Raw genomic sequence first — 115,343 nt, forward strand, 5'->3', positions numbered from 1 at the left:
GGTGGGGTCCTCAGTCGGGGGGGGTGGGGGGGGGCGTCGGTGCCCTCCGCCCGGGCGCGGGCTGGCCCCGGCGGCGGTACTCCGGCGCGGCCGACCGTCCGGATCGTGCGCGGCCGCATCCGTCTGAATTGAGGGGCGTGCGGCGACAGGGCGGGGGAGACCGACACCCGTACCCGCCGATTGAACGGAGCCGGCCCGGGCAGGCGCCCTGACGAAGCCCCGTCCCTCGGAGGTCCCGTGACCTTGTCCGCTCCGTCTCAGCCCGCCGGGCGCAGCCCTTACGAGCGCGCCGCCGACTACATCGCGGCCGCCCTGATCTTCCTGCAGGACAACGTGCTGCTGACCGAAGACCTGCGGCCCGAGCACGTCAAACCGAGGCTTCTCGGCCACTGGGGCTCCTGCCCCGGCATCACGATGGTCTACTCGGCCCTGAACACCCTGATCCACGAGCGCGGCACCGACGTCCTCCTGGTCACCGGACCGGGCCACGGCGCACCCGCCATCCACGCCAACCTGTGGCTGGAGGGCACCCACGAACGTCAGGACCCGGGGCTGGCCCGAACGGGGGAGGGCCTGCGGGAGCTGGCGCGCCGCTACTGCGCCCCGGACGGCTTCCCCAGCCACCTCTCCCCGTCCGTACCCGGCACCCTGCACGAGGGCGGCGAGCTCGGCTACGCCCTCGCGACGGCCGTGGGGGCCGCGCTCGACGCCCCCGACCGGGTCGTGGCATGCGTGGTGGGTGACGGTGAGGCGGAGACGGGGCCCACGGCGGGAGCCTGGCACTCCACCAAGTTCCTCGACCCGGTGACCTGCGGAGCGGTCCTCCCCGTGCTGCACCTGAACGGCTACAAGATCTCCTCACCGACGCTCTTCGCGACGATGACCGACGCGGAGCTCACCGCCCTCTTCCGGGGCTACGGCTGGGACCCGCGCATCGTGGACGAGACCGGGCCCGCACCCGGAGCCGCCCTCACGACGGCCGTGAAGGACGCCCACGACACCATCCGGGAGATCCAGCGCCGGGCCCGCGCCGGCGACCCTCCCACGCGGCCCGCCTGGCCGATGATCGTGCTCCGCAGCCTCAAGGGGGCCGGAGCACCGGCCGAGGTCGGCGGTACGCCCATCGAAGGCACCTTCCACTCCCACCAGGTACCCCTCCCCGATGCCCGTGAGGACCCCGAGCAGTTGCGGGCCCTGGAGTCCTGGCTCCGGTCGTACCGCCCCGAGGAACTGTTCGACGCGAAGGGACGGCCCGCACCCGAGGTACTCGCCGGCCTGCCGGAACCGGACGCTCTCATCGGTGCCCAGCCCGCCGCCAACGGCGGACGGCTGCGCCGTCCTCTCCCGCTCCCGCCCCTGAAGCCCCACGCCGTCGCGCTCGCCGACGGTCCGGGCTCGGCCACGGCGAGCCCGACCCGCGTCCTCGGCGGCTGGTTGACCGGACTGATGGAGGCGACAGCCCGGAGCCGGGACTTCCGCGTCGTCTCCCCGGACGAGCTCGCCTCCAACAAGCTCGACGCGATCCTCGAGGCCGAAGGGCGCGCGTACGTCTGGCCGGCCGAGGAGTACGCCGAGGACCTGGCCCGGGACGGCCGGGTCATGGAGACGCTCTCCGAGCACAACTGCCAGGGATGGCTCCAGGGATACCTGCTCACCGGCCGCCATGGACTCTTCCCCACCTACGAAGCCTTCGCCTCGATCGTCGACAGCATGGCCAACCAGTACGCGAAGTGGCTGAAGATGTCGCGCGAGGTCCCCTGGCGCGCCCCCGTCAGCAGCCTGACCTACCTCCTCACCAGCGAGGGATGGCGCCAGGAGCACAACGGGTACAGCCACCAGGGCCCCGGCTTCCTCAGCAATCTGCTCGACCGCAACTCCGAGGTCACCGGCGTCTACCTGCCGCCCGACGCCAACACCCTGCTGGTCACGATGGAACGGCTCCTCGACGAGACCGGGAAGATCAACGCCGTCGTCGCCGGCAAGCACGACGCCGCCCAATGGCTCGACCTCGACGCCGCCCGCGCGCACTGCCGGGCGGGAGCCTCCGCGTGGGCATGGGCCGGCACCGCCGGCGACGGACCCGCCGAGGCCGTCCTCGCCTGCGCCGGCGGCATCCCCACGGTCGAGTCGCTCGCCGCCGCCGACCTGCTGCGTCGTGACCTCCCCGACGCCCGGATCCGCTTCGTCAACATCGTGGACCTGTGCGCCCTCGCCCCGCCGGACCGCCACCCCCACGGGATGTCACCGGAACGGTTCCACCAGCTCTTCGGCGACGACACGCCCGTCGTCCTCGACTTCCACGGCTACCCCTCGGCCGTGCACCAGCTCCTGCACGGCCGGCCCCGCCCCGACCGCTTCCACGTCCGCGGCTACGTCGAGGAAGGCACGACCACCACCCCGTACGACCTCCTCGCGCTCAACGGAACCACCCGCCACGACCTCGCCCGCACCCTCTTGCGCCACCTGGAGCGCCCCGGAGGCCGGACCCGGCGACTCGCCGAGCAGTACGCGCGCCACCGCGACGAACTCCGGCGCGAGCTGCGCCGCACCGGCGTGGACCCCGCCGAGATCACCGAATGGAGGTGGCCGGCATGACACCACGGCACGCGGTGCAGCCGCGCGAAGCCTCCGCACCGTCGACCCTGACCACGGCGCAACCCACCACGACACGGCGAGGCGGAGTCTGCCCCCTCGATACCGCTGCGCCTGCCCATGCGCCCGACATTGACGGATGCGTCACGCCGTCGAGGAGAACGCCATGCCGAAGAGGGACAACCTGAGCAAGGGCGACAAGGTCGCCTGGAAGAGTCACGGCCAGAACGTGACGGGCGAAGTCAAGAAGAAGATCGCAGACCGAACGCAGGCGGCCGGCCGGACCGTGGACGCCTCGAAGGACGAGCCGCAGTACGAAGTGGAGAGCGACAAATCCGGCCGCTCCGCCGTGCACAAGCCCGGAGCCCTGCGCAAGAAGGGCAAGAATCAGTGACGGGCGGACAACAGGTACGCGCACCGTCATATGGAGCAGCGCCCCGGCGGCGACGTCACCGACACCAGATGGCGCCACTCCCTCATGAACTGGGGCCACGACCCACTCAAGTGACCGACCTGAACGCCGGGCGCGCCTGTCGGTGAACTTCGAGCGCCACGCGCATCGTCTCGGCCCTCGCGCTGTGCCGGGACCGCGGGGAGGTTCCCGGCTGTCGCCCAGCGGCCGGAAGGGGGACCTCCGCCGCATGCCGTGACTCGGGGCGTTCGGCGGCCTGACTCCGCTCCCGATGCGCCGATTCCCGGTGTGGAGGCAGGTGCGGGGGTAGACGCCCATCATGAAACAGACAAACGAGTGGAAACCTGGAGAAATGGTGCCGCAGAGTGGTATCTATGCGTGCGACTGCGGCAAGGAGCACCAGTGGAGCAAGAGCACCGACGTCCGCGGGCACCGGTTCCCGCCCCTGCCGTACGACTGCGCGGGCCGTGCCTGGACCCTCCGTACGCAGGCGCACCCTGACGAGGACTGACAGTGGCGGCGCGCTTGCGGACCAGCGACCCCAGTCGGCCCGGGTGGCAGCGCGTACGCCACGGACGAGGCTTCCGCTACCTGGACGCGGACGGACAGGCGCTGTCGGCGGCGGACCGCGAAAGGGTCCGCGCCCTCGTGATCCCCCCGGCCTGGCAGGACGTCTGGATCTGTACGTGGCCGAACGGCCACATCCAGGCAGTCGGTACAGATGCCGCAGGGCGCCGTCAGTACCTCTATCACCCTCGCTTCCGAACCCAGCAGGACGCCGCCAAACACGAGCACGTCCAGCGCGTGGCCCGCTCGCTCCCCCGCCTGCGAGAACGCGTGGCCGACGACCTCGCCGGGCGAGGCCTGACGCGGCCTCGGGTCCTGGCCTGCCTGACCCGCCTCCTCGATCTCGGCTTCCTGCGCGTCGGCGGCGAACGCTACGCCCGTGACAACGGGAGCTTCGGCCTCACCACCCTGCGACGCGAGCACGCCACCTGCCGCAAAGGCGAGATCCACCTCTGCTTTCCCGCCAAATCAGGCAAGGAGGTCACCCGCACACTCGTCGACGATCAGGCCTACGCGGTCGTCCGCTCCCTGCTGCGGCGCAGCGACGACGGACCGAGACTCTTCGCCTACTGGGAACACCGGGCCTGGCACGAGGTCCACGCCGAGGACCTGAACGCCTACCTGCGCGAACGCTCGGGACAGGAGGTGACGGCCAAGGACTTCAGAACCTGGTACGCGACCGTCCTGGCCGCGGTCGCCCTGGCCGTCTCCGCGCGTACCAGCGACTCCTCCCGCACCCGCCGCGGCAAGGTCGTCGCACACGCCGTGCGCGAGGTGAGCGAGTACCTGGGAAATACGCCCGCGGTCTGCCGGGCGTCGTACATCGATCCCCGAGTCGTGGAGTCGTACGAGCAGGGCGAGACCATCGCAGGCGCGCTCGACGCGCTTGGCGAGGGCAGCATCTTCGGCCGGCCGGCCACACAGGGGGGTGTCGAGAACGCCGTACTGAAACTCCTGCGCTCACCCCCTGAGGAAGGGGCGGCTGAGTGATGCGGATGCGGATGCCGCCGTGGAAGCCGGCGGGATCGACGGTGAAACGGTCCCGAGCAGTCGTGAGGGCAAGTCCGAAACGTGCACAGAGGAGGGTGTGAGACACCACGGCGGAGGCTCCACGTGCAGTCGGTGGTCAGGCTGCTCGTACGGCGGTTGGCAGCCGAGGAGGGCCCCTCGATGCCCGCGTGGGTGCTGTCCCGCTCGCCTGACGGTATTCAGCTGCTGCCGGGTTCAGTGAGTGTGTCGTCTGCTGGAGCATCCGCGCCCCACGTGACATCACGGAGCGGATCTGTTCGCGCTGCTGTCGAGCAGGACGGCGGAGGCCGGGTGGTGGCGTTCGGACGGCTGTCGGTGGTTGGCACGCCTGGCTCGAAGCAGAACCGCATCTTCGCCTCCCACACTTCTGCAATGAACTCCCCGCTCCTCCGGCCTGGGTCTGGACGGGACACTCGATGCCGGTCCGGCTCTGCGGCCCACTGCCCGTTTCAGAAAGAGGTGCGGAGCTTCCGGAATGTGCTGCCGGCCCGGGCCAAGCGAGAGAGCTGGTCTCCGTGCTGGATGCCAAAGCGTTTTGACGCGCGACCACTCCGCTCGTCAGTTTGTCCTGGAGCGCACCGACCGTACGTCCTCTGCCCTCGCCCCGCGCAGGCTCTGCGCTCCGAGACCAAGAAGGCCATGCGGCCATCCCGGAGAGGGCTCGGCACCCGGGGCGCGCGGCCGGGAAACCTCCTAAAGCCCCTGCGGCGGCAGAGCTGCTGACCGCCTAAGCGCCGTTTCTGGCCATTCTCGCCAAAATGTGATGGCTCCGTGATGAAGATGTGTACTTTTCGAGCGGTCCCGAAGGTGAACTTCCTTCTCCGGGCCAGGAGTTGCGCATACCGGCGATCTCGCCGACCTCACCCTCATCTTTCACAGACGGGAAATCGCGATGAGCACCCCGCCCACCGGAACCTCGGGTTCCACCTCTGTCGCCTCGGCGAGTACGCCGCCGAAGACCGTTGCCGACCAGGCGATGCTTGACGGGCCGACGCCGAAGGACTTGCTTCCCACCACCGGCAACTACCCGACGGAGATCGTCCGGTACCGCTCGGTGGTGCTCACCGACATCCCGGGGTCGAAGCCGGCGCGCAAGCTGACCGGTGCCATCGACCTCGGCGAGGAGAATCTGCCGTTCTACGACCGCCCGGCCGAGGGCATGATCGTCACGACGGAGCAGAGCTGGTCGGCCCAGGGCGTCACGCTCGGCCGGCTGCTGCACAGCCTGGCGCTCGCGCCCGGCGAGAGCACCAGGGTCGCGGTCGTCGACTGGCAGCGCACCACCCGGGCCACCGGCACCGAGACGGCCGGCGAGAACGAGGCACTGTCCGGAACCACCGAGCAGAACCGGTCGATCAGCGAGGTCGCGAGCGCGATCGCCCGCGAGGAGCAGTACGGTGACTCCTTCGGGTTCCAGGCCGGCCAGTCGTCCAGCTCCGGCGGCAGCGTCGGCGTCGCACTCTTCGGCCTTGGCGGCGGCGGCAACTGGGGCAAGTCGTCGAACACGGGCATCGCGACGTCGGTGTCCCGCTCCACGGGCGTGAAGTCGGTCGCGGCGGAGACGACGCAGCGGATCAGCGCGCGGACCCAGCAGGTGGCAACCGCGGCCCGCAGCCGGAACATGACGGTCGTGCGCGAGACGACGCAGACGGAGAAGGACCAGGTCCTGACCCGGGTCGTCACCAACTACAACCACATGCACGCCATGTCGGTGCAGTACTACGAGGTCGTCCAGGTCTACAACGTGACGACCAAGCCGACCAAGTTGGAACGCTGTCTGTTCATCCCGCTCCAGGAGCTCACCTTCACCCACACCAGCCTCCAGCGGTACAAGGAGGTGCTCGCGTCGGTGGCGCCGTTCGACTGGGCGGCGAAGATCCGCGCGGCGAACCCGTTCGACACCGCCGTGCGCAGGCTCGACGCGTGCTCGGCACCGGAGGTGCCGAGTAACCAGCAGTTCGACGGGCTGGAGCTGGCCGACATCGGCGCTTCGGCGATGGGCGTGTACGGAGTGCGCAAGGCCGACGGCGCCCCGGTCCGGTTCGACCCGGCGACCCAGCAGTGGAATGCTCTGCCCACCACGGGACTGGGCGGGGGCCTGACCCGCATCGCGCCGGGCAAGAACACCGTCTGGGGGCTCAGGGCCACCGACAACGTGATCGTCCAGTTCGACGGGACGAGCTGGCGACCTGACCCGGCGAACGGCTGGGGGCTGCGGATCGTCTGTGGCGCGGACGGCTCGGTCTATGTCGTCGGCACGAACAACATCATTCACCAGCGCGGCCAGAGCTCATGGTCGAGCCTGGGCGTCACGGCCGACGACATCGCCGTCACCGGCACGAACAAGCTGTGGTACTCCCGGCAGGGTGTCGTGTACGAGCACAGTGGTACCGATGGCGTGCGGCGTAACGGGCCCGGCGTGCAGCGGCTGTCCGCCACCTCCGATGGTGCGCTCTGGGCCGTCGTCCAGTCCCAGTCCAGCGGCGAGACGGCGCCCCTGCTGGTGGAGTCCGGCGCGACGACCGTGGTCCGTCCCGCGACCGGCGGCCTTCAGAGCATCACCGGGCTGGCGCAGATCGCCTCGGCCGTCGGCGGAGACTACTGGGTGCTCATGAGCAACGGGACCGTGCGCCGGATCACGGGACGAGAGGCACCGATAGCCTTCGACGACCAGCCGAAGGCGGACTCCTCCTACGCGTCCCGGATCGACGTCTGGTCCGACGGCGACGGCATCCGCGGCATCCAGGTCGTCTTCCCGAATCACACCTTCGGCTGCGGCGACATCGGCGGCTCCGGCGCGCAGCAGGCGTCCTACACTTTCGGCGGTGCCGACAAGCTGATCTCCTACGAAGCCTGGTCCGGCAAGGCCGCCCGCGGCACCCTCGCCGGGCTGCGCTTGAAGATGACCTCGGGCGTGGCGAACTTCGGCACCGCCGCGACCACCACCGCCGCACCGGACCTGTCCGAGGACGCCGGCGGCGCCTCGGCCATCTGCGGGCTGTTCGGCTCGACGGTGAAGTCCGGAAGTCGCACCTACCTCGCGTCGCTCGGCTTCCACGTGCGGGGCGGAACCGTGCCCCAGGCGGTCCTGGACCACCTGAACGACAACCGCCGCCACTACAGCCAGGCCGTCTGGGCCAACGCTGACGAGCTGACGCTCAGCCGTATCCTCGCCAACTACGCGTACACCCCAGCGGGTTCGACCGCGCCGCCGGCCGCGCTGGGCACCCTGCTGGACCCGAAGCCGGTCGCCGCCACCGGCAACTACCTCGGCTTCCGCTGGAACTTCGCCAGCGAGGAGGAACGGGAGGAGTGGACCGACTCCCGCAAGGCAGCCGACAACACGTTCGGCTCACCGGCGACCAACACGATCGCCATCGCCACCAACGGCGTCTTCGCCGAGGCCGTCCTGGGCCGGTCCAACTCGGCCGAGAAGATCGACCTCACCCGCTTCTGGAACTGGAAGGACTCGCCCATCCAGATCACCCCCGCCGACATCGCGCCGGTCTCCACCGCCTCACGCGCACAGAACCTCGACACCACAGCACTCGGCATGGGCGCTGCCCAGGCCAAGTTCACCCCGCTGGTGGCGATGCCGGACCCGAACGGCTCCCAGGCGGTGCAGGCCATGACCACGGCCAACCTGTTCCGTGACATGAGCGGCCTCGCCCAGATGAGTCAAGTCCTCACCAAGGGCATCGAAGCCGCCGCGACCAACGACAAGGAAGCCGGCGCACGCGCCCAGGAAGCCTTGAAGACCGCCACCGAGCACCTCCAGAAGATGGCCCAGATCGCCGTCGACGCCGCCGGCAAGGCGGCACCACTCGTCACCGGCGGAGCCGGAGGTGGCAACCTCAGCGCCCTCGGCGGCATGCTCAACCAGGGCGGCAAGACCGACACGCCCAAGCCCACCCCCGCCCCCGCGCCCGGGTCCGGGTCCGCCCCTGCGTCCGGTGGGGACTCCGGCACGAACGCTTGACCACCACGCTGTGCGGGTCCGGCCACTGCCCGGGCCCGCACAGCGCGTCCAGGTCAGTGGCAGCCGTCACGGGGGCCGTCCGGAGGAACCTTTCTCGCGTCCCTTCCTCCAAACCATCCCCTTCCTGATGAGTTGACCTCAGGGCCGTGCCCGATGATCTTGGCTGGCAGGATGGCCAGGTGCGTGCTGCTCTTGTTCCGGTCGACCTGTGGCAGCGGGTGGCTCCACTTCTGCCACCTGTCCCTGTGCGGCGCCATCGCCCCCCTGGGCGACTTCGCGTTCCGGACAGGGCGGCTCTCGCCGGCATTCAGGACATTCTGCGGACCGGTACTTCTTGGCGCGACATCCCCGCCGAGGCCGTGGGCTGCTCCGGAGTCACGGTCTGGCGCCGACTGCGTGACTGGACCGAGGCCGGAGTCTGGCCGCGTCTGCACGCTGCCCTGCTCGTTGAACTGCGCCGTACGGAATTTCTGGACCTGGACGGCTGCGCTGTGGACGGCTCGCATGTCCGGGCCCTCAAAGGAGGCGATCATGTCGGTCCCTCACCGGTCGACCGCGCTCGCCCCGGCTCCAAGCACCATCTGATCGTTGACCCCCGTGGCATCCCACTCGCCGTCATTCTCACCGGCGACAACCGCCACGATGTGAACCAGCTCCTGCCACTTTTGGATGCCATCCCGCCGATCCGGGGCCTGCGCGGACGCCCTCGTCACAAGCCCTGGCGCCTGTATGCCGACCGTGACTACGATTTCGACAAGTACCGCAGCCTCCTCTGGAAGCGCGGCATCGAACCGCTGATCGCCCGCCGCGGCGTCTCCCACGGTTCAGGACTGGGCAAGGTCCGATGGGTGGTGGAACGCATATTCGCCTGGCTGCACCAGTTCAAACGACTTCGCACCCGCTATGAACGACGCGCCGACCTCCATCAGGGTCTGCTCGAACTCGCCTGCAACATCATCTGCCTCCGATGGCTCCGAACGGCATTCTGAAACGACCAGTTGGGCCTGGAGCGCCGACCGTGTTCCGGGGAGCCGGCGGCTCGGGGTGGCGGTGGGCAGGGGCCAGGCGCTCAGTTCGCCGCGTGCGCGGTGTGCTCGGCTTGGTGCAGCCAGTCGAGGTGCCACTGTGCGAAGGTCACGGGCTCTCCGTGGGGGCCGAGGCGTGGCGCGAGGTCAGCGTCGTCCACTCGGCAGTCGGACCAGATCGCGCCGCGGTGACTGCCGCTGACGATCAGCCACTCCCGCTGCGCGCACCCCGGGTGGGACATCACGATCGCGCCGACGGCCCGCTCGGGGGAGAACATGACGGCGTCCCACCGTGCGTCCCATGCCTCGAAGGCGTCGTCGAACTCCTCGATCTCGTCGAAATCCTCCTCCTGGGGGCGTTCGGACAGGAGTGTTTCGACGAGTTCGGGGTCTGGGCCCCGCTCGGGGAACGGCTCGGCAAGCCGGGACAGGTCCGCCATGTCCGCGCCGTCGCCTTCCCACCGCCAGAGACCCTGCACCCGCCGCACCGGGAACACACCGTGGGCCGGACCGGCACCACCCGAGCCGACCTGCAGGCGTGATGCGGTCGGTGAGGCTTGTTCGTGGCGCGGGGCTTCGGTGCGGGTGGCCGGGGTGAGTGCGGCCTCAGGCGTGGAGGGCCTGGCGGAGAGACTCACCGAACCCGGTGGGGTGTGTGGTCAGTCCGATGTGGCCGCCGGGGAAGTGCCGGAGTTCGGTCCCGAGTCGTTCGGCCAGGGCGGCGGCCGGGCGGTAGGGCAGCTCGCCTCGCGAGTCCTCGCCGCATGCGAGCACGAGCTTGTCCGACAGCGCGGCCAGTCGGTCGACGTCCGGCACGTAGGACATGAAGCCGGGGACGATGCGCCCGACGAAGTACGGCAGGTTCGTCGTCGTCCGCTCGGGCCGCGCCGTCGCTCGGGGCGACGGCGACGGTGTGGTCCCGGCCTGCGGTTCGGTGGTGTCACCGTCCTTCTTCAGTCCCGCGGCGAACACGGCCATCGCCGGCATGAGCCCCTCGGCGCGGAAGGTCTGGTCGACACGGGCGAGGAGCGCGCGGTGCTCCAGGACGTCCGGCAGGACCTCCACCAACGGCGGCTCGTGCGCGACGACACGCGTGACGCGTTCGGGGTGCGCGGTGAGCAGGTGCACCGCGACGATCGCGCCCGAGCTGGCGCCGAACACGCGGGCGGGCTCATGGGGCGACAGCAGTTCCAGGATCCGGAATGCGTCGTCGGCGTGCTCGGACACCCGCTGCTCGGCCTCGGGCTCGTCCAGCGTGCTCCGGGACATGCCACGGGGGTCGTAGGTCGCGACGGTGTACTCGGCGGCCAGGTCGTCGACGACGCCGTCGAAGGAGGACGCGCCGCCCGTCCCTCCGGGGATCAGCAGGAGAAGCGGGCCCCGGCCGCGCTTCTCGTAGCGCAGGGTGGCGCCGTTCACGCGCAGGCTGCCGATGGTCGGCGAGGTCATGCCGGGTCTCCTTCTCGAAATGGGGGCCAGTGCTCCAGGAGTGTGTGCAGGGCGTCGAGGGCGCGCACCCAGGAGTGCTGTGGCGAACGTGCCTGCGCGAACCCGCCTGCGGCCTCCAGGGCGACGAACCCGTGGAAGGCGCTGCGCAGCAGCCGGACCGCGTCGGTCAGGTCGGGCTCGGCGAGTCCGTAACCGCGCAGCATGCCGTAGGTCAGCTCGACCGCACGGCGGGGTCCGGGCGCCGTCGCGGCCAGCTCGGGGTCGATCCGGATCGGGGTCTGGGTCGCGGTGTATCGGCCCGGATGCTCGTGCGCGTACGCGCGCCAGGCGTTCGCGAAGGCGACCAGAGCGTCCCTGCCGGACCGGCCGGCGGTCGCCTCCGCGATGCGGATGGTCTTCTCGTCCGCCGCGAGCAGCGCGATTCGCCCTCTCAGGTCCTCCAGGTTGCGGACGTGCGCATAGAGGCTCGCGTCCTTCACGCCCAGCCGCCGCGCCACCTGCGACATGGTCACCCGATCGAGCCCGGCCTCGTCCGCCAGCTCCGCGGCCGCGACCGTCACCCGCTCCGCCGTCAGCCCGGCACGCACCATGCGTCCTCCTGGTTCCTAGGGGCTCTAGTTTTAACCTAAGGGTCCTAGGAAGGCAATCCGGTGGTCCGGCCCACTGCCTGGCTGAGGGTCTTTGCGGCAGCTGTTGACATAGGTCGCTGCCGAGCCTGCCCTTGCCGGGCGTGGGGCGTACGTGGGCCGCCTGCCGGCGCTCACGTCGCCGTTGTATCGAGCCACTCCGGAAACTCCCGCAGGAAAGCCTGTGCTGCTCCGCGCGAAGGTCCGCTGAGGCGGAGGCCCCGAGCGGGCAGGGGCGGCGAACTGGAACGCCGCCCCTCCGCCGCATGACGGCGAGTTCCCACGTGTGCGGGTAGGACGCCTTACTCCGTCAGCTGAGTTCGCTGGTGTCGAGGTCGAGGTCGAAGGGTTCGGGGAGCCTGATGGTGATTCCGAAGGGGTGTGGGCCGTCTACGCGGGTGTAGCCGAGCCTGCCCGGCTCGGAGAACAGGGTGATGCTCTGCTCCTGACGGTCGACCACGAGGTAGAGGGGGGCGTTGTACTCGGCGTATCGCGCACGTTTGACGATGCGATCGGTGTCCCGATCGGACTCCGATGTCACCTCTACGATGAGCAGCGTGTCCTCAGGCAAGAGGGCGGTGGCGCCTTTCGCCTGGGCTGTGGGAACGACCGCGATGTCGGGAACGTACCAGTTGGAAGAGCCGGGTAGGTCCAGGTTGCCTGAGCCGGTCACGCACCCCAGCTGCCGGGCGCGAGGGCGGATCTGATCACGGATGGCCTCTGCTGCCGCTTCGTGGTCCCATGTGGGCGACACTGGCTCGATGATCCCCTCGATGATCTGGGCTCTGTCGCCCCGAATGTGCTGAACGGCGTATTTCAACGCCCGTTCCGGATCGACGTTGCTGTAGTCAGCTGCTGTGCTCATCGAGCTTCCCGTGGTCAAGGCCGGCAGGTACACGCACGCCACTCAGAGGCATGACGCCACGTACGAGGTCCTCACGTGAGTATGCACACCTGAACGTCAAGGGGTGGTCGACTCCTCCGAGACGGTGCTTCGAGAAACGAGCCGCATGCCACCTGTCGCTGAAGCTTCGAGGGCGTCAGAACAACGCATCCGAGAACCCCCAGCCGGCGGGCATGCTCCCCGCCCTCGCCTCGCGGTCGGCACGGCCGCCCGACGATCCCCGCGCTCCGTAGCTCACGGGGTGCACCACCGGCTCTCACCGGCAGCGGGCCCGACCGTGGCGTTGTGGACACAGGCGGCGGGATCGCTAGCGGGCGCAGCGGGCGGAGTCGTGTTGTCCGAAGGTCCGCCGATAGGCGCCGGGTGTGGTGCCGAGATGCGCTCGGAAGCGGCGACGGAGGTTGATCGCCGAGACGAGGCCGACCCGGGTGGCGACGGCTTCCACCGGAAGGTCGGTCTGCTCCAGCAGCACCCGTGCGGCATCGATGCGTCGGCCGAGCAGCCACTGCCCCGGGCTGGTGCCGAGTTGCTCGGCGAAGCGTCGGGAAAGGGTTCGGCTGGACAGACCGGCGTGTTCGGCGAGGTGGTCCAGGGTCAGTCTGGTGTCGAGGCGCGAGACGGCCCATTCCAGCAGTGGCGCCAGCGAGTCGTCCACCTTGGCCGGTGCGGGCTGCGCGGCGTACTGGAGCTGGCTGCCCTCCCGGTGCGGCGGCAGGACCATGCGCCGGGCGATCTGGGCGGCGTACGCCGCCCCGTGGTCGGAACGCACCAGATGCAGGCACAGGTCGATTCCCGCGCCGGTCCCAGCGCTGGTCGCCACGTCGCCATGGTCCACGAAGAGGACGTCCGGATCCACGCGCACCTGCGGGAAGGCCGCGGAGAACCGGGCGGCGCTGCGCCAGTGGGTGGTGGCGCGGCGGCCGTCGAGCAGTCCCGCCCGGGCGAGGACGAACGCCCCCGTGCAGATCGCGACGATCCTCGCACCGCGCCGGTGGGCGTCCCGCAGCGCCTCGACGACGTCCGGGGACACGGGCGCGTCGGGCGGCTGTCGGCCCGGGACGACCACGGTGTCCGCCTCTTGAAGGACGGACAGCCCCGCCTCGACGGACATCGTGTAGCCGGCGCCGGTCGGCAGGACGCCAGGGTGCTCGGTACAGACCCGGAAGTCGTAGCGCGCCGGCGCGTCCGGCGGAGCGATGCCGAAGACCTCGAACGCGCAGGCCAGCTCGAAGGGGGACTGCGGCGGGGTGATCAGGGCCACCACCTGATGAAGCGACATGGCAAGAAAATATCCGAGGGTGTCATTCCAGACTCTCGGCCGGCGGAGAGCTCTCGGCCACATTGAGTCCATGAGCGAGATCATCGAATCGACAGTGCTGCGGACCGAGATCCAGGTCGACGGGAAGTCGGCCAGCTACCTGACCGTGGAACAGGACGGGCCGGCAGTTCTCCTGCTGCACGGCACCTACTGGAACCGGGTCTGGCTTCCGGTGCTGGACCGTATCGCCGCGGCGGGGCTGCGCCCCATCGCCGTGGACCTCCCGGGCCTCGGGCGCTCGGGAGGTGAACTCACCCTGGAGACGGGCACGGTCCCCGCCCTCGCGGAGTGGGTGGCCCGCTTCGCCTCCGCCTTGGAGCTCACCGGGCCGATCGCCGTGGCGGGCCATGACATCGGCGGTGCCGTCGCCCAGCACCTCCTCGTCCACGGCGGGCTTGAACTGCCCCGGATGGCCCTCGTCAACTCGGTCACCTACGACTCCTGGCCGGTGTCCGGCGTGGCCCGGTTCCGGGACCCCGAGGTCGTCGCCGCGACCACCGCTGACGAGATCCTCGCGGCCCGCCGGCAGGCCGTGACCCAAGCGCTGGCCGGTGCCGCGACGGAGCGCCTGATCACGGACTACCTGGCGCCGTGGACCGACGCGCGGGTCCGGCGCTCCTGGATGGCCATGGTGGGCGCGGCCGACAACCGCTACACCCGGGATCTCCTCCCCGCGCTCCGGCGGAACGTGACACCCAAACTGCTGATCTGGGGCGAGGACGACGACTTCCAGAAGGTGGAGTACGCGGAGCGGTTCGCCTCGGAGATCCCGCACACCACACTCGTACGCGTTCCGGGCGCGGGCCACATCCCCACCGAGAACGCGCCCGGCCCGGTCGCGCGGGCGCTCGTCGACTTCTTCACGGCGTAGAGCCAGACGCCGGCGTCCTTCCCTCCTCCCTGCACGTCACTTCGTTCCGCCGGAAGCCGATCACCCCGCCCAGGTGACACAGATCGCCAGGCCGATCGGGACCGTGCCGTTTCACAGAGGTCGGGACACCCCGCTCCTCCGCACGCGCCCTCGGGGAGGACCCCCCGGCCGGCCCGCCCTCGCCGCGGGGCGAACCGGACGACGACGAGCCCCGCACCGGCGACGGCGAGCCCCGCACCGGCACGGCGAGCGGGACGGCGGAAAGGAGTGACGCCGTAGTCCGCGCGTGTCACTCCGGATCGTTCCGGATGCCCCGCCCGGCGCTCCCCGTCCTACCGTGTCGACGGCGCCCACCAGACCCGACCAGTCCGGAGCCCGGGGAGCAACGATGCCGACGACCGCCACCACCGCCCGCCGTCCCGCCGCCGCCCTCGGGCAGCGGGAGCGCCAGGTGCTCTCCGCGGTCGGCTGCGGCCTGCGGGACGACGAGATAGCCGACGCCCTCGCGATCCCCGAGGACGCCGTGGCGGAGCTCCTCGCGCGGATACTCGTCACCCTCCGGCTCCGCGACCGGGCAGCGGCCATCGTCCACGCCTTCGACTGCGGCCTGGTCGTCCCCGGCCGTGGCACCCGTACGCAGCCGGTGAGCACGGCGCCGCGGGCGGCCGGCCGGGCCGCCGGTCCTGCGGTGCGGATCTCCCTGCTCGGACCGCTGCGGGCGTGGCACGACGGGCGGCCGCTGAACCTGGGGCATCCGCGCCAGCAGGCGGTGCTCGCGACCCTGGCGCTGTGCGCGGGGCGGTCCCTGAGCCGGCAGGAACTGCTCGACGACGTCTGGGGCACGGAGCCGCCGGTGGCGAACGTGGTGCCGGTGTACGTCTACCGCCTGCGCAAGACCCTGCGCATCGGGGACAGTCCCGGCTCGGTCATCGAGCACGCCCGGCACGGATACCGGCTCGTCCCGGGCGCGGTCGACGTGGACGTGGCGCGGATGGAGGAGCTCGTCGTCGGCGTCGGCACGGCCGAGCGCGCGGGTGAACCGGCCGAGGCGGTCCGCCTGTGCGCCCAGGCCCTCGACCTGTTCCGCGGGGAACCGCTGGCCGGTCTGCCCGGGCCGCTCGCCGAGCTGGAGCGGCTGCGGCTCACCCGGCGCAGGATCGCCGTCGTCCAGCGCAAGGTGGAGTGCCAACTGCGGCTCGGCCGGGACGCCGAGGCGATCTCCGAACTGTTCGCCCTGTCCGCCGCGCACCCCCTGGACGAGCCGGTGGCCGCGCTTCTGATGCGGGCGCTGTACCGCGACGGCCGCCAGGCCGACGCCCTCACCGTGTTCGACCGGGCCCGCCGCGGCCTCGCCGACGAACTGGGCGTGTCCCCCGGCCGGACCCTGCGGCGGACGCACGAGATGATCCTGCGCGGTGACGAGACCGGCCTCGGCGTCACTCCCTCGGCCGGTCGCACCGCGATCGCGTGATCACCAGGACGCGGGATACCAGGCGCCGTTGTACCACTGCTCGTTGGCGACGTCGTTGTGGAAGTCCATGTTGAAGTCGTTGGGGTAGTTCCTCACGTGGTTGCCGGGGTAGGTCCAGATTCCGGCGGACTCGTCGCAGACATAGTCCCAGTGGCAGATGGTCTTGACCGGCACATTGCCGAAGAACCGGTCGGCACCGGCCAGCGGGGCGCCGACGATTCCGCCGAAGGGGACGGATCCGCCGTTGGCGCCGGGATTTCCCTGCCGCTTCGGGTCGGCGATGAGAATGGCGTTGACATTGCCGAACGTCTGCCAGTTCTCGGTGATCCAGGTGTGGACGACCGCGGCGCCCAGCGAGTATCCGCCCATTTTCACGTGCTGCCACGGGCACGCGGCCCGCTGGTCACGGACCAGCCGGTTCAGCTCGTTGACACCGGCCCGGGCGCTCGCGCCGTTGGGAATCTGGGTCGGATATCCCACGTGCTGCTGGATGTTGCCGGTGAAGCCGTCGTTGTTCCACGAGCTTCCCGTACCGCCGACGACGATCGTGTACGTGCCCTCGCACGGAGCCGTCACCGCCGCCTGCGCCGTGGCGCCCTGCGTCACCGAGATCCCGGCCGTCAGCAGAATTCCGGCCAGCGCGGCCTTGATCCTCTTCGCTCGCATGTCGATCCTCCCGTGTGTTCGGCCTGCGTACGACGAGATTGGCAGCGGCCGATGACATCCCGATGAAACGCGCTCGGGAATCGATTCCATCGGCATTTCATCGGTGCCTCCTACTGTCGGCCGCCGACCACCTGGAAGCATGACGGAAAGGCACACGATGAGAGGAACCGGCTTCACACGCGTGCTCGGCAGACTGGCCCTCCTGGCCGGCGTCTGGGCACTGGTCGTCGGGCTGACGGCCTCGGTCGCCGTGGCCCGTCCCGACCCCGGACCGGCCCCGCGCGACGACCACTACGGCGTCTCCCGGTACTTCCGGGGACCGGACGCCCTGCTCATACCGACCGAGCCCTGCGACCCGGCCGGCCCGTCGGCCGCCGACGCCATCATGGCCGACCAGCTCAACCCCCAGCTGGGGGCGCGGATGGCGGGCCTGCTGACGCCCTACAGGATGTCCTGTGCGCGGATGGTCACCAAGGCGGTGAAGGACCGGGGGCTCAACCCGAGGGCCGCGGCCATCGCGATCGCCACGGTCATCGTGGAGACCGACATCAACAACTACTCCCAGGCCGTCGACTACACGAGCATCGGGCTGTTCCAGCAGCAGGACTGGTGGGGCAGCAAGGCGCAGCGGCTGGACCCGGTCTATGCCACCAACGCGTTCCTCGACGCGATGGAGGACATGTTCCCCGGCGGGTCGTGGAACAACGTGGCGATCGGGGACGTGTGCTGGCAGGTGCAGCGGCCGCGCGAGGACCTGCGGTACAAGTACGGCCTGGAGGCGGGCGACGCCGTGATCATCGCCAACGCGCTCTGGTCGGGGATGAGCACGGGCCCCCGGCACCCGTACGCCTCCGGGCGGGTGGTGTCGGGCCGGTCCGCCGACGGACGCCTGGAGGCCTTCGCGGCGGGCGCCGACGGCGTCTACCACTCGTGGCAGAACGAGGTGAACGGCGGTTGGGCGCCGTGGCGGTTCGCGGGCGGCCCGCGCGACGCCCAGCTGGCGGTGGCCGCCAACGCCGACGGCCGGCTGGAGCTGTTCGCGCTGTCGGGCAGCACGCTCGACCACATGTGGCAGACCGGGCCCAGTGCGGGGTGGTCCGGCTGGGCGACCTTCGGCACCGGCGGGTACCGGCTGGCGGCGGGCAACAACGCCGACGGCCGTATCGAGGTGTTCGCCTCCAACGCCGAAGGCGTGTTCCACCGCTGGCAGACCGCGCCGAGCGGCGGCTGGTCCGGCTGGGAGGGGACCGGTGGTGGCCCGGCGAACGCGCGGCTCGCCATGGAGAACGCGCCCGACGGACGGCTCGAGGTGTTCGCGCTGTCGGACTCGACCTTCGGGCACCTGTACCAGAGGGGCGTCAACGGCGACTGGTCCGCCTGGGAGCACTTCGGCGAGGGCGGGCACGCCGTGACCGCGAGCCACAACCAGGACGGCAGGCTGGAGGTGTTCGCCTCCAACGCCGACGGGGTGTTCCACCGCTGGCAGACCAGCCCCACCACCTGGTCGGAATGGACGGGCACGGGCGCCGGGGGGCTGCCCGACGCCGAGCTGGCCACCTCGCGGTCGGTCGACGGCCGGGTGGAGGTGTTCGCGATCAACGCCGACGCGGCGAGCCACTCCTGGCAGACCGCCCCCAACGCGCCCTTCTCACCGTGGGAGAACTTCGGCACCGGCGGCACCGCGATCGGCGCGGGCAACAACGCCGACGGCCGCATCGAGGTGTTCGGTACCAGCAGTGCCGGTGTCTACCACCGGTGGCAGACCGGGTTCGCCAGCTGGTCGCAATGGGGCTGGCTGAACGGCCCGGGCCCGGCGGTCGGCAGGCCCGCCGCCCCTCCCGCCCGGTCCGTCTCCGCGCCCGCCCGGAGCGCGCCCGTACCGGCGGCCGGCTAGACGTGTCCGCCGGCGGACCGCGCAGGCCCGCCGGCGGATGGCGCGAGCCCGCCGTCGTCCCGTACCGCTCGTGCGGTACGGGACGACGGCGGGCTCATGGCGTCAGGAGGCGAAGTGCCTCTCCAGCCGGGGAACCAGGTCCCGGAGGTCCTCCTCCCAGCAGCCGGCGTTGTGGCCGCCGTTGCACAGGGTGCCCCAGCCGGAACCGTCGCCGTAGTTCACGAAGTGGTACGACATGCCCAGCGCGTCCATGGCGTTCTTGACGTGCTTGGCCGCGCCCTCCAGCCAGAACTCCAGGTCGGTGACCGAGCCTCCGCCGTTGCCCACGTAGATCGAGACCCCGATCCCACCCTGCTTGATCCGGTCCATGTGCTGCGAGGGGTCGACCTCGTTGAACCTCCAGTCGGCGTTGAACACCGGGTACGGCGAGCCGAACGCGGCGTCGCTGTCCACGGAGGGCTCGTAGGCGACGAGGGAGGCGACGACGGCCAGGCGCAGGTCCATGGACCGTACCGACAGGTCGATGTCGCCGGACAGGGACGCGGTCTGGCTGAAGAGGTCCGGGCGCGCCTGGGCGTAGTGGAGAGCTCCGAACCCGCCCATCGAGACGCCGGCGACGGCCCTGGCCTTCTTGGTGGCGATGGTCCGCAGGTTGGCGTCGATGAACGGGATCACCTGCTTGAGGTGGAAGTTCTCCCAGTTCTGGGCACCGGCGGCGGTCTTCTGGTTGAGCCAGTTGGCGTACCAGCCCCGGGCGCCGCCGTCCGGGATGACGGTGATCATCCGGTCCGACATGCGCAGCGCCGGATAGTTCTGCTGGATCGGGTCGTCGGGTGACCCGTGCAGGAAGTACATCACCGGATAGCGCCGGTTCGGGTCGTCGTAGTAGCTCTTCGGCAGGATGATCTTGATGTGCTGTTCCTCCGCGACCTCGGGCGTGGTCACGGTCAGGTAGAACTCGGTCGCATTGCCCGTCGCCGTGCCGACCTGCGTCAGGCCGAACCCGTTCGCCATCGGGGGCGGCGTGCCGTCGTCGGTGGACTGCGCCGAGGCCGCCGGCATGACCGTGACCACGGCCAGGACGGCGAACACCCATGCCAGCGCCGTGCGCCGGACGTTCGCTGTTCTTCTCACGATGCTCCCTCTCCTGTGATGCTCTGTCTGCGCTTCGGATTCCGTGCGTCGGATCAGTCGAGGACCTTGACCACCAGGGCCGGTGAGGCCGCGATCTGTTCCTCGGTGAACCGCTCGGTCACCCACTGGCCGGCCGAGAAGAGCCTGGTCTGGTCGGCGTGGTGCGGCGAGTTCGGGTCGGCCGACTGGGAGTAGGCCAGGACGGAGCGGGCCTGCGGCGGCCCTTCGGCGGTGAACCGGACCTGCTGGACGAAACTGGACCCGAAGACGACGTCCGTCTTTCCGTCGACCTGGCCCATGGTGATCACATTGAGTACGCCCAGTTCGCCGATCATTCCGTGGATCGGGATCTGCTCGCCGCCGCGGGTGACCTTCTGGACGTCAGAGAGCGGCGCGTTCAACGGAACGCCCGCCTTGCGCATCGCGAGGACGGCCCGGCCGAACGCGTCGCGGACGGCGGAGCTGCCGGAGTCCAGCGAGTTCGGTGTGTGCACCGGGTCCTTGGGGTCGAAGGGGACCCGCCAGGGGAGCTTCTCGATGCCCTGTCCGCCCTGCAGGAAGGCCCAGTAGTTCGCGAACAGCAGGGAACCCCGGCTGTCCGCCGTGTAGTCGTGGCTCTTCCAGGCGGCCAGGATCGGGCACGCCTCGCTCACGTTGACCAGGGTGCCGTCCACGAGGATGAGCCCGAAGGGCACGCTCTTGCACATCGCCACAGTGGCGTCGAGGGCGAGGTCGGCCGCTCGGCTGTTGTCGGCGAACAGCAGTTGCCCCATGGTCTCCGGGGTGAAGCCCCTGCCCGGCAGCCCGTCCGTGCCGTCGATCCGCTTCCGGGCGGTCAGGATGAGCTCCTGGGTGCGCAGCGAGCGGGGTGCCTGGGTGTCGCCCATCACCCGGGGGAAGGTCAGCGGCTGGTCGGGGTTGGCCAGCCAGGCGCTGTCGTTGGCGTTGCCCACGAAGTCGTCCCGGATCAGGCGGGGTTGCTTGCGCGGGTCGAGGAGTCCCGGCGCGACCGCGTTCGGGTCGTCGGGCCAGTCGCACGCGCTCCGCTTGCCGTCGAAGATGGAGATCGGCGGCACGTTCGGCAGCCTCAGGGGCTGGTTGAAGAGGAGTTGGCCGGTCATCGTGAGACACGACTGGGCGTGCGCGTCGGTGATGTTCGCGGTGGCCTGGATGTCCGCGTACAGCGCCTTGCCCTTGCGGTCCGTGGCGATCGTGTTGAAGAAGGGGACGCCCTGCGTGGTCTCCAGGGTGTTGACGACGTCCTCGACGTCCTTGGCCTGGTCGAGGCGGAACCAGGTGTTCAGCGCCCGCAGGTTGTTCATGTTCACGTCGCGCACGGCGTGCGCGCTGACCACCCAGGGCAGCGGCACCCCCTGCATCGACGTGGTGACGGGGCCGTACCGGGTGGACCACAGGGTCCTGGTGACCTTGCCGAGGGATCCGTCCGGCTTCCGCACGTCGACGGTGACCTGCTGCGAGGTCATCTGTTCCCAGACGCCGTCGACGAGGTACTTGGTGGGGTTGAGCGGATCCACCTGGACGTCGAAGAGCCCGAACGGGGCGACCGTGGCGACCGTGTGGCTCCAGGCGACGTCGTCGTTGTACCCGATGTTCACCGCGGGGAGTCCCAGGAGGCTCGCCCCGGAGACGTTGACCTTGCCCGGGATGGTGAGATGGCTCTGCCACATCCGGTTCTTGCCCTGCCACGGGAAGTGCGGGTTGGCCAGCAGCATGCCGGTGCCGCCGGAGACGCCCTGCGAGCCGACGGCCAGCGCGTTGCTGCCCATGCTCTGCTGCCGGCTCACCGCCAGCGCGGAACTGATCTTCGCCGCGGTCTCCTCGGGCGAGGACGCGGGTTTCGCGGGGGCGGACGCCGCCCCCGGGGGCGCGGCGTCGACCTGGCCGTCGAGGAGCGCGTCAGCGCTGCCCATGATGATCTCGGCGTGCGCGTGCCGGTAGACGTCGAGTTCCGTGATCGGCCGCACCCAGGCGGCGCCACGGCAGGCCGGGTCGGTGAGGGCGTCGGCGCCCGTCTCGGACAGGAACCGGTTGTATCCCCGGACGTATCCCCGGATGGCCTCCTTGACCTCGGGCTCCGGGCCGTCGGGGGCGGGCTGTGCGATCAGCCGCTCCACCACCCCGTCGTCCTTGATCCGCTGGAAGTACAGGTCGCTCTTGAGATTGGTGGTGGTGTTCTGGTTCTGGCCGGGGCTTGCCCTGCCGTCGGGCCCCAGATGGCGGGACCTCTCGGCGTTGACCATCAGATAGGTGTCGGCCAGGGTGCAGATGTTGTCCTTGGCCGCCGCGTATCCGTAGCCGGTGCCCAGGCCCTCCCAGTCCGAGGCGATGATGTGCGGGATGCCGTACTCGGTGTACCGGATGGTCGGCCTGTCCGGTCCCGCCGCCGGCCGCGTGGCGGCCGTGGAGCCCGTGGCGGCCATCGTGCTCATCACCGCGACGGCGGCCGCCACCGCCATCGGCAGCCTCGCTCTCGCTCGCGTCCGTGCCATCGGCCCGTCCTCCCCTTCGTGGCGCTCCTCGTGCGAACGCGGTCACGCTAGGAAGGGGCGATGAAATCCCGATGATGGACCGCCGCCGACGGGCGACCCGGTACCCGAGGCGGGGCCGGCTGTCACCCCGTAACCTTCCGGGGTCTCCGGGCCGTCGGGGCGTTGCTACGTTCCCTACCGCCCGCTCGCGCCAGCCGGTCGGCGGCCCGCGCCCCCTGGAGGTGCTTCCTGTGCTTCGTGGACTTTCCCGCCGCGTGGTGAGCTCCGTGCTCGCGGCGTCGGCCGCCCTGCTGCTGCCGGCTCTGGTGCCCACGTCCCCGGCCGCGGCCCGGACCACTGCTCCCACTGTGTCCGTCCGATCCACCGCTCCAGCCGGTTCGGTCGCGTCAGCCGCTTCCACCGCGGCGTGCCCGGCCGCGGGGCCCGTGTCCCAGCACTTCCACTCCGGCCACAACGGCGTCGACATCGCCAACGGGGTGGGGACGCCGATCCACGCCGTGTCCGACGGCGAGGTGACCATCTCCGGGTACGAGTCGGGCTACGGCCAGTGGATCCGGATCCAGCAGCCCGACGGGCGGATCTCCGAGTACGGGCACATGTCCCGGCGGGACGTCTTCGTCGGCGACCGGGTCGTGGCCGGCCAGCAGATCGCCCTGATGGGTTCGGAGGGGAACTCCACCGGCCCCCACCTGCATCTGCGGATCTGGGGGGACTCGTCCGCCTCCTACGGCGTCGACCCCGAGGTCTATCTCGCCGAACGCGGGGTCGTACTGCCCTGCACCCCGGGCACGGGGCCCCGGCCGAAGCCCCTCGTGTATCCGTCGGAGTCGGGCCGGGTCGTGTCGGCGCGGTCGGCGGACGGGCGTCTGGAGGTGTTCGCGGCCGGGGCCGACGGCATCCACCACGCCTGGCAGCGGGAGGTCAACGGCGACTGGTCGCCCTGGGAGTCGCTGGGCGGTCCCGCCGACGCCGAGCTCGCGCTCGCGCCCAACGCCGACGGACGGCTGGAGCTGTTCGCGCTCAACGGCACCACCTTCCAGCACCGTTGGCAGCTGAGCCCGTCCGGCGGCTGGTCGCACTGGGAGGGCTTCGGCGAGGGCGGCCGGGACACTGCGGCCGGAGTCAACGCGGACGGCCGCATCGAGGTCTACGCCTCCGGCCCGGTCGGGCTGTTCCACCGGTATCAGCTAGCCCCCAACGGCGGCTGGTCGGTCTGGGAGTCCACGGGCGGCGGCCCCGCCGACAGCCGTGTGGAGATGGGGAAGGCTCCCGACGGACGCCTTGAGGTCTTCGCCCTCAACGGCACGACCTTCCAGCACCGCTACCAGACCGCGCCCAGCGGCGGCTGGTCCGCGTGGGGCCCGTTCGGCGAAGGCGGCCACGACCTGACCGTCGACCACAACGCCGACGGCCGCCTGGAGGTCTTCGCCTCGGGTCCGGTCGGCGTGTTCCACCGGTACCAGACCGGCCCCTCCGGCTGGTCGGGCTGGGAACGCACCGGCGGTCCTGCCGACGCGCAGCTCACCAGCGAACGCACTCCCGACGGCCGCGTCGAGGTCTTCGCCATGAACGGCACCACCGCCATGCACAGCTGGCAGACCGCCGTCAACGCCCCCTACAGCGACTGGGCCCCCTTCGGCTCCGGCGGTACGGAGGTCACCGCCGCCTCCAACGCCGACGGCCGGATCGAGGTCTTCGGGACCAACCCCTCCGGAACCTTCCACATCTGGCAGACCGGGTTCTCCAGCTGGTCCGGCTGGGAGTGGCTGGGCGGCTCCCCCGGCCCCGGCCAGGGCTGACGACTCACCCGGAGGGACCGGATCCGTGTTTCCGATCAGCAGACGCAGTGTGCTGCGGGGTGCGGCCGGAGCCGGGGCGCTGCCCCTGCTCGGCCGCTCCCCGGCCGGCGCCGCGCCCACCGGTGACGCCCCGGCGCCCTCGTGGGTCGGCGCGGGCCCCTTCGCGTACGTCCACGACCCGTCGACCCCCGCCGGCCCGCGCTATCTCAACGACCACACGCTGATCAGGGCGCGGGGCCGCTGGCACGTCTTCGGCATCGTCGGCGACAGCGCGCCGCGCGGCGAGGCGCCGGACAGCTCGGCGGAGATCTTCTTCGCCCACGCCTCCGCCCCGAGCCCGCTGGGTCCGTGGACCGCTCACGCCGACGCCCTCACCGTCGACCCGTCCTACTTCGGCGAGGAGCACCTGTGGGCGCCGCACGTCATCGAGGCCGACGGCAGGTTCTGGATGTTCTACGCCGCGGGCGGCGCGAGCGGGGCGGCCGTCAACCTGGCCACGTCGACCGATCTGTTCACCTGGACCCGCGTACCGTCCGGCCCGTTGTTCCGGGGCCTCGCGGCGCGTGACCCGATGGTGCTGCGGGTGGGGGACGAGTGGGTCATGTACTACACGGAGCTCTCCGGGCCGGGCGGGCACCACGTCGTCGCCCACCGGCGGTCCGCCGACCTGACGCACTGGAGCGAGCCGGGCGTCGCCTTCACCGACGCCAGCACGGACGCGACCGTCTCGGTCACCGAGTCGCCGTACGTCGTCCAGAGGGACGGCTGGTACTACCTGTTCATCGGCCCGCGGGGCGGCTACGAGGGGACCGACGTACTGGCGTCGCGGGACCCCTTCCGCTTCGAACTCACCGGGTACGCGGGGCATGTGGCCGGTCACGCCGTCGAGGTCGTCGACGACGGGGGCAGCTGGTACGCGAGCGCGGCCGGCTGGTTCCGCAACGGACTCTTCCTCGCGCCGCTCCAGTGGCGCGACACTCCGGTCCCGTGGCAGAGCCCCGACCACCCGGTGGCCGGGCTCGACGCGCACGGCCGCCTCACGCTGTTCGCGCTCGACGCCGCCGACCGCTCGATGCTGCGACGAGTCCAACTCGACCCGAACGGCGACGGCTGGTCGGAATGGGAGCCGTTCGGCGGCCCGGCGGGCGCGGTTCCCTCCCTCGGCCGCGACACCGACGGGAGGCTGGAGGTGTTCTCGATCGCCCCGGGCGGCACCCACCTGAACCGCCGCGTGCAGCGTCCGGACGGCGGGTGGCACGACTGGGAGGGGTTCGGCGGCCCGGCCGGCGCCGTGCCCGCTGTCGCCCGTGACGCGGCCGGCTGGCTGGAGGTCTTCGCCCTCGGCCCGGGCGGCGGGTCCTTCGCACGGCGCCGGCAGCGGTCGCCCGGGGCACTGGCCTGGGACCCGTGGGAACCCGGCTTCGGTCCGGCGGCGGGCGCGCCACCGGTGGTCGCGGCGAACGCCGACGGCAGGCTCGAGGTGTTCGCCCTCGCGCCCGGAGGCGCCGGGATCGTCCACCGGTGGCAGGAGACCCCCGGCGGGCCGTGGACCCCGGCATGGCACCCGTACGGCACCGCGGCGGGCTCCGCGCCCCGGGTGGCCGAGGACGGCAGCGGCCGGCTCGCGGTCGCCGCGATCGGGCCGTCGGGCGTCGGGACCTTCACCCGGCGGCAGTCCGCGCCGAGCGGCGGCTGGGACGCGTGGCTGCCGATGTTCGGGTGGAGCGCCGCCGCCCCGGCGTTCGCCGCGAACGCCGACGGCCGTCTGGAGGCGTTCTCGCTCGCCCCGGGCGGCGCCCGGCTGAGTCACCGCTGGCAGCTCGCTCCGGGCGGTGACTGGGGCCCCGAGCGGGAGTTCGGCGAGCCCGGCGTCCGGCTCGTCGCCACCCCCACGGCCGTACGCGACCCGGCCGGTCGGCTGCACGTCTTCGCCGTGACCGCGGCGGGGCGGATCCGGACCCGTGTCCAGGAGCGGCCGAGCGGCGGGTGGCGGCCGTGGACCTCCTTCGGCGAGCGCGCGGTGGCGCCGCTGGTGTCGCATGCTCCCGCCCTGTGAGCGGAGCGTACGGATCGCGCCACGTGAACGGTGACATGGGCCGCCCCCGGCCGCCCGTGAGGGCCCCGGACCCGGATTCCGCCCGCCGTTCACGGTGACGTTGCCCACCTTGCACGGCCCCGGGCCCGGCGTCGGCGGCCGGCCCCGGCCCGGCCGGTCAGCCGCTCCGGCGGCCCGCGGACACGACCCGTCTCCCGCTCTCCCCGGTGCGCGCTCCACGTCCCGACTGCGCGGCGGAGGACCGGAAACAGTCCCACATGGCGGCTCATTTCACGGCGCCGACATGACCTGGGCCCGGCGAGAAGCTCCCCGGCGGTCCGCGTCGCGCGGAGCCACGGGCGAGCGGCTCCGGGGCGCCCCGCGCACCGGCGTGGCGTGCGGCCCCGGCCGCCGGGCGGCCCGTACGGACGAGGTGGCCAAAGTACGACGGTGAACTCTCCCTACGGATGAGTATCGTTCGGCTCGTCCGAGAGCACGGCCGGGGGAACGGGGGATCGGGTGAGCGGCGTAGTCGTCCATCTGCCGCGAGGCACGGGAGGCGCCGACGGCGGCGAGCCGGGCGGGGACGCGGTGACGCTCCGGCTCGGCCCGGGCGAGGTTGCCCGCTTCGGACGGGGCTCCGCCGCGGTCCCCGTCGAGCTGGTCCTGGACGACCCGGCGATCTCGCGGCTCGCCGGGGAGATCCGGGTGACCCACGACCACTGGCAGCTGACGAACTACAGCGCCGGCCACAGCTATCTGGTGGAGAACCCGGAGGGCGCGGGCGAGTACCTGAGGATTCCGCCGCGCCGGGTCGGGGCGCCCATACCGTTCGAGTTCTCCCGGGTGGTGCTGCCCACCCGGGGTGACGCCACCGTCTCCTTCCAGGTGTTCGCCCCCGACCATGTGTTCCTCGACCCGGAGGCCATGGACGTCCCCTGGGGGAACAGCACGGTGACCGCGTACTCCCTGGACGAGACGGCCACGTACTTCCTCGTTCTCGTCGCGCTCTGCGAGCCGCGTCTGCGGGACCAGTCCCGGGTCGCGGTGCCCACCACCCCGCAGATCGTCGAGCGGCTCAGGGAGCACGTCACGTGCGCCGCGCTGACCGCTCGGGCGGTCAGTTCGCACATCGACTACCTGGCCGAGGAGAAGCTGCGCATCGCGGGCCCCGCCACCGGGGAGTCCGGCAAGGGGGACCGCCGCAACGGCAAGCGGGAGGAGATCGTCGGGCTCGCCCTGCGGTTCGGGCTCGTGCGCGAGGAGCACCTCGCGCTGCTGCCGCCCCTGACGGGGGCCGGCGGGCGGGAGCGGCAGGGCGCGTCGTGACCTCCCCGGGCGTCCCGGGAGGCATCGCGGGACACGACCGTGCGGACGAACTCCCGCCCGGCTACCGGGTGGGAGGCTGGGTGGTCTCCGAACTGATCGGGTCCGGGGGGTGGTCCACCGTCTACGCGGCGCGGCCGGCCGACGGGCCCGCGGGCCGGTCCGCCGCCGACCCCGCGGGCCCCGCCGAGGTCGCGCTCAAGATCATGCCGACCGCGGGACTCGCACCCCGGCAGGCGCGCAGGATCATGGAGTCCGCCCGCCGCGAGGTCGAGCTCGGGAGCAGGGTCGGGCATCCCCGGCTGATCGGTCTCCTCGGCTCGTTCGTGCTCGCGGCGCCCGACCGGCCCGCCGTGGACGGTGCGATCGTGCTCGTGATGGAACGGGCCTCCGGCAGCCTGCGGGAACTCATCGACGCGGGGGTGCCCGAGGCGGACCGGGGGCCGCTGATCGCGGGAATCTGCGAGGGGCTCGCGCATCTCCACCGGTCGGGCTGGGTCCACGCCGACCTCAAGCCGGAGAACGTCCTGCTGGGCGCCGACCGCTCGGTGAAGCTGTCGGACTTCGGCCTCGCGACCGAGCTGACGGGGACCCACGGGTACGCCCCGCCGATGGGAACCCTGGACTATCTGCCGCCCGAGCGCTGGCGAGCGCCCCTCGGCGAACTCGGCGTCCGGATCAGGCCGACCGCGGACATCTGGGCCCTGGGCATCGTCGTCCACGAGGTGTTCTCGTCGGGCGGTTCGCCGTTCTCCGGCGCCACGCCGGTGGCGCGGGGCGCCGCGGTCCAGGAGTACGGCGAGGGGCGGGCGCCACTGCGGATGGACCACGCGGTGCCGCCGTTCTGGCGGGAGCTGGCCGCCGACTGTCTCGCCCCGACCCACGAGACGCGGGCGCCGCACACCGCCGAGAGCCTGCTCGCCCGCATCGCCGGCCGTCAGGAGACGCCCGCCGGCGGGCGTCAGCGGGTCCGGGCCCGCTCCGCCGTCCTCGCGACCGCGATGTGCGGGGTCGCCGCCGCGACCCTGTGCTCGGACGCGGTGCGGCCGGTCGGGTCCGTGCCGCCCGGCGTCGTGGGCTCGACGGCCGGCACGGTCCGGGTGTTCAACGCGGAGCGGAGCTGCCGCGAGCGGGTCGACCGGCACCCCGGGTGCAGTCTGGGGCTGGCCATCGATCCCGTGCGGCCGTACACGGCGGACAACGTCGTGCCGACCCGGGTGTGGCACGGCGATGTGCTCGCCGCCGAGTGCCAGGTCCCCGACGGGCAGCCCATCGTCGACGAGGAGGCCCGGTGGTCCACCCGCTGGTTCCGCGTCCGGCTCCCCTCCGGGTCCGGCCCCCCGGTGGCCTGGCTGCCCGCCGTGCGCACCAGGGAGCGTCCGGCGCTGCCGGAGTGCCCGCGCCCGACAGCCTGAGCCGGAGGTACGGGTACGCGCGTACCCCCCCGGGGGGAGCTGCTTCCCGGGGGGTACGCGAGGGCTCACGCCGTACGGTGTGCGCTCAGTTCGCGTTCACCGGGTCGTGCGCGAGCACGGCGGTGAGCCCCTGGTGGTCGGCATCGGCCAGGATCTCGACGACGGACGTGTCGGCCAGGAGCAGCCCCGACTGGCGAGCATGCGGGGCGTCCGCGCAGCCTGCTGGTGGCCTCAGCCTCGATGCTGGAACCACCACCACGCGCGGTCCGGCTTCCCGTCCCCCTATGAGGCTGCGAGCTGATGGGGCGAGGCGGGGCTACTCGCCAGCCAGGCAGTGCCGGACATCGAGAGAATCGAAGTCCTCGTTCACGTCAGCCACGAGCGAATCCCGCCGCTCGTAGTAGTCGGCGACGAACGGGCTGTCGTCGGTGATGACACCCTCACGCAGTTCGCCGGCGAGCGAGCGGTCGAGATCGCTGACGTCGTTCAGGCCCTCCAGAAGCCGTTCGACGTCCCCTTCTCGCGAGTCGGGTGTTTCGATCCGGCCCATCTCGCCCGTCAGTTTTCGCTCAGAGCTGGAGAGCGCGTCGAAGGCGTCGGCTGCCACCTGGTAGCCGGAGGCCTGATAGCCGCCGTCCGCGAGCGCATCGACCGCGTCGTTCGCCGCCTCGTTTCCCTGGACGATCTCTCCGTGCAGGGAGTCGCATGCGGCATTCGCCGCCTTGGACCACTCCTTGATCGTGAAGTGCTCTTGGGAGACGATCGCGAAAACTAGGCCGCCGATGCCCGCAAGGCCCGCGAGCGCGGCAATCCACCATCCGACATGCTTCCTGACCCGCCCACTGTCGTCCCTGTCCTGGTTCATACGGCATCTGTCCCCGGATCGACACCGCCCGGTATCCCCACACCGGGACATCCACTCTCGTGGAGCGCCACTAGGGCCTGCCACGGATCTCTGAGGCGATTCCCCCTCGAAAAGACCAGCCATCCTCACATGGCGACGAGGACGTCCTCGTGAGCAACCTGCCCTGGTTCGGCGCGCCGCAGGAATGTAGCGTCGTGATCATGGAATTACTGAACGGAACCCCCACCGACCAGGCGCCGGCCGACCCGACCGCCACCGACGACATGCTGGCCACTCAGCCGGTCGGGTACTGGTGCGGCCTGACCCAAGCGGCCGTCACCCGGCATCTGCGTGATGCCATGGCCAGGATCGACGTCACACAGCCGCAGTACTGGGTGCTCAACCGCGTGAACGGCGGCCCCGCGGCCCCGAGCCGCGAGGAAGTCGTCGCGCAGCTGACGCACCTCGCCGACGGGCCGCACGAGATCGCCAGAGTCGTCGATCAGCTGCTCCACCGCGCATGGCTCCGGACCGATGACCGCCAGTGCCTGCACCTCACGGATGCCGGGGAAGCCGCCAGGATACGGCTCCGTGAGCTGGCGACCGAGGTACGTGCCGAGGTCCACCAGGGCATCAGCGACGAGGAGTACGCGGCCGCGCTCAAGGTGCTGCGCAGGATGGTCGCCAATGTCGAGAGAGGCAGGGCTCCCGACAGCCCGTCCTGATCTCACGATCCGGCGACGGACTCGGCCGCGGACAGGCCCGGCGACACATGAGCACCGGTGGCCCGCCCTTGGATCGACCGACGTCCGACCCGCCCCCGTACCGACGCTACCGACGTTCCGGGTCCGCAGGTCACGACTGATCAAGCCCCCGTTCTCCAGGCCCCTTTCCGGCCTCGTACCTCCCTGATGACGGAGCCGGCAGCCGGCCCGCCCCCTCGGCCCCACCGCCTTCGTAGCTCCCTGCGCCTCGACGCAGGGAGCTGCGTCGTCTCCGGGCCTGCCGATGCTCGCCCGTCCGGGGGATTCCCGCCTCGACCACACCGGGGGATAGCGGCTGCGCCAGAACAGTGCCCCGTGGGACCTGGCGGAGGACCACGCCAACCGGGTTCGGTCGTCCCTGGGCGATGCCACGGCCGCCACCGTGTACGAGCACGGGCACCTCGAGGACCTCCACGCCCACGCGCAGGACCCCCAAGGTCTCGCCAAGGCGCTCGTGAATGCCGGCGACCGGGGGACCGGCGGCTACCGGGACCACGCCACGGCCGTCTTGCTCCGGCGGGGATGATGGAAGGCATGCACAGCCTGATCGCGTTTCTACGGAGCCGCCTTGACGAAGATGAGCAGATCGCCCGTGCTGCTGCCGGCGGGCCCTGGACGGTGGACAGCGCGCAGCACGCTGGAGCCATCATGGGGCCCGGTGGCATCGTGGTGATCGGCGGTGCGCGCCGGGGCGGCCAGGACACGGTGCTTGCGAGCGCGGAGGATGCGGTCCACATCGCGCGCCACGACCCCGCGCGAGTGCTCTCCGAGATCTACGCCAAGCGGATGCTGCTGGAGGCATCGAACGCCACATGCCCTACAGAGTGTGCACTCGAACACTCGTTCAGCAGCTCGTGCGGTCTGAGGTGGATGGGCCCAGCTTGGGAAGCCGACGGCCAGCGGTGGCTGCAGGACGACACCGGCGCCCGCTTCAAGGCGCCCCCGGTGACGTCGGAGTGGGTCCTGCGGATTCTGGCGTTGCCGTTCACTGGTCACCCGGACTACCGGTCGGAGTGGCGTCCGTGAAGGGTGGGCTTCACCCGTGCGACCTGACCTGTGAGTGCCCGATCCACAACAGGCCGATGCAGTACTGGGCCGCAGGCGACGACCACGCCTGCCAGAGTCCGACGTGCGCCTTCGCCAATGGAATGGTTCTGCAACCCCTGGGTCCAGCGGGGCAGCAAACGGCCTGGCGGTCCGATTGGGGACCCGTCGGCAGGGTGATGCCCTGTGCGTTCAACGTGAGGCGGGGCACCGTGGCCGCCAGCCACCTCGTGGCTGGTCGTCCACCCGGCACGTGTGCCTCAGTACTCAGCCCTCAGTCCTTGCTCCCGATCCCGCCCGTTCCCGCCCGCTCCTGCGATGATCGGGATTCTTGATCTTCGTTTTCAGGGGTGGGGACTTGTTGAAGGGTATGACCAGAACACTCGTCAGAGCCGCGGGCCGCTCGGCCGTGGGCCTGGCCCTGCTCGCCGGTGCCGTGACCGGTGGTTCGCGTCCGGTGGCGGCAGACCCGCTCGTACCGCAGGCGGTGCGCACGGTCACGTACAACGCGTGTGGTGCGTCCACGTGCCGCAACACCGTCGACACCGCCCAGGAATGGGCGGCGAAGTTCCGGGCGCGGATGGTCTCCGAGGGCGGGACCGCCGACGTGATCGCGCTGCAGGAGCTGTGCGCGGGCCAGTACGAGGCGCTGGCGGAACTGCTCGTCGGCTACACCTCGGTACGGGTCGGAGAGCAGGAGCCATCCGGGTGCGCGCGCTGGGGAGGAACGTCCACGAAGTTCGGGAACGCGGTGTTCGTGAAGGGCGCGGCGACGGACTTCTCCACGCACCAGGCACGGGTGAACCCCGCGGAGACGTCGCCGTCGGAGCAGCGGTGGGTGGTGTGCGTCAAGGGGCCGATCGGCGGCCGGACCACACTGGCGTGCGGAACGCACCTGGCGACGGCCCTCCCGTCGAACGGCGTGCCCGTGATGCTCGACAACATGGAGCGGTGGGCGGCAGGCGCGCCTGCCCTGGTACTCGGTGACTTCAACGCGATACCGTCCCACCCCGCGCTCGTGCCCATGCGAACCGGGCTGTGCGGCACGGGCTCCTTCGTCGAGGCGGACGCGACCAGGAACCGTCCGACCGCCTGGGCGACCGCGGACCCCGTGAAGTACCGGCTCAAGTACGACCACGCCTTCTTCGGCAGCAGGGACTTCACGGGCTTCGAGGCGAAGACCGCCGACATCGACCTGACGCCCGTCGAGGACCACAAACTGCTGTGGGCCGAAGCCCAGCCGCTGCAGCGGACCGCCGCGCGTGCGCCGGGCGACCTCGACGGCGACCTGTGCCCCGACATGCTCGCGGTGCGCAAGGACGACACGCTGAGGCTGTACCCCGGCAGGGGGCGTGGGGCGTTCGGTTCCCCGCGCGTGATCGGGAGCGGACCCGAGTGGAACGGCGCGGTGGTCAGCCACCGCGGGGACTGGGACGGCGACGGCGACGACGACGTCGTCGCCCGCAAGGGCGACGAGCTGATCCTGCACAGGAACGCCGGCACCGGCGACCTGGAACCCGGCGTGGTGATGAAGGTGTCCGAGACCGGCTGGGCCCACACCACGCCGGTCGCCGCCGGCGACCTCGATGGCGACGGGGCCCCCGATCTCCTCGCCAAGAGCGCTACGGGCTTGTGGCTCCACCGCGGCCGGGTGGCGGCGGACGGCGGATGGCTCTCGTACGGCGCTGTCCGGATCAGCGTCGCGGACTGGCAGAGCCGGGAGATCCTCACTCCCGGCGACACGACCGGTGACACGAAGGCGGAGATCTGGGCCCGCGACGGCGCCGGGAACATCGAGCAGTACGGCTACGACACCGTCGCCAGGACGCTCACCGGCCCCACGGCCCTCGGCAACCTGCCGACGAGCACCCGCGTGCTCGGGTTCTCTGCGGGCGACGGCGACGCCGACGGCCTCTCCGACCTCTGGTACACGACGCCGACGTCCGACCTCGCCTTCCACCCCGGCGGCGGCGCCTTCACAGAAACCCGCTCCGTGACCGTCGGCGAGGGCGGCTGGGGCTACTTCTCCCACCTCGGCTGACGCGGAACACCGGCGCCCCGGGCAGGCCCCACGCCCAGGGCGCCGACCTCGCCGCGTTCCTTGCTGTCCTCTGTCGTCGAAGGCGGGCCGAATGCCGTCTAAGGCGGACGGCTCGAGCACCGTGCCTTATCTCCTGCGGGCCCGTGTCACCAGAAACGCCGCCCCGACGATGACGATCAACGCGATGGCGATGATCCAGAACGGCGGGGAGCCCTGACCCGCTCCCTTGGCCAAGAGCTGCATGTGCGACATGTCGTTTCCTTCCCATCCGTGATAGCTACTTATGGCCCGCCTTCCCGGCTGACCGGTTTACACGTACGTCCCCGGTCGATCTGTCCAGATTCGAAGGCAGGCGGTCCAGGTTCACTGTCACGGGACACTCGCCCGCGCCTGCTCCAGCGACCGAACTCACCAGGCCTGGGGTTGCTCACCGCGGTGCTCAACATGGTGGGTTCTCTGAGCCCCTGGGTCCGTCTGTTTCGGTGATCGCTATATGTGCCTCCGGGGGAGTGGCTTCGGCAGGCGCGGCACTCTGGTCCCTATCGACTGGATCCGCGCGGACGAGCCGTACGACTCGATGGAGCACCGCCCGTACGGGATCATCACGCAGATGAGTGACTGTGGGGTGGATCACAGTTGAGGTTGACCTTGGGGCAGGGTGGAGGCTCGTCGCATCGGCCCGACGCCGACCCGGGCACAACCGATGTGAAGGAGCGACATGACCACAGACTTTTCCGGCCAGGGCCAGGACCGTCCGGAGCTGCAGAAGGCGATCGAGGAGCTGGCCGGGGTCGGCTTCGTCGGGGTGCAGCTCCGGGTGAACGACGAGCGGGGCGAGTGGGTCGGCAGTGCTGGTGTGCGCGAACTGGGCCAGAACGCCAGGACGCTGACGAACGGGCACTTCCGCATCGGCAGCACCACCAAGAGCTTCGTCGCCACCTCGGTGCTCCTGCTGGTGGCCGAGGGAAAGATCGGCTTGGACGCCCCGGTCGATGACTACCTGCCCGAGTTCGGTCTCGACCGGAGGATCACTGTGCGGATGCTGCTGCAGCACACCAGCGGCATCTTCAACCACACCGGTGAGCTCTATGAGGACGGGACGATCGTGCTGGGGGTTCCGTGGCAGGGCAAGGAGTGGGTGGACAACCGGTTCAAGACCTACCTGCCCGAGGAGCTGGTACGGCTGTCGTTGTCCAAGCCGGCGCGGTTCGAGCCGGGGGCGGGCTGGAGCTACGCCAACACCAACTACGTACTCGCCCGGCTGGTGGTCGAGAAGGCCACCGGCCGTTCCTTCGCCGAGGAGTTGCAGCGGACGATCCTGGGTCCGCTGGGGATGACCGGCACCGTGGCGCCGGGCGCCTCGCCGGAGATCCCCGAGCCGTACAACCACGGCTACTACCGTTACGGGAACGCGGGTCAGGAGCGGACGGTCGATGTCACCCGTCAGAACCCGTCCTGGGTGGGGGCCGGTGGTGACATGATCTCGACCACCCGGGACCTTCACACGTACTTCTCCGCGCTGATGGGTGGCAGGCTCCTGCCAGCCGAGTTGCTGGCCGAGATGCGCACGCCGGAGGCGACGGTCGGCTACGGCCTGGGGGTGTTCGCGCAGGAAACGCAGGGCGGCACGGTCTTCCACCACAACGGCGCCACCATGGGCTCGGCGGCCTTGATGTATGGCACCCCCGACGGCAGCAAGTCCCTGACCGCCGGATTGACCTGGGTGGACGACGCCGACCTGTCGATAGCGCCGGCATTCCAGACCGCCCAGCAGCGTTTCGTCGACGCAGTGTTCTGCGGCAAGCTGGGCTGATGAGGAACGGGGTCACGATCGGGCAGGCGGCGGCGTTCGTCGGCGTCACGGTGAAGACTGTGCGGCACTACCACAAGCTCGGCCTGGTCGCGGAGCCGGAACGTGACAGCTCCGGCTATCGGCGGTACGGATCCGGCGAGCTGCTGCGGCTGGTGCAGGTACGGACGCTGGCCGCCGCGGGCGTGCCGCTGGCCGAGATCGGGCCCATGCTCGACGCCGACGCCGCGCAGTTCGGCGCCGCACTCACCGACGTCGAGCGGCAGCTCACCGAACGCATCGATGAGCTGGTCGCCCGCCGCGACACGCTGCACCGGCTCGCTGACGGCGACCAGGCCCTGCTGCCCGACCGCGCCTGCGCGATCCTCGACCGGATGCCCGGCCTCGGCTTCAGCCCCGACTACGTGGCTGCACAACGCGAGGCCCTGGTTCTCGCCCGGGCACTGGTGCCGGTGGGCTTCGACGGCTTCCTGACCCAGCTCGAACACGGGCTGGACGACCCCGAGTACGTCGACCTGGCCAAGCGCGGCCAGGAGGCCGAGGCCTGGGAACCGGACGACCCGAGGATCGAGGAGCTCGCGGCCGCGATGGCCGACCACTACCTCGCCAACCCCGCGCTGCTGGGGGATCCCGCCAGCCTGCGGGCGTGGACCAAGGCTTCGGCCCAGTACAGGCTGATCAACCATCACCGTGAGGACCAAGCCCCGATCTCGGCCCGGCTGACCGCGCTCACCGAGACCAGACTCCGCGCTGCGGGCCTACCCGCCCCCGAGCGATGAGGCCCTGGAAGTTCATCGTGTCCCTGCAGTCAATGATGACGCTGACGTCGATCACTGTGCACCGGTTCTCCCCGTCCGGGGGAACCGGGAAGCGTGTCGCGACGTGGGCCGCAGTCCGGCGGGCCCGGGAACAGCCGCGCAGAGATCACGAGGCGGTGAACAGCCTTCACTCCGCCCCCATATCCGGCAGGCCGGCGCGATGCGCATCGCGACCACCAGCCTCATCGCCACCGCCTCGCTCGCATGCGCGCTCACCGCCCGCGGCACCGCCGAAAACCCGCCCGCCAGCCCGCCAGCCCGCCAGCCCGCCAGCCCGTCGGACAAGGCCGGCGCCGAAGCCGCAACCGCCTCACCGACCATGCTCGGCCCCGCCGCGAAGGCAGCAGCCCGTGAAGCCGCCGGCCTCCCGCCCGAGCCCGACGCTGCCACGGCCGCCGCGTACATCGCCGCCCTCGACGCCATCGACAAGGACATCGTCCACGGCGAGGAGGAGAAGGCGATCAGCCGCGGCCTGGACACCTGCTCCACATACGTCACGCGAGCGGGACACGCCCTGGGACCAAGGGTCCGGCGTCCACATGAGCCGCAATGCGCGTGATGGTCCGGGCGTTGTCCTCGAACAGGTGCGCCTGCATGCCCGCCGTCCGAGCGGCCTCGACGTTGACTGCGGCATCGTCGATGAACAGGCAGTTCTCCGGCCGCACGTTCAAGCTGGCGCATGCGGCCTCGAAGGCACGCAGGTCGGGCTTCTCGATGCCGATCTCGTGGGAGTAGACGATCTGCTCCACCAATTCGTCGAAGTGATACAGCGTCGTCTCCCGCTCCCGGGCGCCGACGAAGCTGTTGCTCAGGATGCCCAGCCTGCACCGTCCCTGCAGCCCCCGCACATAGTCGATGAGGTCCTGGTTCGGCGTCCCCAGATACTCCGCCCAGAGATCAGTCATAAAGGCTTCACCCTGGAGGGCGTCGAGCCCCAGACGGGCCACCACCTGCTCGTGCACCTCACGCTCGCTGATGCTCCCGACGCTGCCGGCCCGCCACACGTCGCGCATCCGCTCATGGACGGTGCCCCGCGGCAGCTCCAGCCGCCCTTCCCACCGTTGCACCCATCCGGTTGCCGGCGTGATCTCCAGCACGCCGCCGATGTCGAGAATGACGCAGGTCGCGGTCACGCGAACTCCCCCTCTTCGTCCTTGACCAGCGAGCGCAAAAGCCCGCCCATGTGATCGACCAGGACACTCTCGTCTCTCCCGCCGGGGCAGGGTCAAGCGATCTTCGAGGCTTGTGGCAGCTCTGTCGCAACCCATGGACATCAGCAAGTACCGGAAAAACTCGTGACAATCTACGGAGCCCCCGACCGGACGATGCCGCCAGACTCCGCATCGGGACGCTTCGCCCTCTCCCACACGGAGCCGACCGTGAGCTTGCCTCCGGGCCGCTGGTACAGCCGCTGGGACGCGTCGGGGTCGACCCGGCCCCGCATCATGATCGTTTCAGCGGTGAATCCGCCACCCGGATAGGAGGACGCGCCCAGTGACTCGGTTCGTGGCGGACCGGGCTGGCCGAGGGCTCCTCCTGCCCCGTGGCGAAGGCGAATCTTGACGCTGACCTCGCTGAAAGCCGAAGATGCAGGTCGCTGAGCGTGCCCCGCCGAGAGCGTGTGGGAGCGGCGCCGGCCCTTCACCTTTCTACTGTTCCGGGGGGAACGAGTCTTGAGCAAGCGCATGCGCCGCGCCACGGCGATGACGGGGGTCGCCGGCCTGATGGCGGTGGCTGGAGTGACGGCGGGGGCGGGGCCGGCCGTCGCGATGGACGAGGTGCGGTTCTCCACACAGGACATGGTCTTTCCCCCCGGCACGAACCCCCGGCTCGGCCCGTGGCTGGAGTCCGGAACGGCGGACGGGCGGGTCGTCATCGCCCTGTCGACCAAGCCGCTGACCGGGCCTGCTGGCGACGGCGCGGGAGTTCCCAAGGGGTTCACGGTGGACCCGCTCAACTGCACGGCGGTGGCGGCCGTCACCGCCGTCTACCTGTGCCGGGACGGTGGCATGTTCCCGCAGGTCACTTCACCGCTGAACGCCCCGAACCTGACCACCGTCCACTGGGGTTTCGCGTACGTCCCCCAGGGCGGGAGCCTGGCGGCGGGCATCGAGGCCGCGCGCACCGCGGGAGCGCGACCCGCGGACGCGACCCACGGCACGGGCAAGGCAGTGGTCAAGACGGCCGCGCACGCGGCGCTGAACACCGTCGGCTACGAGTTTCCGGACCTCTCGCCGGGCAGAACGGTCCACCATCGGCTGCGGATTCACTCCAACGATGCCGGACGACTGCGTCTGGGATTCAGGCCGGCCGAGGGGCAGGAGTCAGGTCCCGTTGCGATCGACGGGCCCGAGAACTTCGCCACCAGCCCCGGTCTGTCGTGCAGGGTGGACCACAGCGACCTGGCCAAGAGCCTGATGGGGACGTTCCTGTGGTGCGAGGCGGAGGCGGGCGACCACACCATCGACTACGACGTGACAGCGGGCACGGACCTCCGGGCCCGGAAGGTCGAGGTCTGGACCGCTTACGGAATCTACGACTGGGGTGGCTACGAGTACGACGTGAACAGGACGGGGGCCTTCACGACCCTGGGGCCCTCGGTGCGGCCGAGGCATTTCCTCCTCGCGCGCGACTCCTCCGGCGCCCTGTTCCGCTATTCCGGCACGGGCGTGGCCACCGCCCCCTTCGGCTCGCGGACCGAGACGGCCGACGGTTGGCAGGGCTACAACGCGATCACCGCCCTCTCTCCGCTCAAGAACGACCCCGTCCACCGTGACAGGAAGCCGTCCGCCGTCACCCGGGGCCGCGGGGACACCGTCGCCCGCGACGCGTCGGGAACCCTCTGGTACTACGACCGCCAATTCGTCTCCCACCAGTACGCCTATCCCTTCGCGGCCCGGGTCCGCGTCGGCACCGGCTGGAACGTCTACGACCGCATCGACGGCGCCGGTGACATCGATCGCGACGGCTACGTCGACCTCCTCGCCCGTGACAAGGCCGGCGTCCTGTGGCTGTACAGGGGAACCGGCCGGCTCGTCGACGGCAACCGGTTCAAGACCCGAGTGAAGGTGGGTGCCGGCTGGGGCGTGTACGACCGCCTCGCCGGCGGCACCGACCTGAGCGGAGACGGCCGGGCCGACCTCCTCGCCCGTGACAAGGCCGGCGTCCTGTGGCTCTACAAGGGCACCGGCAGCGGCACCACCCCGTACAGCACCCGCACCCGCGTCGGCGCGGGTTGGGGCGCATACGACCAACTCGTCGGCACCGGCGACCTCACCGACGACGGCCGCGCCGACACCGTGGCCCGAGACCGGGCGGGCGTCCTTTGGCTGTACAGGGGAACGGGTAAGGCGGCCGCCCCATTCACCGGGCGAAGCCGGATCGGTGCCGGCTGGGGCTCGTTCAACCGTCTGTTCTGACCCTGCGGACTGCCGCTCGCTCCCATCCCGAGTGCCCCGCCGCGGCGGGGCACTTCCCACTGTCCGCTCCATGTCTCAGCCCTCGGGCGGTTTCGACCTGCCGTGACACCAGTCGCAGTCGAGCACGACGCCACGCGCTGAGCTGGTGGAACTGGCGCCGTCGACGCCAAGATCGACGCCTCCTCTGTCCGCGACAGCCGGACGAAGAGGTCTGTCATGTGTCCGGGCCTGTGGCCGCGCAGGTTCGCCTTCGAGCCGTGTCGGAGAGGGGTGCCTCACCCGGCGCTACGGCAGCGGGGTGCCGCCGGTGGCGTTGATGATCTCGCCGGTGATGTACGAGGAGCGGTCCGAAGCGAGGAAGACGTAGGCGGGTGCCATCTCCGCCGGCTGTGCGGGGCGGCCCAGGGGCGACTGCTTCCCGAAGTCCGTCGGGTCGGGCATGGTGGCGGGGATCAGCGGGGTCCAGACCGGTCCGGGTGCGACGGCGTTGGCACGGATGCCGCGTTCGGCGAGCATCTGGGCGAGGCTGTGGGTGAAGGAGATGATCGCGGACTTGGTCATGGCGTAGTCGAGGAGGTGCGGGCTGGGCTGGTAGCCCTGCACGGACGCGGTGTTGATCACCGAGGCGCCGCGCGGCATGTGGGCCAGGGCCGTTTTGGTGAGCCAGAACATGCCGTAGAGGTTGGTCTTCATGACGCGGTCGAACTGTTCGGTGGTGATGGCTTCGATGCCGTCGGGCTGGGACATCTGGTAGGCGGCGTTGTTGACGAGCAGGTCGATGCCGCCCAGCTCGCTGACGGTCTTGTCGATGAGAGCGGTGCATTGGTCTTCGTCGCGGATGTCGCAGGCGACGGCCACGGCGGTGCGGCCGGCGTCGCGGATCAGACGGGCGGTCTCCTCGGCTTCGTGCTTTTCCTCGGGCAGGTGTGTGAGGACGACGTCGGCGCCCTCACGGGCGAAGGCCAGACAGACGGCCCGGCCGATCCCGGAATCCCCACCGGTCACCAGCGCCCTTCGTCCCCGCAGCAGGCCGTGGCCTTCGTAGGAGTCCTCGCCGTGATCGGGACGGGGGTCCATGGACTCGGTCGACCCGGGATGGTCCTGGTCCTGCTCGGGGAACGGGGGCCGGGGATACAGGCTCACGGGGTCGGTGAGGCGGGGCTGGGCGTGGGAGGTCATCGCAGGTTCCCTTCCGGCAAGTGCGGTCAGAGGGCGGTTTCAGGAGGAGGACGGGTAGGGGGAGGTCCGGAGGCGGCGGGCGAGGTGGGCGGTGTTCGCGGCGAGGGTCTTGGTGGCGGCCGCGGTCTTCTCGGGGGTCTTGTCGAGGTCCTGGTAGTCGGTGCCCTGCATGGCCTCGCCGACCCAGTAGGTCACCGCGTTCGGTGCGAGAGAGAAGCCGACGTCGTTGAGGCCCTGGAAGAGCTCGGCGCTGACGTGGTGGGCGCCGTCCTCGTTGCCGACGACGCAGACCGCGGCGGCTTTGCCGTAGGTGAGCATGCGGCCCTCGTCGTCGCTCTCACCCAGTTCGGCATTCAGGCGCTCCAGGACCCGCTGACAGATGCTGGAGGGGTGTCCGAGCCAGATCGGCGTGGACAGGATCAGGATGTCGCTGCCCAGGATCGTGTCGCGGATCTCCGGCCAGGCGTCGCCCTCGCCCATGTCGGTCTCGACGCCGGGCTTGACGTCGTGGTCGGCGATGCGGATGACCTTGCCGGTGACGCCGTGATCGGCGAGCGCGGCCATGGTCTGTTCGGCCAGCAGCTGTGAGCTGGACGGCTTCGGTGACGGGGACAGCGTGCAGACGAGAGCGACGGCGCGCAGGGGCGTGGCTTCAGTGGTGGTGTCCATGTGGTCCCGCTACCCCGATGATCGGGTCGCATCCCGCCACTCCTGCGGGTACCCGTCTGACGGGGGCGGCGCTGCGGCAGGTGGTGGCTACTGATCGCCGGATCCGGGTTCGGCCATCCGCCGGTGTCCTTCGGCCCTGAGGCTGTCGGGCAGGACCTTGTCCGCGAGGCCTTATGCCTTCGTCTTCAGGGAACCGGCGACGACCTTGTCCTCGCCGGCGAAGAGGGCCCCGAGGCCCTGTTCGGCGACCTAGGCGGGATCGTCCTTCTCGCCCTGGCCGACCTCATGGTCGAGGCGATCGAGGAAGTGATCAGCATCCGGCCCTCGCCTGCCGCAACCATCGGCCGCAGCAGCCGCTTGGCCAGATGCGCCGTGGAGCGCACGTCAAGGTCGATGATCGCGTCAGACCCATGGTTCGGGTATCGGCAGATCAACCGTGTTGACGCGACGTATGAACCAGAACCGAGCACTTGCGGTCGTGACCGGTGCTTCCAGCGGATTGGGCCGGAGTCTGGGGATCGTGTTGTGGCTGCGGTGGGTCGCCATGGCGTGTCAGTCCTCGCCGCGGATGATGTTCCAGTCCTGGCCGGCAGACTTCTCCTCGTTCGCGGGTTCGGTGCGTGTCTGGCGCACGATGGCCGGACGGCACGTGCGGACCCGTCCATTGAGCGATACGCGGCGGGTGGCCGGCTGGCTTGGTGCCTGGCCTTCCATGAGCAACAACTCCTTCCGAAGCGAACATGTCCAATGTGGTCTTTTCTGATGATTCGCGTATACCCGAGGCGACAGGACGCACGCGCCGATCCGGCCCCGAAGGCACAGGGGCCGGATGTGGCGGGTGGAGAGGGAGTCGGGGGCCGGAGCGGACTCGTCGTGATCGACCACCGGAGGTCTTCGCCATGTTCAAGACCAGGCCAGCGTCTACAACGCTCGTCATCAATACGCATAACGCGCGGCCGGAACGCGGTCAGCGGGCGTCTGCCCGGGGCGCGCCCGTACACCCGGCTCGGGCATATTCACTCCAGTCCGAGGGCGTTCACCAGCCCGCGTTCCCGCTCGCTCACCCCGTCCGCGTGCGCCGCGATGACCGCGTAGCGCCATGACCGGCCGTCCTGCGGGGTGTCCGCGTAGAGCACGACCCCCTCGCCCCGTGCCGGGTCGAACGCGAGTCTGTGGGTACGGAGCCGGACGAGGGCTTCGGCCAGGTCGAAAGGCGTCCGGGTGCGGACCTTCGACAGCGCCCACGCCGGGTCGGTCGCGCCGGACGCCGCCGTGAGCCGGGCGATCATCGCGTGGGGCGTGGTGGTCGCGGTCCGGCGGACGTTGCTCTCGCCGGCGTACGGCACTCCGTCCGTGCCGACGAGCGCGTCGAGTCCGAACGGGCCGAGGTAGCCGTGATCGGCCAGGTGACGGCCGAGGCGCGTCCCCCACTCCTCCAACTCCCCGGCCACGTGCGCGCATGACGGCGGCAGCGGTGAGACGTACCCCGTGAAGGAGCCCCCTTCCGTGCGCATCGCACCGCTGAACAGGGCCCGGGTCCCGGAGGTCGTGTTCTCCATCTGGATGCTCACCGAGGCGACCGAGGCCACGTACTCCTCCACCACCCAGGTGCCCCGCGGGCCGCCGACCGCGTCCAGCGCCGCCCCCGTCGCTCCCACGTCGCCCCGAGAGAGGAAGCGCATCCCGTGTCCACCTGCCGAGCGGTCGGGCTTGATCACCACCCGCTCGTGCTCCGCCAGCAGCCGCCGTACGACTCCTTCGACCTCGGGTCGTCGGCACACCCGTCCCGCCGGCAGTCGCATGCCCAGCCGCTCGGCAACCCGGCGGAAGCCGGCCTTCGTGTTCAGCAGCATCGTCACCGGTACGGCGGCGGCCGCCTCGTCGACCGTCGCGTAGGGGTGCACGGTCAGCCCGAGGTCACGCGCGAACGCGACCGCGGACGCGTCGAGTGCGGTCGGCAGCAAGGCCGTACCCGGGCGACCCACGTGCGCGGCGATCCGGTCCACCAGCCCGGCCTCGCGGACCGCCCGGGCCAGGGGGACGGTGCCGGCGGGGGGCACCTCGATGATCTCGGTCCGCTCACGGGGCACTCCCGTCAAGTCGCCGACGTAGGCACGGAACTCGTCGCTGAGCGGTCCGGGGGTCACGAGCGCGTCGCCGCCCCGCAGCAGCCACGCCTTGCGCGGCGCCTGCGTGGCCCACTGCGCGAGCACCTGGCCCTCCGCCAGGTCCACGGCCAGGTCGGAGAGGAAGTTGGCGAAGACCGCCAGGGGGCCCTTCGGTTCGTTCACTGCCGTTCCTCCCACGTCGCCGGCCGCCCGCCTCTCAGGCCGGCCTTGTCCCCACCCATCCTGCTGTCCCCGGGAGGCCGGGCGCAGTCGAAAGGCGGGCCCGACGCGGATCCGCCGCCCGGGCGGGGTCAGCGCCGCCGGGGCAGCCGGTGGAGCGTGTCACGTCGTCCGCCCTCCCGTAGACCCGGACGGGGCACCGTCGGCGTCCCGTCCGTGTCCGGCCGTCTCGGGTGCGGCGGAGCTCCTGTTCGGGTTTCCGCCGCACCCGGGACAGATCACGCCGGGGGCAGCGGCGTGAGCAGCGCACTCTGCCCCGCCGCCCATGCGGCACCGATGTGTGCGGCCAGGCGGTCTTCCAGATGGACGGTGGCCGCGCAACCGAAGGCGATGTCCTCCTCCAGATCGGGCTCGTCGGCCAGCAGCCCTCCGATGACCTCGTGGCGTACGAGTTGCTCGTGGACCGCGTCGGCCTCCACATGCTCGGCGTAGAAGTGCTCCGCCGCCGCTCCGGCCCCGCAGCGCCGCATCGCCTTGGCGAGCCGACGGGAGCCGGGCGACGAGGTGACCTCGACGCAGGCGAAGTGGCCGACGAGGGCGCCGCGCAAGGCGCGGTGGAGTCCGAAGAGCGACATGACGTTCACGGTGGCGAGGAGCGGGGCGGGTGCCCGGCCGAGGTACGAGCCGTACGCCGGATCGAGCCGGAGGTCGACCATGAGGTCCGCGAACAGTTCGGCGTGCACGTCGGCCGCGCGGCCGGCGCCGAACTCGTCGTACTCGATGGCGACCATCGCGGCCTTGGAGCGACCGGTCAGGCGCGGGATGACCCAGGCGTGCGGGTCGGCCTCCTTGAGGTGGTAGAGGGAGCGCAGCGCGGCGTACTCACGCAGCTGCCACAGCTCGCCCTCCTTCTCCAAGTGGTGGCTGAGGCTGCCGGAGAGGTCCACCGGTTCGACGAGGAGAGGGGCGAACGCATCTTCGACGGTGCGAGGGGCGTCGGACAGGTCGGTGCGCAGCACGTCCAAGAAGCGGGCTTCCAAGGCGCCGCGGAGGCGAAGCAGGGACGGGTCCCATTCCCGTTCGGCGTCGACACCGCCGAAACCGCGGTAGTGCAGCTCGTAGAGGAGGTAGAGGGCGAGGTGCAGGTCCTCTCCGTACGGGTCCGCCCGCCCGGCCGCCGCGACCGAGCCGTCGGGCGGCGCGTCGCCGGACCTCAGGGCTTGGACGACGGCACGGGACAGCTCGCCGCGCCCCTCCACCAGCCGGGGGCCGGGGCCGGTGGTGGTGGCGCTGGTGTTCGGACTGACAAGCGTCATGACGGGTTCCTGTCCTGGGACCGTGGGGCGCCCTTCTCCCGGGCGCGGTGGCTGGTGTCGCACCACGGGTACGTCCGGCTGCGGCGGCACGTGCAGAGGGCGACCATGAACCGGTCGGAGCGGGCGACGGCGCCGTCGTCGAGGACGACCTCGACCGGCCCCTCCACCAGAACGGGCCCGCCGGCTTCCAGGGTCACCCTGCGGACGGCCGGCGGTGAGGGCCTCGGCCGGGGCTTCGGTGAGGGCTCAGGCCGGGGCTTCGGCGGAGTCGGGGAGTCAGAGGTTTCGCGCACGGACGACCACCAGCTCCTCCCACTGCTCGGCCTCGGCGGCCAGGCCCCGCTTCTCCAGCCAGGCCCGCCGTGAGCGCAGTACGGGGCCCCAGGGCACCGTGGACCTGGCCGCGACCGTCACCGCCATTCCCTCCTCGCTCAACCGGTCGACGGTCTCCTGCACCCCGCACATGCCGGAGTGCACCATGAGCAGGACCCCGCCGGGACGCAGCAGCGCGGGAGCGCTCGCGCAGATGCGGTCGATCACTCCGCGCCCGTCGGGACCGGCGTCCCAGGCCCGCTCCGGCCCCCGGGAGGGCGGAGGCCCCGGGGCGGGGACGTAGGGCGGGTTCGAGAGGACCAGGTCGAAGCGGCGGCCCGCGGTGCGCGCCGCGAAGTCGCCGTGCATCACCCGCAGGGGCAGCCGCCCGCGTGCGGCGTTCAGCCGCGCGGTGAGCACGGCGCGCCACGAGACGTCGACGGCCGTGACCAGGGCGCCTCTTCGCGCGGCCTGGAGGGCCAGCGCGCCCGTGCCCGTGCCGATCTCCAGCACGTTCATCCCGGGCGCGAGATCCTCCTGGGCGAGGGCGTGTGCAAGGAGGTGCGTGTCCCCTTGCGGTGAGTAGACGCCCGGAAAGGTCACGAGGTCGGCGGGCAGGACGCCCAGGGTCAGAGCCGTACTGGCCACGGCATACCTCCATGATGGGTGTCGCCCGCGCGCGGGCTCTGGCTCCCTGCGGCTGCCCGCTGGGTCGCGGGCCATTCCGAAGATCGCTGTCGTGCCGCCCTGACCATCCTGGGGAGTCCGCCACGATCCCGCGCGCCGTGTCGCTCAGCGTGATCGCGGCGGATGTCCGGGCGCCCGCGGGCTCTCGTCCGAGACCGGCGCTGTGACGTTGGAATGGCCGATGGTCACGTCTCGTACATGGACGCGTGCTGGATCGAGGTGCAGTTCGTACGCGGTGCAGCGCTCACTGATCTCTGTTCCCACTGTGGTGCCGCACGGGCCCAGTCGACTCAGCCCGCCCTGACCGCGCAGCCCGCAGCCCGCAGCGCCGGAGGCCGGCTCGTCCTGGCCGGGGCCCCGCCACCGCTCGTACGAGCCTTGGGGGCATCCGGGCTGACGAGCGGCTCGGGGAGGGAGGAGCCCGTACCGGCCCGGCCCGAGCTGTTCGCCGCCCCGCGCCCCGCGGTCGCCGACGGGCACGCCTGGATCGCCGCGCGACAGTATCCCGGCCCCGGCCCCGGCTTCGACAGCAGGTCTGACAACGAGATCGGCCATTCGTAACAAAGTGCGCATACCGCCATCCGGTGCTCAGATGGACCGGGACCGCACCGCCGCTGAACGGAGCACGAGATGAGCGCCCTCCCCTTCGAGGACACCGCCGACTTCGACAACGCCGACCGCGGCTTCGTCGGCGCGCTGACCCCCGGCGTGGTCGAGTCGGCGGACGGACGCGTCGTCTACGACAGCGACGCCTACGGCTTCCTCGAGGGCGAGTGCCCCGACACGGCGAACCCGAGCCTGTGGCGACAGGCGCAGCTCACCTCGAAGCAGGGCCTGTACGAGGTCACCGACGGCATCTACCAGGTCCGTGGCCTCGACCTCTCCAACATGACGCTCGTCGAGGGCGAGCGCGGTGTGGTCGTCATCGACCCGCTCATCTCCGCAGAGACCGCCGCGGCCGCGCTCGCCCTCTACCGGGAGTACCGGGGCGACCGTCCGGTCACCGGCCTGATCTACACCCACTCGCACGGCGACCACTTCGGCGGCGCCCGCGGCGTCCTGCCGCACGGCACCGAGGAGGGCGTTCCGGTCCTCGCTCCCGCCGGGTTCCTGGAGCACGCGGTCAGCGAGAACGTCTACGCCGGCAACGCCATGACCCGCCGCGCGGTCTTCATGTACGGCGACCGGCTGCCCAAGGCGCCCGACGGCCAGATCGGCGCCGGCCTCGGCATGACCACCTCCACCGGCACCATCACGCTCATCCCGCCCACCGTGGACATCACCCAGACCGGTCAGGAGGAGACGGTCGACGGCGTACGGATCGTCTTCCAGCTCACTCCCGGCACCGAGGCGCCGGCGGAGATGAACTTCCTCTTCCCCGACCATCGCGCCCTGTGCCTGGCGGAGAACGCCACGCACAACATGCACAACATCCTGACCCTGCGGGGCGCCGTCGTGCGCGACTCCCGCATCTGGTCGCGCTACCTCGACGAGGCCATCGACCTCTTCGAGGGGCGGTACGACGTCGCCTTCGCCTCCCACCACTGGCCCACCTGGGGCCACGACAACGTCGTGCGCTTCCTCTCCGAGCAGCGGGACCTCTACGCATACCTGCACGACCAGACCCTGCGCCTGCTCAACAGTGGCCTGACCGGCCCTGAGATCGCCGAGGAGATCCAGCTCCCGCCCGCCCTGGAGAACTCCTGGCACACCCGTGGCTACTACGGCTCGCTGAACCACAACGTCAAGGCGATCTACCAGCGCTACCTCGGCTGGTTCAACGGCAACGTCGCCACCCTCTGGGAGCACCCGCCCGTCGAACTCGCCAAGCGGTACGTCGACCTCGCAGGCGGCCCCGATCGAGCCCTGGCCAAGGCCCGTGACTACGTCGAGCGGGGCGACCTCCGCTTCGCCGCCACCCTCCTCAACCACCTCGTCTTCGCCGACCCCGGCGACACCGAGGCCAAGGAGACCCTCGCGCAGGTCTACACCCGCCTCGGTCACGGCGCCGAGAACGGCCCCTGGCGCAACTTCTACCTCACCTCCGCCATGGAACTGCGCCACGGCGAGAACGCGGCCCTGCTCGACGCCGCCAACCCCGAAATGGTGAGGGCGCTGACCACCGGCATGCTCCTCGACTCCCTCGCCATCCGCATCGACGGCCCGCGCGCCTGGCACGAGGACCTCACCCTCGACCTCGTCCTCACCGACGAGGACGCCCGCCACCGCCTCACCCTCCACAACGGCGCCCTCACCCACCGCACCCTCGACGGCGCGCCCCGCACCCCCGCCGGCCTCACCCTCACCCTCACCAAGCCCCAGCTCCTCGGCGTCCTGGCGGGCAAGGGCCTCGAAGGCGTCACCACCGACGGCGACCCGTCCCTCCTGGACCGCCTCTTCTCCTACGTCACCCAGCCCGACCCCGGTTTTCCCGTCGTCACCCCGTAACAGCCGAGTGCCGCCTGTCGTCAGACGACGGTCGTCCGGCCACCCGGGAGGTCGTCGTCGCCCCGACCGGCCCTTCCGCCCGGGGCCCCAGCACCCGGCGGGCACCAAGATCTGCATTCAGTTCGAGGAGCCCGAAAGGCAGACGTGCGTGAGGCTGCGGTGACAACGAGAACCGGCCCGTCCGACACCGCCGGCTTCCCGCTGGTGTGAGGTCCGGAGGGCGGGGTAGGCGGGTGGTCGAGCGCATGGGACTGCACTCGATGAGTGGGCCTGCGGCCCTCCCCCCGCCGCCGGCCCGCGGTCTGCGACCGCCCCGCCCCGCATCCCCCGTCGGGTGCGGGGCGGTCGTGCGGAGTGCCCGGCCGGTAGAGGGTGGTCGGGGGTGGCGGGTGTGTTCCCGAGGATCGGGGGTATGCGGCGTGCCGGACGTGAACAACTGGGTGGCGGGCGGAGCGGACGGTATGGACGTGGGGGAGCGGTACGAGGACTGTCGTCTGTTCAGCGAGCGGGCGATCTCGGTTTCTGCGGCATTCGAGGGCAGCGAGGACATCGCCGTCTCGCGTGCCATGAGCCGGGACTTCCTGCACTCGCTGCAGCGCGTGCACGGTCTGCCGGTCTCGGAGCGGGCGGTGGGAACGGTGGAGCTGGTGGTGAGCGAGCTGGTGACCAACGCCCGCAAGTACGCTCCCGGCCCGTGCCTGCTGACCCTGGAACTGCGCGAAGGGTGTGTGGACGTGACCGTCTGGGACAGCAGCACCGCCATGCCGCTGGTCATGGCGCCGGACCCGGCACGGATCGGACAGCACGGCCTTGAGATCGTGATGGCCCTGTGCCGCAGGTTCGAGGTCCACCGTGAACCGGTCGGCAAGCGCGTCAGGACAACCCTCGTCCTGGCCGACGACCCGGGCGGTCACCCCGCAGGCCGACAGACGATGTGATCGCCCGGGGCCGCCGGCTGCGGGGTGAAGGTGTTGCCCCGGCCCCGGGACAGGCGCAACAGGACGTCACGAGCCGCGAGCGCATCTCCGGCCGCACGATGGCAGCCACCAGGCCGGAGCCGGCGGGACGAGCCGAGCCACTCCGCGTACGCGTTCCTCAGGCAGCACCAGGTCTCGCGGGGCTCCAGTACCCTCCCGGCGGCCAGGAACTCGAACTCACGCGAGAAGCCGGCACGACCGCGGCCCGCACCTCGTACGGCACCCGCTACTACGGGTACCCGGCGGCTCGGCCATCCGCACAAGCAAGGACAGCAGCAAGCGGCTGCGCGCGCGTGGGCGGAGAAGGAGGTGCTGCCGCTCCGAGTCCAGCAGGCCGAGCGCAACGCGTGCTCGACACCTCAGACCAGCTCGCCGAACTCCGTTCCAGTGCCAACCACTTCATCGAACAGACCTTCTCCTGTACATGGTCCAACGGCTCCACCAGGCCGGCCACGCCGAGGGATGGCCCGGTGGTGAGTCCGTCCCCGTCCGCCTGATGCGGGGGCCGCGCACACCCGCCGACCGGGCCGCCGTCCGCCTCGCGGACGCCACCGGAGACAACGGTGCCGTCCGCGCCTGTCTTGGCCTGCCGAAATGCGGCCCAGAGATCCCGGCCGCCCCTCTCATCGCTCCCGAGCAGCCGCTGCCTGAAAGGCCTTTTGGCGCCGGAAGGGCGTGTGCGTCCTATGGCCGTCGCGGCCGTGACGCATGCGCAACTACGCCAATAATGGCCCCAGTTGAACTGTCGGAGTAGAGGTGTCGACGGTACGATTGTTGCCACATGCTCCCCGGGGGAGGGCAGCTCATTGACTGAAGACGCGGACACCGGAACGGCATCGCCGCAAGGTGCGCAGCAAAGCGGTCAACCGCCGACCTGGGCGTGTGGGTGATCGGCATTCTGGTCCCGGTGATAGGAATCGTAGCCACCATCTGGGCGAACAGTGGGCGGGCCGACAAGGCCGTGTCACCCCCGGCAGTGACCACCCCAGCCACCTCGGAGTCGCCCTCGGCTTTTCCGGCGGAGGCAGAACCATCGACATCCGCGACGCCGGAAGGGCCGCCGACGGCGACTGCGTCCGACGAGACCAGCACGACAGCTGCGCCCCAGGAATCCGAGACAGGACCCTCGAAGATCTTCCTGAACACGCTGGAGGCTGTGGACGGAGGCCACTTCTTCGCTGCCAGTGTGACTCTGCGAGGAAAGACCTATGCCGACTCTCTGTCGTCGGATCCGCATTGCCCGCCTCGCGGATCGATTGAGTACAACCTGGGCACTCGATGGGGCAAGTTCACCTTCACCGCAGGGCTGGACGACAACTCGGCCGCGTCGAACGGATCTCTGACCATCTCCGCAGACGATGAAACTCTGTGGACTGGAACCGTTGCCTTGGGCCAGCCCCGTGACCTGAGCTTGAACGTCAAGGACAAGCTGCGGTTGACCATCGCCTATGAACACGATGAGGGCTGCCAGGGCACAGATACTTGGGTCGTCCTGGGGAACGCCACCTTGATCCGGTGAGCAGAGCTGAACCTCAGGGCCGGGGACAAGAGGGAGGGGATCCCGCCAGCCGCCAGACTGATCATCGGCGCGGGGGCGCTCGAGACCTGGGGATGGTTCACGCATGACGCGCCCCTCTCCCCAACCCGCTTGCCCCGGTCGGGTACCGCCGTGACGGGCGGCCCATCTACCCGATGCCGGGTGCCTCGCCCGAGCACGACCCGAACAAGCCCGACGACGACCCGGGAGCCGGTGGCGTCACGCAGGAGGACTTGTCCCGACTGCTCGCCCGGGAGAAGACCCAGGGTGGCCGGGCTGCGGTGAAGAAGCTCCTGGAGAACCTGGGCTTCAATGACGCCGATATCTGACCGAGTTCGTCACCACGAAGCGCGACGCCGAACGGGTCCTCAGTAGGGCCAGGGGAGGCGACACACAGTGCAGTGACGAAGCCGTCGGCCGCCCAGATTCGTGTCAGCCACTGACGACAGTATCTGCGTCCTCCGTCGGCCAGTGACTGGGCTGAGCAGACAGGGGAGCGGCGGCCGCGAGTGGCATGAGCGCTCCATGAAGCCGCGCCGCGCCGCGAATTGGGTCTTCGCCTTGCGCGTCCGAGGGGCCGCAGAGGCCTATGGGGAGGTGAGGAAGGCGCCGATGTGCGCGGCGGAGGCTCGCGGGTGTTGCTGGTGGGGTCCATGGCCGGCGCGCGGGTAGGTGATCAGCTGCAGGGTGGGGAGCTGCTGGTTGAGGGCGTACCAGTTCTCCACCGGGAACATGATGTCGTGATCGCCTGCGATGTGGAGGATCGGAGTGTGGGTCGTCCTCAGCATGTCGAGGACGGCTGGGGCGGAGAAGACAGGGTTTCGGGGTTCGCTGTCGATCTGGGCGGCGGCCCAGGGGCCGGGCACGGGGATGCTGCGGTGCTGTGTCCGGGCGGTGAGCCGTTCCCAGGAGTGTCGGGCGCTCTGCCTACTGGTGGGGTCGGCCGGTTCGAAGAAGAGGGCGACCTCGTCCTCGAAGTCGTTCTCCGGCTTGGTGGAGAGGTCGTAGAAGATCTGTTCGGACATCTTGACCATGGGGCCGGGTGGGACGGTGCCCAGGAGGATCAGCGAGGTGATCAGTTCGGGGTAGGTGGCCAGGCCGATCTGGGCGGCGATCCCGCCGAGGGACCACCCGGCGAGGACCACGGTGCCCAGGTCGAGTGCGTGGATGAGGTCGTGGGCGTCCTGGGCCAGGGCGGCGGGGTCGTAGGTGGGTGTTCCGGTGGACAGGCCCAGGCCGGTGTAGTCGAAGGTGATGGCCCGCAGGCCATGGGCGGCGAGGGAGTCCAGGAACAGCGGGTCCCAGGAGTCGAGGTTTCCCCGGAATCGGTTGCACAGGACGATCGGTTGTCCCGTTCCGATGCTGCGGTAGGCCAGGGTGCGGCCCCGGCTCGTGACGAAGCGGTTGGGCGCTGTGACGGCGTTCATGCGATGGACCTTCCTCGATGTGGTGGCCGAAAGCGTCGGATGGGCTCAGAGCCCGGCCCCTTCACAAGGCGCGGGTACTTGGTCCGTGCGCCTCGGCCGGGCTCCCTGGGATCCCGCCGGCCGGTTCGGGACGCCGATGCCGCGGGCCCACGATCGCGGGAGCCGGTCACCGGCGTTCGTGCACGCCCGGCTCTGGCCGCTATCCGAGGACGGCCGGCGAGCACCGGGAAACGGGTCTGTACGCGGCGTGTGCGGGGTGCGCCCACGACCGGGCCCTCTGCGCGGGTCCCATCGGTGGGCGCTGGGGCCGGTGGCGATGGGGAGGCTCGCTGACCGGCCCGGACTCGATCGCGTTCCCGCACGACCTGCCCGGCACCGGTCCTCCCCGCCCTCTTGGGGCGGCTCCGAACCCGGGCGGATGGTGACGGGTCCTGTCGGTCCGTACTGCGCGCCGCTGCCTGTGTCGGGGTGATCGAACGGTGCCGGGAAGGATGGACGCGCGGCGCCTGGCCGGTCCTTTGCTGGTTGCCAGGCGCGCGCTGCTGTCCCGGTCCGGGACTACTGGTGTTTCCTTACGTTCAGTACGTCTACCGCGTTCCGCCGGTTGTACAGGGTGAGGCCGGCGATGACGAGAGGTACGGGGTTCGTCACTGCCGTACGGGCGTCCCGGGCCCTGACTCCTATGCCTCGGATGCTTCCGCCTGGAGCATCCAGTGATGCTTCTCCAGGGCGCCGGTGACGGCGATCAGGAGGTCCTGGGTGACCGGGTCGCAGGCGCTCGTGTCCTCGATGCGGGCGCGCATGCGGCCCGCGACGGCCCACAGCGCCGACGTCAGGACGGCGAGGGCGTCGGCTTCCTTGATCCGGCCCGGGGCGAAGGAGGGGAGGCCGCCGGCAGCGGCGACGGTGGCCGCCTGCCCGTCCGGGCTCACCCCGATGGTGGAGGCGCGTTCGGCGACCTCGTCGGCCTGTGTCCGGGCGGTTGCGGCCACCTCGTCGAACTGGAGGTGGAGTGAGCGGAAGCGCGGCCCGTAGAGGTTCCAGTGCGCCTGCTTGGCCAGCAGGGACAGGTCCAGCAGATCGACCAGAGCCCCCTGGAGGGCCTCTTCGGCGGTCGTACGGTCACCATCGGGCAGCGGGTTCGTGACGATGGACATGGGCCCTCTCTTTGTTCGTTCGCGATACGGCGGCTGCGATGTCCTGCGGAGGCGTACGGGCGAAGGGCCCGCGGACCACTTCACCGGCAGGGCGTCGGTCACCAGGTGTCCGGGCCGTAGGGGCGGGTCCAGAGGGTGACCTGGAGGGTCACGGCCTTGAACCAGGCCTGGTGCATGGCGTCGACCTGCTCCTGGTCGTGTCCCTGGGCCGCCAGGAAGGGGCGGATCGTCGCGGTGATGGGGTAGATGAACGCGATGAGGTAGCGCAGGGGAATGTGGGGGAGGGACCTGGCGCCGTCGGTGAGGTTCTTCTTGGCCGGGGTGTGGCGCAGCCCGATCTCCTCCTGGTAGGCGAGCCAGGTCTCGTCGTAGGGTCGGGTGCAGGTGTCCTCGATCCACTTCCCGAACCGGGGTCGCACCCCGGCCAGGTAGCCGGCGATCGGCTCGCCCTCGGGCGTGGAGAAGTAGGCGACGAGGTGGGGGTGGGAGCCGACGAACCCGTACCAGACGTCCAGGATCGGCTCGACCTGGTCCCGCAGGATCTCCCAGGTCTGGCGCAGCGCGAGCTCGTCGGCTTCGGTGAAGAGCAGCGTCGTCTTGAGGAAGTCGAGCTCCTGCGGGGTCACGGGGGATTTCGGCAGGTCGGCGTCGTCGAAGCGGTAGCCGGGAATCTCGGGTGCGGACATCGGTTCTCCATGGGGTGTGGGGCGGCCCCGCAGGGCCGGGTGGGGTTGATCGCTGTTCGGCCAGTCGGTCGTCGGTCGATCGGATCCGGTGTCGGGCGCAGGCGAGGGGCCGTCTCGACGCGACGCCGCGCTGCGCCTCTTGCGGCGGCTCGGCTCTGCGCCGCATGGGTGCCCCGGCCGGTGGGGGGCTGGTGTGACCAGGCGGGGCCTGGCAGGCCTCACCGGCCGCCGCACGCGACGGGGACGACAGGCGGTGTGCTCCGGATGGCTTCGCGATGAAAGGATCTTCCGGCCGCGATGGACCTCCGCGCTCCCCGCGGTGTCCGGTGGGGCGGGGCGCCGGGTACAGCCCGAGCACGCGCGGGACTGGGCGGTACCAGTTGTCCAGCCGCTGGTCAGGAGTGGTCGAGGGCCCAGTTCAGGGCGTGGTCGGCGATCTCTTCCCAGCCCTGTTGGGCGGGCATGAGGTGGGAGCGGCCGGGGAATTCGACGACCTCGGTGACGGTGCCCGGTGCCTTGTAGCGCTTGGCGTTGGAGCGCTGGATCTTCGGCGGCATCAGGTGGTCGTGCTCGCCGGCGACGAAGAGCAGGGGCGCCCGGTCGTGGTTGCGGTAGTTCACGTGGGTGTCGGTGTGGCCGGGGTGGACGTTGGCCAGGGCACTGTCGAAGAAGACGTGGCCGGAGGCGGGGACGTGGTAGCGCTCGTAGAGGGCGCGGGCCTGGTCCTCGGGGAAGGTGTTGGTGAAGGCGTAGCGCCACTGGTCATAGGTGAACCCGACGGCCTTGTGCCGGTTGGCGGGGCTCTTCAGGACCGGTAAGGTCGCCCTGACCTGCGACAGAGGCAGGGCGGTGACCCCTTCGGTGGGGGCGGAGTTGATGGCCACGCCCGCGGCCCCGTAACCGTGGTCGAGGAGGATCTGGGTGAAGACCCCGCCCGCGGAGTGCCCCATGAGGATCGGGTTGGTGCCGAGGTTGTCGATCAACTTCTCCAGCGACTGGATGATCGCGGGGACGGTGAGCTCCTCGATGGGGGTGGGGTCGGCGTTGAGGGCCTCGACCTCCACCTCGAAGCCGGGGTAGGCCGGGGCCACAACCCTGAACCCTTGGTTCTGGTAGTGGGGGATCCACTTCTCCCAGCTACGGGGGGTGACCCAGAAGCCGTGGATGAGGACGATGGTGTCGGGCTTCACGGTGGACATGCTGGGCTCCTCAGCGGGTGGCGGTGTGGGCGGCAGCCGCGCGGATGACGGCGGCGGTGGCACCGGGGTGGGACATCATGACGACGTGGGAGGAGCGGATCTCGGTGACACGGCTGCCGGCGCGTTCGGCCATGAAGCGCTGGGCGGCCGGCGGGATGACCTTGTCCTGGTTCGGGATCAGGTACCAGGAGGGGATGGTCTTCCAGGCCGGGTCCGCGGAGGGGCTGCTGAGGCCCTCGATGCTGCCGGGGCGCTGGGTGGCGGCCATGATCCGGGTGGTGGAGGCGGGCAGGTCGGCGGCGAACACGGCCCGGAACTTCTCCGGGGAGATGTAGCCGTCGGTGCCCTCGCCGCCGCCGGGCAGCGGGTAGTGGCGGGGCAGGAGAGCGGGGCCGAGTTCGCTCCCGGGAAACTGCCCGGCCAGTTGCAGAGGGCTCTCGCCCTTGTCGGGGGCGAACGCGCCGAGGTAGACCAGGGCCTTGACGTTGTCGTGGCCGCGGGCCGCATTGGTGATGACCGCCCCGCCGTAGGAGTGGCCGGCCAGGACGACCGGACCGGGGATGGTGTCCAGGACGCTGGAGAGGTAGGCGGCGTCCCCGGCGAGGTCGCGCAGCGGGTTGGCCGGCGCGATGACCGGGTAGCCGGCCTTCTGCAGCAGGGCGATGGTGTCGGCGAAGCCCGAGGCGTCGGCGAAGACGCCGTGGACCAGGACCACCGTCGGCTTCGGGCCGGTGATTCTGTCCTCGCCCTGTGCCGCGGAGCCCGCGGGGCTGGTGCCAGGGGAGGGGGTTGCCTGGGCGGAGGCGGTGCCGGTGACGACGAGGACGGAGACCGTCAGCGCGGTCAGCAGCCGGCGTGAGGAGGAGGTCGTTCGCATGATGTGCCTTTCGGAAGGGGCGCGCCCGGGTCAGGGGGCGCGGTGTTGGGACACGGCGCCTGTGACTGCCGGAGGGACGGGGCGGAGCACAGCGCGGTGCGCCCGGGCGGGAAGGAGAGGGTCAGTCGGCGATGAACGCGAGGAGGTCGGCGTTGAACCGCTCCTTGAACTCCCCGACCAGGCCGTGCGGGGCGCCCTGGTAGATCTTGAGGGTGGCGTCCTTGACGAGTTCGGCGGACTTCAGCCCCGAGGCGCCGATCGGGACGATCTGGTCGTCGTCGCCGTGGGCGATGAGGGTGGGGACATCGATGCGGGCCAGGTCGTCGGTGAAGTCGCTCTCGGAGAAGGCCCGGATGCAGTCCAGGGCGCCCTTGATGCCCACCTGCATGCTCATCAGCCAGAACGCGTCCGAGACGCCCTTGGAGACGGTCGCGCCGGGCCGGTTGAAGCCGTAGAAGGGGAGACTGAGGTCGGCGTAGAACTGCGAGCGGTCGGCGCCGACCCCGGTCCGGATCGCGTCGAACGCCTCGACGGGCAGGCCCTCGGGGTTGGCGTCGGTCTTCAGCATCAGCGGCGGTACGGCCCCGAGCAGGACGACCTTGCCGACCCGGGCGGTCCCGTGCCGGCCGATGTAGCGGGTGACCTCGCCGCCGCCGGTGGAGTGCCCCACCAGGACCGCGTCGCGCAGGTCGAGGTGGTCGACCAGCTGGGCGAGGTCGTCGGCGTAGGTGTCCATGTCGTTGCCCTGCCACGGCTGGGAGGAACGCCCGTGCCCACGCCGGTCGTGTGCGATCGCCCGGTAGCCGTGCGAGGCGACCAGGTGCAGCTGCTCGTCCCACGCGTCGGCGTTCAGCGGCCAGCCGTGACTGAAGACGACCGGGCGGCCGGTGCCCCAGTCCTTGTAGAAGATCTGTGTGCCGTCGGTGGTGGTGAACGTGGCCATGGGGTTGATCCCTTCGTCGGATGCGGAGTTGTCGTGCGGTGCCCGCCGCACTCGTGTGCGGTGTCGGCGGAGTCTCGGCGGACCGTCCGGCCTGTCGGGCTCCGGCCGGTCGCTCTGCCTCCATCAAGCTAGGCCGGGGTCACACGCGTGGAATCGGTCAGTTGACTGCACCGCACCCGGAGCTGGGAGATGACTCACAGCGCTGCCGAACTGCCTTGGAAAAAGGGAGAGGGCTCCGGGTTCATCTCTCCGTGGGACCCGGATGCCACCGCGTCGGCTCCGGCCGATTGTCCTCAGGCGGGTGGCGCCGTCACCGCGCGACTGCCCAGGGCGTCGCGCAAGGCGGAGCGGGAGGTGATGCCGAGCTTGGGGAAGACGCGGTATAGATGCGCGCCGACGGTGCGGGGAGACAGGTAGAGCCGTTCGCCGATCTCCTTGTTGCTCAGGCCCGACGCGGCCAACTGCGCCACCTCCAGTTGCTGGGCGGTCAGTCCGCTCGACGCCGAGAGGTCCGCCGCACCGGGCAGGGGGTCGGCGGCCACGGCAACGCCGGAGGCCCGCAGTTCCGTCTCCGCGCGGTGGCGCCATCCGGTGGCGCCGATGCGTCCGAAGATCTCTGCGGCGCGGCGCAGCTCGGGGCGGGCCTCGCCGGGCCGCAGCCGGCGCCGGTGCAGCTCGCCCAGGGCCAGGCGGACCCGGGCGTGGTCGAAGGGCCACTGCTCGACGCGCGGCAGGGCCAGCGCCTTCCCGAACAGGGCGACCGCCTCCTCGTCGGGGGAGACCATGGCCCGGGCGGCATACAGCTGCAGACGCAGCCGCCCGGTGAGGCCGCTGACATTCGCGCGGTCGGCGGCGTCGACGTGCGCGGCGGCCTCGCGGGCGCGGCCGGTGCGCACGGCGGCGTCCACGAGGTCCAACACCAGCCAGGGCGCGTACGCGGCGTGCGGGGCGAGCTGTCCGGCCGGGCTGACGCGGACGCACTGGGCGTAGGCCCTTTCGTGATCGCCTTCGGCCAGCGCGGCGAGCGCCAGATTGCGGGCGGACATCGTCAGGTGCAGGGTGCTGCCGCGTGGGGCCGCCCACTGTTCGACCGTGTTGCTGTACGCGCGGGCGGTCTCGGTGTCGCCGCGGCCCGCGGCGAGCCAGCCCAGGGTGCACCGCAGGTCGTGGGCGAGGAGGTCCAGGTCGTGCCGGACACACAGGTCGAGCCCCGCGGTGGCCGCGGTCTCGGCGGCCTCCCAGTCGCCGGACAGGAAACGGTCGTGGGCGTCGAACCAGTGGCCGCCGGCCGCGTAGGTCACCGCGCCCGACCCGCTCTCCCGGGTGATGAGGTCGCGTACCCGGCCGCGGTAGTCGTGCAGTACATCCAGCCAGGTGGCCGCACGGCACAGCTCGGAGACCTGGCCCGGTGAGGCGTCGGCGGGAAGGGAGTCGAACGCCTCCCGCAGCCGGGGCGCGAGACCATGACCGGTCCGGGACACGTCGCACAGCACCCCGTGGACCAGCCCCACGTGCTTCCCCAGTCGTCCTTCCTGTTCGGCGACGACCTGTTTGACCTGCTCCCATTCATCAGGGTCCTGGGCGTAGGAGGCGGCCAGGATACGGGCCAGCACCGTCCGCTCCGGTGCGCTGCCGGCACCGCCGCCGACCGGCAGGGCCCGAGCCAGAAGGCGGCGTGCGGCAGCCAGGTCACCGTCGCGCAGCAGGAGGATCCGGGCGGTGGTGGTCAGGTCGCGGCCGGAGTGCCCGGGGTCGTCGCGGTGCTCGCGCGCCTGGTCGAGGAGTTCTTGTGCCAGGCCGAGCTGTCCGGACTCACTGGCCACCTCGGCGGCCTCCTGCAGTCGCCGGGCGGCGTCCCCCGAGGCGGGGCTGAGCGCGGCGGCCCGCTGCCACGCGGCGACGGCCAGGCCTGTGCCGCCGCGCACTGCCAGGGCCCGGGCGGCCCGCTCGATCTCCGCAGCGACCGTCTCGTCGGGGTCGACGGTGGCCGCGGCCAGGTGCCACACCCTGCGCTCGGGGTCGTGGCGGTACTGCGCGGCCAGCGTCGCGTGGGCGGCGCGCACTTCGTCGGGGGCGGCGGTCCCGATGATCGCCGAGCGGACCAGCGGGTGGCGGAAGCGCAGCCCGGAGGGGGTGGAGTCGCGGGTGATGAGCCCGGCCCGTTCGACCTCCTGGACATCGAGGGGGGACAGCGCGGTCGGCCGGGCCGCCGTGGTGCGGTGCTCGACCCGGTCGCCGTCCAGAGCGGTGAGCAGGAGCGCGGTGCGCAGAGCGGTCGGCAGGGCCAGTACCCGGGCGGCGTAGCCCGATTCCAGCCGGGTGCGCACCGGCGCCCCCTCCGGGAGCATCTCGAGGTCGGTGGCGGCGTCGGTGCCGAAGACGCCGGGGAGTTCGGCCAGCGCCAGCGGGTTTCCCGCGGCGTCGCGCAGGACCCGCCTGCGCACCGGTTGCGGCAGGCCCGGGTGGAGCAGGTCGAGCAATTCGCCGGCGGCCGGTTCGTCAAGGGGGTCCACTTCGAGCATCCGGATGCCCGGAGTGACGCGCTCGGTGGCGGTCAGGGGTCTGCGGGCGAACACGGCCCGTACGTCATAGGGCTCCAGTCGTAGCAGCAGGAACATCATGACCTCACGGGTGGGAACGTCCACCCAGTGCGCGTCCTCGACCGCGATGAGGACGGGCCCCTCCTCGGCAACTGCGGCGATCACCGCGAGGGTGGCCACCGAGAGGGCCAGCCGATCCGGTGCGGGGCCCTCCTCCAGACCCAGGACCCTGCGCAGCACAGTCCGGTGAAACGGCTCGACCCGCTCCAAGTACCCCATGATGGGGGCGAACAACTGGTGCAGTCCGGCGAAGGCCAGCTGCGCCTCGCTCTCGTAACCCGTCCCGCCCAGGACGCGCACCCCCTGCTGCCGGGCGTGGGCGAGAGCGGCCTGCAAAAGGACTGTCTTGCCCACCCCGGGGTCTCCGTGCAGGACGAGGTTGGGCGCCACGCCGGGGGCGCGGTCCACCACCTCGCGCAGGGCGGCCAGCTCCCTGGCGCGTCCGACGATGTCCTGACTCATCTCGTCTCTCCAAGGTGAGGGGGCAGGTGCAGTCATCCGACGGATTGCCTGCTCCGGCCTACGGACGACACTGGGGCCTACCAGCGAAGGAGGAGCCCCGTGCCGTACATGAAGGTGGGAAAGGACGGCCGCACCGAGGTGAGCCTCTACTACGAGGACTTCGGCGACGGCCGGCCGGTGGTGCTCGTATCCGGGTGGCCCCTGACCCAGGCCGTCTGGGAAGGGCAGGTGAGGGCCTTCGTCGCGGCCGGCCACCGGGTGATCACGTTCGACCGAAGGGGATCGGGCAGGTCCACGCGCGCGTGGGAGGGGCATGACGGCGACACCCTCGCCGACGACCTGCACCAGTTGCTGGAAGGGCTGGACCTTGAGGGAGCGTCGCTGGTCGGCTTCTCCTCGGGATGCGGCGACATCACCCGCTACCTCGCCGCCCACGGCCCCTCCCGGGTGGAATCGGTGGTCCTGGCGAGCCCGATCGTCGTGCCGTGCGGCGACGAACTCGTCGCCGACCTGCGCACGGCCGCCCACCGGCACCGCATTCCGATGCTGGACGGGGTACTGACCCGCTTCTTCTCCGTCGACGGCGAGTGCGTCCTGGACGAGCCGACCCGCCAGTACCACCTGCACCTGGCCGCATCCGCCTCTCCCCAGGCCACCAGCGACGCCATCGCCCACTGGCCCGAGAGCCACCGGCCCGACGACCTGACCCGCCTCACGGTGCCCACCCTGATCGTTCACGGCGCCGGCGACGCGTTCATGCCGGCCGAATGGAGCGCCGCGATCCTGGCCCGAGCCCTGCCGCACGCCCGAACGGCGATCGTGCCCACCGCACCCCACGGCGCACCGCTGACCCACCCCCACCAGTGGAACGAAACCGTTCTGCGGTTCCTCGACCGATGACACACCCGCCCCCCCCCCGCACCGCTGCCTCAGCCGGCGAAGCCGACGGACACGACCCTGACACGCCTGTCCATGGGGGCCTTTGCCCTGCGCGCCACGTTCTGGCTCCTGCCTGCCGGTGGCCCTGGACGGCGGCCCGACGGAGACGGAGACCGTTCCGCGATGGAGGCCGCGCTTACTCGGCCCGGCCTGCCTGGAACGATGTGTCGTCCTGGCCGCAGCGACGCCCGGGGGCGCGCCTGCGTCACTGCCCCGGGGTGCACTCACGGGTCTGGCGGAAGCGGCGGGAGAGAAGGACGGGGTTGGTGAAGCCCCATGACCGGGGCGGCGGCCACCGCCCTCGCACAGCCAGCCGGTAGAGGGTCCGCAAGGAGATGTCGTCGAGAACCAGCACATCACCGCCCGGGCATGGTCACGGCCGCGGCCGCTCCGCCGGGCTCCCTGACGATGTCGTCGCCCAGTCCTGGCAGCACGGTGCGCGGCCCGTACCAGGCAGCGGCACACCGTGACTCCAGGCGTCGAATCCTCCGGTGTACTGGCTCTCATCGCACCGTCTGTGGTGTCGGTGCACGACCGGCCGTTGAAAAGGGGTGCGAGCTGTCGGCGCGCAGGCTGGGCCGTACCCGCCTCCCCCGCTCGCTGCCGGCACCACCGCCCAAAGCCCGCCCTCCCTCTGATGATCTTTCGCTAGGGTGATCCCAGCGGTGGCCGACCACCGCAGTTCAGGGGGTGTTCATGGTCACGGTGCTCGACACGGCGGACATCGCGCCGGACGACCGCGCCGAGGCGATGTACACGGCCATGATCAGCGCGAGTGTTCCCTGCTTCCTGATCCAAGAGGAATCCGGTGCGGGCATACGCGCCAGGATGAACATCTGGCCGATGGAGGCGATGCAGGTCTTCAGCACCGAATCCACCGGCATCCGCCTCGTGCGCACCGCCAAGCAGGCCAGAGCGGACGACGCCGCACCGCTCATCGCCTTCGCGGTGCAGACCGGTTCCCAGGGACGCCAGAGCCACCTCGGCCATCAACGGCTGGTGCCACAAGGGCATCTGCTGATGATGGACCACTCCGCGCCGTACGACTATGCGTGGTCGGGTGACGGCGCCTCACGCTGCATCCAGGTCTCCCTCGATCAGCTGACCCTTCCCGTCGACGTGGTGCGCAGTGCGCTGCCCCACCTGGCGGCCAGTCCCCTCTACCCGATGGTCACCGATCACATCGCGCACCTCACCGGCAACATCGAGGATCTTCTGGGCGACCCGGCGAGTGCGGGCATCGAGGAGATCACCCTCGGACTCACGCGCGCCCTGATCGCCTCCGCCGCCCGGCAGGACCGCCACACACGGGCCGCCCTCGCCGAGACGCGGCTGACACAGATCCGTGCCTACGTCCGCCGGCACCTGACCGAACCCGACCTGCGCCCCGCCCGCATCGCCGCGGCTCACCACATCTCCGAACGGGCCCTGTACAAACTCTGCGCGCAGGCGGGCTTCCACCTCACCCGATGGATCATCGAGCAGCGGCTCGAGGGGGCGCGCGAGGAACTCGCCCATCCGTCGGGCAGCGGCCACGCTGTCGCCGCCGTCGCCCGGCGCTGGGGTTTCAGCGACCCCACGCACTTCAGCCATCGCTTCAAGGACGCCTACGGCATCTCCCCCCGCGACTGGCGCGACAGAGCATACGAGACGAGCTGACGGACCGGGCCGGATCGGCCGCGACCGCCTGCCGGCACAGCAGGACCAGTGAGCGACGGCCGATGTCACCATTCTTGTCAGGGCTCCTGCCCGACCATCTGTCGGGAGCGTTCACGGTGTCTCCGGCACCTGCGCCAAGACCGTCGCCGTCCGGGACCGCGGCGCGGTCCCGGACGGCGTGTGAGCAGTATCTAGGACGAGGGCGTGGTGTCGATGACGGTGGCGAGGCCGCGTTCCACCCAGTGCAGACGGTCGTCCAGGCCGGCCCGCGCGAAGGCGTCGGTGATGCCGTCGCGTCCCTGGGTGAAGTGGTCCCAGGCGTCGTAGTGCACGGGCACCACCGTTCTCGCGCCCAGCGAACGGGTCAGGCGAGCCCCCTGCTCACCGTCCATGGTGATGTAGTCGTTGCCGAAGTACGGCACGACCGCGGCTCCGAAGTGAAGGACGGCCGCTCCGACGGTGTAGCGGCGGCCGATCTCGTCGAGCTCGTCGTAGTAGACGGTGTCGCCGGAGATGTAGAGGGCCTCGTCCTCGCCGGGGACGCGCAGCAGGAAACCGATGACGTCGCCGGCGTGGCGCCCCGGAGTGGCGGTGACGAGCAGCGTCCCGCGTTCACCGGTGAGTTCGTGACTCTCCCAGGGGGCGAGTCCCACGGCGCCGGCGCCCAGCCGCCGGGCGCCGCTGACGGTCGTCAGTACGGTCCGGCCCTCCAGCAGCGCCCGGCCGGTGGCGTCGAGGTTGTCGGGGTGCTCGTCGTGGCTGAGGAGGATCGCGTCGAGGACGGGCAGATCACCGGGCTCGACCGCGGGGCCGGTCAGGCTGCGCAGGGTGACTGGCCCCGTGGGGTACTCGGCGGGGGCGGGATCGAAGGCGGGATCGGTCAGCAGGTTCAGGCCGCCCGCTTCGAGGAGGACGGTCGCGGTTCCGATGTGGGTGAGGGTCGTCTTCATGGGCTCTCCCTGGTAGGGGTGGCCGGCCGGATGCCGGGACTGGAGCATCCGGACGTGCGGTCGGCGGTGAGTGGCGGGTAGGTGCGTCGACGGGCATCAGCATGCGCGGATCACCGGTGAGGCGTCATCGGTCAAATGACTCCACCTGGCTCGGCCGTGGCGAAGCTGTGGAGTTCGCACTGGACCGCGGCAGGGGTGGACGAGGGCTCTGCGGGGGGCGTCCGGCACGGAACGGACGACAGCGTGAGGGCGGTCGAGGAGCGCTCCGCACGATCTTGGCAGTGCAGCCAGCCGACGCGATGACCGCTGCCCCCTGCCGGTCGCGATCCCCGCCGGCTGCGCACCCTTCAGGGCGCGGGCCGACGCGAAGACCTCCACCCTGCAGGTCGCGCCGTAACGTGCGGAGTACTCGCGGACTTGCCAGTCCGAGGCACCCGACTGCGCAGCCGCAGAGGATCGATGCGGCGGTCATCCCGACGCGTGGTGCGAAACACCCGCGTCGGTCGACGCCCCGACGTGGGTGGCACTGTGGAGCCAGAGCGGGGCAGTGACGGAAAAGCCGGCCACGCGGGTCGGGGTGAAGCTTCGGGGCATGCCGAGCCGCGTTGCGGCGGCACACCATCGATTCGCTCAGACAAGGATCCTCATGTTCGACATCACCCAGGTGAAGGCTGCCGCGAGCGCCGACCTCCTCACGCCGGACAACGCCGTCGTGCTCTTCGTGGACCACCAGCCGCAGATGTACTTCGGCATCGGCAACGGCGACCGGGCGGCGATCATCAACGGCACGGTGGGGCTCGCGAAGGCGGCCCGGGCGTTCGACGTGCCGACCATCCTGACCACCGTGGCCGCCGAGTCCTTCTCCGGGCCGATCCTGCCGCAACTGGCGGAGGTCTTCCCCAAGCAGGAGATCATCGACCGCACCACCATGAACGGGTGGGAGCACGAGGAGCTCGTGGCGGCGGTCAGGGCAACCGGGCGCAGGAAGATCGTCATCTCGGGTCTGTGGACCGAGGTATGCCTCGTACTGCCCGTCCTCTCGGCCCTCGAGCAGGGATACGAGGTGTACGTCGTCGCCGACGCCTCCGGCGGCGTCAGCCCCGCCGCCCACGAGCTGGGGCTTCAGCGGATGACCGCCGCCGGCGCAGTCCCGGTGACCTGGATACAGGTACTGCTGGAGTTCCAGCGCGACTGGGGACGCCAGGAGACCTACGGTGCGGTGACCGACATCATCAAGGAACACGGGGGTGCCTACGGCCAGGGCGTCGTGTACGCGCAGAGCGTCATCGGCGAGCACGCGGCCGGGTGACGATCGTGGACACCGGCATTCTGATCCTTCGTCTGCTGGTGGGCCTGCTCGTGGCGTGCCACGGAGTCCAGAAGGTCAGCTTCCGTCTGGGAGGTAGAGGGCTGGTCGGCGGCGCCGAGGAGTTCCGCGCCGACGGCTTCCGCGGCGGCGCGCTGACCGCCGCCGCGGCCGGTGGCGCGCAGCTCGGCTCCGGCCTGCTGCTCGCCGCCGGCCTGCTGACACCGCTCGCCGCCACCGGAGTCATCGGGGTGATGACGGTCGCCGTCACCGTGAAACGGCCCAACGGCCTCTGGACGCAGAACGACGGGTACGAGTACCCCCTCGTCCTCGTCGGCACCACCACCGCCCTCGCCGTCACCGGCCCCGGCACGTGGTCCCTCGACGCCGCCCTCGGCCTCGCCCCCTTCCCCGCGTGGTGGGCCGTGCCCACGCTCGTCGCCGGGATCACCGGAGGCATGCTGACCCGGCTCGTCCTGCACCGTCCGCTCGCCACGGCCTGACGACAACGTCCCGTCGACGGCAGACCCGCGCCGTCGGGACGGGACCGGCCTGGCCGGCGGCCGGTCCCGTCCACCTTCCGCCCCAGGAGAGAACCCGATGACGACCATCGACGACCAGCCGCCGCCGCGTCGGCAGAGAGCCGAGTCCCAGGCGTTCGACGCGCTCGACCGGCTGCCGACCGGCTTCTGCCGCGAGACCTCCTCGACCACGAGCAGACCCTGACCGATGCCTGGCGACGCCGCCACTCACATCGAGGCGAAGGATGACGAGGACAGTACCGATCTCTTTGTCTCCCACGTCATTCCGCATCGGTGAGGCCCGGCTCTGCATCCTGTCCGAGCACCGTGTCGACACCCCTCCGGTCCGCGAACGGCGGTACGCCTCCGTACCCCGGCCCCACCCCGACTTCCAGGAGTTCCCCGTGCCCGACCGATCGACCGACCCTCCTGCCCACCACCGGGACCGACCCCCTGCGCGAGGCTCCGGCAGGACTGCGACGCCGGCGGGGATGCCCGTGGCGGGGCTCGTCCCCGCCGCGCGCCGCACGCCCGCGCACGCCGACCTCGTCGTCCGCAACGCGAAGGTGTTCACCGGCGACCCCGACCGACCTGCGGCCCGCGCCGTCGCGATCCGCGACGGCAGGGTCGCGGCCCTCGGCGACGACAACGATCTCGCCCACCTCGTCGGCCCGGGCACCAGAGTCGTCGACGCCCTCGGCCGCCGAGTGATCCCCGGCCTCAACGACTCGCACCTGCACGTCATCCGGGGCGGCCTCAACTACGTCCTGGAGCTCCGCTGGGACGGTGCACGAAGCCTCCGGCACGCCCTCTCCATGCTGCGCGAGCAGGCGGGCCGCACGCCGAAGGGGCAGTGGATCCGGGTGGTCGGCGGATGGACCGCCGAGCAGTTCGCCGAACGCCGGATGCCGACCGTTGCGGAGCTGAACGCCGCCGCCCCCGACACCCCGGTCTTCGTCCTGCACCTGTATCAGTCGGCCCTCATGAACCGGGCCGCCCTGCGGGCCGCCGGATACACCCGTGACACCCCCGACCCCCGCGGCGGGCAGATCGTCCGCGGCCGCGACGGCGAACCCACCGGAATCCTCCTCGCCGCGCCCGGCGCGCTCCTTCTCTACTCCACCCTCGCCAAGGCTCCCGCCCTCGACCAGGCCGACAAGCGGACCTCGACCATCCACTTCCTGCGGGAACTCAACCGCTTCGGACTGACCTCCGCGGTCGACGCCGCCGGCGGCTTCCAGAACTTCCCCGACGACTACGCCACGGTCACCGACCTCGCGCGGTCGGGGGAACTGACCCTGCGGATCGCCTACCACCTGTTCCCGCAGACAGCCGGCCAGGAGCTCGCCGACCTCCGACGCTGGACCGAGACGGTACGCCCCGGCGACGGCGACGAATGGCTCCGGCTCAACGGCGCGGGGGAGAACCTCACCTGGGCCGCCGCGGACTTCGAGAACTTCAGCGAACCCCGCCCCGACCTCGGCGAAGGCTACGAGACGCAGCTCGAGCACGCCGTCCGGCTCCTGACGGAGAACGGCTGGGGCTTCCGGCTCCACGCGACCTACGACGAGACGATCCGCCGCGACCTTGCCGTCTTCGAGAAGCTCGCCGCGGACGGCCTCTTCCCCAGCGACAACCGGTGGCTCTTCGACCACGCCGAGACCGTCTCGCCCGACAGCCTCGATCGGATCGCGGCCCTCGGCGGCGCCCTGTCCGTCCAGAACCGGATGTCGTTCCAAGGGACAGCTTTCCGCGACCGCTACGGGGCGGCCGCCGCAGCCCACGCCCCGCCGGTGCGGGCCATGCTGGACCGCGGCCTGACTGTCGCCGCCGGAACCGACGCCACGCGTGTCTCCTCCTACAATCCCTGGGTCGCGCTCCACTGGCTGGTGACAGGACGCACGGTCGGCGGCACCGCACTGCGCCCCGGGGGGAGCGGCGTCGACCGCGAAACCGCGCTGCGCCTCTACACCCACGGCGGCGCACACCTCACCGGCGAACAGGACGTCAAGGGAATCCTGCGGGCCGGCTGCTACGGCGACCTCGCCGTCCTGTCCGAGGACTACCTCGAGGTACCCGAGGAGGCCATCCCCCGCATCGAGTCCGTGCTCACCGTGGTGAACGGCCGGATCGTCCACGCGAGCGCGGAGCACGAAGGGCTCGCCGAGGCCGCCCCGCCGATCACCCCGGTGTGGAGCCCGGTGGCCCACTTCGGCGGCTACCCGACAGGCGCGCACCAAGCGGCGCTCGTGGCCGAGGCGGCCGCCGAGTCAGCACTGCACCGCCGGTGGCGGATCGCCCGCGGCGAGTCCTCCGATGAGGCGACGCCGTTCACCGACCCCTGTTTCTTCCACTGAACACCGAATGGAAGATCCTCCTGATGAGCCCAGAGCCCACGCCTCCCGGCGCCTCGGCCGACGTCCTGCCCGGGCGCCGCTTCGAACCGGACCTGCGGTCGATGACCCGCATCAACCTGCGGCCCATCGCCTCCCCCATGCCCCTGGGCTTCTTCAGCCTGGGGATCGCCTCCGTCCTGACGGCCTGCCTCCAACTCGGTGTCCTGGCGGAGGAGGCCCGCACCGCCGTCGCGCTGTGCGTCCTTCCGGCATTCCTCCTGCAGTTCCTGGTGGGCATGCTCGCCTTCGGCGCCCGCGATGTGATCGCGGCGACCCTGATGAGCGTCTTCGCCGGCAGCTGGCTCGCCTTCGCACTCGTCACGGCCGGCGGCGTCCCCCAGGGGGCGCGCGTCCTCGGCGTCCTCAACCTGGCGTTCCTCTGCTTCGGGATCCTCATGGCCGCCGTCACACCGCCCAAACGCGCACTGTGGCTGGTCATCGTCGTTTCCCTGCCCCGCTGGGCGGCCACCGGCCTCGCGGGACTGACCGGCGCCCAGTGGCTCACGCACGCAGCCGGCGGCCTCGGCCTCCTGGTCGCGCTCGTCGCCGGATACGCGGCGTTCGCGCTGATGCTGGAGGACATGCGCGGTGAGCAGGTCCTTCCCATCGGCCGCAGTGGACCCGCCCACACCGCCGTGGAGGGCGACCTCGCAGTCCAGCTGCGCAACCTGGAGCGCCAGGCCGGTGTACGTCGCACCCTCTGAGCAGGCTCGGAAGCTGCTGCTCCATGGATCTCGGCACACGTGAGTTCGAGGTCGCCGAATCGGAAGGATGGTCTTCTGGCCGGCCGGGAGTGAGCGAGGCTCCCGCGCAGCTCGTGGATGTCGAATCCGACCGAGCAACAGCAGACCCCTGGTGCCGCGGTCATCCGCGTCGGCGCCCAAACCGTTTCAACTCGGCCTCCCTGTCGCGTGATCGTCTCGATGACCTCTTCGGGAGCGCCGGGGGCCTGCCGCCAGGCGACCGGAGTACCCGTCCGACGTGAGTGACCTGGAGTGGGCCGTCGTACGCGAGGCGATGCCGGTGCCCGGCCGGCTGGACGGCCGAGGCGGGCAGCCGGAGAGTCGGCGCCACCGGCAGATGGCTGACGCGGTGCGTCACCTGGTCGCGGGCGGCATCACCCGAGAGGCGGTGCGGGCGAACTTCTCCGCGGAGGACCGCGTCAACGCCTCCGGCACAGACCCCAAGCGCAAGGGAGCCTCCCGGTCCCGGCCCCGCCTTGCCGTACACGCCCAGCGCTCCCTGCGTCGGTGAGCCGGGAGCCGGACCGGCCCCTGCCATACGCCGTGCCCCCTCTTCGGGCGGCAGCCCACACGACCTCCGAAGGCATTCGTGAATCCGTTCCCCTACCAGCCCCCCGGGCGGCATCCCTCCCAGGCACCGCTGGTGATCCAGGCCCAGGTGCGTACCTTGTCCGTCACACAGGAGCACGGCAGGCTCGCCTTCCCGGCAACTGTGCTCTACGACTCCTCAGACCCCTACGCCGTTCACATCCGCTTCCCCACCTTCGACCCACAGCGCTCGGCGACCACGTGGACATTCGCCAGGGAACTCCTGGCCAAGGGGCAGGACACCTGCGCCGGTGAAGGCGATGTGCATCTTTGCCCTCATGATGCCCAGTGGACGCACCTGCGCCTGAGCGGCAGCACGGGTACCGCCGTCCTCCTGCTCGAGCGAACTCCGCTGCAGCGCTTCGTCGACGACATCTACCGCTGGGTTCCCCAGGGGAAGGAACGCGGACTGCTCCGCCTGGACGAAGGACTCGCGGAGATCCTGGGAGAAGCGGGTTGAGTTCCCGGTCCCGAAGCCAAGCAGACCTCCGCCGCCGCACCGGGGCCAGTCACCCTTCGGCCCGAAGCAGCATGCACCGTCCGACATGCCGCGTTGCGAAGCAGCAGGGCATGCACGGAGCAGCCTCTGGTGTGCAGGGTGCGAGTGCACCCCCAATACGAGTGCACCCCCACGAAAGCGCGAAGCTGACCGTCCGCAGCGCTTCCCCGACGTCTGTGGCACCACCCCGCACCTGCTGTGCGCCGTTCGCAAATGCTCCGACATTCGCTGAACCGCCCGTGGCTCTCTCCGGCAGGAGAGACGATCTGCAGGCCTCGCGGCTGCTTCCGCCCCGCTGAGCACAGGCCGCAACCAGGGGAAGGGACCTGCGAATCGCCGCCACCGGCGCACCGGAACAACCCCACCGCATGCTCCGGGCCGAGCGCGTGCACCCCACAGCGACCTCGCCGTCAGGCCGAGCAAATCACCGCGAAGGCCACTTCCGCCCACACCTGGCTCGACCCGCAGCCGGCGGTTGAGGCCGCAGGCCCCTGATGGCGCGTGCACCGTTCCTGGCTGTGCCCGCACCGTTCCTGGCTCTGCCCGCACTCTTCCTGTCCGGCACCGATCCCGGTGACCCGCGCAGAGGAGCGCCGTTGGGTGACAGGCGGGCAGCACCGGCGGCGCGGGACGGCATGACCTTCAGGCCTCCGTCCCGCGATGCTTGCCGGTGCCGGCGGCACGTGGGCGCCAATCCGGCCTAGGAGCGGGTTCGTCCGCGGTGCTCGTGCCGATCACGTCTGGCGGACTGGTTCGCCTCGTGGCATGCGCCCGCCAGGAGGGTTGCAGATCGACATGCCCGGCCGCGCCCGCGTCACGGGCGGGTGGTCGGCGCAGCGACGCGGGGAAGTGACGGTCGCCGCAGTGGTGGGAGAGTAATGAAGCTGTCGGGAGCGACGGCGGCTTGGGCGCGGGGCGGGCATGACCAGGCCGGACATGGGGCTGGGGGGCTGGGTCGTAGATGACCGGTGAACGCGATTCGTTCGGTGCGCTGTTGCGTGAGCAGCGCATGGCGAGATCTCTGACGATGGAGGGGCTCGCCGAGCTGTCGGGGGTGAGCGTTCGGGGCATCAGCGATCTGGAGCGGGGGCGAACGGCCGCTCCTCAGCGGGGCACCGTGGCCGCGCTCGCCGACGGCCTGAGCCTCGGTGAGCGGGAGCGCCGACAGCTGCTGTCCGCTGCCCGGGGCGGGCGCCGGCCCCGGTACCTGCCTGCCGGGGTGCGGTCTTTCCCGCGTGGCATCGACGACTTCACCGGCCGCCGCGAGGAGGTGGGCCGTCTCGCGGATCTGGCTGCCCGGGCCGCCGCACGGGCGGTGGCCCCGGGCGCGGCCCCCTCGCTGACCCACCCGGTGGTCGCTTCCGTCCACGGGCCGCCCGGCGTGGGCAAGACGACCCTGGCCCTGCACACGGCCCGGGAATGGGCCGCTCTGTTCCCGGACGGGCAGCTGCTGGTCGACCTGCGTGGCACCGACCCGGCCCCTCCGGGGCCCGCCGAGCTGATCGTCACCGTCCTCAAGGCACTGAACGTCTCCGACCGCGATCTTGCGAAGGCGGGCCCTGAGTCGCACGGCAACCTCTACCGGCAGGTCCTGGCTGAACGGCGTCTGCTGCTGGTTCTGGACAACGCCTGCGACGAGTCCCAGGTGCGGCCGCTGCTACCCGGAGCCGGGGCGACCCTGACGGTGATCACCAGCAGGCGTTTGCTGTCCGGGCTGGTCGACGTGGACCGCATCCAGGTCGGCGAGCTCACCCCCGAGGAGGCCGCCAACCTGCTGACCTCCCTGGCCGGCACCGACAGGGCCGCGGCCGACGCACAAGCACTGGCGGACGTGGCCCGACAGTGCGGTCACCTCCCACTCGCCCTGCGGGTGGCCGGCAACCTCCTCGCCACCCGCACCGGTTGGTCCGTGCGGCGCCTGGCGGAGCGCCTGGCCCAGGAGGAACGCCGGCTGGACGTCCTGACCGCCGGGGACCTGCGCGTGACAGCTGCCTTCGACCTCTCCTACCACCAACTCACCCCCGACGCCGCCCGGCTCTTCCGCCGCCTTGCCTTGATACCGGCACCCGACACCAGCACCGCCTGCGCCGCCTCTCTCACTGGCCAGGACCTCCACGACACCGAGGACACCCTGGAGGAACTCGTCGAGACCGGGCTGCTGAGCACCGACCGCGATCGCTACCGACTCCACGATCTGCTGCGCCTGTATGCCCGCTCCAAGCTCCTGGCTCAGGAACCGACCGCCGATATCGAGAACGCCACACGGCAGCTGCACCGCTGGCTGCTGGACACCGCCGTCGTCGCGGGCCGCTGGTACGAGCCCGACCACGGCGCCCCGCCACCGTCCTGGCGCGGCACCGTCGACCTGAGCAGCGCCGACCGGGCACGCCTGTGGCTCCAGGCCGAGGGCGTGAACTGGCTGGCGGCCCTGAAGGACGCGGCACACACCGGCCAGCACGCACAAGTGGTGGAGGTGGCCGAGTCCCTGCACTGGTTCTCGGACTACTGGATCTTCTGGGGCCACTGGACAGAGGTCTTCGGCCTGTCAGCCCGCTCGGCACAGGCACTCGGCGACCCGCTCCTGGAGGCCACCCACCTCTCCTACCTGGCCTGGGCGGTGATCCTTTGTGAGGGTCGGCCCGAGGAGAGCCTGAGCATCAGCGCCCGAGCCCTCCGAGCGGCCCGGCGTGCCGGAGACTTCCAACAGCAGGCGTGGGCGCACCAGTACGCCGCTTGGGCCCACCGCCTGCTGAAGAACGGCGACCAAGCCTTCCACCACTGCGACGAGGCCACTCGCCTCTTCCGGCTCGCCGGCGACCTCCACGGTCAACTCCAGGTGATGATCCAGCGCGCCCAGCTGCTGGAAAACCTGAATCGCATCGAGGAAGCCCTCGCGGACTTTCAAAACACTTTGGCGTGGATGGAGGCCAGCGGAGACCGGATCGCACCGCACATCGCCGCAGTCGCCCGGATCAGCCTGCATGCCGGGTTGGGCCGCAGTCACACGGTGCTCCACCGGTGGGACGAGGCCGTCACCCACTACCACACAGCGCTGGAAGTGTGCCAGAAGGTGTCGAACATAGGATTGATGAGCCGGCAACTGCTCTGTCTCGGCGAGACACTTCTCGCCGCCGGCCGCCCCACCGAGGCACGCCAGGTACTGACCCGCTGCCTGGCTCTTGGCCCCGAAGCCAACCCTCAATGCCTCTCCGACGCCGCCAGGCACCTCGCCGCCCTCGACGGACCTGGCTGACCAACTCCGCAGCACCACGGTCTCAGAAATCATGGCGGAGCCGGCTCCAATCTTCGCCACGGGACGAACTCCACCCGATCTGCCGGCCGCGCCGAGGTCTGCGCAGAATTCTGCATGCTTCCTGCCTGGAGGTGCCCGCAGCGCACTGATTGGCTGGTCACCACGGGCGAAGGGCAGCTCAACCCCGCCCGCACCAAGCACTGATCCCCCACGACGTGCGCGTATCAGAAGACTCGTCCGCTTCGACGTGGAAAGGGCACCCCATGCACCAGGCACTGACGACACGCGGCGCTTGCCGCCAAGTACGCGCCGGCAGCGGGAACACAACCCACAGCAGCCCTTCCGCACCGAAGGGCATCATCTTCGAGCACGGGCGGCGGACCGCCACGGGGAACGCCGCCCGAAGCCGCGAACACATCGAGATCGCCGACCACGCCCCGACACAGCGCCCCGGCGGCACGCACGGCCCAACCGGGCTCCCCAACCGCCCCACCAGGGAACCGTACGCCCTCGCCGGCATGGCGCAGCACCCCCCTTCTGAGGCCGATAGAGCGCTCCCACAGCCACCAGGAGCACCCGGCCACGCTGTCAGGACCCACGCCCCCGGAGGGCGGCAGCGATGAAGGTCTTCGATTCCGCGGACGTGGATCCGGCCGACCGGGTCGATGCCTGTGACGAGATGATCCGCACCTTCACCGCTCCGTGCGACATCGTCCACGAAAAGCCCGGCCCCGACGTTCAAATGCGCCTGGACGTCACCCGGTACGGCCCGGTGTCCGTGGTGTGCGGGTCCGGGACGGGCGTCCAGGTCACCCGCACCCCCCGGCACCTGCGCGAGATCACCCGGCCGACGGTGTCGATCGCGATCCAGACGTCCGGCCAGGCCCACCACGAGTGGGGCGGCACCATGACACAGCTGAAGGCGTCGGACGCCGTCCTCATCGACGGGACCCGCAGCCAGTCCTACGGATGGACGGGCCACGGCGCCGTGCGGACCCTCGTGGCGGAGTCCTCCGCGATCGCCCTTCCACCGGACGTGATCCGCACAGCAGTCCCTCTGGCACCCATGAGCCCACTGACCCCACTCCTCGTGCACCACGCGGGGGTCCTCGCCGGCGAGGCAGGACCGATCGCCCGCCAAGGCCCCGGCGTCCAGGCCCTCGGACACGCCACCCTCGACCTGATGCGAGCACTGATCATGTCCGTCGTCGAGGACAGCGCTCTGCGCCGCTCAGTGGCTCGTCAAACACTGCTGGAACGCGTCCTGGCCTACACACACCTCCACCTGGCCGACCCGGACCTGAACGCCGAGCGGATCGCCGCGGCCCACTTCGTCTCCCCTCGCACCGTCTTCCGGGTCTGCGCCGAAGCCGGGATCAGCCTGGAACAGGAAATCATCGACGGTCGCCTCAGAGCCGTCCGCAGAGCTTTGGAGGACCCGGCGAACCGTCACCGCACGATCGACGCCATCGCCCGCTCCCAGGGCTTCCAGAACATCACATTCTTCAACCGCCGCTTCCGCCTCGCCTTCGGAACCACCCCCAGGGAGTGGCGTAACCTGCCCGCCCTCGTACCGGTGTAGGTCCTGTCCGATGGGTCGCATGAGCTGGTCAGGGACGTGACCTACTGCCCCCTGCTTCAACTGCATCGCGTGCCATGCGGCCCCCTGGTGGCGTGCCCAGGCCGGAGGGGTGCCGCCGAAGGGTACGCCCCTGCCGAGGGCAGGGGCGGCTTCGAGGTCGGGGACACCTGCGGAGGGGCCCCTGCTCAGGCGGCGTTCTGCGAGGCGGACGAAGCGGTCCCAGTCGGAGCGGACCTTCGGGGGAGAGCTTGTAGATGCCGCGCCCGCGCGGAAGGGGGAGTGGTGAGGTGAGGGGGGCGTCGCCGGGGTCGGTGTCGCCGGGGCTGGTGACGGTCACCGTGACTGGTGTGGGCGGGACCTGTGTCCAGGGCTCCTCGGCGGGCTGGGCCGGCTGGTTGCAGGGCGCAGCAGGTCGGCGAACGCTTCATAGTCGGCCTCGGGCAGGGACTGAACGAGGATGTCGGCTCCGACGGCCTCGACGTGCCGGGGCACGGTGGTGCCGACGGCGAGCTGGACGGTTCGTCGAAGGCGCCAAAGTCGCCGGCGGTTCCCTGGGCGGGCAGAACGAGGGCCACGGGCAGTTCGCGGGCGGCGGCGAGGGTGTCGGCCAAGAGCTTGGCCTCGTCTTCCTCCATGTCGCTGCGCACACCAGGGTCCAGGGCATGCGGGGTGGGGCGTCCTCGGCGCCGGCCACCTGCCGCTGCTCCAGGAGGAGCTCGGCGAGGTCGGTGCGGGCGGCGGCCAGGTGGGGTGCGGTACGCAGCCGGTTCCGCGACAGAAGGTGGGGTAGCTCGTCGCCGAGGCCGACGGTGATGAGCTCGGCGTGGTCGCCCCGGGTGCTGGTGGCCGCGGCGGTGATCAGCAGCCGGCGGGCGCCGGGGTAGTCGTGCCGGCCGCGGGTCTACCACCAGCGCCGGATTGAGGCAACGGCGAACGCCGCCGTGTCGTGATCGGAGCCGATGCTGACCCAGCCGGTGTTCGCGGCCAGCCGCCGGATCGGGCTGTCGAACTGTTGGGCTGGGACGCGGGGAGGTCTCGGCCGCGGATCCGTACACATGGCTCGCGGCCGGCGGTTTCCGGAGCCCGGGCTACGAGAGTGGGATGCCGAGGATCGTCACGACGGACAGTCCGATCGTGGCCGCCAGGGCGGCGAGCCCGCCGAGGAGGAAACAGGGCCCCAGAGTGATGTCGAAGAAGCGTGTGGACGGCTCCTGGAGGACGAGGACGTCCGACGGGTTGCGCGGGGCGTAGCTCACCTGGATCGACGGGGCGGTGCCCGGATGGATCAGCACGCGTGTCGTACCCGTGGCGTCGGTGTACTCGTACGCCCCCGCTCCGTCCGCCGACCGCACGGCGACCACGGTCACACCGTGCCGGCGCAACCGTGTCTCGCGCCACCAAGGTCCGATGCAGACGGCGCCGAGCCACAGGCCGACGAGGGCCATGCCGCCGAACGGCATCATGAAGACAGCCCCGGCGACGGCCGTCTTCTCGTCGCCCACGACGGCGGTGACCACGGCCAGGACGAGGATGCCGCCCAGGAGCCAGAGCAGGACGCGCCCGACCTTGCCTCGGTACGTCTCGACCCAAGTCCTGGTGAAGGCGCGCACCACGACGAGGGCTGCCCCGTCGACGTCCTCGGCCGACCGGGGGAGCAGGGCGTTCACGGTGTCGGCGAAGGCGACCGCCGCGGCCGCGCTCACCTCCTCGATCCGGTGGACGGCCGGCGTGGCCCCGGCAAGGGCCCGCAGCTCGACCGTGACGCTCCGGGCCTCCGCGTTCACGCGGGCGATCGCCCCGAAGGGGATCGTCAGCCTTCCGTCGGTGCGTTCCAGCACGAGCCCTTCACGGTCCGTGCTCAGAACGACGGAACCGCGCCCTCGCAGAACGGGTATGGAAGACATGCTCGACATGGCGTTGATCGTACGGCCATCCGTCCGGCGGTCGGCCATCAGGGACCTTCACCCACCCGCCTCTGTACACGCGGGGCCGTCGCGGAGGCCGCGTGCGCCTTCCCACGCGCACCGCTCGTCCCGTCCACATCCACGACGCCCTCGGACGTGCGTCGTTCACGGCCCCGGCACGACTCAGCCTACGGCGAGGGCCCTGGCTGCCCGGGGTGGGCACGGCATTCGTCCGCGTCCCCGGCCTGCTTGAATGCGAGTGTGATCGAACTGATGATGGGTTTCGTCGCCGCAGCCTGCGTCGGGTGGTTGCTGCGCAGGAAGCAGAAGCGGCGGTCGGCTGCGGCAGCCGCCGGGGAGCCGGTCGGGCTGCCGTGCATGCTCAAGTGGTCCGCTCAGGGGTCTCGTTGGAAACCGGGGCGCTTGCTGACCGGCGCCGATCACCTGTTCTGGAACCCCTCCTGGGGTGGGCGGAGCATCGCCCTGCCGGCCGATCTGCGTCAGGTCGGGGTGCGCTCCCCCTCCATGCGCGAGGGGATGGTGATCAATCCGGGATCCCGGATCGTGACCTGCGACTCGTCCGACGGGGAGGTCCTGGTCGCGGTCATGCCGCCAGAACTGGACCACGTGATCAAGGCTCTGGAGCGGGTATAGCTCGGTGCTCGGGTCGGCACCGGTGCTCGCCGAGGGTCGAGGGCGCGTCGACCCCGGACGGGCTGTCTCAGGAAGGCGTGCGACTGCCTTCCGTGCGTTCCTGGCAGCGACCCACCCATGCCGAACAGGAGCAGACCCACTGGCAGCGCGGAAGAACGAGGTCGGCCCGCACCTTCGAGGTGGGGCCGACGTTGCATTCCGGTCAGGTCCGGGGTGCGGTCAGCCGCTCAGAGGGCGGACCGCAGTGGTGTACACCGGCGGGTCAGGAAACGGCTTCTGATCGCCGATGTTCACGTACCCCTCGTACAGAGCCTTCACCTTGGCGTGGGTCGGCTCCACCAGGAGTGTCATACGCTCCTCCTCCCGGACGGACAACAGCTCCTCGTGGATGCGGTGAGCCGTCCCGGTCTTCCGCCACGGCTTGCGCACCATCAGCTCGAAGAGCGCCATTTGGTGCGGTACACGCCTCCGGCAGGAACTTCGCCGAGGAGCACCGCCACCCGCTCGTGCCGGGCAATCGCCGCTTCTTCGCACGCCGCGCTGCGCTCCGCGTCCTGCGCATCCCGCCGGTCCCCTCACGCGGAAAGGGGCACCATCTGCTCGCCCAGCTCCTCCACTCGCGCCTGGTCGGCCGCCCGCTTCACCGCACGGGCCTATCCGGACTCCACCCTCGCCACGGCCTCATGGTCCAGACGCTCGACCAGGGCGCCGACGCGCTCGCCCACCTTCTCCTTTGCTGGTACGGCTCAGGCGGCGGGCCCGGCGAAGACCGAGGCCATCTTCTCGGCGGACTTCAGCCCCGTCCCGGTAAGGACGACCACGGTCGTCTCGTCGGGCGCGATGTCGCCCGTCGCAAGGAAGTGATCGAGGGTCGCCGCGGCAACGCTGCTGGTCGGCTCGGCGAACAGACCTCGCGAGCTCAGAGCGCGGACCGCGGCGTGGATCTCCGCCTCCGGAACAGCGTAGGCGGCGCCGTGTGAGCGGCGGATGGCCTCCACCGCCTCGGGCAGCCGGACCGGGCGGGCGATCGAAGCGCCCTCGGCGATCGTCGGCATCCGCGCGCCACGGTGGGCGGGGTCGACGCCGTTGAACGTATCGGCAATGGTCGCCCAGTGTTCGGGCTGCCCGACGAACAGGCGCGGGCGGCGGTCGATCTGTCCGGCGCCGAGCAGCTCGCCGAAGGCGAGGTCGCACCCGAGGATGGTGCTGCCCGCGCCGGCCACCAGGACGACGTTGTCGGGTGCCGTGAAGCCGAGGGACTCCCATATCTCGTAGGCGATGGTCTTGGTGCCCTGGATGAACATGGGATGCCAGTTGTGGCTGGCGTAGGGGACCTTCTCCGCCTGGCGGATCGCCTCGTCCGCGACCTCGTCGCGGGTGCCGCTCACGATCTCGATCTCCGCTCCGTAGGCGCGGGCCTGGAGGATCTTGGCCTCCGAGGTGGCGGCGGGAGCGATGATCTTGGCGCGGACGCCGGCGGCGGCGGCGTAGGCGGCCACCGCGCAGCCGCCGTTGCCCGAACTGTCCTCCAGTACGCGGTCGGCGCCGAGAGCCACGAGGTGAGACATCATCACCGACACGCCCCGGTCCTTGAAGCTGGAAGTCGGGTTGAACCACTCGAGCTTGAAGTGGACGCGTCGACCGGCCCAGTGGACCGGGATCATCGGCGTACATCCTTCGCCCAGGCTCACCCGGCGGGCTGCATCGACGGGTAGGGCAGCGCGGTAGCGCCACAGGGACCGTTCGGCGGTGTCGATCTGCTCGGGGCGCAGGCCCGGCAGTGCAGCGACGGCGAGAGGGCTGCCGTCCTCGCCTCGCCAGCGGAGCTCATCCAGGGGATAGCGCCTTCCGGACCGGTCGAACAAGTCGTAGACGGTCGAGTGCTGTTCGGCATTCATGGACGGTTCCGACTTCCCCTCGCTCGACGTGCCGTCACAGGGCCCTATGACCCGACAGGCGCCCTGCCCCTCATGCTAGACGAGCTGTCGACAGCCGAACGATAAGTCCACTGGCGATTCCTACAAGATGAGGGCGGTCGTCGACCGGGTCAAGGCCGACGTCGAGCTGTCGACACCGGGCTTCCGTACCTCGGTCCCGGCCCGGAGGGCGCCAGCCCCGCCCGCTTCACGGAGACCGTGCGGGCGCGGACGGTGGAGCCGAAACCTCGACGAGTCGACCACTGCGGGGTCGACTCGCCGGGCACCGGGCCGGAGGTCGGTGCGCGCCCGGTAAAGAGGTGGGCGGGCGACAACCTGGCGGCGGTCCTGCGAATCTGTGCGCTGACAGATCGTCGGATCCTTGTACTTTTGGGCTGACCACGTATGCGGGGGCCGGACGCGCTTCACGTCTGGAGGACCACTTCCACCCAGAGGTCGTAGGGGCTGATCGTGGGAGAGGCGCTGTTGGGCGGTGAGAAGCTCAAGCTGGGCGTCGGCAGAATGACGAAGTGCAGCTGTCCCCGCCCGGGCGGGGATGGACCCCTTGCGGGCGCTGCGGACGGTGGGTGTGGTCAGTGGGGGAGAGGTCGTCATGGTCGCTCGTCACCGAGCGCGGCGGCACTCACCATCGTGCATACCACCGAACTCGCCATGCCCGGGTTGCTGTCTTCGAAGCCGGCGAGCGGCCTCGTCCCCGGGTCGAGGGCATCTGTTGAAAGGGTCTCCGCTGTCAGAGGGGATGGCAGGAACGCTCCCACCCACCGAGCTGCCACCCCATCACGCAGCCCGCCCCTTTGGCCGACGGAGACCCACCCTGACGATGCCAAGGTGGGCGGGCACCAACTGCGGCTGAAGAATTGGTGCTGACCAGCGACGCGCGACCCTCATAGCCGATACGGCGTCGTTGCCCCGCACCCGACGGTGTCGACCCCCAGGGCAGAGCCACCCGAAGAGGCCAGGTGCTCGACCAGCCGGATACCACCCGGTCGCCCTCACACCCTCGACCCGCCTCTTACCGCCGTCGCACTGCACGACCTGCTCGACGACGTACGCCAGACCATCCCGCTGCCCGCGATCGCTCCCCGGTCGGCATCCCGCTGCACCGGGCGCCACGTCCGCGCCCCCACCAGTTCGCCTGCGGCCCGTTCGTGGTGCGCTGCCCGCACCAGGTGCGCCACTGCTCCGGGCGAGTGGCCGTGTGCTGGGTCCTCGGAATCGGGGTGGGCTCCGGTCGACGGGGTGCCGGGACAGCAGGCAGATGACGAGGGCCGTGCTGGTACTCAGGTTGCGCGCGAGCTGGGCGACGGAGAAGTCGCCACGGGGCACGGCTCGGTGGAGCATTGCGACGGCGATGCTGTCCGGTTTGGGGCCGGGCAGTGCGAGGTGGCGCAGGGTGTGGGTGCCGGCGGTGGTGTCCAGCGCTTCACGGCCTGGGCGGCGTGGGGACGGATGCCGTACGCGGGGTGGTCGGGGCCGGGGACGAAAGGGCCTGCGGCCGCAGCTTTCCACAACTCCCCCGCACGGTTCTTACACGCGCTCGTACAACCGTGGTGTGGATCACGTCCGTTAGCGGCGGATAGAGACGAACTGCCCATGTTGAGACCGCTGTTGATGACTCGTCAATCCACGTAGGAAGGAGGGCGGCGCGACACACCAGCAATGTCCTGCCTCCGGAGTGCGGGGGTGGGGCCAGAAGGGACATGTCTTGTCTGGCACGTCCAAATTCAGAAGGAAAAACGTTCTTTCCCGGGTGGCTGTAGGCACGGCGGCGATGCTGCTGTTCAGTGCCGTCGGGGTGGCCGAGGCCGCAGAGGCCCCGGCCGCGGCCGCGAAGCCCGACCCCAACGCGGCACCGCCCAAGGTGCACGGGCCGGAGCAGTCGACGCGGGCCGCCACGGCGGGCGCGCGTCCTGCCTCCGGCAAGACTCCCAAGGCCGCGCCGCTGTCGCGGAACGCGGCGCCTGGCGGCTTCCAGCGGGTGACCTCGCAGAAGGTGCAGCTCACGAACACGGTGACCGACCCCGACGGGGATCAGGCCAACCTCACGTTCGAGGTGTGGACGGCGGATGCCGCCGGGAAGCCGCTCACCAAGGTCAAACTGAACGACTCCACCTATGGGGTCATCGTCTCCCCGTATGTGGCATCGGGGGGCACGGCGAAGGTCGACGTGCCGGCGGGCAGGCTGGCGCTGAACACGAACTACGTGTTCCGCACCAACGCCTACGACGGCTCGCTCTACGAGACGGTGTGGTCTCCGTGGGCAAAGTTCCGTGTGGAGCTGCCCGTGGATCTCACCCTGCCGACACCGAACTACGCGAGCCCGAACCCGAACCACTTCGACGCGCAGCAGCCGCACTACTACCAGACGAAGCCTCTCGGCCAGCCGGGTACGCCGCTGTCGGCGCGGGCCACGGCCGCGGCGAAGGACGCGGTGGAGCAGTGCGGTGAGCCGGATGAGACCGGCCGTCAGGTGTGCTTCGGAAAGTCGACCCCCGCGCCTGAGGGCAAGGCGCCCCACGCGTCCGCGAAGCCGGGTGCGGCCGCGGCGACGGCCGGGGTGGAGTGGTGCAACACCGACTTCGAATCGATCCTCGCGACGCGGTTCGTCGAGTGCGATGTGCGATCGGTGCCGGTGATCATCAGCATGGACGGTGTGCCGCAGGCTGTGGCGCAGTTCATGTTCCTGCGGATGATCGAGCTTGACGGACAGAACACGTTCACCGAACACCTGACGATCGAGCCCGCGCAGCAGATCCCGCCCGCGTTCCGTGAGATCAACTTCGTGGGCTGGAACCACCTGTGTGAGAACTTCTGCACTCCGCAGGAGCAGCCGGTGACGGCGTGGAAGGGCAAGCCGTGGTGGGTGCCGGGTGAGATGCACTCGGCGACGCTGACGACGCCGTACACGTGGGATACGTCGCTGTCCGGCACGGACTACCGGTTCAAGCCGGACATTCAGATCGACGCGAACATCCTCCCCGCCGATGGGAAGATCCGCCCGTTCAAGACCGGCTACCAGTGGTCGCTCGACTACGACGGCGGCACCGAGGATCTCGACCGGATCCGCTGCGACACCCCTGCCGCGGACGCTCCGGCCGGGTCCGTTCCGGGCTGCGTGTTCGTGAATGTCGCTCCGACGTACACGTTCAACGCGAAGGCGTTCCCGCAGGCCGCCGCGCACGCGTGGCTGGTCCAGAGGGCCACGCCGAAGCACCCGGGTTCGATGTCGGATCAAAAGCCCCTGTATTACATGGGCGACGAGGCGCAGAACACCCGTTCCCGTGGCCGGATCTGTCCCACCGGGTGGGCCGCGGACAATGGTGATGCCTCCGCGCTGGTCGATGTGAGCGACACTCTGAACTGTGACGAGTTCGCGTTTGCCTCGTCGTACAACAGTGGCGGCATGTCGTCCGCCGAGGGCGGGATCAACCCGGCGATCCCGCCGGGGAAGACCACGCCCAGCGGGGATGCGTGCATTTCGATGTACGCGAAGAAGCACGACAGCATGATTCACCTGTTCTCGCGGAACGGGGCTGACCCCACGTTCAACGAGGTGTGTGGCCGGGCGGCGATCTCGGGCATGCACAACCAGGAATCCATGGGCGGCCACTTCGCGAACTTCATGAAGCAGATGCGTATCAAGGACAAGGATGCGTACTGGCTGGATACGCGGATCGATGACGGCGGCACCTGTACGTACGGTGTCGGCGGCGGTCAGCCGGTGATCTGCCGGCTCGCTGCGCAGTAACGCCCGGCGCAACAGCGAGCGGCCCCCACCCGGGTTCTTGAGTTCTGGGTGGGGGCCGTTTCTGTGCGCGTAGGGTCAGGGCATCAGGAGGTGGACGGCGGGGAGGGCACCGGCCGTCACGGTGGCCTGGTCGATGACGACGTGGGTGTACTTGCCGACGGCGGTGAACACCAGCTCCGGCAGGCGCGGCCCGTGCTCCTCGTGGTGGGCCACCACCTCGGCCTCACTGACATCGGGGAGCGAGGGGAACACGGCGCCCTCGGCGGTCAGCGCCAGGTCGAGCAGGCCGCCCCGGCCGGTGGCGGTGCCGAACTCGGCCCGGTAGGCGCGCCCGTCACCGGGGGCGTGGATGAGCGCGGCGGGTGGGCTGTACCGGTTGACGGTCAGGCACAGGATCTCTTCGTCCGGGCAGGGCGTCATGGATTCGACCTTGCCTTGGTAGCCGCCTGCCCAGGTGGCCATGTGGTCGTTCTCCAGCACGTACGTCCACTCTCCGCACGTGCCGTACATGGCGTAGCCGAACTGTGCGGTGGGCGGCGCGTCGGGCAGGGGCCGGGTGCGCAGCTCGGCCAGGGGAACGCGCTCGCCCAGCTCGTCGAGGTCGGCGCCGAGGTTGATGAGGAACTCGTCCTGATCGACGCCTCGGGCGAGGGTGAGGGAGATCCCGGCGTACATGCCACGGGTACCGGGCGGGGTGGGGGTGGTCTGCTGTGCGCCTATCCACGCGATGCCGTCGCTCATGGCGGTCACACTATCGGGCCGGTCCGACAGGGCGGGCGGGGAGCAGACCGCCCCCACCTCAAGAACGGGCGGTTCCTCATCAGGCTCCGCACCGGCCCCGCCCGCGCCATCCAGCTCCTGCGATCCCGTTTCCGTGCCATCGATGGTGGCTGCTCGTGTCCCGTCTTCCGGCTGCCCCGTCCGGGCGTAGGTACCCGGTTTCAGCGAGGCGAGGCGAGGCGAGGCGAGGGCCGGTCCGGCCGGCAGCCACGGCCGAGCTCTCGGACATCGCTGTCGAGTTCGTCGAGCTCGCCCTGGACCCGGCTGACACTCCGAGTGGTCACAGCCCCCCGTCTCCCCGGCCCCTGCCGGGGGAGGAGAAGACAGAGGATCCCGGCCGGTCGGTACGGCGTGAGATCGTGGCAGTGGTGTCGTCGGTGCTGCCTCGCGCGGGATGGCGGTCGTGCGGCTTCTGTGTCTTGACCGAGGTCGCGCATGGCGGCGAGGGTGCTGTGTTGGTGGTGGTTCAGCCTGGTGCGGGCGGTCAATGCCTTCGATTTACGGCTGCGATGCTGAACCGGATAGCCGCGGTCAGGTTCCCGCGGGGGGTATGACGCCAAGGACATTGAGACGGGCGCTGGCAGCGGCATCAGCAGCTCCTTGCGCTTGTCTGCGGGGTGGTCTCCAGTCGTGGAACCAGCGGTGCTGACCCGGAGACTGCTCCCCGCGCTCGTGGCTATGGGCCCTCGTCCCCCAGGTCTTCGACGACCTGGTGGCGCTGCTCTTCGCACGCGCGGGGATGGCTCCTGGTCTCGCACCATGACCGGGATGGCATTTGCCTGCTCCCCATAAGCGCGGGGATGGCCCCGGCACGGCTCGCTGCGCGGCGCGGACGCTGGGCTGCTCCCCGCCCGCGGGGATGGCCCCGCCACCAGCGCGCACCCTCGCTGGCACATCCTGAACCCGACTTGACGAACTACACCCTGCTTGAGGAGCAGTCATACAACCTTGAACGGCCCTCAGGAGTCGATGCGGAAGTGGATCAAGCACACCACGCCCGCAACTTGTACAGGAGGAACCTCTCGCAGTCTTCCGGCTGGCCGGCATGCGGTGCACCCTGCCAGATCACCACCGCGCCGGAGGCCGCGTACAGCCGTGCCGCTGTTCCCTCGGTCGAGACCCGGTCCCTGACCGCCGCCCCGGCGCCGCATGGTCAGGAGGAACCGGAAGCCCTCCGCGCTGGCGCAATCCGAAGGGCAGCGGGCTGACCCTGTTCCGCAGAAACCCCCGAAGCCGGCGCCCCCGACAGACCCTGATCACCCCTCAACAACTCCTGGAGGAACAACACCTGTGAAGCACCACAGAATCAGTGCCCCACGCGTTCTGAGCGCGGCTGTCGCTGTCGTCCTCGCCGTGACGGCCGGCGCCCTGACGACGCCCCCGGCCTTCGCCGCGGTCGACTCCCCGGTGACCGCGCCGGCAGGCACGGAGCAGGAACTGCCCCTCCTCAAGGACGACAGCCGCCTGATGGGCGCTGGTCCCTCCGGCTTTCTGAGCTGGTACGGCGGGGCGGGCGTGCCGGTCACGTACACGTGGACGCGGTACGCGGACCGCTCCACCACGGAACTGCCCACCCAGGTGGGCCTCTTCCAGACCGCGGGAACCGACCTGCTCACCGAGCCCGTCCTGGGGGCGGCCCACACCGTCTTCGAGATGGGTACAGGCGCCCTGCCCGTGGTCCTGGATCTTTCCACGCTCGGAGACGGCTTCCAGCGGGGGCGGGCCGTCTCACCGTCCTCGGTGTTCGTACGGCGGGCCGATCCGGTCGGCGGTGACTCCCTGCACGTCGTCACCAAGACGGAGGGCGGTCTGAAGGACGAGGTGATCGCCGGAATTCCCGCCGGCGCCGACATCATGCTCGTCGGCGACCTGACCACCGGCACCGCTCTCGTGAAGTACACGGACCCTGCCGCGACGGCCCAGGGCGGCACCCGGCTCGCCGTCGTCGATATCGCGCGGCGCACGGTCGTGGAGGAAGTGACGCCCGCCCACGCCCTCGGAAGCGTCGCCGTCTCACCCACGCACCTCGCCTGGGTCGAACGGCCCACGGACACCACAGCCACCGTAGTCGTCACCCGTCGAGGATCAGCTGCCGCACCGCTGCGCATCCCCCTGACCAAGGCGGGGGACGTGCAGGTCGAGCTGGTCGACGGGTGGGTGCTGTACGGGCAGGCCGGCCACGACACGCCGTACACCGGCCGGAACCCGCTGTACGCCGTCACCGCCCGCTCCCTGACGGACGAGAGGTCTCTCAAGGTCCTCGACGCCTACTCCCGGTCCACGGCCGGCCCGGACGGCACCGTCCTTGTGCAGGGCGGCACCCTCACCGGAGGTGAGGGCGTGTACCGGATCGCGCCGGGCGCCGATGGCGTACCGGCGGCGCGGCAGGTGGCGAGCACCGGCCGCCCCACCGCACTGACGCTGCTGAGCGCCGACATCCCGGCCGTCATGGACTTCGACCAGCAGGACCCGGCGACCCTCGCCTGGCGCCTCAGCACCACCAACGCATCCACGACCGTCACCCTCACCCACGTGGCGACCGGGCGGACCGTCTTGCTGGACCTCTACTCCTCCGCAGGCGTCAAGAAGGAGACCTGGAACGGCGAGTTCGACAACGGCATCGCCGCCTACAACGGCGCCTGGACCTGGCGTCTGACCGCAAAGCCGAGCAACGGAATCGGCCCGAACCTGGACGTGACCGGCGCCTTCCGCGTGCAGCGCGCGGCTGTCCCGCACGACTTCGACGACAACGGCCTCCCCGACGTCCTGGGCCTCTCCGAGAACGGCACGTTCGAACGGCACACCGTCGTCGACGCCGCCACCGACTGGTACGCCGAGCACGCCCAGAGCACGGTCCTGGGCACCGGCTGGAACGTGTACGACCGGATCGTCCCCACGGCGAACCTGGGCGGCGCGGCTCACGCCGACATCCTCACGCGCGACCGCGCCGGCGTGCTCTGGCTGCACCAGGGCAACGGCAGGAACCTGGACCACCGGGTCAGGATCGGCGGCGGCTGGCAGGTGTACGACCAGCTCACCTCCGCCGCCGACCTCACCGGCGACGGCCGCACCGACCTGGTCGCCACCGACAAGACCGGCGCCCTGTGGCTGTACAAGGGCACCGGGAAGGCCACCGCCCCCCTCGGCGCACGCACCCGCGTCGGCGGCGGCTGGAACACCTACGACAAGATCGCCGCCGTCGGCAACCTCGCCGGCGCCCCCGCCGGCGACCTCGTCGCCCGCGACCGCGCCGGCGACCTGTGGCTCTACCTCGGCAAGGGCGACGGCACCTTCGCCGCCCGCACCCGCCTCGGCGGCGGCTGGCAGGACTTCACCCAGATCATCGGCGTCGGCGACCAGGACCGCGACGGCCGCGGCGACCTCATGGCGGTCGACAGGAACGGCCCGGCCCTCTACCGCGGCACCGGCGACTGGAAGAAACCCCTCGCCGCACGCCGGCACATGCTCGACTACCACCTTCCGTGGGGCATTTACTACTGAGACCCCTGGGTCAGGGCGAGCGGGACCGCATGCTCCCGGGATCGCGAGTCAGCGTGCGAGGGAGAGCACGCCTACGGCTGTGGAGGCGACCAACGCGCTGAATGCCGCGACGACCTGCCACCATTCCGGTCGCTTCCACCACTGTGGGTCGAACGGTCGGTTTCCTGGGAGGGCGCCGTCGTGCCGGGTGTGAGGTGGCCGGCCGGCCAGGACGACGTGCCTCATGCGCATCTGCATGTGAACCCATCCGTTCTTGATCACTTGGTCATCGGGCGTGTTCCGCCCGATGACGAGAACGATCACGAGTCGGGGAGGTTGCGGAATGAGATTCAGGAATGAGGTTCAGGGTGGCGGGCCGAAACGCCCGATTCCGTGCGCGTAACTGGTGGTTGCCTTGGTCGTTATGGTTCGCATCCTCGCGCCTGCGGGGATGGTCCCGAGATTCAGGACATGCCGAAAGGTTCCCCGCGTTCGCGGGGTTGTCTGTCCTGCTGCAGCGGGATCCTGGGTGGGCTCCCAGGCTCCCGCGGGCGTGGGGATGCAGTGTTGAGGGACGGCTTGTGCCGTCAGCCGGCGGAAGTTGCCGGCTGTCCCTGGGGTTGGTGTGTGGGGGGTGGTGCGAGGGTGAGGAGGCCGCAGCCGTAGGCCTTGGAGTGGCCGATGCCGGTGATGAGGGTGCGGGCCAGGGCGACGGGGTCGGTGACGCGGAGGGTTCCTTCGAAGGTGGCGGTGGCGACGGTGACTTTCGTCGTTCCTCCGGTCTTCGTTCCGGTCCGGTCGGTGCGGTCTTTGGTGAAGGTGTGTGAGGTGTGGCGGGCGACGCGGATGTCGGGGATGGGTTCGGTGGTCGCCTCGGTGTCGGTGAAGGGGTAGATGCCGGGTGCCGGGTCGGCGGTGCCGGGGACGGGCAGCAGCTCGAAGCCGTACTGGGGGATGCGCGCGGTCAGCCAGGCGATCTGTGTCTCGGTGGTGCGGTGGGCGACGCGGTGTGAGAGGCGGATCTTGGGGTTGCCGCTTTCGAGGTCCTTCTTCTGGCGGGCGATCTGGGTGGGGTTGAGCAGGTCGGCGCGCTTGGTGGACATGACGGGGGAGGCGGTGAGCCGGAAGGCGTATTCCTGGCCGGTCTGGAGGCGGGCCAGGAGGGGCTTGTACGGGGCGACGGCCGGCTTGGCGTGGGCGTGGTCGACGCTCCAGCCGGCCTGTTCGACGAAGGCGGTCCAGTCGGGCTGCGGCTGGGTCAGGACGTACAGGTAGGGGCGGTGGGCGTTGTCGGCGTCCAGGCGCCACAGGGTGCGGCCCGGTTCGGGATGGTAGGCCACCGCGCCGAGGACGGCGGCGTGCATGGCCTGGGGGGAGCGCAGGAGTTTGCGGGCCCCGGCGCGCAGCGGGGCGATGGGGATGCGGGAGAGGTAGGCCATGGTCACCATCCGAGGAGTGCGAGGGGGTCGTGTTCCGCGCCGGCGGGGGTGCCGGGCGTGGGGGTGAACCCGGTGGACAGAGTGATCAGCTGGTGGGTGACGTGGCGCGTGGTGTGTCGCCCTGTGCCGAAGGCGTAGTCGAGGGGCTGGTCGCCCAGGACGGTGTCGCCTTCGGGGTCGTCGATGGTGGCGGGCACGTCGATGGTGGCGGGTGCGGCGCCGCGGTTGCGTTTCTGCCAGACGCCGCGGGCGTGGGGGGAGGCCAGCCAGTCGTGTTCGGCCAGGGCGTCGCCGAGTGAGGCGGAGGTGAGGCCGAGGACGAGGGGGAAGGTGGGAGGGCAGGAGCGGCGGCCGAGGCTGAGCAGGCAGGCCGGCTTCCTCGCCGCCGTGGCGAGGTCGTCCACGAGGTCGGCCGGCCCGTGTACGCCGACGAGGAAGGCGGCGTCCTGGAGGTAGAAGCGTTCTGTCGGCTGGATGTAGCGGGGCTTGCTGGTGGGCTTCTGTCGGCCTTTCGAGTTGAGGTTCGCGGACAGCAGCGGCACGCCGCGGTAGTCGCTGACGGTGTGGTAGTCGCGCAGGAGGGTGCCGGGCACGTCGGTTCGGACGCCCATGGTGAGCCCGGCGAGTGGGCCGAGGGGTTCGTCGCGGTCTCGGCCGAGGGCGGCGGCGAGGAGTCCGATGACGCCGGACTTGGTGGGCTGGGGGGCGGTGTGCCGGGTGTCGAGTGCCGCGCGGTGGTCCCCCCACGACTGCAGGGGTCCGGCGAGGCGCAGCAGCAGGGTGGCGGTGGAGGTCATCGGGTGAGTTCCGTCGCCAGCGCGTCGAGCATGCCGGGGAAGGTGCGGGCCTCGCCGAACGCCCCGTCGAGGGCCTTCGCGGTGTCGTCGGTGAAGGAGTGGGTGACGCCGGTCCACAGGGCGGGCGCGCCCCAGGTGGTGGCGATGGTGTGCTGTTCGGTGGCGAGTGCCTTGGCGGAGGGGGCGGCGTAGCCGGTGGCCCCGTACGCGGTGACCGGCTTCTCGAAGGCCGTGACGAGGTTGACGGGCTGGTCGTCGCGGACGGTGAGGGCGACGAGCTGGGGCATGGTGCGGTGGGCGAAGGAGTTGCCGTAACCCGTGGGCATGGAGCGTACAAAGGCGGAGACGAAGGCCGTGGCGGCCTGGACGGCGGCTGCCGGGTCGCTCAGGTTCGTTTCGAGCTGGTGCAGGGAGACGGCGCCGTAACGGTAGAAGGTGGCCGAGTTGAAGCCGATCCGGCCCATCATGCCGGCGCCCTTGCTGTCGGCCGCCTGCCGGTCGTCGACGGCGGTGTAGAAGTCGAACTCGAGCTCGGCGCCGTGGGTGGCGATGGCGTGGGCGACCTGGCAGGCGGCGTTGACGTCGATGTCCGGCACGTTGGCGACCATGCGGCCGAAGAGGGCGACGTCGATGGGGTGCCCGGTCATCAGCGCGGTGCGTGCCTGGGCGGAGGTGAACGCGGCGGCGAGCTGCTTGTCGTCCAAAGCGGTGAGTTCGGCGGTGCGGTCGGCGACCAGGTCCACGAGCTGGTCGATCTGCTTGTTGCCGTAGAAGAGCAGGTACGCGCTCTCCTCCTCCTTGTTCTTGTTCGCGGTGATGCCCAGCGGTGCGATGACCGCGGCCGCGAGGCGGGCGGCGGAGGCGTCGTCGAGGCCGGTGCGGTCCGCGATGCGGCCGGCGAGGTGGTCGGCGATCTGCTTGGTGCGGGTGCCGAGCTGGTCCTGGTCGATGCCGAGGGAGGCGAAGGCGATGCGGGTGGCGCGCTTCCACGCCTGGGAGGAGGCCCTCGGGCGGCGGACGCCGCCGTAGGTGGCTTCCTTCGGGGCTCCCGCGTCGTCGCGGTTGAGGTTGGACGGCGGCACGGTCTGCAGCACGTGGACGTCGAGGTACCGGCGGCGGGGTGAGGTGGTGGTCATGGGCGACGTCACTCCTTGTGAGGGTCGGTGGCTGGGGTGAGCGGGTCAGTTCGCGGAGGGTCCGGTCCATGCGTGGTAGCTGGACCCCCAGGCCCGGACGGTGCGGGCGCGGGACTCCGGGAAGGGCCAGGAGCGCAGGTCGTCCAGGAGCCTGGTGTAGTCGAGGGGCTGGCCGATGACGGCCAGCTGGGAGACCACGCCACGCAGGTGGTTGAAGACCGCGTTCAAGCTGCGGGCCTGGGCGGCGGCGGCCATCCGGCTGTCGACGCCCTCGCGGCTGAAGCGGTCGTGCAGAGCCCGTGCGGCGGTGCCGAAGGACACGTCGGGCCGGTGCATGAGCCGGGACTGGCCCTGCTGATGTGAGGCGAACAGGGCGAGGGCCATGTGCTCCGCGACCAACCGGTCGGAGACCAGGCCCCGGGCGGCCCGCGCGTCGTCGACGCGGGTGCGGTAGTAGGGCCACATCTGCGGGGCCTGCCCGGCGGGGACGGTCAGGCCCAGGCGCAGGGCTGCCAGGTCGCCGCCCCGGGGCATGGCGCCGCTTTCGCGTCGGCCGGACTCGAACTGGGCCCAGTACCACGGCGCCTCTTTGCGGGAGGACGGGCGGGATGCGGAGGTGGTCACGCTGCGGTCTCCTCGGCTGGGGGCGTCTGCGGATACAGATGGGTCAGGGTCTTGCGTACGGCGGAGTGGAAGAACCGTTCGGCGCTCGCCTGCTGATAGGTGTGGGTGACCGTCTTGCCCTGTTCCTTCTTGGTGACGGTCCGCCCGGTGAACGCCCTGCCGGGGAGGCGGTGGAGAAGCTCTTCCGCCGCGGCGAAGGCCGCGCGCTCCGCGAGCGTCTCGAAGGCCCTGTGCGCCTTCTCGAGTTCGTCGTCGGACGGATCGTGCTGGCACCCGGTCAGGAACCGGCGCACCAGAGGGTCGAGCACGTGCAGCAGTTTGGTGCCCGGTTGCTGGCCCTTGCCGCGGGCGGGCGGCTCGCCTCCCACCGCCCGGATCAGGTTCGCGGCCAGGTGGTCGACCGTACGCGCGAGTGCCCGAGCCTGCTCGCACACCCGGATCACGGAGCCGCGCACCGCGTGGTCGGCGCGCAGCGCGGCGACGGGCAGCGGCATGTCGTCGGCCAGGATGTCGGAGACGATGGCGTCCTGGGTGCCGTACACGAGGCCGCAGGTGGCGACCCGCAGAGGGTAGTTCGACGGCAGGTCGCCCATGAGCGTCGCGGTCGCCGTCTGGACGAGGAGTCCGGACGTCTCGAAGCCGGTGGTGTCCCGCTCGACGGCCAGCAGCGCGTCCAGTCCCTGCCAGCCCATCAGCCCCGGCAGATGGCGTCGTGGATACCGGATGCTCCCCTTGTTCTTGTCCTGTCTGATCGTCCAACAGGTGTGCGGATCCTCCGGCTGCGGGCCGTCGATCCGGTCGCCGGCCGACAGCACGACCCACCGCACCCGCACCTGCCCGTCGGCTTCGGGCTCGTCCGGGACCAGCCGGACGCGACGGCCCTGCCAGGTGAACAGGTCCAGCACGCCCGTGGGCGTCCTCAGCTGCCAGGAGGGCTTCATCGTCGGCCGGGCCCACTGCGGCCGGTCGCCGGCGGCGCGCACACCCTGGGGCATGTTCAGCACGATCGTCTCGAACAGTGTGGTGCCCAGCGGCGTCACCACGCCGAGCCTCCCCAGCGGACCGGTACGGTTGCCCGTGGTCTTGCCCGCCTTGACCTGAGGGTCGTCGACCGCGGCCGTCTTGATCGCGGCCGTGTCCCAGCACTGCGCGTGCAGCATCCACCGCACCGCCGCCCCCAGAGGCAGGGGCACCGGGTCGCAGGCCAGGCGGGCGTCCCACAGCGGTGTGTTGTTGCCTGTCGCCACGTGGGGCATCAGTACCGACACCGGGTGGACCTTCCCGCCCGGATGCTCGAGCCCGGCCACCTGGCCGAACGGCACGGCGGCGTCCAACGCGCCGAAACGCGGCAGGTGTTCGTCCAGGTACCGGCCGATCACCCGCTTCTGCTCCGCGGTGAACTCACCCGCGTCCATGAGCTCGGCCCACAGCTCGCCGTCGACGTCACCCAGGGCGTCCAGAACCACGGGCACGAGGACCTGCCGGAGCAGGACGGGCAGCATCGTCGGCATGTCCGGCACGAGCTCCGTGAAGATGTGTGAGCCGAGCAGAGCCTCACGCAGGGGGACCTCCTTCGGACCGTCGGCCCCCAGCACCGGAATCCAGCCGACCTGATCGACCAGACACCCCCTTGGATCGGACAAAGTCCCTCCCTCGCAACGGACTTGAGCAAGCCGGAATCAAGATCGCCGCAGAGCCGGACGACCTGAGGACATGAATACAGGAGGGGTCTGACAGAAGGGTCTGTTTCCGGTAATTCCCCTGTTCAGGGGCCTAAAGCAGGGTATGGACCCAAGCTGTGCCGGCAGCCTTGAGCACCATGCGTGAGGGCATGGCGAAGCCGCGCCCCCGTCGATCCGCGCCGAGAAGACGGCGACCTCACAGCGGACGCGACCCGGTCAGATGTCCTCCTTCCTGTGGGCGAGCCCCGTCTCGTGCGCGTACACGAGGGTGAACCCGCCGAGGCGTGCGCAGAGCGCGGTGTCGAGCACCAGAGCCCGGGTGTGGCGCAGCCAGGCGTGGTCGCTCCACCCGGGCAGGGGAGCGAGGTGCTCGAGCGCGGCGGAGGTGAGGGCCTGAGGAAGGCGCATCATGTCCCCGGCGAGAGCGTCCAGGTCATCGCTCGTGGGGAGCCCGGCCGGTCCCAGCGACCGGCCGGCGAGCGTGCGGAACCCCTGCTCATCGCGGACGACGAGCACGACCTCGATCGACATGTCGCCGTCCCGGACCGTGGCGGCGAGCTGCTCCTCACTTGCGGCATCGGTCGCCGCGTAATGCAGGCCATCGAGGTGGGGGACGGCATGCTCGCCGGGGCGGGACAGCAGGAAGGGCACGGCGGCCTCACGGCGCTTGTTCTCGCTCGTCTCCCACGCCTCCCGAGCCTGCCCGGCGGCGGCGTGCCACGCCTCGGGCACCAGATCGCCGTCCCCGTACACATTCGCCACAAGGGCAGGAACCTGCGAGGGAACCGACCAGCCGTCGGCGCTCTCCGCCCGCGACACCAGTGAGGCGGTACGCAGCAGAAGGTGTCGGCCGTAAACGGCCTCGGCCCCACCGTCGAACCTGGGTGGCCGGTCGTCGCGGGGCTCCAGAGCCGTCACGTACACCATCGGACGCCGCAGATGACCGAGACGCACCGTCGTGCTGTGCCGGTGAAGACGCCCGATGCGCTGCAGGAGCAGGTCCACCGGGGCGATATCGGTGACGAGCAGGTCGGCGTCGATGTCGAAGGACTGCTCGGCCACCTGGGTGGCGACCAGAATCAGCCGCTTGGGCCGGGGCACGGTGCTCGGACCGAGCTGATCGAGCAGCCGCTCGGTTCGGTCCGCCCGGGCACTGGTCGTGAGCCGGCCGTGCAGGATCACCCGATCGTCGGGAAAGGCCGAGGCGAGTGCGCGGTACGTGCGCTGGGCACGGCTGACCGTGTTGCGGATGACGAGTGCGACGCCCTGCTCCGCGAGCTCACGCTCCAGGAGCTCGATGACAGGCCGCTCCTGGCTCCGCTCCCGGTCCGGCTCGCCCGCTGGACCGGAGACCGCGCCACCACCCCGCACGCGCGGTTCGGGCAGCACTTTCACCTGGACCGGCAGATCCTCACGCCACGTCGGCGCATGCGCGACGACCGGGGCCGGCATCCCGGGCCACACCGCGGTCACATTCGGATACCCGCCGGGAGCGGGCAGCTCCAGCGCACACGGTTCGCCCGTCGCACCGGACATGTAGGCGTCGGCGAGCTCCGCGCGCTGCGCCGGCGGCAGGGTCGCGGACAGCAGCAGAACCGGCACACGCGCCTGCCCCAGCCAGTACAGGGCCTCCTTCAGGAACTGCGACATGTAGACGTCGCACGCGTGGACCTCGTCGAGGATGACGACCTTCCCGGCGAGCCCGGCCGTCCGCAGCATCACGTGTCGCGTCCGGGTCGCCGCGTACAGGAGCTGGTCGACCGTGCCCACCGTGAGATGGGCGAGCAGACCACGCTTGGGACCGAGGAACCAGTCGGCCGGCCCCCTGCGGTGGGCACAGCACGCGCCCTCGGCGTCCTCGGCATCCTCGTGCACCGACCGGAATCGGGCGTCCGCCGTCACCCAGTCCCCGTCCCGCATCGCCTTCCACTCCGGGTTGAAAGCGCGCTTGCCGTGCAGCAGCACGGCGTCGTCCTCACTCCCCGGATCCGCGGCGGCCGCCCACGCGCGCACCTGGGTGAACATCGGGTCGGCCGTGGCCTGCGTGGGCATGCCCACGAACACGCCGGACAGACCGAACCGCTCCGCCAGCACCTCCGCCGCCGCGAGCGCAGTCTTCGTCTTCCCCTCACCCATCGGCGCCTCCAGGAACACCAGCCCCGGCGCGCCCATCGCCCGCACCACGTCGATGGCCAGGGACTGCGAGGCACGAGCGCTGTGACCGAACCGCAGCTCGATCACATCGGCGTCACCGGTCGGCCGGAGCGCACGCATCCCGCCGCCGAGCCGCTCCTCCCGCCAGGCATCCGCCGCCCGCCCCCGCGACGCGGCGAGCGAGACCCGTGCGAGCTCGGGAACGCCGGGAAACCGCGTCGAGTCGGAGGCGATCCAGTCGGCCATCACCACGAACCCGAGAAGACCGAGCTGCTCCGCACGCGACGGCGCGACGACCGGCTGAACGTCCGCGAGGGACTCGAAGCCGAGCGCGGCGGTGAACACCTCCACCACCAGATCCTGCGCACGCCGCCACTCCGGCGACTTGCCATGAGCCTCGCCGTGAGCATGCTCGACGTCCTTCTGCGTGGCACCGCGCAAGGTGCCGTGATGACCGGACACCATCGGACACACCCAGTTCAGGTGCGGCCGCTTCCACCCGCCCTTCGACCGCAGCGCCTGGCGCAGCAGGAACGCCCCCGCCTTGTCATGGCTCCACTGCCGCGACGTCTCGGCCGTCACCATCCCGGCACGCCACCCCAGGCCGACACCGGACAGCACCGCGGCCTCGGCCGCGGACTTCCGCTGGAAGGCGGGCGTCGCCTTCCCGCAGTCGTGCATCCCGCAGATCCAGGCGAAGAACCTGCGCCCTCTGCCCCCCGACACCCGGTCGAGCATGTCCCTCGTGGCCGGCGCCAGATAGTGGTCGAACATGAACTCCGCGACCGCGGCGGTGTCGAGCATGTGACACAACAGGAGGGACATCGTCCCCCCGCCCTTCTCCGCGGACTTCCCCCACAGGGCCCCCAGCCAGGCCGTCTCCTGGGGCGAAAGACCCAGTCGGGCACAGATCCTCAGCATGCCCGGGACGCTACAACCGGGCACTGACAACGGCCGGTTCGCGTTCCGGGCCGCTCTTGCCCTCCAGGTGCTCCATGACGACCTGATGGGCTCGCCAGCCGTCCGGGAACTTCGGCGGCACGTCGAGGTAGACCGGGCTGCTGCGGGGGTGGCGGTCCAGGAGGTCCGTGATGCCGTCGCGGGCCACGACGACGCACGCGAAGCGGTGGCGCGAGAGGAGGACGCACAGGCGGCCCGTCTCCAGGTGGAAGTCGGAGGCGTCCTGCCGGCCGGAGAGCGGATGCCAGACCAGGGTGACGTCGAACTCGCGGCCCTGGAGACGGTTGGCGGTGTCCACGGTCACGGCGGCCAGACCGCGCTTCTCCAGGCGGGCGCGGACCGCCTCCGCCTGGACCGTGCGGGCCGTCCCGATGGCGATGCGGGACTCGGCGAGCGGTTCGCCGTTGACGAGGGCTCCGCGTTCCAGGAGGCGTGCCGCCGTGTCCGCCAGGGCTTCGGCGACTTCGGGGTCGTCGTCGAGGGCGTGCTGGGCGGGGAGTCGCAGCAGACCCCACCCCGACTCGGCCGCGCGGGCGAGGACGTCGTCCACCGCTGTCGCCCGGTGGCGGGTGGTGCGGTAGGTGAGGACGCGCTCCGCCGCCCGTGTCCCGGAGGTGAACGGGTAGAACGGGTAGAAGGCCTTTTGCACCAGAGGAGCCGCCATCTCCGGGAGTCGCCAGGAGACGGGGAGCTGGTGCCGCAGCAAGCCGGGGTTGTGCGCCAGCGTCACGTCGACGGCGTTGCGGAGCGGATCCCAGGTCAGGCCCTGCCAGCGGTCGGTGTCGACCGTGGCGAAGGGGTCCAGCTGGCCTGGGTCGCCCACGAAGAGGACCTGGGACTCCGGCCGCGAGAACATCCGGGCCGTCGCGAGCAGCGCGTCCGAGCGCATCTGGTACGCCTCGTCCACGATGGCCCAGCGCCACGGCGCGCACTTCTCCGGGGTGACGTACGACCACTTCTTGGCCGTCGAGACCACGACCGGCAGCCGGCGGAGGTCGGCCGCGTCCCGGCTGCCTCGTACGTTGTCGTGCCGGCGCACGCGTGCGGGCAGGGTGAAGTCGGCCGCGTGCAGGCGTCCGACCGGAAGCGCCGGGTACTCCCGGGCGATGTTGTCGACCAGATCGTCCACCTGTTCGTTGGTCTGCGCGACGATCATCACCTGGTGCCCGGCCGAGGTCAGATGGCCGGTGGCCCGCTTGACCAGGGTGGACTTGCCGGCGCCGGGCGGGGAGTCCACGACCACGCCCCGACCCGTCGTCGTGTCCAGGTCGGCCAGGACTCCGGCGACGGCCCGGTCGGCGCGAGCGCCGGGCGTCGTGTCGTCGTCGGCCTCCGGAGTGGCTGTCATGCCCAGACCTCTTCCGCGTCCTCGTCGGTGGGTTCGTACGCATCGGGCGGACCGCCGTGGGTCCAGGGGGTGTCCTCGTCGTCGGGGAGGGAGGAGGGCAGGTTCTGGGGGTCGACGGAGGTGAAGGTGACCTCCTCGCCGAGGAGTGCCAGCGTGCCGGGCGGCGCCGGTGGTCTCTGCTTCCTGTCGAAGCCGCCGTTCAGCTGGATCAGTACGGCGGCTCCAGTGCCGTGCGGGGTGACCTCGAGGACCTCGGCCTTCTGCTTCGGCCGCGCCGGGGACTTGACCGCCGTTCCCGGGGCCATGGACACCGGGAGGTCGCAGTGGACGGTGACGGTCGGGCGCCACAGCGTGGATCCGGGCCGCTTCCCAGGAATGACGTGCTCCTCGTCGCGCGCCGCGACGGCACCCGTGAACGCCTCGCCCGTCAGCTCGTACTCCGCCATCACCAGGGGGTCGTCGTAGGCGCGTTCGGCTTCGTACCGCGCCTGGGTCTCCTCCATGCGGGCGAGACGGCGGGCGGCTCCCACCGCGTGATCGCGACGGGCCTGCGGGCGCCCGTCGTCGTCCAGGTAGGCGCCGTACTCGCCGAACTGGCGGCGGTCGTACGCCCAGCGGTCGGCGACGTGTGCTCCGGGCGGAAGGTCGCGCAGCAGTCGCACGCTGTGCCACATCAGCTGCCAGGTCGGCAGCATCTGGGCGTGCAGTTCGCGGTCGATCTCGCTTGCCGCGGCGTCGCGGACCCGTGATCCGGTCGCCCCCTCGTACCGGGCGACGAGTTCGTCCAGAGTGAGGTCGAAGGCGGGGTCGGTCGCCGGTCCGGACGGAGGCCAGGCCGCCGGGTTCTCCCGCTCGCGGGCGGTCTCGGCTCCGGTGCATCCGTCCGGCGGGTCGATCCAGCCGAGCAGCGGGGCCAGGTGTGCGTCCTCGGCGGGGCTCTGGCCGGTGGCCCAGTGCGCGGAGAGGGTCCGGGTCATGGCCTGGAGCAGGCCGCAGCCCCGGAACTCGGCCCGTTCGGCGAACCAGGTCAGCCACTTTCCGAGTACGGGTACGGACGGGGCGACGGCGTGCGGCCCCTCCGTGGCCCGCAGTCGGGTCAGTCGGCCGAGGCGCCGTACGTAGGTGATTCCGCCGGCGTTCGGGACGAGGAGCTGCGGTGCGCGCAGGGGGCGCTCACGTTCCACCTTCTCCTTGCCGCGCTTGGCCGTGTACGGCTCCGTCGGTCCCGAACGGCACTCCTCGATGTGGGGGAGGAGGAGATCCGCCAGCCGCTCGGCGAAGCCGAAGCGTTCGGCACGGTCATGGGGGGACCGGACCGTCAGGAGCACCGGGTGGTCGGGGTCCGTACCGGCGAGCGCGGCCAGCGGCGCGCACGCCTCGCCCGCGAGGGTGAGCGGGACGAGGACGAACGGGGCGTCGTCCAGGTGCGCGTGACGCACGGTCGTCAGTGGTTCCGCGTGGCCGGATTCGGCGGCCCGGAGCGCGGCCACGGTGGTGAGCACGCTCATGCCGTCCTGCCTCCCCGCAGTCGGCGGAGCCGTTCGGCGGCCCGCAGTCGGGCGATGACCGCTTCCTCGGCGGTACCGGGAGCGATGGTGCCGTCGAGGTACCGGAGGGCGGTCCGGGTGGAGTCGATGCCGGGCAGACCGTTGCGGACGGCGCCGCCGAGACGGGCGGGGGACGCGCAGGCGACGGCCTCGTCGCGGCAGTAGCGGGCCATTTCGCAGAAGGAGAGGCAGTCGGGGGTGTAGCTGGCGTCCAGCTCCCGCATGGTCGCGTCGACCTCGGCCGGGGGCCGCTCGGCGTCAAGAGTGGCGTCGGGGGAGAGCGCGAGGGCCAGGTCGCCTGCCCGGGGCAGCCGGGACAACTGGAATTGGAGGGCCTGGAGTTCCTGGCGGAGGTCGATCAGCCGACCGTAGGGGCGGTTGGAGAAGTCCTTGGGGCAGACGAGCAGGAAAGAGTCGGCGATCGCGGAGGGATCGAGTCCGAGTCCGGTGAAGGCGCGGCGGAGGGCGAGGACGGAGACGGCGGCCTGCTTCGTGGTCTCGGCGACCGCCTTCGGGTCCGCCTGGCCGTCGATGGCCGGGAAGGAGCGGATCTCCACCACGTGGAACTGTCCGCCGACCCGGTGGCTGAGGGCCTGCGGTATGACGTGGGCGGTCTGGCCGGCGACGTCCAGGGTCAGGACGGGGTGGTCGAGGATCAGCCGTTCGTCGGTGCCGGCGGCCAGACGACCGAGCAGTCGCCGGGTTTCGCCGGCCCGGACGGCGAGAGAGGTGTCACCGCCGACCTCGCGCAGATCGGCGACTGCGGCCTCCTCGACGGGTGCGTCGAGCTCCTCCCGCAGCAGGCGGATGAGCTCGGCGTAACCGCCCCAGGTGACCAGGGCCTCGAAGCTCAGCTCGCGCCGGATCGCGAAGGGCGACCGGCCGAAGCGCGGCTCGTGGCCCAGGCGCTGGGCCAGTAACGCCTTGTCGACGCCGGCGGCGTCGAGCACGGCGCGGCGGGCGCAGGCCGGGTTGGCGGTGAGGGCGGTGATCTTGCGCGCCGTGTACTCCTGCGGGGGACGTGCGCCGCGCAGGACGGCGAGCCTCTCCGAGGAGGGTGCGGGAGGGTGCTGCGGAGGCATCTTCTCTTCTTGTGTGAATCTGCGGGGTGTGTGGCGGCACGGGAGGCACCCTGTGAGTGGTCCCTCAGGAGGCGAGACGGCCCGTCACGAGGTGAGGTCGCCCGCACCGCGCAGGGCGTCGTGCAGGGGCGGTGCCCCGAAGAGTTGCTGTACGTCGGTGAGTTGACCGCGCGCCCGGACGGCGGCGGTGCGGCGCTGGGTGTCGTCCGCCTCGCGGTGCACCTTGGCTTCCGCCCGTGCCGCGGAGATCACGCGCTCGGGGTCGGCGTCTTCGCCGTCGCGAGCGCCGTCGTATCCACCGGGGACGTTGAGCGCGAACCGGCGCAGGAGCTGCCGGGCCGCCGCGGACGGCGGGTAACCGGCGGTGTCGAGCCGCTGGATCTGCTCGGCGGTGCCGATTGCGTGGACCAGGAAGTCGGTCCGTGGGCTGAGCGGGGCGATGACGCGCCGTTCCAGGGGCCAGACGGAGACGGCGAGGAGACCGCGGGCCGGAGTGAGGCGGTCGTGGGTGAGGGCGGCACAGATGTAGTACGGGCGGGAGTGGCCCTGCGCGGTGAAGGAACGTTCCTCGTCTCGGCGGAGCGAGGCGAGCTTCGTCGCGATCAGCGGCTCGCTGAAGAACGCCTCGTACACGGAGGAGATGAGCTTCGGTGAGGCCGGAGCGCCGAGCAGGGTGAGTGCCTGGTGCACCTGCTCACGGACCGGTACGGCGCCGTGGCCGGCGTGCTTCCCGGGTGCCCGCGGCCGGGAGGGTGGGGCGGCCTCGGGAGCGGTGGGCGGCACGGGAGGTGCGGGGGGTGCGGTCGGTGGGGTGCCCTCAACCGTCTCCTCCGAGTCCAGGGCCCGGTCCCACGCGGCCTCCACCTCGCGCAGTTCGGCGCGGACGAGGGAGGCGGCGGCGGAGTCCCGGGCCCGTCGGGCCTCTCGCAAGCGGGCGCGCAGGTCCGCCATGCGTTCCTCGAGCTCCTCCAGCGATGCGGTCATGCGGGGCACTGTACCTCCGCTCCCCGGGAAATCCAAGAAGCTCCAAAGAGTTCCAAAGTCTGCGCTACTGTCGGCGGCACGCTCGGCGCGGTGGGTGACGATCCGCGCCGGGGTGAAGCGAACGCGAACGAGAGAACGAGAGCCGGGGAGACGGGAATGGCGGCGCCCAGTACAGAGGCCGTGGAGGGAGGCGTCCGGGCTGCGGACGCGCTCTTCGCCCAGAACGAGACGGGCGCGGTGACCGACGTGCCCGACCCGGAAGGGGACGTGGCGACGGCTGCCGCGGTCGAGCGGCTGGGGGAGCGGTTCGGAGAACTTCCCTGGCGGTTCCGCCGCGCCTTCGACCGGACGAAGAACCATGCGGGGAACCTGTCCAGCGACCGCCTCCAGGGGCTCTCCGAGATCGTCCAGAACGCGGAGGACCTCGGCGCCACCGACGTGCGGATCCTCACCCGGGACCGGGACCTCCTCGTCGCCCACAACGGCGCCCCGGTGCGGCTGCGGGACGTCGTGGACATGGCCACGCCGTGGCTGTCCAGCAAGGAGGACCAGGCCGAGTCCACCGGCCGGTTCGGCATCGGACTGATGACGTTGCAGTCCCTCTCGCCCCATGTGGAGGTGCATCACGGTCACTTCCGCGTCCGGCTCGGAGACCCGTACGTCTCCGTCGCCGATCCGATCACCGTGCCCGACTGGTTCGCTGACGACGCCTGGACGGTGCTGCGCGTCCCGCTCGCGGAGGGCGCGCTCGACGCACGGACCGTGGACGAGTGGCTCGACGCCTGGTCGTCCGGCGCGCTGCTCTTTCTCGGCCAGGTCGCCACCGTCACCCACTTCGACGCGCGGGGAGGCGTCCGGCACCGGCTCGGCCTGACCAGGGAATCCGAGGACGGCTTCGAGGTCGAGATCGGCGGCGGACAAGCCGAGGTGAGGGCCTGCTTGAGCGGGTCCGCCGACGGCCGCCGGTGGCTCGTCTGCCGCGCCACCGTGCCGAGTCCGGCCGGGGTCGAACGGGCCCACAAGGCTGCCGGCGCCACCACCGGCATCGCCGTCGCCCTTCCCGTGGGCCACGGCGGCGCCGGGCGGATCCACGTCGGCCTGCCGGTCGAGACGACCGGCCCGGCGTTCTGGGCGCACGCGCAGTTCGATCCGCTCGTCAGCCGACAGGCCCTCGACGACACCCCGTGGAACCGCGCGCTCGTCCCGCTCCTCGCCGACCTGTGGGCGGCGGCGGTTCTGCGCCGGTTCCGGCAGGATCCCGCCCACGCGTGGAGCGCCGTTCCGCTGCCGGACGAAGTCCGTGCCGGACAGGGACCGGCCGCCGACCTGGAACGCGCGCTGCTCGACCGGGCCCGGCGCGTGGTGGCGGCGCACCTGGTCCTGGACATCCCGGGAAAGGGACCGTTCGATCTCGCCGCCCTCGCCGTGGAGGAACCGGGACTCGAGGGCGTCGTCACGGAGGAGGAGGTCGCCCGCCTGGCCAAGGTGCGCTCCGCCCTGCCCGGAGCGGCGCGGGACGCCGAGGGCCGCTGGCGGAGCGTGCTGTGGGACTGGGAGGAGCACGGCGCCGGAGCACCCTCCCGGGTGGACGTCCTGGACACGCTGAAGCTCCTCGACGACAGGACCCGTACCCCCGAGGCCACGGTGCGACTGGCCGCCCACGTCATCGAGGCGGGCTGGGGGACCTTCCTGCGGTCACGCGCCTGGCTGATGGACGGCTCGGGCGACCGGTTCAGCGTGCGGGGCGCCGTCCCGGTCCTGTTCGCTCAGGCACCGCGCGGCCTCGGCCTCGACCTCGGGCTCACGAAGGAGATCCATCCGGCGTTCCTCGCCGACACAGCCGACGCCCGGACGGTGCGCGAATGGCTCGCCAAGCAGGGCGTACTCCTCGAGGACGACGATCCCGCGGCGGCGATCCGGTGCCTCGCGGACTTCGGCGAGCGCGAGAACGTCACCGGCCTCTCCCTCACGGACGCCCAGCTCGTCGCCCTGCGCCACGGCTTCACCGCTCTGCCGGAGAAACACCGTCAGGCCTGGGGCGGAAAGGTCGGCGCGGCCATCCGGCTCCAGGGCTACCGCTACACGGCCGACGGCACGCGGGAGAATGTCGAGACCGCCCCCGTCGACGCCTACCTGCCGACCAGCCTGGACAGCGCCGAGCGCGACGAGAGCTTCGGCTTCGCCGCCGGGGGAACGGCCGGCCCCGTGTGGCTCAAGGCGAGGTACGCCGACGTGCTCCAGGGAGGCCGCGGCGGCCTCGGCGCCATCAAGTTCCTCCGTCTGCTGGGTGCCGAGACGGCGCCCGCACCGCGCGAACACCCCGAGCTGTACGCCCGCTTCGCGTCCGGACCCGCCGGACTGCGGGCCGGCGCGGGCCCGGAGGCGCGCGGAAAGGCACTGGACGCCCTGTACGCGACGTACACCGTCGACGACCACGACTGCCCCGACCTTCACGCCGTCGCCTCCGACATCGCCGCCGACCCCGATGCCGTACGCCGGCGGCGCAGGGCGGCCGCGCTGCTGCACGTCCTCGGCCGGTCCTGGAGCCGCCTCTCCGAACACGCCGAGGTCGACGCGGCGTACCCGCGCCGCAGCTGGCAGGACCGGGGGCGCACCGCGGCCTTCTGGCTCTGGCAGCTGCGCGACGTGGCCTGGCTGGACGACCGCGAGGGCGTCCCGGCGAAGCCGCCCCGGCTCCGCATGCGGACCCACGGGACCGTAGCCGTGTACGGGGACGGCGACGCCCACTTCCTGCACCCGGACATCCAGAAGGCGGCCGGGCGGCGCGACGACGTGCTGCGGGCGCTGGAGATCGCCGGGGACGCGCGCACCCGCGATCTGGTCGAGTGCCTGCGACGGCTCCGCCGGGAGGAGAGGGCGGGAGCCGACCGTGACGCTCCCGCCGCGCGCATCGTCTACGAGGCGCTGGCCGAGCGTCTCACCGGCAGGGAGGCTCCGGGCGCGGCGGGAGCGATGTCCCGCCTGGAGGTGGAGCGCGCCTTCGCCGAGGGCGAGGGCCTTGTTCTCACGGGTTCCGGCTGGCGGCGCCCGGCCGACTGCCTCCTCGGCCAGCCGCTCTTCGGCTCCGCCCGGGACTTCGCTCCCGTGTTCCGGGGCAGCGACGCGTTCTGGGGACGGCTCGGAGTCCGGCGGCCCACCGTCGACGACGCGAAGGCGGTGATCCGCGACCTTGCGGGGCGGGACAGGGCCGTGCGGCGGGAGGTTCCGGAGGGCCCCACCCAGTCGGTCGTCCTGGAGACGTTCAAGATGCTGCGTGACCTCGTCGACACCGCACCGGAGGAAGTGACGCCCGGCAAGCTGGGCCGGCTGCCCCTGGTCACCGGCGAGGGCTGGCGCACCAAGCGGCCGGTGTACGCCGTTGAGGACCCTCTCGTCGCGGACGGCCTGGGTCGCGGGCACGCGGTCTGGCGCCCCGGAGCCGAACTGGAGCAGTTCCGCCCCCTGGCCAGGGCGCTGCGCCTCACCTGGATCGGGTCCGACGAGCTCACGGTGTGCGAAGCGGTCGCCAGACACGACGCCGACGCCACGGACCTGGTCCGCGCGGCTGTCGCCCATCTCCGTGAGGATCTGCGGCGCGACGCGCCGGATGTCGCGCGGAGCCTGGACCGGTCGTGGGACGAACTGGCCGCGCTCACGGTGTCCGTGGCGCCTGAGCTGTCCTGTCGCGTCGTGCTTCCCGGCGCCGACACGACGGAGGAGGTGCCCGTCGTCGCCGGGGTCGACTGGGTCTCCGGCACCCTGTACGTCCGCGACGTCACGGCGATCGGCCGCCCTTCCGTGGGCGGTGCCGCCATCGCCGCCCGCTTCCCCGGCAATCGCCGAGGGGCGGCCCTCGCCTGGGGCGCCGCGTGCGACCGCGCGGAGCAGGGCCGTTCCGCCGTGGACCTGAGCCTCGCGGAGGACCGGGTGCGCGGCGAGCAGGAGGCCGCCGAGGCCGAGCGCGAGCGCAGGCTCAGGGACCTCGACGACGACGCGAGGGGCCGGGTACGGACGCGGGGAGCGGGCGGACGTCCGGCCGCGGGCAGCACCGGCCCGGCCGTGGGCACGGCGGCAGCGGCAACCACGCCGAACTCCGCGCGCACGCAGGAGACCGCACCCACCACGCCCGTGCGCAGACTGGTGGACCCCAGTGCCCTCCGCCTCGTCGTGGATCGTGCGGGCCTCGTGACACCGGCGACGGGAATCGGGCGGTCGGGCGCCGGCACGAGGAAGGGGCGGACCGGCCTGCCGCAGCCCCGGCCGGGCTCGGCCGTCCCGCAGCAGCGGACCGCCATGAGCGGGTACACGACGCTGGACCAGGAGACGGTGGCGATGGACGTCGTGCGCACGGCCCTCGGCCGTGACCTCTCCGAACTGCGCGACCTCCGGGCCCAGCACGGTCTCGGCGCGGACGCCGTGGACGAACTCGCCCGGTTCTTCGAGCTCAAGACGTACCGCAGGTCCGAGCCGGACACGATCTCGCTCACCCCCGCCGAGTTCCGGCGGGCCGTCGAGAGCGAGGACTTCTTCCTCGTCGTCGTCTCCGGTCTGGAGGTCGGGACCGTGCCGACGACCGTACGCATCATCCTGGACCCGTTGAAGCACCTGCCGGTCTGGCCGAGCGGCACGGTGAACGTATCCGGCATCAAGGGCGCGCAGAGCCTTGTCTACCCGTTCGAGAGCGCGGAGTAGGCATCGGCCATGGCGGAGTCGTCAGGCTCCTGGAGGAGGGGAGGTTCGGAGATGCGCAGGGTTCCACCGGACATGTTCCGGTTCACGACGGGGGAGAGGTCCGACCTGAACGGCGCCGTGCTGGAGGCCTTCGGCGTCGCCGGCGAGCACCTTGAGACGGCGCTCGGGCTCGACGGCGTCCGCGAACGCCTGCGCGCGGTGGGCTGGCTCGCCGACCTGGCGGACGAGGAACTCCACGACAGCCTGAAGCGGCTCGTCGAATGGGACCTCCTCGACGTGGTCCACAACCACGCCGAGAACTACCGCACGGCCGAGGAGTACGAGCGGCGCAACCTCCAGTACTCGCTGACCCGACGAGGCGAGGCCGCCCTCGCCGGGGTGCGCCACGCCCTGGAAGTGCTGGCCTCGACGGGTGCGCTCCAGACCGCGGTCCTCGAGGCGATCGCCGACCGACTTGACGAACTCAGCGTGCTGTCCGGCGAGAGCTCCGCCGCCGACCGCCGGATCTTCAGCACCCTGCGGGAACTGGAAGCCCACCTGGAGTCACTGGTGGAGAACACCAAGTCGTTCAACGGGCAGCTCCAGCGCCTTCTCCGCGCCGAGGGCGCGGACCTGGACGTCTTCCGCGAGGTCAAGTCCGCCACCGTCGCCTACCTCCAGGAGTTCCTCGTCGACCTCGACCGACGGGGCGAGTCCGTCACCGCGGCCGTGGCACGCGTGGAGGACCGGGGCATCGCCGCCCTGCGCGAACGGGCCCTGCGCGGCGCCGAACTGCCGCCGATGCCGGGAGCGGACCCCGGTGCCGCCTGGCTGGAGAGCCGGCGGGCCCGCTGGGCGGGCCTGCGGGCCTGGTTCCTGCCGGGCGACGGGGCACGCCCCCGCATCGAGCAGCTGCACGACATCGCCCGGCGGGCCATCGTCTCCCTCCTCCAGGTCCTCGAGCGGATCAACGAGTCCCGGCGCCGTTCCTCCAGCGCCGTACAGGACTTCCGCGAACTGGCACGCTGGTTCGCCGCCGCCCCCACCGAGGACGACCTGCACCGGCTGTGGTCGACCGCCTTCGGCCTCGGTCCCTCCCGCCATGCCCACCTCGCCCACCCCGACCCCGAGCTGATCCCCGCCTCCCGTTCCTGGGCCGAGACCCCGCCCGTGGAAGTGTCGGCCCTGCTGCGGACGAAGGGACGGACCGAGCGTTTCACCCGAACGGGCAAGGTGCGCGACGTGGCGGCCGTGCGGGCCGAACGAGCCGAGCGGGCCCGCGCGCAGCGGGCCGAACTGGCCCGCGCCTGGCAGGCCCTGGAGACAGAAGGACCCGTGCGGCTCTCCTCCTTCGGCACCCTCGACCCCGCCGTCCTGGAGCGCCTTCTCGACCTTCTCGGCCGGGGCCTGGCCGCCCGGCCGGACGCCATGGGACTGCGGCGTGCCACCACCGGCGACGGTCGTGTGGAGGTCGTCCTCTCCCCGCCGCCGGACGCGCGCACCGCCGTCCTGAGCACCGCGACGGGAACACTGACCGGCCCCGACTACATCGTCCACATCACGGCGGCCGGCGGAGCCGCCGCCTTCCCGCCCGCCCGTACCACCCCGCAGGAGGCGACAGGATGAGCACCCTCGCCAATCAGCTCGCGTCCGCCGAACGGGAGGAGGTCGCCCGGGCGATCCGCCTCCTCCTGGCCCGCCCCCTGCTCACCGCGTCCGCCGATCCCGCCGGCTTCGACCTCGTACGCCGCCGTCGAGATCCCCTCGCCCGGTGGTTCGACCACACGTGCGGTTGGAACCTGGCCGTGGAGCCCCGCCGCGGATACGCCCGCCTGACCAAGATCCGCGCGAACCCGGACGGCTCCCGCCCGGCGCGCAGGGCGCGCTCCGGCCGTGCGCCCTTCGACCGCCGGCGGTACGTCCTGCTGTGCGTCACCGCCGCCGAACTGCTCTCGATGCCGATGACGACCATCGGGATGCTCGCCGACCGCGTCGTCCAGGCCACCGCGGCCGACCGGGCGCTGCCCCGCTTCGATCCGGTCCAGCGGGCGGAACGGGTGGCCTTCGTCGACGTGCTGAAGCTGCTGGAGTCGTACGACGTGCTGCGTGCGGTGGACGGGACGACCGACGCGTACGCCGAGACCGCCGACGCGAAAGTGCTGTACCGCGTGGACGCCACACTGCTGATGCGGCTGCCGGCCGCGCCCGTCGGCGCCTCCCGGCTCGCCGTACCACCGGAGGAAGTGCCCACGCGGTTCGAGGAACTGCTCGCCGCGCTGGTGCGGGAGCGCCGGTACGGCGGATCGGCCGCCGCCACCGACAGCGAGACGGACTCCCGGACCGACGCCGAGACCGCCACCACCGACGCCCAGCGCAACCTCCGCCTGCGCCACTCGGTGCTGCGCCGGCTCTTCGACGACCCGGTTCTGTACCGGGACGACCTCACCGAGGACGAGCTCGCCTACATCACCTCCCTGACCGGCCGGCAGATCCTGCGCCGCTCGGTCGAACAGGCGGGATTCCTGCTGGAGGAACGCACCGAGGGGTTCCTGCTCGTCGACCCGGACGCCCTCGCCACGGACGTCCGCTTCCCCGACGACACCTCCTCCGCGCGCGTCGCCGCACTGCTCCTCCTCGAACCGCTCTGCGCCGCCCCGGCGGGGATGCTGCCCGAACAGCTGGCCGAGGCGGGAGCGGAGCTCCTGCGCCGCTTTCCCGGCTGGGCGAAGGCGTACCAGTCGGAGGACGGAGCGGGCCGGCTGGCCGCAGACGCCGTACGGGTCCTGCTCGACGCCGGTCTGGCGGGCCGCGCCGGCGACCGCGTCCTGGCGCGACCGGCCGCGCACCGCTACCGCCTCACGGAGGCCACCGGCCCGGCCCCGGCGCACGACACGGAGACCACGAGCCTCGCCCCGGAGCACGACGCGCAGGGCACCCCCGCTTCCGGCGGCGACGCCGCAGAAGGAGAACCGCAGTGACCGTGACCGACTTCCCCCTCCAGCGCCGATCCGAGGATCCCGCCGAGCCGGCGGTGACCAGTCCGGACGGGGGCTCCGGCCGCTGGCTGCCCCACCGAGCGGGCATCCTCAACGTCTGGCGCTACTACGACGAGACGTTCACCTTCCACCAGGGCCGCCTGCTGCTGCGCGGACAGAACGGCACCGGCAAGTCCAAGGCCCTGGAATTGCTGCTCCCGTTCCTCTTCGACGCCAGCCTGCGCCCCAACCGCCTCTCCACGTTCGGCGGCTCGGAGCGCACCATGCACTGGAACCTGATGGGCGCGGGAGCGTCCGGCAAGACCCGCGTGGGGTACGTGTGGATGGAGTTCCGCCGCGTCGGCGAGGACGGCGCGGAGCGGTGGTTCGGCTGCGGAGCCCGCCTGCAGGCGAGCGTGCACACCAGTACGGCACACGCCGACTACTTCACCACCCGCTCGCGGATCAACCACCCCGACGGCGTGCGGCTGGTCAACGAGGCGGAGCAGCCCCTGCCCAAGGCGGCGCTCACCGAGTCCCTGCGCGACCGCGGCGAGGTGCACCTCTCACCCGGGGACTACCGCTCCGCCGTGCGACGCGAGCTCTTCCCCGGCATGGGGGAGCAGCGATACGACTCCCTGTTGTCCGCCCTGCTCCAGCTCCGTCAGCCCAAACTCTCCGAACGGCTCGACCCGTCCCTCCTGTCCACCCTCCTCTCCCGCGCCCTGCCCCCGCTCGGGGAAGGGGAGATCGCCGAACTCGCCGAGGGTTTCGAGCGCCTGGACCGGCAGCGCGACCACCTCGACCGCCTCGACGCCGAGGTGACGGCCGCCGAGACCGTCGCCTCCCGGCAGCGGGCCTACGCGCGCCGGGTCCTGAGGGCCGGCGCCGCCAGGCTGATCTCCGCCACCACCGACATGGACGAGCTCACCCGGGCGGCCCGCGAAAGCGCCGCCGCCCTCGACGAAACGCTCGCCGAGCGCGCGGCGACCCACGCCCGCCGCGAAGAACTCGAACTGAAGGTGCACACCCTCGACGAGACCGTCGAAGGGCTCCGCGAGAGCGACGCGTACCGGCAGGGGGAGGAACTGGACCGGCTCCGCCACCGCGCCGGGCAGCTCGCCACCACCGCCCGGGAACGGCGCGCGACGGCCCGGTCCGCCGAGGCGGAGGCGGGGGAGCACCGGAAGCACGCCGACGAGGCCGCGAGGCACGCCCGTGCTCGCGGCGAACACGCCGGCGAAGCAGGGGCCGAAGCCCACCGCGCGGCGCGGGCGGCGGGCCTGGAGACCCTGCACCATGAGATGCGCGCCCTCCTGGATGCCGAGCCGGGTTCCCCTGGGACGGACGAGGGCGCGGACGCGCGCACGCCGGCCGAGGACGCCGCCCCCCGGGCCCGCCGCCTGCTCAGGGGCGCGGTCACCGCCCGCCGGGAGCAGGTCGCCCGTGTCACCGAGGCGATCGACGACCACGCCCGCGCCGTACGCGACCGCCGCGCCGCGGAGGAACACCTGGACGACGCGCGGACCCGCCTGGCGGAGGCGCGGGTCCACCGGGACGAGGCCGCGGGCGCCTGGGACGACGCCGTCACGGCGCAGGGCGAACGACTGCTCGCCTGGGCCGACGGCTGCGCGGAGCTGCGCCTCGGCGACGCCGACGAGCTGGTCGCCAGGGCGGCCGACGAGGCCGGCGTCAGGACGCTCGTCGACGCCGCCGCGCGTCCGCTCGATCAGGAGGTCGCCGCAGCGAGGGCAGAGGTTCGCACCGCGCGCCAGGCGCGGGGCGAGGAGCGTTCCGTGCTCGAGAAGCGCATGCGGGATCTCAGCCACGAGACCGACCTCCCGCCCTCCCCGCCGCCGACCCGCACGACCGTCCGGACGCCCATGGCGGGCGCACCGCTGTGGCGGCTGGTGACCTTCCGCGAGGGAGTCCCGCTCCCCGTACAGGCCGGTGTGGAAGCGGCCCTGGAGGCCTCGGGCCTCCTCGACGCCTGGGTCGGCGCCTCGGAAGGGATCACACTGCCCGGACACGACACGCGCGTCGAGGCAGCCCTCGCGACGCCCGTGCCGAGCTCGAGCCTCCTGGACGTGCTGAGGCCCGAGGAGGACATCCCGGTACCGGCAGACATCGTGACCCGGGTCCTCGGCGGCATCGCGTACGGCACGGTCCTGCCCGGGGGACACGCCGCCGCCGTCTCCGCGGACGGAGGCTGGCGACTCGCGCCCGCCACCGGCACGTGGGAGAAGCCGGAACCCGCCCACATCGGAACGGTCGCCCGGGAGCGGGCCCGGCAGCGCGGGATCGCCGAACTCGGCGACCGCCTCCGCGAGACGGACGCCGCGCTCGCCGCCCTCGACGACCGGCTGCGCGAGCTGGACGCCCGCACCGCCCGGCTCGAGGCCGACCTGGCGTCCCGGCCCGACCACCGGGAACTCGACGCCTGCCGCAGGGCATGGGACGGGGCCGAGCAGGGCGTGGCCGCCAGGGACGACGCCGTACGCTACGCGACCGGGCACCTCGCCCGACGTGAGACCGAGGTGACGACCGCCCTGCGGGCGCTGAGCCGCCGGGCCGCTGAGCACGGACTGCCCACCGACCGCGACCGGCTCACCGCCCTCCTCGAAGGCGTCGAGAGGTTCCGGGAGCTCGCCGACACCTGGGTGTACGCCCACCTCACGGCGGCGAGCGCCACCGAGCGCGCCGAGGAGACTGCGGCGCAGGCGGACCGGTCACGCTCCACCGCCGAGGAACGGGCCGAAGAGGCTGCCGTCGCCGAGACGGAGGCGGCCGGAACGGCGGCGCGCCTGGCAGCGGTGGAGGCGACCGTCGGCGAGGACTACCGCCAGATCGTCGCCCGCGTCGCGACCGCCCGCGCCGAACGCGACCGCTGCCGCACCGAAGCCCGCGAGGCCTCTGGGCTACTGGTGGACCTGGAAGGACGGATCGGAGAGCTCCGCGCCACCAGCGGCCAGGACGCCGAACGCCGGGAGGAGGCCGTCGCGCTCAGGGACGGCGCCGCACACCGCCTGCGGCACCTGTGCCTGATCGGTCTGGCCGAGGACGCCGGCGTCGCACCGGAACTCGACGCCGACGACGGCACCAAGGCCACCCTGGAGGCGGCCCGCGCCATCGCGGTCCGCTGGCCGGGCGTCCCGCACGCCGCGCACCACCTCGGCGACGCCGCGCACCGCCTTTCCGAGGCCGTCCACGGCGCCCGGGAGAAGCTCGGTGTCCGCGCGGACCTGGACCTGGAACCGGACGACGACATCCAGCTCTTCACCGCGACACTCGACGGCGTCCGCGTCGGGGCCACCGGCCTGCTCACCACCCTCACGCAGGAACGCGACCGCAGCCGCGACGACATCAGCACCGCCGAGCGCCGTCTCTTCGACCAGATCCTCACCGGCGACATCCGCCGCCACCTCGCGGCCCGCATCCGGCGTGCCGGCGACCTCGTCGACCGCATGAACGGGCACCTGGAGAGCGTCCGCACCGCTTCCAAGGTGGCCGTGCAACTCGTCTGGGACGTCCGACCCGATCTCCCCGACAGCACACGCACCGCCCGCCAGCTCCTCCTGAAGGACCCGGGGCGCGTCACCGAGTCCGACCGGGAGGCCCTGCACGCCTTCTTCCGCGCCCGCATCGAGGAGGCCAAGGGCAGTGACACGGCCACGAGCTGGGAGGAGCACCTCGGCGAGGTGCTCGACTACACCGCCTGGCACCGCTTCACGGTCCGCCTCGACCGGGCCGACGGAACGGACTGGCAGCCGCTGACCAAGAAGCTGCACGGCGCGCTCTCCGGTGGAGAGAAGGCCATCGCCCTGCACCTCCCCCTGTTCGCCGCCGTCGCCGCCCACTACGAGGACGTGCCCCTGGCACCTCGCCCGATCCTCCTCGACGAGGTCTTCGTCGGCGTCGACACCGTCAACCGCGGGCAGGTCTTCGCGCTCCTCACCGCACTCGACCTGGACCTCATGATCACCTCCGACCACGAGTGGGCCACCTACACCGAGCTGCCCGGCATCGCCGTCCACCAGCTCCTCACCGACGGCGACGACGACGCCGTCACCAGTGCCCGCTTCGTCTGGAACGGCACCGGCATGGAGGAAGGATGACCCCGCGCGAGCAGCGGCCGTACCCGGCCGGCTCCACGCTCCACAACCCCGACCTCCGAGGCGTCTGGCACACCCTGCACACCCGTCTCTCGACCGGCCGCCCCGTCACCCGCGTACGCCTCGGCCCCCTCGACGACCCCCAGCGCGAAGCCCTGGCCGACCTCCTCGGCCTCGACCGGCTCCCGGACCCCCGGCCCTCCATCCCCTTGGCCCGCCTCGAAGAGGCCGTCACAGAGCTGTCGGGCCGTACGGTACGCGAGCTGCTCACCGAACTGGTCGGCCCGCTCGGCGACACGGCGGGCGACCGTCGCCGCAGGAACGACGCACGCGCCGACCTCTGGGCCTGGCTCGCCGGGCATCCCACGGTACGCGCCCAGCCGGCACTCATCGACTGGACCGCAGCCTGCCAGTCCTCCGGCCTGATGGGCGGCTCGGTGGAACGCACCCGCGCACTGCTCACCGACGCGCTGAACGTGCTCGCGGACATCCCCTGCCAGGCCGAACCCCTCCCGGTCTTCGCCGCCCGCGTCCTGAACGGCCACGCCCACGCGCTCGACGACGGCACGCCCCTCTCCACACTCGTTCTCCGCGCCCTGGCCACTCTCTACGGCACCGACCCGCCCCAGTCCGCGGCCGAGCGACGCGCCCTCTGGACCCGCGCGGGCGTCGCCGACGACGAACTCTCCGCCACCGTCCTCACCGCCGGACTCCGACCGGCCGGAGACGGCCTGCTCGCCCGCCTCACGAGCGCCTGCACGGAAGCCGGCCACGCCACCAGCCTGACCCTGGCACACGTGCGTACTCCGGGCGCCTTCAACCTCCCCCGGCCCTTCGCCGTGCATGTGACGGAGAACCCCAGCATCCTCGCCCTCGCCCTCCGCCGCTTCGGCCCCGACTGCCCGCCGCTCGTCTGCACCTCCGGCTGGCCCAACAGCGCCGCCGTCCAGTTGCTGCGCCTGCTCGCGGAGCACGGAGCCGAACTGCGCTACCACGGCGACTTCGACGGCGAGGGCATCCGCATCGCCGCCTACGTCATGGCGAAGACACCGGCCCGCCCCTGGCGCATGTCGGCTGCCGACTACCGGACGGCGCTCACCCACAGCCCGAACGGACCCGACGCGGGCCGCGTCACCCCGGCACCCTGGGACGACGACCTGACCCGCGCCCTGGCCGACCACGGCACCGCGGTGGTCGAAGAACTGGTCGCCGACACCCTGCTCAAGGACCTGGCCGCACAGTCCACAACCCTGGGGACACAGGACGTCCGCTGAGCGAGGCGCCGCGCCTGCCGTCGGGGGAGGATGGGCGGTTCGCCCTGTTCGGCGAACACGTAGGGACCGCCAGGGGACTGTCCCCCGACGGCGCACGTCTCCGCACGGCAGCGTTCGCAGACCTACTTGCACGGGGCTGCGGGAGCGACCCGCTTCCGTTCAGTAGGCACAGCGGACTTCAGCTCCGCGACCAGCGCGGATGTGCCCTTCCCCATCAGCCTGGCCTGGACGCCGCCGTCCGAGACGTGGTCGTCGGCCTTCGCGTCTGCCTGGGCCGGCGTGCGCACCGCCCCTTCGAACTCCCCCTGACCGATGGTCGCGGAGTCGAACGGAATGACAGCGCCGCTGCCGAGACCGCCCCACTGGGCGGGAGTGACGCCATCTCCTTCGCTGCACCGCGCCTCTTCCCAGATGATGGCCATGACGTAGCTGTGGCCCATCTCGATGCGCGGGGCACCGTGTGACGCCATTTTGGTCTTCCTGCCCGTATCACCGTTCTTGAAGCTCCAGCCCCAGGCGAGCCAGTCGAAACTCTTGGGGGTGGGCTGAGCTGCCTTCGGGCTCGACCAAAGGGTTGCGTCGACGCGGAGCTCGAGCTCGCGGAGGACGACCCCCTCGCCTCGCTCGCGGTCCTCGGCGCTGATGCTCTGGTCTCTCTCCGCCGTGGGAGTCACGACGACCACGTGGTCCGCGTAGGTGACCCAGTCGGTCACGCTCTGATTCGGGTACGAGTCGCTGGCGCTCGCGAACGATATCTCGCGATCGGAGGCCGAGTCATTGCGTACTGAGAAGACCACGATCAGTCCCGCGGTCACCGCGAGCGCGGCGCAAAGAACCGCAAATTGCAGACGATGCTTCACGTTATTACCTCGGATCTCATTCTCGACCATCCGCTCTGGGTGCGATGGCGCGGCGGCCGCCCGCACGAGTACCAGGCCGCGTGAGGCGGCCGCGGCCACGGGGTCGGCTAGCGCACGATGTCCTGGCTCACGGGCTATCGCCGGCTCAACCACCGCTACGAACGCATCCCCGCCACTACCTGGCTTCCTCGGCTCGCCGCCATTGCCGCTACAGCGACTCGTCCGCCTCACCA

At 71.2% G+C, this 115,343-nt stretch carries 85 protein-coding genes and 3 pseudogenes (1 of these 88 cut by a window edge); 45 read left to right on the forward strand and 43 right to left on the reverse strand.

The features are described from left to right. Positions 1-243: 243 nt before the first annotated feature. The 7 genes and pseudogenes from ACF1BN_RS21490 (at position 244) to ACF1BN_RS21520 (ending at position 9,568) form a co-directional block, all read left to right on the forward strand. Positions 244-2,595 carry a phosphoketolase family protein gene (locus ACF1BN_RS21490; RefSeq protein WP_392333177.1) on the forward strand — a complete coding sequence of 784 codons (2,352 nt, stop codon included), beginning with the start codon at positions 244-246 and terminating at the stop codon, positions 2,593-2,595. A gap of 163 nt (positions 2,596-2,758) precedes the next feature. Beyond that, positions 2,759-2,986, forward strand: coding sequence for a DUF2945 domain-containing protein (locus tag ACF1BN_RS21495; protein WP_392333178.1), 228 nt, complete (start codon positions 2,759-2,761; stop codon positions 2,984-2,986). Positions 2,987-3,001: 15 nt separating this feature from the next. Then, positions 3,002-3,100 (forward strand): annotated as a pseudogene (locus ACF1BN_RS21500) (DNA-binding protein); the annotation flags it as partial. A gap of 223 nt (positions 3,101-3,323) precedes the next feature. Then, positions 3,324-3,515 carry a hypothetical protein gene (locus ACF1BN_RS21505; RefSeq protein ID WP_392333179.1) on the forward strand — a complete coding sequence of 64 codons (192 nt, stop codon included), beginning with the start codon at positions 3,324-3,326 and terminating at the stop codon, positions 3,513-3,515. A 2-nt stretch (positions 3,516-3,517) separates the two neighbouring features. Continuing rightward, the gene (locus tag ACF1BN_RS21510) at positions 3,518-4,561 is read left to right on the forward strand and encodes a DNA topoisomerase IB (RefSeq protein ID WP_392333180.1); all 1,044 of its coding nucleotides are present in this window, start codon (positions 3,518-3,520) and stop codon (positions 4,559-4,561) included. A gap of 1,042 nt (positions 4,562-5,603) precedes the next feature. Next, positions 5,604-8,579, forward strand: coding sequence for a hypothetical protein (locus ACF1BN_RS21515; protein WP_392333181.1), 2,976 nt, complete (start codon positions 5,604-5,606; stop codon positions 8,577-8,579). Positions 8,580-8,758: 179 nt separating this feature from the next. Continuing rightward, positions 8,759-9,568, forward strand: coding sequence for an IS5 family transposase (locus ACF1BN_RS21520; protein WP_392333297.1), 810 nt, complete (start codon positions 8,759-8,761; stop codon positions 9,566-9,568). Positions 9,569-9,648: 80 nt separating this feature from the next. Here the strand turns inward: ACF1BN_RS21520 and ACF1BN_RS21525 are convergent, their stop codons facing one another. The 5 genes from ACF1BN_RS21525 to ACF1BN_RS21545 form a co-directional block, all read right to left on the reverse strand. Continuing rightward, positions 9,649-10,044 carry a hypothetical protein gene (locus tag ACF1BN_RS21525; RefSeq protein ID WP_392333182.1) on the reverse strand — a complete coding sequence of 132 codons (396 nt, stop codon included), beginning with the start codon at positions 10,042-10,044 and terminating at the stop codon, positions 9,649-9,651. A gap of 166 nt (positions 10,045-10,210) precedes the next feature. Further along, positions 10,211-11,053: an alpha/beta fold hydrolase gene (locus ACF1BN_RS21530; RefSeq protein ID WP_392333183.1), complete on the reverse strand. Its 843-nt coding sequence runs from the start codon at positions 11,051-11,053 to the stop codon at positions 10,211-10,213. Then, positions 11,050-11,643 carry a TetR/AcrR family transcriptional regulator gene (locus tag ACF1BN_RS21535; protein WP_392333184.1) on the reverse strand — a complete coding sequence of 198 codons (594 nt, stop codon included), beginning with the start codon at positions 11,641-11,643 and terminating at the stop codon, positions 11,050-11,052. Before ACF1BN_RS21535 ends, ACF1BN_RS21530 begins: the two co-directional genes overlap by 4 nt. A gap of 346 nt (positions 11,644-11,989) precedes the next feature. Then, positions 11,990-12,544 (reverse strand): Uma2 family endonuclease, encoded by a 555-nt coding sequence (locus ACF1BN_RS21540; protein ID WP_392333185.1) that lies wholly within the window; start codon positions 12,542-12,544, stop codon positions 11,990-11,992. A gap of 346 nt (positions 12,545-12,890) precedes the next feature. Beyond that, the gene (locus tag ACF1BN_RS21545) at positions 12,891-13,862 is read right to left on the reverse strand and encodes a GlxA family transcriptional regulator (RefSeq protein ID WP_392333186.1); all 972 of its coding nucleotides are present in this window, start codon (positions 13,860-13,862) and stop codon (positions 12,891-12,893) included. A gap of 70 nt (positions 13,863-13,932) precedes the next feature. On the opposite strand from ACF1BN_RS21545, the gene ACF1BN_RS21550 reads away from it, so the two are divergent. Further along, positions 13,933-14,772 (forward strand): alpha/beta fold hydrolase, encoded by an 840-nt coding sequence (locus ACF1BN_RS21550; protein WP_392333187.1) that lies wholly within the window; start codon positions 13,933-13,935, stop codon positions 14,770-14,772. A 388-nt stretch (positions 14,773-15,160) separates the two neighbouring features. After that, entirely contained in the window at positions 15,161-16,243 is a 1,083-nt protein-coding gene (locus ACF1BN_RS21555) for a BTAD domain-containing putative transcriptional regulator (RefSeq protein ID WP_392333188.1), read from the forward strand. Here ACF1BN_RS21555 and ACF1BN_RS21560 read toward each other — a convergent pair whose 3' ends face one another. Then, a complete protein-coding gene (locus tag ACF1BN_RS21560; protein WP_392333189.1) occupies positions 16,244-16,909 on the reverse strand; it encodes a cutinase family protein in 666 nt (221 codons plus the stop codon). It lies immediately after the preceding gene. A gap of 157 nt (positions 16,910-17,066) precedes the next feature. Here ACF1BN_RS21560 and ACF1BN_RS21565 point away from each other — a divergent pair, with 157 nt between their 5' ends. After that, on the forward strand, positions 17,067-18,803 hold the full coding sequence (locus ACF1BN_RS21565; protein ID WP_392333190.1) for a peptidase M23: 1,737 nt from the start codon (positions 17,067-17,069) through the stop codon (positions 18,801-18,803). A gap of 102 nt (positions 18,804-18,905) precedes the next feature. Here ACF1BN_RS21565 and ACF1BN_RS21570 read toward each other — a convergent pair whose 3' ends face one another. Further along, positions 18,906-19,937: an alpha/beta hydrolase gene (locus tag ACF1BN_RS21570; RefSeq protein WP_392333191.1), complete on the reverse strand. Its 1,032-nt coding sequence runs from the start codon at positions 19,935-19,937 to the stop codon at positions 18,906-18,908. A gap of 53 nt (positions 19,938-19,990) precedes the next feature. After that, positions 19,991-22,447 (reverse strand): penicillin acylase family protein, encoded by a 2,457-nt coding sequence (locus tag ACF1BN_RS21575; protein ID WP_392333192.1) that lies wholly within the window; start codon positions 22,445-22,447, stop codon positions 19,991-19,993. 230 nt (positions 22,448-22,677) lie between these two features. On the opposite strand from ACF1BN_RS21575, the gene ACF1BN_RS21580 reads away from it, so the two are divergent. The 4 genes from ACF1BN_RS21580 (at position 22,678) to ACF1BN_RS21595 (ending at position 29,022) form a co-directional block, all read left to right on the forward strand. Next, positions 22,678-24,246 (forward strand): peptidoglycan DD-metalloendopeptidase family protein, encoded by a 1,569-nt coding sequence (locus tag ACF1BN_RS21580; protein ID WP_392333193.1) that lies wholly within the window; start codon positions 22,678-22,680, stop codon positions 24,244-24,246. Positions 24,247-24,271: 25 nt separating this feature from the next. After that, positions 24,272-26,302: a family 43 glycosylhydrolase gene (locus ACF1BN_RS21585; RefSeq protein WP_392333194.1), complete on the forward strand. Its 2,031-nt coding sequence runs from the start codon at positions 24,272-24,274 to the stop codon at positions 26,300-26,302. A 498-nt stretch (positions 26,303-26,800) separates the two neighbouring features. Beyond that, entirely contained in the window at positions 26,801-27,610 is an 810-nt protein-coding gene (locus ACF1BN_RS21590; protein ID WP_392333195.1) for a serine/threonine protein kinase, read from the forward strand. Beyond that, entirely contained in the window at positions 27,607-29,022 is a 1,416-nt protein-coding gene (locus ACF1BN_RS21595) for a serine/threonine-protein kinase (protein WP_392333196.1), read from the forward strand. The genes ACF1BN_RS21590 and ACF1BN_RS21595 overlap by 4 nt, the downstream gene beginning before the upstream one ends. An 85-nt stretch (positions 29,023-29,107) precedes the next feature. On the opposite strand, the gene ACF1BN_RS21600 is transcribed toward ACF1BN_RS21595, so the two are convergent. Together ACF1BN_RS21600 and ACF1BN_RS21605 are read right to left on the reverse strand one after the other, a co-directional pair. After that, positions 29,108-29,278 (reverse strand): hypothetical protein, encoded by a 171-nt coding sequence (locus ACF1BN_RS21600; protein ID WP_392333197.1) that lies wholly within the window; start codon positions 29,276-29,278, stop codon positions 29,108-29,110. A gap of 60 nt (positions 29,279-29,338) precedes the next feature. Then, positions 29,339-29,887, reverse strand: a complete 549-nt coding sequence (locus tag ACF1BN_RS21605; RefSeq protein WP_392333198.1) for a hypothetical protein — start codon at positions 29,885-29,887, stop codon at positions 29,339-29,341. A gap of 200 nt (positions 29,888-30,087) precedes the next feature. Here ACF1BN_RS21605 and ACF1BN_RS21610 point away from each other — a divergent pair, with 200 nt between their 5' ends. From ACF1BN_RS21610 to ACF1BN_RS21620, 3 genes are all read left to right on the forward strand, one after another. Further along, on the forward strand, positions 30,088-30,591 hold the full coding sequence (locus ACF1BN_RS21610; RefSeq protein WP_392333298.1) for a MarR family winged helix-turn-helix transcriptional regulator: 504 nt from the start codon (positions 30,088-30,090) through the stop codon (positions 30,589-30,591). A gap of 573 nt (positions 30,592-31,164) precedes the next feature. Beyond that, positions 31,165-31,656, forward strand: coding sequence for a DUF6221 family protein (locus tag ACF1BN_RS21615; protein WP_392333199.1), 492 nt, complete (start codon positions 31,165-31,167; stop codon positions 31,654-31,656). 388 nt (positions 31,657-32,044) lie between these two features. Next, on the forward strand, positions 32,045-33,715 hold the full coding sequence (locus ACF1BN_RS21620) for an FG-GAP-like repeat-containing protein (protein ID WP_392333200.1): 1,671 nt from the start codon (positions 32,045-32,047) through the stop codon (positions 33,713-33,715). A 126-nt stretch (positions 33,716-33,841) separates the two neighbouring features. On the opposite strand, the gene ACF1BN_RS21625 is transcribed toward ACF1BN_RS21620, so the two are convergent. Further along, positions 33,842-33,967, reverse strand: a complete 126-nt coding sequence (locus tag ACF1BN_RS21625; protein ID WP_392333201.1) for a hypothetical protein — start codon at positions 33,965-33,967, stop codon at positions 33,842-33,844. A gap of 466 nt (positions 33,968-34,433) precedes the next feature. Here ACF1BN_RS21625 and ACF1BN_RS21630 point away from each other — a divergent pair, with 466 nt between their 5' ends. From ACF1BN_RS21630 to ACF1BN_RS21640, 3 genes are all read left to right on the forward strand, one after another. After that, a complete protein-coding gene (locus ACF1BN_RS21630) occupies positions 34,434-35,528 on the forward strand; it encodes a serine hydrolase domain-containing protein (protein ID WP_392333202.1) in 1,095 nt (364 codons plus the stop codon). After that, positions 35,528-36,304, forward strand: coding sequence for a MerR family transcriptional regulator (locus tag ACF1BN_RS21635; protein ID WP_392333203.1), 777 nt, complete (start codon positions 35,528-35,530; stop codon positions 36,302-36,304). Before ACF1BN_RS21630 ends, ACF1BN_RS21635 begins: the two co-directional genes overlap by 1 nt. Before the next feature lie 199 nt (positions 36,305-36,503). Next, the gene (locus ACF1BN_RS21640) at positions 36,504-36,902 is read left to right on the forward strand and encodes a hypothetical protein (protein WP_392333204.1); all 399 of its coding nucleotides are present in this window, start codon (positions 36,504-36,506) and stop codon (positions 36,900-36,902) included. Here the strand turns inward: ACF1BN_RS21640 and ACF1BN_RS21645 are convergent. Further along, positions 36,838-37,476, reverse strand: a complete 639-nt coding sequence (locus tag ACF1BN_RS21645; RefSeq protein WP_392333205.1) for an HAD family hydrolase — start codon at positions 37,474-37,476, stop codon at positions 36,838-36,840. The genes ACF1BN_RS21640 and ACF1BN_RS21645 overlap by 65 nt on opposite strands. Before the next feature lie 540 nt (positions 37,477-38,016). Between ACF1BN_RS21645 and ACF1BN_RS21650 the strand changes: the two genes are divergently transcribed. Further along, a complete protein-coding gene (locus ACF1BN_RS21650; RefSeq protein ID WP_392333206.1) occupies positions 38,017-39,762 on the forward strand; it encodes an FG-GAP repeat domain-containing protein in 1,746 nt (581 codons plus the stop codon). A 285-nt stretch (positions 39,763-40,047) separates the two neighbouring features. Here the strand turns inward: ACF1BN_RS21650 and ACF1BN_RS21655 are convergent, their stop codons facing one another. From ACF1BN_RS21655 to ACF1BN_RS21685, 7 genes are all read right to left on the reverse strand, one after another. Further along, positions 40,048-40,941 carry an SDR family oxidoreductase gene (locus tag ACF1BN_RS21655; protein WP_392333207.1) on the reverse strand — a complete coding sequence of 298 codons (894 nt, stop codon included), beginning with the start codon at positions 40,939-40,941 and terminating at the stop codon, positions 40,048-40,050. 39 nt (positions 40,942-40,980) lie between these two features. Further along, entirely contained in the window at positions 40,981-41,610 is a 630-nt protein-coding gene (locus tag ACF1BN_RS21660) for a flavodoxin family protein (protein WP_392333208.1), read from the reverse strand. Positions 41,611-42,162: 552 nt separating this feature from the next. Beyond that, positions 42,163-42,324, reverse strand: a complete 162-nt coding sequence (locus ACF1BN_RS21665; RefSeq protein ID WP_392333209.1) for a hypothetical protein — start codon at positions 42,322-42,324, stop codon at positions 42,163-42,165. Positions 42,325-42,626: 302 nt separating this feature from the next. Next, entirely contained in the window at positions 42,627-43,901 is a 1,275-nt protein-coding gene (locus ACF1BN_RS21670; protein WP_392333210.1) for a peptide ligase PGM1-related protein, read from the reverse strand. 275 nt (positions 43,902-44,176) lie between these two features. Further along, a complete protein-coding gene (locus tag ACF1BN_RS21675; protein WP_392333211.1) occupies positions 44,177-45,214 on the reverse strand; it encodes an iron-containing redox enzyme family protein in 1,038 nt (345 codons plus the stop codon). Then, the gene (locus ACF1BN_RS21680; protein ID WP_392333212.1) at positions 45,211-45,411 is read right to left on the reverse strand and encodes a CDGSH iron-sulfur domain-containing protein; all 201 of its coding nucleotides are present in this window, start codon (positions 45,409-45,411) and stop codon (positions 45,211-45,213) included. Before ACF1BN_RS21680 ends, ACF1BN_RS21675 begins: the two co-directional genes overlap by 4 nt. A gap of 79 nt (positions 45,412-45,490) precedes the next feature. Further along, a complete protein-coding gene (locus tag ACF1BN_RS21685; RefSeq protein ID WP_392333213.1) occupies positions 45,491-46,174 on the reverse strand; it encodes a HemK2/MTQ2 family protein methyltransferase in 684 nt (227 codons plus the stop codon). A gap of 669 nt (positions 46,175-46,843) precedes the next feature. On the opposite strand from ACF1BN_RS21685, the gene ACF1BN_RS21690 reads away from it, so the two are divergent. From ACF1BN_RS21690 to ACF1BN_RS21705, 4 genes are all read left to right on the forward strand, one after another. Further along, positions 46,844-48,661: an alkyl/aryl-sulfatase gene (locus ACF1BN_RS21690; protein ID WP_392333214.1), complete on the forward strand. Its 1,818-nt coding sequence runs from the start codon at positions 46,844-46,846 to the stop codon at positions 48,659-48,661. Positions 48,662-49,122: 461 nt separating this feature from the next. Next, entirely contained in the window at positions 49,123-49,599 is a 477-nt protein-coding gene (locus tag ACF1BN_RS21695) for an ATP-binding protein (RefSeq protein WP_392333299.1), read from the forward strand. Between the two features lie 925 nt (positions 49,600-50,524). Next, positions 50,525-51,157, forward strand: coding sequence for an NPCBM/NEW2 domain-containing protein (locus ACF1BN_RS21700; protein ID WP_392333215.1), 633 nt, complete (start codon positions 50,525-50,527; stop codon positions 51,155-51,157). A gap of 173 nt (positions 51,158-51,330) precedes the next feature. Continuing rightward, positions 51,331-51,504 (forward strand): hypothetical protein, encoded by a 174-nt coding sequence (locus ACF1BN_RS21705; RefSeq protein WP_392333216.1) that lies wholly within the window; start codon positions 51,331-51,333, stop codon positions 51,502-51,504. Between the two features lie 258 nt (positions 51,505-51,762). On the opposite strand, the gene ACF1BN_RS21710 is transcribed toward ACF1BN_RS21705, so the two are convergent. The 7 genes from ACF1BN_RS21710 to ACF1BN_RS21740 all read right to left on the reverse strand — a co-directional run bounded on the left by ACF1BN_RS21710 (position 51,763) and on the right by ACF1BN_RS21740 (position 60,526). Next, positions 51,763-52,602, reverse strand: coding sequence for an alpha/beta fold hydrolase (locus ACF1BN_RS21710; protein WP_392333217.1), 840 nt, complete (start codon positions 52,600-52,602; stop codon positions 51,763-51,765). Positions 52,603-53,282: 680 nt separating this feature from the next. Further along, complete coding sequence (locus ACF1BN_RS21715) at positions 53,283-53,759, reverse strand: DNA starvation/stationary phase protection protein (RefSeq protein ID WP_392333218.1); 477 nt, start codon at positions 53,757-53,759, stop codon at positions 53,283-53,285. Positions 53,760-53,857: 98 nt separating this feature from the next. After that, a complete protein-coding gene (locus ACF1BN_RS21720; protein ID WP_392333219.1) occupies positions 53,858-54,445 on the reverse strand; it encodes a protoglobin domain-containing protein in 588 nt (195 codons plus the stop codon). A 395-nt stretch (positions 54,446-54,840) separates the two neighbouring features. Then, positions 54,841-55,644, reverse strand: coding sequence for an alpha/beta hydrolase (locus ACF1BN_RS21725; RefSeq protein ID WP_392333220.1), 804 nt, complete (start codon positions 55,642-55,644; stop codon positions 54,841-54,843). A 10-nt stretch (positions 55,645-55,654) separates the two neighbouring features. Continuing rightward, positions 55,655-56,521 (reverse strand): alpha/beta fold hydrolase, encoded by an 867-nt coding sequence (locus ACF1BN_RS21730; RefSeq protein ID WP_392333221.1) that lies wholly within the window; start codon positions 56,519-56,521, stop codon positions 55,655-55,657. A gap of 121 nt (positions 56,522-56,642) precedes the next feature. Then, the gene (locus ACF1BN_RS21735; RefSeq protein ID WP_392333222.1) at positions 56,643-57,464 is read right to left on the reverse strand and encodes an alpha/beta fold hydrolase; all 822 of its coding nucleotides are present in this window, start codon (positions 57,462-57,464) and stop codon (positions 56,643-56,645) included. A gap of 293 nt (positions 57,465-57,757) precedes the next feature. Beyond that, positions 57,758-60,526 carry an AAA family ATPase gene (locus ACF1BN_RS21740; protein ID WP_392333223.1) on the reverse strand — a complete coding sequence of 923 codons (2,769 nt, stop codon included), beginning with the start codon at positions 60,524-60,526 and terminating at the stop codon, positions 57,758-57,760. 108 nt (positions 60,527-60,634) lie between these two features. On the opposite strand from ACF1BN_RS21740, the gene ACF1BN_RS21745 reads away from it, so the two are divergent. Further along, on the forward strand, positions 60,635-61,426 hold the full coding sequence (locus ACF1BN_RS21745) for an alpha/beta fold hydrolase (protein ID WP_392333300.1): 792 nt from the start codon (positions 60,635-60,637) through the stop codon (positions 61,424-61,426). Between the two features lie 735 nt (positions 61,427-62,161). Further along, the gene (locus ACF1BN_RS21750; RefSeq protein ID WP_392333224.1) at positions 62,162-63,124 is read left to right on the forward strand and encodes a helix-turn-helix domain-containing protein; all 963 of its coding nucleotides are present in this window, start codon (positions 62,162-62,164) and stop codon (positions 63,122-63,124) included. Between the two features lie 191 nt (positions 63,125-63,315). Here the strand turns inward: ACF1BN_RS21750 and ACF1BN_RS21755 are convergent, their stop codons facing one another. After that, a complete protein-coding gene (locus ACF1BN_RS21755) occupies positions 63,316-64,074 on the reverse strand; it encodes an MBL fold metallo-hydrolase (protein ID WP_392333225.1) in 759 nt (252 codons plus the stop codon). A 646-nt stretch (positions 64,075-64,720) separates the two neighbouring features. Here ACF1BN_RS21755 and ACF1BN_RS21760 point away from each other — a divergent pair. The 9 genes from ACF1BN_RS21760 to ACF1BN_RS21800 all read left to right on the forward strand — a co-directional run bounded on the left by ACF1BN_RS21760 (position 64,721) and on the right by ACF1BN_RS21800 (position 74,962). After that, on the forward strand, positions 64,721-65,383 hold the full coding sequence (locus ACF1BN_RS21760; protein WP_392333226.1) for a hydrolase: 663 nt from the start codon (positions 64,721-64,723) through the stop codon (positions 65,381-65,383). A gap of 5 nt (positions 65,384-65,388) precedes the next feature. Next, positions 65,389-65,883, forward strand: coding sequence for a DoxX family protein (locus ACF1BN_RS21765; protein WP_392333227.1), 495 nt, complete (start codon positions 65,389-65,391; stop codon positions 65,881-65,883). A 97-nt stretch (positions 65,884-65,980) separates the two neighbouring features. Continuing rightward, a complete protein-coding gene (locus ACF1BN_RS21770) occupies positions 65,981-66,106 on the forward strand; it encodes a hypothetical protein (protein WP_392333228.1) in 126 nt (41 codons plus the stop codon). A 286-nt stretch (positions 66,107-66,392) separates the two neighbouring features. Then, positions 66,393-68,258, forward strand: coding sequence for an amidohydrolase (locus tag ACF1BN_RS21775; RefSeq protein WP_392333229.1), 1,866 nt, complete (start codon positions 66,393-66,395; stop codon positions 68,256-68,258). Positions 68,259-68,281: 23 nt separating this feature from the next. Then, positions 68,282-69,001 (forward strand): GPR1/FUN34/YaaH family transporter, encoded by a 720-nt coding sequence (locus tag ACF1BN_RS21780; RefSeq protein ID WP_392333230.1) that lies wholly within the window; start codon positions 68,282-68,284, stop codon positions 68,999-69,001. 277 nt (positions 69,002-69,278) lie between these two features. After that, entirely contained in the window at positions 69,279-69,551 is a 273-nt protein-coding gene (locus ACF1BN_RS21785; protein WP_392333231.1) for a hypothetical protein, read from the forward strand. Positions 69,552-69,683: 132 nt separating this feature from the next. Beyond that, complete coding sequence (locus ACF1BN_RS21790; RefSeq protein ID WP_392333232.1) at positions 69,684-70,088, forward strand: SsgA family sporulation/cell division regulator; 405 nt, start codon at positions 69,684-69,686, stop codon at positions 70,086-70,088. 1,000 nt (positions 70,089-71,088) lie between these two features. Then, entirely contained in the window at positions 71,089-73,380 is a 2,292-nt protein-coding gene (locus tag ACF1BN_RS21795; RefSeq protein ID WP_392333233.1) for an ATP-binding protein, read from the forward strand. Positions 73,381-73,999: 619 nt separating this feature from the next. After that, positions 74,000-74,962, forward strand: a complete 963-nt coding sequence (locus ACF1BN_RS21800; RefSeq protein ID WP_392333234.1) for an AraC family transcriptional regulator — start codon at positions 74,000-74,002, stop codon at positions 74,960-74,962. Between the two features lie 829 nt (positions 74,963-75,791). Here the strand turns inward: ACF1BN_RS21800 and ACF1BN_RS21805 are convergent. Both ACF1BN_RS21805 and ACF1BN_RS21810 read right to left on the reverse strand, forming a co-directional pair. Further along, a pseudogene (locus ACF1BN_RS21805) lies at positions 75,792-75,950 on the reverse strand (ISAzo13 family transposase); the annotation flags it as partial. 100 nt (positions 75,951-76,050) lie between these two features. Next, positions 76,051-76,800 carry a hypothetical protein gene (locus tag ACF1BN_RS21810; RefSeq protein WP_392333235.1) on the reverse strand — a complete coding sequence of 250 codons (750 nt, stop codon included), beginning with the start codon at positions 76,798-76,800 and terminating at the stop codon, positions 76,051-76,053. Positions 76,801-77,127: 327 nt separating this feature from the next. On the opposite strand from ACF1BN_RS21810, the gene ACF1BN_RS21815 reads away from it, so the two are divergent. Then, entirely contained in the window at positions 77,128-77,520 is a 393-nt protein-coding gene (locus ACF1BN_RS21815) for a hypothetical protein (RefSeq protein ID WP_392333236.1), read from the forward strand. Between the two features lie 219 nt (positions 77,521-77,739). On the opposite strand, the gene ACF1BN_RS21820 is transcribed toward ACF1BN_RS21815, so the two are convergent. Both ACF1BN_RS21820 and ACF1BN_RS21825 read right to left on the reverse strand, forming a co-directional pair. Continuing rightward, entirely contained in the window at positions 77,740-77,970 is a 231-nt protein-coding gene (locus tag ACF1BN_RS21820; RefSeq protein WP_392333237.1) for an acetyltransferase, read from the reverse strand. A gap of 296 nt (positions 77,971-78,266) precedes the next feature. Then, a complete protein-coding gene (locus ACF1BN_RS21825) occupies positions 78,267-79,418 on the reverse strand; it encodes a pyridoxal-phosphate dependent enzyme (protein ID WP_392333238.1) in 1,152 nt (383 codons plus the stop codon). A gap of 1,810 nt (positions 79,419-81,228) precedes the next feature. Between ACF1BN_RS21825 and ACF1BN_RS21830 the strand changes: the two genes are divergently transcribed. After that, positions 81,229-83,205, forward strand: coding sequence for a hypothetical protein (locus ACF1BN_RS21830; protein WP_392333239.1), 1,977 nt, complete (start codon positions 81,229-81,231; stop codon positions 83,203-83,205). A 75-nt stretch (positions 83,206-83,280) separates the two neighbouring features. Here ACF1BN_RS21830 and ACF1BN_RS21835 read toward each other — a convergent pair whose 3' ends face one another. After that, positions 83,281-83,946 (reverse strand): hypothetical protein, encoded by a 666-nt coding sequence (locus tag ACF1BN_RS21835; RefSeq protein WP_392333240.1) that lies wholly within the window; start codon positions 83,944-83,946, stop codon positions 83,281-83,283. Positions 83,947-85,275: 1,329 nt separating this feature from the next. Here ACF1BN_RS21835 and ACF1BN_RS21840 point away from each other — a divergent pair. Continuing rightward, complete coding sequence (locus tag ACF1BN_RS21840) at positions 85,276-87,486, forward strand: VCBS repeat-containing protein (protein WP_392333241.1); 2,211 nt, start codon at positions 85,276-85,278, stop codon at positions 87,484-87,486. Positions 87,487-88,052: 566 nt separating this feature from the next. On the opposite strand, the gene cas6e is transcribed toward ACF1BN_RS21840, so the two are convergent. The 10 genes from cas6e to ACF1BN_RS21890 all read right to left on the reverse strand — a co-directional run bounded on the left by cas6e (position 88,053) and on the right by ACF1BN_RS21890 (position 101,218). Then, on the reverse strand, positions 88,053-88,904 hold the full coding sequence (cas6e, locus tag ACF1BN_RS21845; RefSeq protein WP_392333242.1) for a type I-E CRISPR-associated protein Cas6/Cse3/CasE: 852 nt from the start codon (positions 88,902-88,904) through the stop codon (positions 88,053-88,055). Between the two features lie 2 nt (positions 88,905-88,906). Further along, entirely contained in the window at positions 88,907-89,701 is a 795-nt protein-coding gene (gene cas5e, locus ACF1BN_RS21850; RefSeq protein WP_392333243.1) for a type I-E CRISPR-associated protein Cas5/CasD, read from the reverse strand. After that, the gene (gene cas7e / locus ACF1BN_RS21855; protein WP_392333244.1) at positions 89,698-90,837 is read right to left on the reverse strand and encodes a type I-E CRISPR-associated protein Cas7/Cse4/CasC; all 1,140 of its coding nucleotides are present in this window, start codon (positions 90,835-90,837) and stop codon (positions 89,698-89,700) included. The genes cas5e and cas7e overlap by 4 nt, the downstream gene beginning before the upstream one ends. Before the next feature lie 45 nt (positions 90,838-90,882). Then, positions 90,883-91,461 (reverse strand): type I-E CRISPR-associated protein Cse2/CasB, encoded by a 579-nt coding sequence (gene casB / locus ACF1BN_RS21860; RefSeq protein WP_392333245.1) that lies wholly within the window; start codon positions 91,459-91,461, stop codon positions 90,883-90,885. Continuing rightward, on the reverse strand, positions 91,458-93,104 hold the full coding sequence (gene casA, locus ACF1BN_RS21865) for a type I-E CRISPR-associated protein Cse1/CasA (RefSeq protein WP_392333246.1): 1,647 nt from the start codon (positions 93,102-93,104) through the stop codon (positions 91,458-91,460). Before casA ends, casB begins: the two co-directional genes overlap by 4 nt. Before the next feature lie 255 nt (positions 93,105-93,359). Further along, positions 93,360-96,218, reverse strand: a complete 2,859-nt coding sequence (locus ACF1BN_RS21870; protein WP_392333247.1) for a CRISPR-associated endonuclease Cas3'' — start codon at positions 96,216-96,218, stop codon at positions 93,360-93,362. Positions 96,219-96,228: 10 nt separating this feature from the next. Further along, the gene (locus ACF1BN_RS21875; protein WP_392333248.1) at positions 96,229-97,605 is read right to left on the reverse strand and encodes an AAA family ATPase; all 1,377 of its coding nucleotides are present in this window, start codon (positions 97,603-97,605) and stop codon (positions 96,229-96,231) included. Beyond that, entirely contained in the window at positions 97,602-99,113 is a 1,512-nt protein-coding gene (locus ACF1BN_RS21880; protein WP_392333249.1) for a hypothetical protein, read from the reverse strand. Before ACF1BN_RS21880 ends, ACF1BN_RS21875 begins: the two co-directional genes overlap by 4 nt. Further along, on the reverse strand, positions 99,110-100,234 hold the full coding sequence (locus tag ACF1BN_RS21885) for a hypothetical protein (protein WP_392333250.1): 1,125 nt from the start codon (positions 100,232-100,234) through the stop codon (positions 99,110-99,112). Before ACF1BN_RS21885 ends, ACF1BN_RS21880 begins: the two co-directional genes overlap by 4 nt. Positions 100,235-100,318: 84 nt before the next feature. Further along, complete coding sequence (locus tag ACF1BN_RS21890; RefSeq protein ID WP_392333251.1) at positions 100,319-101,218, reverse strand: hypothetical protein; 900 nt, start codon at positions 101,216-101,218, stop codon at positions 100,319-100,321. Positions 101,219-101,374: 156 nt separating this feature from the next. Here ACF1BN_RS21890 and ACF1BN_RS21895 point away from each other — a divergent pair, with 156 nt between their 5' ends. The 5 genes from ACF1BN_RS21895 to ACF1BN_RS21915 are packed head-to-tail and all read left to right on the forward strand — an operon-like array spanning position 101,375 to position 114,250. Next, complete coding sequence (locus ACF1BN_RS21895; protein WP_392333252.1) at positions 101,375-105,910, forward strand: sacsin N-terminal ATP-binding-like domain-containing protein; 4,536 nt, start codon at positions 101,375-101,377, stop codon at positions 105,908-105,910. A 51-nt stretch (positions 105,911-105,961) separates the two neighbouring features. Beyond that, positions 105,962-107,515 (forward strand): TIGR02677 family protein, encoded by a 1,554-nt coding sequence (locus ACF1BN_RS21900; protein WP_392333253.1) that lies wholly within the window; start codon positions 105,962-105,964, stop codon positions 107,513-107,515. Further along, positions 107,512-108,867, forward strand: a complete 1,356-nt coding sequence (locus ACF1BN_RS21905) for a TIGR02678 family protein (RefSeq protein ID WP_392333254.1) — start codon at positions 107,512-107,514, stop codon at positions 108,865-108,867. Before ACF1BN_RS21900 ends, ACF1BN_RS21905 begins: the two co-directional genes overlap by 4 nt. Then, entirely contained in the window at positions 108,864-112,979 is a 4,116-nt protein-coding gene (locus ACF1BN_RS21910; RefSeq protein ID WP_392333255.1) for a TIGR02680 family protein, read from the forward strand. The genes ACF1BN_RS21905 and ACF1BN_RS21910 overlap by 4 nt, the downstream gene beginning before the upstream one ends. Beyond that, positions 112,976-114,250 (forward strand): TIGR02679 family protein, encoded by a 1,275-nt coding sequence (locus ACF1BN_RS21915; protein ID WP_392333256.1) that lies wholly within the window; start codon positions 112,976-112,978, stop codon positions 114,248-114,250. Before ACF1BN_RS21910 ends, ACF1BN_RS21915 begins: the two co-directional genes overlap by 4 nt. Before the next feature lie 122 nt (positions 114,251-114,372). Here ACF1BN_RS21915 and ACF1BN_RS21920 read toward each other — a convergent pair whose 3' ends face one another. Continuing rightward, positions 114,373-115,140: a hypothetical protein gene (locus tag ACF1BN_RS21920; RefSeq protein ID WP_392333257.1), complete on the reverse strand. Its 768-nt coding sequence runs from the start codon at positions 115,138-115,140 to the stop codon at positions 114,373-114,375. Positions 115,141-115,221: 81 nt separating this feature from the next. Between ACF1BN_RS21920 and ACF1BN_RS21925 the strand changes: the two are divergent. Continuing rightward, positions 115,222-115,343: pseudogene (locus ACF1BN_RS21925) on the forward strand (IS5/IS1182 family transposase) (its annotated part continues 5 nt past the right edge of the window); the annotation flags it as partial.

Source organism: Streptomyces sp. NPDC014861 (genome assembly GCF_043081625.1).
Classification (GTDB): Bacteria; Actinomycetota; Actinomycetes; order Streptomycetales; family Streptomycetaceae; genus Streptomyces.

Excerpts from the sequence above, each read along its gene's own strand:
- ACF1BN_RS21495 (WP_392333178.1), top strand. The coding sequence starts at position 2,759 with ATGCCGAAGAGGGACAACCTGAGCAAGGGCGACAAGGTCGCCTGGAAG.
- ACF1BN_RS21505 (WP_392333179.1), top strand. The coding sequence starts at position 3,324 with ATGAAACAGACAAACGAGTGGAAACCTGGAGAAATGGTGCCGCAGAGT.
- ACF1BN_RS21525 (WP_392333182.1), bottom strand. The coding sequence starts at position 10,044 with ATGGCGGACCTGTCCCGGCTTGCCGAGCCGTTCCCCGAGCGGGGCCCA.
- ACF1BN_RS21530 (WP_392333183.1), bottom strand. The coding sequence starts at position 11,053 with ATGACCTCGCCGACCATCGGCAGCCTGCGCGTGAACGGCGCCACCCTG.
- ACF1BN_RS21535 (WP_392333184.1), bottom strand. The coding sequence starts at position 11,643 with ATGGTGCGTGCCGGGCTGACGGCGGAGCGGGTGACGGTCGCGGCCGCG.
- ACF1BN_RS21540 (WP_392333185.1), bottom strand. The coding sequence starts at position 12,544 with ATGAGCACAGCAGCTGACTACAGCAACGTCGATCCGGAACGGGCGTTG.
- ACF1BN_RS21545 (WP_392333186.1), bottom strand. The coding sequence starts at position 13,862 with ATGTCGCTTCATCAGGTGGTGGCCCTGATCACCCCGCCGCAGTCCCCC.
- ACF1BN_RS21550 (WP_392333187.1), top strand. The coding sequence starts at position 13,933 with ATGAGCGAGATCATCGAATCGACAGTGCTGCGGACCGAGATCCAGGTC.
- ACF1BN_RS21555 (WP_392333188.1), top strand. The coding sequence starts at position 15,161 with ATGCCGACGACCGCCACCACCGCCCGCCGTCCCGCCGCCGCCCTCGGG.
- ACF1BN_RS21560 (WP_392333189.1), bottom strand. The coding sequence starts at position 16,909 with ATGCGAGCGAAGAGGATCAAGGCCGCGCTGGCCGGAATTCTGCTGACG.
- ACF1BN_RS21565 (WP_392333190.1), top strand. The coding sequence starts at position 17,067 with ATGAGAGGAACCGGCTTCACACGCGTGCTCGGCAGACTGGCCCTCCTG.
- ACF1BN_RS21575 (WP_392333192.1), bottom strand. The coding sequence starts at position 22,447 with ATGGCACGGACGCGAGCGAGAGCGAGGCTGCCGATGGCGGTGGCGGCC.
- ACF1BN_RS21605 (WP_392333198.1), bottom strand. The coding sequence starts at position 29,887 with ATGAACCAGGACAGGGACGACAGTGGGCGGGTCAGGAAGCATGTCGGA.
- ACF1BN_RS21610 (WP_392333298.1), top strand. The coding sequence starts at position 30,088 with ATGGAATTACTGAACGGAACCCCCACCGACCAGGCGCCGGCCGACCCG.
- ACF1BN_RS21615 (WP_392333199.1), top strand. The coding sequence starts at position 31,165 with ATGCACAGCCTGATCGCGTTTCTACGGAGCCGCCTTGACGAAGATGAG.
- ACF1BN_RS21620 (WP_392333200.1), top strand. The coding sequence starts at position 32,045 with ATGACCAGAACACTCGTCAGAGCCGCGGGCCGCTCGGCCGTGGGCCTG.
- ACF1BN_RS21625 (WP_392333201.1), bottom strand. The coding sequence starts at position 33,967 with ATGTCGCACATGCAGCTCTTGGCCAAGGGAGCGGGTCAGGGCTCCCCG.
- ACF1BN_RS21630 (WP_392333202.1), top strand. The coding sequence starts at position 34,434 with ATGACCACAGACTTTTCCGGCCAGGGCCAGGACCGTCCGGAGCTGCAG.
- ACF1BN_RS21635 (WP_392333203.1), top strand. The coding sequence starts at position 35,528 with ATGAGGAACGGGGTCACGATCGGGCAGGCGGCGGCGTTCGTCGGCGTC.
- ACF1BN_RS21640 (WP_392333204.1), top strand. The coding sequence starts at position 36,504 with ATGCGCATCGCGACCACCAGCCTCATCGCCACCGCCTCGCTCGCATGC.
- ACF1BN_RS21655 (WP_392333207.1), bottom strand. The coding sequence starts at position 40,941 with ATGACCTCCCACGCCCAGCCCCGCCTCACCGACCCCGTGAGCCTGTAT.
- ACF1BN_RS21660 (WP_392333208.1), bottom strand. The coding sequence starts at position 41,610 with ATGGACACCACCACTGAAGCCACGCCCCTGCGCGCCGTCGCTCTCGTC.
- ACF1BN_RS21665 (WP_392333209.1), bottom strand. The coding sequence starts at position 42,324 with ATGGAAGGCCAGGCACCAAGCCAGCCGGCCACCCGCCGCGTATCGCTC.
- ACF1BN_RS21675 (WP_392333211.1), bottom strand. The coding sequence starts at position 45,214 with ATGACGCTTGTCAGTCCGAACACCAGCGCCACCACCACCGGCCCCGGC.
- ACF1BN_RS21690 (WP_392333214.1), top strand. The coding sequence starts at position 46,844 with ATGAGCGCCCTCCCCTTCGAGGACACCGCCGACTTCGACAACGCCGAC.
- ACF1BN_RS21695 (WP_392333299.1), top strand. The coding sequence starts at position 49,123 with ATGGACGTGGGGGAGCGGTACGAGGACTGTCGTCTGTTCAGCGAGCGG.
- ACF1BN_RS21705 (WP_392333216.1), top strand. The coding sequence starts at position 51,331 with ATGCCGGGTGCCTCGCCCGAGCACGACCCGAACAAGCCCGACGACGAC.
- ACF1BN_RS21710 (WP_392333217.1), bottom strand. The coding sequence starts at position 52,602 with ATGAACGCCGTCACAGCGCCCAACCGCTTCGTCACGAGCCGGGGCCGC.
- ACF1BN_RS21715 (WP_392333218.1), bottom strand. The coding sequence starts at position 53,759 with ATGTCCATCGTCACGAACCCGCTGCCCGATGGTGACCGTACGACCGCC.
- ACF1BN_RS21720 (WP_392333219.1), bottom strand. The coding sequence starts at position 54,445 with ATGTCCGCACCCGAGATTCCCGGCTACCGCTTCGACGACGCCGACCTG.
- ACF1BN_RS21725 (WP_392333220.1), bottom strand. The coding sequence starts at position 55,644 with ATGTCCACCGTGAAGCCCGACACCATCGTCCTCATCCACGGCTTCTGG.
- ACF1BN_RS21730 (WP_392333221.1), bottom strand. The coding sequence starts at position 56,521 with ATGCGAACGACCTCCTCCTCACGCCGGCTGCTGACCGCGCTGACGGTC.
- ACF1BN_RS21735 (WP_392333222.1), bottom strand. The coding sequence starts at position 57,464 with ATGGCCACGTTCACCACCACCGACGGCACACAGATCTTCTACAAGGAC.
- ACF1BN_RS21740 (WP_392333223.1), bottom strand. The coding sequence starts at position 60,526 with ATGAGTCAGGACATCGTCGGACGCGCCAGGGAGCTGGCCGCCCTGCGC.
- ACF1BN_RS21745 (WP_392333300.1), top strand. The coding sequence starts at position 60,635 with ATGAAGGTGGGAAAGGACGGCCGCACCGAGGTGAGCCTCTACTACGAG.
- ACF1BN_RS21750 (WP_392333224.1), top strand. The coding sequence starts at position 62,162 with ATGGTCACGGTGCTCGACACGGCGGACATCGCGCCGGACGACCGCGCC.
- ACF1BN_RS21755 (WP_392333225.1), bottom strand. The coding sequence starts at position 64,074 with ATGAAGACGACCCTCACCCACATCGGAACCGCGACCGTCCTCCTCGAA.
- ACF1BN_RS21760 (WP_392333226.1), top strand. The coding sequence starts at position 64,721 with ATGTTCGACATCACCCAGGTGAAGGCTGCCGCGAGCGCCGACCTCCTC.
- ACF1BN_RS21770 (WP_392333228.1), top strand. The coding sequence starts at position 65,981 with ATGACGACCATCGACGACCAGCCGCCGCCGCGTCGGCAGAGAGCCGAG.
- ACF1BN_RS21775 (WP_392333229.1), top strand. The coding sequence starts at position 66,393 with ATGCCCGTGGCGGGGCTCGTCCCCGCCGCGCGCCGCACGCCCGCGCAC.
- ACF1BN_RS21780 (WP_392333230.1), top strand. The coding sequence starts at position 68,282 with ATGAGCCCAGAGCCCACGCCTCCCGGCGCCTCGGCCGACGTCCTGCCC.
- ACF1BN_RS21795 (WP_392333233.1), top strand. The coding sequence starts at position 71,089 with ATGACCGGTGAACGCGATTCGTTCGGTGCGCTGTTGCGTGAGCAGCGC.
- ACF1BN_RS21800 (WP_392333234.1), top strand. The coding sequence starts at position 74,000 with ATGAAGGTCTTCGATTCCGCGGACGTGGATCCGGCCGACCGGGTCGAT.
- ACF1BN_RS21820 (WP_392333237.1), bottom strand. The coding sequence starts at position 77,970 with ATGGCGCTCTTCGAGCTGATGGTGCGCAAGCCGTGGCGGAAGACCGGG.
- ACF1BN_RS21825 (WP_392333238.1), bottom strand. The coding sequence starts at position 79,418 with ATGAATGCCGAACAGCACTCGACCGTCTACGACTTGTTCGACCGGTCC.
- ACF1BN_RS21830 (WP_392333239.1), top strand. The coding sequence starts at position 81,229 with ATGCTGCTGTTCAGTGCCGTCGGGGTGGCCGAGGCCGCAGAGGCCCCG.
- ACF1BN_RS21835 (WP_392333240.1), bottom strand. The coding sequence starts at position 83,946 with ATGAGCGACGGCATCGCGTGGATAGGCGCACAGCAGACCACCCCCACC.
- cas6e (WP_392333242.1), bottom strand. The coding sequence starts at position 88,904 with ATGGCCTACCTCTCCCGCATCCCCATCGCCCCGCTGCGCGCCGGGGCC.
- cas5e (WP_392333243.1), bottom strand. The coding sequence starts at position 89,701 with ATGACCTCCACCGCCACCCTGCTGCTGCGCCTCGCCGGACCCCTGCAG.
- cas7e (WP_392333244.1), bottom strand. The coding sequence starts at position 90,837 with ATGACCACCACCTCACCCCGCCGCCGGTACCTCGACGTCCACGTGCTG.
- ACF1BN_RS21870 (WP_392333247.1), bottom strand. The coding sequence starts at position 96,218 with ATGCTGAGGATCTGTGCCCGACTGGGTCTTTCGCCCCAGGAGACGGCC.
- ACF1BN_RS21875 (WP_392333248.1), bottom strand. The coding sequence starts at position 97,605 with ATGACAGCCACTCCGGAGGCCGACGACGACACGACGCCCGGCGCTCGC.
- ACF1BN_RS21880 (WP_392333249.1), bottom strand. The coding sequence starts at position 99,113 with ATGAGCGTGCTCACCACCGTGGCCGCGCTCCGGGCCGCCGAATCCGGC.
- ACF1BN_RS21885 (WP_392333250.1), bottom strand. The coding sequence starts at position 100,234 with ATGCCTCCGCAGCACCCTCCCGCACCCTCCTCGGAGAGGCTCGCCGTC.
- ACF1BN_RS21890 (WP_392333251.1), bottom strand. The coding sequence starts at position 101,218 with ATGACCGCATCGCTGGAGGAGCTCGAGGAACGCATGGCGGACCTGCGC.
- ACF1BN_RS21895 (WP_392333252.1), top strand. The coding sequence starts at position 101,375 with ATGGCGGCGCCCAGTACAGAGGCCGTGGAGGGAGGCGTCCGGGCTGCG.
- ACF1BN_RS21900 (WP_392333253.1), top strand. The coding sequence starts at position 105,962 with ATGCGCAGGGTTCCACCGGACATGTTCCGGTTCACGACGGGGGAGAGG.
- ACF1BN_RS21905 (WP_392333254.1), top strand. The coding sequence starts at position 107,512 with ATGAGCACCCTCGCCAATCAGCTCGCGTCCGCCGAACGGGAGGAGGTC.
- ACF1BN_RS21915 (WP_392333256.1), top strand. The coding sequence starts at position 112,976 with ATGACCCCGCGCGAGCAGCGGCCGTACCCGGCCGGCTCCACGCTCCAC.
- ACF1BN_RS21920 (WP_392333257.1), bottom strand. The coding sequence starts at position 115,140 with ATGGTCGAGAATGAGATCCGAGGTAATAACGTGAAGCATCGTCTGCAA.